The following is a 113,140-nucleotide window of genomic DNA, read 5'->3' on the forward strand; positions in this document are numbered from 1 at the left end:
CGAAATCGTCGACGAGCGTGACAGTCACTTTCTTTGCCATCGGCCCACACTAACCCTTCTGCCTCGGAAAAATGCAGAATCGACTCTGCCAGAACAATGCTGGCATAGGAGTTCAATTCCTTCAACAAGTCTCAGGGTCAGCTCAGTTTTCAGTCGCCCTGGCGGCGCACAATCGGGAACAAAACCGTGTCCCTAATCGTCAACCCCGTCAACGCCATCAGCAGGCGGTCGAGTCCCATTCCTGTTCCGGTCGTCGGCGGCATCGCATACTCCAATGCGATAAGGAAATCCTCATCAAGTCGCATTGCCTCGTCGTCACCGGCAGCGGCGGCACGAGCCTGTGCCTCGAAACGCTCGCGTTGAATCACCGGATCGATCAACTCCGAATATCCGGTGGCGAGCTCGAACTTCCGGACATACAGATCCCATTTTTCTGTAACGCCCGGAATACTGCGGTGGGCCCGAGTGAGCGGCGTGGTCTCCACCGGGAAATCCCGGACGAAGGTCGGCGCCCAAAGGTGATCACCGACGGTGTGCTCCCACAGTTCCTCGATCAATTTCCCGTGGCCGTATCCGCGGTCCCGGGGAATCTCGGCGCCGAGCCGTTCGGCCACCTTCCACAGGTACTCGACGGAAGTCTCGGGAGTGATCTCCTCACCCAGCGCTTCCGACAACGACGGATACATTTCGATGGTCGCCCATTCACCGTCGAGGTCGTAGGTGGAACCGTCGGGCAGTGGGACCATTCGGGTACCAATGGCCTCGTCGGCAACCTCCTGAATAAGCTCACGCGTCACAATCGCGGAATCGTCATATGTGCCGTAGGCCTGATAAGTCTCCAGCATCGCGAATTCCGGTGAATGGGTGGAATCCGCGCCCTCGTTGCGAAAGTTCCGATTAAGCTCAAAAACCTTCTCGAAGCCACCGACCAGGCAGCGCTTCAGGAACAACTCGGGCGCGATGCGCAGGTACAGATCTGCATCGAGCGCGTTGGAGTGCGTGATGAATGGGCGCGCGGCGGCACCACCGGGCAGTGTCTGCAGCATCGGGGTCTCGACTTCGAGAAAACCGCGACGCTCCAATGCCGAACGCAATGCCCGCACCACCGCAATACGCTGCCGGGCGACATTGCGGGCCTCGGGCCGCACGATCAGGTCGACGTACCGCTGCCGGGCCCGGGTCTCTTCATTCAATTCCTTGTGCGCGACGGGAAGCGGTCGCAGGGCCTTCGACACAATTTGCCAGTTCTGGGCAAGCACAGATAATTCGCCGCGCCGGGAGCTGATGACCTCGCCCTCGATGAAGACGATGTCGCCCAGGTCGACGTCGGACTTCCAGGCATCGAGCGACTCCTGGCCCACCTTGTCCAGGCTCAGCATGGCCTGCAGCTGTGTGCCGTCGCCCTCCTGCAGCGTCGCGAAGCACAGTTTTCCGGAGTTCCGGGCGAACACCACACGCCCTGCGACGCCGACGATGTCACCGGTCGCAGTGTCCGCGGCGAGCTCCGGATAGGCCGCCCGCAGCTCGGCCAGGGTGTGGGTACGCGGCACCTCGACCGGATACGGGTCGCGCCCCTCGGCCAGCAGCCGCTCACGCTTGGCCTGGCGGATGCGGAACTGCTCGGGAATGTCGGGGCTGTCGGCTTCGCTCACGAAATGCCAGCTTAAATGAAGCCCATGGCCACCAGTTTCGAGCAGTCCGCCGTAGACGCGCTGGACCACGAGCCGATCGACTGGAAATTCAAGGGACTGCCGGCCTCGTGGTGGGGCCAGACACCTGCTCAGGTGTGCCGTCGACGCCCCAGTCTGTTCGCCGACGGCGCGGTGTCGCCGGTGTGCACACTGCGTACCCAGCCGCTGGTGCACAACATGGTCACCATGGCGCGCTGGTGCCGGCGCCGGGGCGTACAGCTCGCGCCGCACGGCAAGACCCACATGTCACCGCAGCTTCTCGCCCGTCAGCTCGGCGCGGGAGCAGTGGCTGTCACGGCCGCCACCATCAGCCAGGTCCGGGTGTTTCGGGCGTTCGGGGTGCGCCGGATCATCCTGGCCAACGAGCTCGTCGACGTCACCGGGCTGCGCTGGCTGGCCGCCGAGCTGGACGCCAATCCCGACTTCGAGCTGACCTGTTGGGTGGACTCGGTGCGTGGCGTGCAGTTGATGACGTCCGCGCTGACCGGCCGGCGCCGCCAGGTGGACGTCTGCGTCGAGATCGGCCAGCCGGGCGGCCGCACCGGCTGCCGCGACGCCGAGACCGTCGACGCCGTGGCGCGCGCGGCGGTGGACTCGGACCGGCTGCGGCTCGTCGGCGTCGCCGGATACGAGGCGGCCACCGGCCATGAGGTCGGTGACGCCGCGGTGGCTGCCGTCTCGGCGTACCTGCAGACCATGCGCGACACCGTCATCCGGTTGCACCCGCTGTTCGAGACCGACGAGATCCTGGCGACGGCCGGCGGCAGCACGTACTTCGACCTGGTCGCCGACATCCTGACCGGTTGGCCCGACGGCATGACGGTGCAGACCGTCCTGCGCAGCGGCTGCTACCTGACGCACGACGACGGTCTCTACGCCCGCACGACGCCGCTCGGCCGCACCGACAGCGCCCACCTGGAGCCCGCGCTCAGCGTGTGGGCGCAGGTGCTGTCCCGGCCCGAGCCCGACCTCGCCATCGTGGGCATGGGCCGCCGCGACGTCTCGTTCGACCAGGACCTGCCCGTGCCGTACGGGCGGCCCGACAGCCGCGTCGAGAAGCTCAACGACCAGCACGCCTACCTGCGGCTGGCACCGGCCGACCAGGACCTGGCCGTCGGTGACTGGCTGGAATTCGGCATCTCACACCCATGCACGGTGTTCGACAAGTGGCAGCTGATCCCGGTGCTCGACGCCGACCACCGGGTGGTCGAGTTGGTCCGGACGTTCTTCTAGGCCCGGCGGGCGTTGCGCTGGTTGCGCTCGAAGACCAGGCGGAGGCCGTCGAGCGTGAGGTTCTTCTCGTAGTGCTGCACGGTCCGTAGATCGGGCAGCACCAGCTGCGCGGTGTGACCGGTGGCCACCACGGTGACGTGGTTTCCGTCGAAGCCGTCGACATCGTCACGCACGCGGTTCACCAGGCCGTCCACCAGGGCCGCGAAACCGAACACCGCACCGGCCTGCATGCACTCGACGGTGTTCTTGCCGATCACCGATCGCGGCCGGGTCAGCTCGACGCGGCGCAGCGCCGCCGACCGCGCGGCGGCCGCGTCAGAGGACACCTGGACACCGGGCGCGATGGCACCGCCGAGGAACTCACCCTTGGCCGAGACGACGTCGACGCAGATCGACGACCCGAAATCGACGACGATCGCCGCGGTGCCGTACTTGTGGTACGCCGCAAGGCAGTTGACGATGCGGTCGGCCCCGACCTCTTTGGGGTTGTCGACCAGCAGCGGGATGCCGGTGCGCACACCCGGCTCGATCAGCACGTGCGGCACCTTCGGCCAGTACTGGTCCAACATCACCCGGATTTCGTGCAGCACCGACGGCACCGTCGACAAACCCGTTGCGCCGAGTAGGTTTTCGGCGTCGTCACCGATCAGGCCGTCGATGGTCAGCGCGAGCTCGTCGGCCGTCACCTCCGACTCGGTCCGAATCCGCCAGTTCTGCACCACTTTTGCGTGATCTCCGGAGCCGGAGATCAACCCGACGATGGTGTGGGTGTTGCGGACATCGATTGCCAGCAGCACCGGCGTTACCGCGGCGACAGCAGGCCGTCGACGCCGTCCGGGACGTGCGCGGCGTCGTGCGAGAAGTCGATCTGCCGGTTCTGCGCGTCGACGAAGATGACGTTCGGCTGGTACGTCCGGGCCTCGGCATCGTCCATGGTGGCGTAGGCGATGAGGATCACCAGGTCACCCGGATGGATCAGATGCGCTGCGGCACCGTTGATCCCGATGATGCCGGTGCCGCGCTCACCGGTGATGGCGTAGGTGACCAGCCGGTTGCCGTTGTCGATGTCGACGATGGTGACCTGCTCACCCTCGAGGATGTCGGCGGCGTCCATCAGGTCGGCGTCGATGGTCACCGAACCCACGTAGTGCAGGTCCGCCTGCGTCACCGTGGCCCGGTGAATCTTGGACTTCAGCATGGTGCGAAACATCAATTCCTCCAAGGTAATTCGTGGTTTCCGTCCTGGGCCCCGTCATTGCCGAAGGCAGACCCCACATTGGGGTGACCGTCGATCCCTGCGGATGCACCGATATCGATGGCGATGTTGTCCAACAATCTGGTCGTGCCGAGCCGGCCCACCACCAGCATCCGGGCCGGGCCCGACGCCGGTGCCGGACCCAGCCAGGGGTCCCGGACCTCCAGATAGTCGACGTCGATGGCGGGTACCTCGTCGAGGACCGCCCGGGCCGCATCGAGTGCGGCGGCCGCGCCATGCGACGCGGAGTACTTACCGGCGAGCAGCGCCGCGGACAGCGCCCCGGCCTGCTCGCGCTGTTCAGCATCGAGATAGCGGTTGCGCGACGACATGGCCAGTCCGTCGGACTCGCGCACGATCGGCACCGCCTGGATGCGCACGTCGAGGTCGAGGTCGTCGACCATCTGGCGCACCAGAACCAGCTGCTGGTAATCCTTTTCGCCGAAGAACGCGCGGTCGGGCCGCACGATGTTCAGCAGCTTGAGCACCACGGTCAGCATCCCGGCGAAGTGTGTCGGGCGGGAGCCGCCCTCCAGCTCGGCGCCCAGCGGGCCCGGCACGACCGTGGTGCGCCGGCCGTTGGGGTACATCGCGGCGGCGCTGGGCGCGAACACGATGTCGACGTCCTCGCCCCGCAGCAGCTCGACGTCGGAGTCCAGCGTCCGCGGGTAGGCATCCAGGTCCTCCCCCGCGCCGAACTGCAAGGGGTTGACGAAAATCGACACCACCACGACGGCGCCGGGCACCTTCTTGGCGGAGCGCACCAGCTCCAGGTGCCCCTCGTGCAGCGCGCCCATGGTCGGCACGAGCATCACGCGACGCCCCGTCGCGCGCAGCACCCGCGACACATCCGACACGTCGGTCGGATTGGTGTAGAGGTTCAGCTCGCCGGCGGTGAACTTCGGCGGCCTGCGATCGGTCACTGCGCTCTCCCTGAGTCGTTCAACACGGCGAAAACCTCTTCGGGTGCGTGGGCACGTTGTGCGGTGCGCAGCGACATGGCCCGATATGCCTGCGCCAGTTCGGGATTCACTTCTGCCATGGCGCGCAGGTGGGCCGCGACAGCGGCGCCGTCACCGCGAGCCACCGGGCCCGTCAGCGCACTCTGCCCGCGCTGCAGCGCGTTCTCCAGGGAGGCCCGCGCCAGCGGCGCGAGGATGCGCTCGGCGATGCCGGCGGGGTCCCCCGTGACCAGTTCCTGTCCCAGCAGTTCCTGCCCGGCCAACGCCTCGCGCAGGGCTTCGACGGCGTCGAGGACGACGGTGATGACGTGATTGCCGGCGTGCGCCAGGGCCGCGTGATAGAGCGTGCGGGCGTCTTCGCGAACCCGGAACGGTTCGCCGCCGATCTCGAGAACCAGGGACTGGGCGATGGCGTAGCCGATGTCGTCGGCCGCGGTGATGCCGAAACACGTCTCCGACAGCCGGGTGATGTCTTCGTCCGAGCCGGTGAACGTCATGGCCGGGTGGATGGCCAGCGGGATACAGCCCTGCTCGGTCAGCGGGGCCAGCACGGCGATGCCGTTGGCGCCCGAGGTGTGCACGACGATGGTGCCGGGACGGACCGATCCGGTGGCCGCCAGGCCGGCGACGACGGACGTCAGCTCGGCGTCCGGCACGGCCAGCAGCAGGAGTTCGGCCTTGGCGGCGACGTCGTGTGCGGGCAGCACCTGGGTGTCGGGCAGCCGGCGCTCGGCACGGCCGCGCGACGCATGGGAGATCGCGCTACACGCGACGACGACGTGGTCGGCGCGCTCCAGCGCAACACCCAGCGCACTGCCGACCCGCCCTGCGGAAATGATTCCGACAGTGAGCCGGGCCGGACGCAGTCCGTCGAGCTGCTTCATTGCAGCGACCTCACAATTGGTGGTTTCTCCTCGTTCCAGTCCTGCTCGGCAGGTACCGGACGGTCACCGCAGAGCGTAGCTCAGTCCTCGCGGCGACGTCGACGGCCGCCGCCGCTGGGATTGGCCTGCAGCCGCGCCAGCAATTCGGCCGCCGGCTGCCCGCCAACGTGCTGACCTGCGGGTTCATCGTCCGGCTCGGCTCGGCGCCGACGTCCGGATGTGACAGGGGTCTCGGTCGCGGGCGGCGCAGTGGCCGGTTCCGTGGGGGCCCCGTGGCGGCCCCGGCGCGGCGGTTCCGGAGCCGGCTCGGGAGCGGGTGGGACGACCGGCAGGGTCATGGTCGGTTCGGGCCCGCGGTCCTGGACCGGCGGCGGGGGCGGCGCCGGTTCCGGCGTCGCGGCAGCCCAGTTGCTGCCGGGCTGACCGGCCGGAATCCACTGGCCTTCGGCCGGCGTCGGCTGCCAGTCGGACGGGCCCGGCTCCGGCGGACGACGGTGCGCGCCACCGAACGGCGGCTGCGGCGGCGGGGGTGGTGGCGCCCAGGGGTCCGGCGGCACATGCGGCTCGGCCGCCACGTCGATGATGGGGCTCTCTTCGGTGTTCGGCTCAGACATCAGGTCGGGCCGGTCCTCGGTGTCGATCCGGCTGGCGACGACGCGGCCGACCGGCGCGGTCTGCCCGGTGCGGTCGGTCTCGAGCGCCGGCCGGTGCGCCAGATCGGTGTCGAAGTAGAACTCCAGGTTGGCGCGCAGCGCGGCCAGCTCCGCACGCAGCGCCGCGACCTCGTCGGCCGACTGGGCGCGCAGTTCGGAGGCCAGCTCACGGCGCAGATGCGATTCCAGCGACAGTTCGTATTCGCGCCGCGCCGCGATCTCGCGGTCGAGCTGCAGGTCGTAGACGAGCTTGAGGTCGCGGGCCCGGGCCTGGTCCAGATCAGCCTGGCGCCGGTAGATGAACGAGGCGAACGCCGCCGCCACTGCGGCCCACAGGGCAATGACAACAGCGAGTTTCAGCAACTCGACCTGATCGGTGAACACCAGTGCGGAACTGGCGATGATCGCGAGCACCAGCAACGCCGTCAGCAGCAACCAACCCGGCCTGCGGTTCGCACGCCTGCCGCGCGCAGCCCGGGTCGGATCGATCATGGGCTGACTGTACCGTTTTGCCTTCCCATCGCAGGTCGACCGACACCCCGTCCGGACGGATCGTTACCTATTCGGTTGCGCCGTCGGACTTCTCCGGCGGGTCCAGCGGCGCGCGGCAGCAATGCTGCAACCACAGACCCGCCACCACCAGGGCCAGCGCACTCACCGCGGCGACCGTCACACCCGGGAAATCGGCCGCCGCGACGCGCAGGACGCCGCGCCGCGGGAGCACGTAACCGAGGACGCCGAGCCACCAGCCGAGGGCCAGCGCCCCGACCCAGGCCGACGCCTTGGCCACCACGACCGACCGCGCGACCGCCAGCGGATGGATCCGGCCGGACCCCACACCGATGTCACCGCCCGAGATCTTGGCGCGCAGGAAGAATGCCCAGCCCGCCTCCGCGGCGGCAAAAACCAACAGCGACAACCCCGTCCACACCGTGATCGGCGGGAACCAGCGGTACACCAGGATCACCAGCAGGTACGCGACGACCGTGGCCAGCACCGTGCCGATGGCCAGGTCCCGCTTCCGGGTCGGTCCCATCAGGGCACCAGAGCCAGGTCGGTACGGCGCACGCCGTCGCGTTCGACGGCGTCGATGGCGGCCAGCAGTTCGGCGACCGGAACACCTCGCAGTTGGGCGGCCGGGTCGACGGCCAGCCACGGCACCAGCACGAAGGCGCGTTGATGCGCCAGCGGGTGCGGCAGCGTCAGGACCGGATCGTCGGAGCGCACTTCGACGTCGCCGTCGTGGCAGCTGACGATATCGACATCGAGAGTGCGTGGCCCCCAACGCTGTTCGCGCACGCGGTCCGCCGCGTTCTCGAACTCATGGGCCCGCCGCAGCCACCCCGGGCCCTCGAGGCCGGGATCGTCGGCCAGCAGCACGGCATTCAGGAACGGCCCCTGCTCGACACCGCCCCAGGCCGCCGTCTCGTAAACCGGTGAGACCGCGCGGACCGCACCGCGCAGCCCCGAGACCACCGACTGCAGGTGAGCGAGCCGGTCACCCAGGTTGGAGCCGATGGACAGGACCACGGTCGTCACCCTCGGCCGCCCCGCCTCGACCGGCGCGCCACCACCGCAACGTCCTTGAACGTCAACGGGATCGGCGCGCTGGGCTTGTGCAGCACCACCTCGACGGCGTGGACACGCTGGTCGGTCATCACCGAGTCGGCGATCTCGGCCGACACCGTCTCGATCAGATTCCGCGGCGGCCCGGCGATGATGTCGGCGGCCTGCTGCGCCAGCTTGCCGTAGTCCAGGGTGTCCGACAGCTCGTCGCTCAGCGCGGCGGCGGCCAGGTCGATCCACACCGTGATGTCGACGACGAAGTCCTGGCCGTCCTCGCGTTCATGGTCGAAGACGCCGTGATTCCCGCGAACGGTCAAGCCGCGCAATTCGATTCGATCAGCCATGCCAGGCCTGCACCACCTTCACCGCATCCACCGACGCCTGCACATCATGCACCCGCACTCCCCACGCGCCCTGCTGCGCCGCCAGCGCCGAGATCACCGCGGTGGCCGTCTCCCGGCCGTCGGGCTCGCGCGGCGTGCCGTCGGCATCCGCCAGCAGGGTGCCGAGGAACCGCTTGCGCGACGCCCCGACCAGCACCGGGATACCGGTGGCCACGAACTCGGGCAGCGCCCGCAGCAGCGCCCAATTGTGCTGCGCGGACTTGGCGAAGCCCAGGCCCGGATCGATGATCAGGTTGCCCGGCTCCACGCCGGCCGCCACCGCGTCGTCGACCGCGGTGAGCAGTTCGGCCCGGACATCGGCCACGACGTCGGGGTACTCCGGAATCCGGTGCGGCTGCGCGGCGTCGACCTCGCGCCAGTGCATCAGCACCCACGGCACCCGCGCGCCGGCCAGCAGCGGGGCCATGTTCGGGTCGGCCCGGCCCCCTGACACGTCGTTGACGATGTGCACGCCGCATTCCAGCGCGGCCTCGGCCACGTCGGCGTGCATGGTGTCGACGCTGACCGTGATGCCTTGTGCGACAAGCTCTCTGATCACCGGCAGGACGCGGCCGCGTTCGACCTCGGGATCCAGCCGGGCCGCGCCGGGCCGGGTGGATTCCCCACCGACGTCGATGATCTGAGCGCCCTGCGCCGCCAGCTCCAGACCGTGCTCGATGGCGCGGTCGTGGTCGAGGAAGCGGCCGCCGTCGGAGAACGAGTCGGCGGTGACGTTGACCACGCCCATCACGCGCGTGCGGACGGGGTTCACTTCCGCAGGATCAGATCCAGCGCCTCGGCTCGCGACGACGCGCAGGTCTTGAACTGGCCGCGCACCGCCGAGGTGGTGGTCACCGCGCCGGGCTTACGGACGCCGCGCATCGCCATGCACAGGTGCTCGGCCTCGACCACCACGATGGCGCCCTGCGGGTTCAGCTTGCGCATCAGCGCGTCGGCGATCTGGCCGGTCAGCCGTTCCTGCACCTGGGGCCGCTTGGCGTACAGGTCGACCAGGCGGGCGATCTTCGACAGTCCCGTCACCCGGCCGTCCTCACCCGGGATGTAGCCGACATGCGCGACGCCGTGGAACGACACCAGGTGGTGCTCGCAGGTCGAATACATCGGGATGTCCTTGACCAGCACCAGCTCGTCGTGCCCCTCGTCGAACGTGGTGTCGAGCACCGAGTCGGGGTCGGTGTACAGCCCGCCGAAAATCTCCTCGAAGGCGCGCGCGACGCGGCCGGGAGTGTCCCGGAGCCCGTCCCGGTCCGGGTCCTCGCCCACGGCGAGCAGCAGCTCACGCACTGCTGCCTCGGCTCGATCGTGATCGAACTTCGGCGGGGTGAGCCTGGCCGAATGGATCTGCGACCGCGTCATCTATGCGCCTACTCGTCGTTGGGCTTGGCAGGCGGCGGCGCCGGCTGCTGCGGGTACGGCTGGTAGCCCTGCGACGGACCGGGTTGTCCCCAGCCCGGCTGCGGGTACCACTGGCCCGGCTGGGCGTGGTGGCCGTGGCCGTGCTGCGGCGGTCCCTGGGGCGGCCAGCCCGGGGCCTGCCAGCCCGCGGGTGCGCCGTAGTTCGGCTGGGTCTGTCCGTGCTGGGGCTGACCGTTCGGCGCGGCGTGCGCGCCGTTGGTGCCGTTCACGCCGGATCCGGCGGCGGCCTGGCTGGCCGCGGCGATGGCCGCCTTGAAGGCCGGCTCCTTGACGGGCGGGGGCCACGGCTCGCCGCGCTCGATGGCCAGCTCGCCCGGCGTCTTGATGGGCGGCTTCTCCGACGGAATCCGGCCACCGAAGTCGTCGAACAGCGTCAGGCGGGGCCGCTTCTCGACGTCGGCCAGGATGCGCTCCAGGTCGGGGCGGTGCAGCGTCTCCTTCTCGAGCAGCTCGCCGGCCAGGGCGTCCAGCTGGTCGCGGTACTGCGTCAGCACGTCCCACGCCTCGGTGTGCGCGGCCTCGATGAGCTTGCGCACCTCGTCGTCGATGTCGCGGGCGACCTCGTGGCCGAAGTCGGCCTGGGTGCCCATGGTGCGGCCCAGGAAGGGATCACCGTGCTCGGTGCCGTACCGGACGGCGCCCAGCTTGGCGCTCATGCCGAACTCGGTGACCATGGCGCGGGCGATCTTGGTGGCGTTCTCGATGTCGGAGACCGCGCCGGTCGTGGGCTCGCGGAAGATCAGCTCTTCGGCGGCACGGCCGCCGATCGCCATGACCAGGCGCGCGATCAACTCGGAGCGGGTCTGCATGCCCTTGTCGTCCTCGGGGACGGCGACGGCGTGCCCACCGGTGCGGCCGCGGGCCAGGATCGTCACCTTGTACACCGGGTCCAGGTGCGGCATGGCCCAGCCGGCCAGCGTGTGCCCGGCCTCGTGGTACGCGGTGATCTTCTTTTCCAGCTCGCTGATGATGCGGCCCTTGCGGCGCGGACCACCGACGACACGGTCGACGGCTTCCTCCAGCGCCGGGCCGGTGATCACGGTGGCGTTCTCGCGGGCGGTCAGCAGCGCGGCCTCGTTGATGACGTTGGCCAGGTCGGCGCCGGACATGCCGACGGTGCGCTTGGCCAGGCCGTCGAGGTCGGCGTCGGGGGCGATGGGCTTGCCGGCCGAGTGCACCCGCAGCACGGCCTTGCGGCCGGCCAGGTCGGGTGCCGAGACCGGAATCTGCCGGTCGAAGCGGCCGGGGCGCAGCAGGGCCGGGTCGAGGATGTCGGGCCGGTTGGTGGCGGCGATCAGGATGACGCCCTGGCGGTCGCCGAAGCCGTCCATCTCGACCAGCAGCTGGTTCAGCGTCTGCTCGCGCTCGTCGTGGCCACCGCCCAGGCCGGCGCCGCGCTGGCGGCCGACGGCGTCGATCTCGTCGACGAAGATGATGCACGGGCTGTTCTGCTTGGCCTGCTCGAACAGGTCACGCACGCGGGAGGCGCCCACACCGACGAACATCTCGACGAAGTCCGAACCAGAAATCGTGAAGAACGGAACCCCGGCCTCACCGGCGACCGCGCGGGCCAGCAGCGTCTTACCCGTTCCCGGCGGGCCGTACAGCAGCACGCCCTTGGGGATCTTGGCGCCGAGGGCCTGGTAGCGGCTCGGGTTCTGCAGGAAGTCCTTGATCTCGTAGAGCTCTTCGACGGCCTCGTCGACACCCGCGACGTCGGCGAACGTCGTCTTCGGCATGTCCTTTCCGAGCATCTTGGCGCGCGACTTGCCGAAGCCGAAGCCCATGCGGCCGCCGCCCTGCATGCGGGAGAACATGAAGAACAGGCCGACGAGCAGCAGCAGCGGCAGCAGGTAGATCAGCAGCGAGCTGAGGATGCTGCCCTGGTTCACGACGGTCTTGGTCTTGACGTTCTTCGCGTTGAGCGCATCGAACAGCGGCACCGCGTAGCCCGTCGGGAACGATGTGATGATCTTGTTGCTGTTGTCGGTGTCGGCGCTGACGCTCTTCAGGTCCAGCCGGACCTGCTGTTCGCGATCGTCGATCTGGGCGCCGGTGACGTTCCCGGCGTTGATCTGGGCGACCGCGACAGACGTGTCGACCTGGTGATAACCGCGCGTGTCATCACTGAAATAGAAGAAAGACCAACCCAGCAGAAACACGACCGCGACGACGGTCAGGGTGCGGATGACGTTTTTTCGCTTCATCGACATATTTCGGCCGGCGAATACTCGTCGGCCAGGTCCTTCCGATACACAGATGCGGGATAGTTCACAGGTTACCGCTATGCAAACGATCGGCAGTTCCCGGAGGGAAACCTGTGCTTTGGTGAAACGGTGATGACGTCCACCAAACGGTTAGTCGAGACCAATGGCGTGCAGCTGCAGGTCACCGAAGCCGGCGACCGCGGCGCACCAGTCGTGGTGCTGGCGCACGGCTTCCCCGAGCTCGCGCACTCCTGGCGGCACCAGATCCCGGCGCTCGCCGCGGCCGGCTACCACGTACTGGCCCCCGACCAACGCGGCTACGGCTGTTCGTCGCGCCCGGCAGCCATCGAGGACTACGACATCATCCACCTCACCGGGGACCTGGCCGGACTGCTCGACGACGTCGGCGCCGAGCGCGCGGTGGTCGTCGGGCACGACTGGGGCTCGCCCGTGGTGTGCAACTTCGCACTGCTGCACCCCGACCGGGTGCGGGCGGTCGCCGCGCTGAGTGTGCCGCCGGTGCCGCGGGCATCGGCGCCGCCGACGGAAATCTGGCGCCGGCGGGTCGGCGACAACTACTTCTACATCCTGTACTTCCAGGAGCCGGGAGTGGCCGACGCGGCGTTGGGCCGCGATCCGCGCAGCACGATGCGCCGGATGGTCGCGGAGGAAGGCTTCGCCGCGCCGCCGGACTCGCTGGCGGACACCCCGCTGCCGCCGCTGCCGGACTGGTTCCCCGAAGACGAATTCGAGACATACGTCAGGGCTTTCACCGAGAGCGGTTTCACCGGTCCGCTGAACTGGTACCGCAACTTCGACCGGAACTGGAAGCTGACGGAGACCACCCCCGCCGCGACCATCACGGTGCCGACGCTGTTCGTGGGCGGCACTGCCGACCCGGTCCTGAGCTTCACGCCGCGCGACCGGGTGCGAGACGTCGTCACCGGCGACTACCGCGAGGTCATGATCGACGGCGCCGGGCACTGGCTGCAGCAGGAACGGCCCGACGAGGTCAACGCCACCCTCATCGACTTCATCGGAGGAGTGAAATGACGGGTCGCCCACTGGATTTCGGGGCTTTCATCACGCCGTTCCACCCGGTCGGCCAATCTCCCACCACCGCACTGGAATACGACCTGGAACGCACGGTCCGGCTGGACCGGCTGGGCTACGACGAGGTCTGGTACGGCGAACACCATTCCGGTGGTTACGAATTGATCGCCTGCCCCGAGGTTTTCATCGCCACGGCGGCCGAACGCACCAAGAACATCCGGTTCGGCACCGGCGTGGTGTCGCTGCCGTACCACCATCCGCTGATGGTCGCCGACCGCTGGGTGCTGCTCGACCATCTGACCCGCGGCCGGGTGATGTTCGGGACCGGTCCGGGGGCGCTGCCGTCGGACGCCTACATGATGGGTATCGACCCCGTCGATCAGCGCCGCATGCAGCAGGAATCGCTGGAGGCCATCCTGGCCCTGTTCCGGGCCGCACCCGACGAGCGCATCTCCCGGGAGACCGACTGGTTCACGCTGCGCGACGCCGCCCTGCACATCCGGCCGTACACCTGGCCCTATCCCGAGATATCCACGGCGGCAATGGTTTCCCCTTCCGGGCCGCGACTGGCCGGGCAGCTGGGCACGTCGCTGCTGTCGCTGTCGATGTCGGTGCCCGGCGGCTACGCCGCGCTCGAGACCACGTGGGACCTGGTGTGCGACCAGGCCGCGAAAGCCGGCCGGCCCGAGCCCGACCGGCGCAGCTGGCGGGTGCTGGGCGTCGTGCACCTGGCCGACACCCGGGAGCAGGCCATCGAGGACTGCACCTACGGTCTGGAGGATTTCTCGAACTACTTCGGCGCGGCCGGCTTCGTCCCGCTGGGCAGCCAGACCGGACCGGCGCCGACGTCCCGGCAGTTCGTCGAAGACTATGCGGCCAAAGGCAATTGCTGTATCGGCACGCCCGCCGACTGCATCGGCTACATCCAGGACATGCTGGACCGGTCCGGCGGCTTCGGCACGTTCCTGATGCTGGGCCACGACTGGGCGCCGCCCGCCGCCACCATGCACTCTTACGAACTGTTCGCCCGCGAGGTGATCCCCCATTTCAAGGGCCAGCTCACCGCGCCACGCGCCTCGCATGAATGGGCAAAAGGCCTGCGCGACCAGCTGTTCGGCCGGGTCGGCGAGGCCGTCGGCAACGCGATCGCCGAGCACAACAAAGACGCGTCGGTACGCTGACAACCATGCCATTTGCGACCCGACGTACTGCCGCCCTGACCCTCGCCGGACTTGCGATCGCCACCACCGTCGGCGTCGCCGGCTGCGGTTCCGACGACGCCAAGCCGGAGAGCCGCCAGGTCACCGTCGTCGGCAACGGCAAGGTCCAGGGCACGCCGGACACCCTGAACGTCACCGCATCCATCGAGGCGACGGCGCCCGACGTCACCGCCGCCATGAACCAGACCAGCAGCCGTCAGCAGGCCGTGATCGATGCGCTGTCCGGGGCCGGCATCGACAAGAAGGACATCGCCACCAAGCAGGTCGAGCTGCAGCCCGACTACCGCGACGCCGTCATCACCGGATACCGGGCCAGCAACACCATCGACATCAAGGTCCGCAAGCTCGACACCGCGTCGCAGGTGCTGGCGAAGATCGTCACCGCGGGCGGTAATGCCACGCGGATCAGCAACGTCGCGTACTCGATCGACGACGACTCGCAGCTGGTGAAGGACGCCCGCACGCACGCCTTCGACGACGCCAAGGACCGCGCGCAGCAGTACGCGCAGCTGTCCGGGTTGAGCCTCGGCAAGGTGGTCTCGATCTCCGAGGCCACCGGCGGCACCACCCCGACGCCGTTGCCGGCGCCGCGGATGGCGATGGCCGAAGCCGTGCCGCTGTCCCCCGGTCAGCAGACCGTCAGCTTCTCGGTGACGGTGATCTGGGAACTCGGTTAGCCCGCCGCGGCAATTTCGACCGGAATGCCGTTCAGCACCGCGGTGCCCGACAACCGGTCCAGGTGGGTGCCGTCGTTGAGCTGGTTGACGTTGACGCCCGGATGGCTGCTCGCGAGCTGCTGACCGGTGCCACCGCGGTTGTGGCCCCAACCGTGCGGCAGCGACACCACGCCGCGCCGCATCACGTCCGTCACCTCGATCGGGGCCAGCAGTTCGCCGCCCGGGCCCTTGATGATCGCGACGTCGGTGAGGCCGAGGTCGGCGGCGTCGTCGGGGTGAATCTGCAGCGTGCAGCGGTTGGAGCCACCCGACAGCGCGGGCAGGTTGTGCATCCAGCTGTTGTTGGAGCGCAGGTGGCGGCGGCCGATGAGCAGGAAGCCGCCGGCCGAGCGGCTCAGCGCCTCGCGTAGCCGCGCCACGTCGGCGACGATCGGCTCCGGAGCGAGTTCGATTCTGCCACTGGGGGTTCGGAGCACCTCGGGGATTCTCGGCTGCATCGCGCCCAGGTCGATGCCGTGCGGATTGGCCTTGAGCTTCTCGAGGGTTAGCCCGTCGGGCTTGGCGCCGAAGGCGTCACCGTAGGGCCCGAGCCGCAGCATCAAGTCGAGGCGGCGCTCATAGCCGGGGCCGGCGGGGAGCATGGCCGTCAGTTCGTCGACGTCGCGGCCGGCGACCGGGGAATCCGGGTCGTGCGTCTCCTTGACCAAGGTCAGCGCGATCACCTGCGCGTCGACCAGGGCGGGATCCGCTTGTGCCCCAAGACCGGTCAGGATCAACGCGATACGCGACAGGATTTCGGCCTCGCCCGGCCGGTCGGCCGGCGGCAGCACCGGCGGCGAGTAGCGCACGTTGTTGCGCACCGCGAGGTTGTTGAGCAGAACGTCGAAATGCGGACTCTGCGAAGGCGGGGGCGGCGGCAGGATGACGTCGGCGTGCCGCGTGGTCTCGTTGAGATACGGGTCGACCGCCAGCATGAATTCGACACTGTCCAAGGCCTTGTCGAGCCGGTCGCCGTCCGGCGCGGACAGCACCGGGTTCCCGGCGATGGTGATCATCGCCTTGATCTGCCCCTCGCCCGCGGTGTCGATCTCCTCGGCGAGCGCGGTGGCCGGCAATTCGGACATCACCTCGGGGTAGCCCGAGACCCGACTGGCCCACCGGCCCGTCCGGAAGCCGCGGCCCGGCTTCGGTGGCCGCGGCGCCGGGACCGCGGCGCCGAGCGGGAACATCACCCCGCCGGGCCGGTCCAGGTTGCCGGTGAGGATGTTGATGACGTCGACGAGCCAGCTGCCGATCGTGCCGAATTCGACTGTGGAGGTGCCGATCCGGCCGTACACCGCCGCCGTCGGCGCCGCCGCGAGCTCACGGGCCAGTTCGCGGATCTCGTCGGCGCCGACGCCACAGGCCTGTTCGACCGCCTCGGGCGCGAAGTCGGCGGCCAGCGCGCGGACCTGCTCCACGCCGGTGACGTGCTCGGCGTTCGCACCGAGATCGACCAGACCTTCGTCGAACAGCACATGTACGACGGCGAGCAGCAGCGCCGCGTCGGTCCCGGGGCGCGGCGCCAGATGCCGGTCGGCGAGCTTGGCGGTCTGGGTGCGCGCCGGGTCGATCACGACGAGCTTGCCGCCGCGCTTCTTCAGCGCCCGCAGCTTGCCGGGGAAATCGGCCGCGGTGGTCACGCTGCCGTTGGACACCAGCGGATTCGCGCCGATGATCACGAGATGGTCGGTGCGGTCGAGGTCGGGCACGGTGAACGCGCCCGGGCTGCCGAACATCAGGCCCAGCGCAACGTGTTTGGGCATCTGGTCGAGCGTGCTGGCGCTGAACACCTGGCGGGTGCCCAGCGCTTTGAGGATCAGCGGGGCATACAGCGCGCCCGCGATCGTGTGCGCGTTCGGGTTGCCGAGGTAGACCCCGACCGACGCGCCGCCGTGCGCGGCGATCACCGCGCCGAGCCGGTCGGCGACGACGGCGTAGGCCTCGTCCCAGGTGGCCTCGGTCAGTACGCCATCACGACGGACGAGCGGGCGGGTCAGCCGGTCGGGATCGTTGTCGAGCTCACCGAAGCTGGCGCCCTTGGGGCAGATGAAGCCCGCGCTGAAGACGTCGTCGTGATCACCACGCGCGCCCGTCACACGGCCGTCGTCGATGGTGAGGGTCAGGCCGCAGGTGGCTTCACAGAAGGGGCAGATCCGGAGGGCGGTGTCCATGCTCCGGATTCTGCTCCGACTAGTGCTTGTTCGTACACCTTCGGATCGAGCGTGCCGATGTACGGCAGGTCGCGGTAGCGCTCGTCGTAGTCCAGGCCGTAGCCGACGACGAACTCGTCGGGGATGTCGAAGCCGATGTGCGCCACGTCGATGTCGGCGCGCATGGCGTCGGGCTTGCGCAGCAGCGTGCACACGCGCAGCGTGCGCGGGCCCCGGGTCGCCAGGTTGCGCAGCAGCCACGACAGCGTCAGGCCCGAGTCGATGATGTCTTCGACGATCAGCACGTCGCGGCCGCTGATGTCGCGGTCGAGGTCCTTGAGGATGCGCACGACGCCCGACGAGGAGGTCGAGGACCCGTACGAGCTGACCGCCATGAATTCGAGCTGGGTCGGCAGCGGGATCGCGCGGGCCAGGTCGGTGACGAACATGACCGCACCCTTGAGCACCGTGATCAGCAGCAGATCCTGGTCGCCCGAGTCGGCGCGGTAGTCCTCGGCGATCAGCGCGGCCATCTCGGCGATGCGCGCCTGAACCTGCTCCTGAGACAGGAGAACCGACTTGATGTCACCCGGATACAGATCCACGGCAACAGCGTGCCATGCCTCCGCGCCGAGTACCAAGACCGTCCCGCTCGGCGGTCGCTCACACGGGCCGGGCGGCGACTGTGAGCACTCCGGCGCGGCGGGTCACGATCAATCGCTGGTACCGCAGCGGCGAGCTGACGGCGGCGCCGCCCTGCCCGTGCCAATCCGCGACGAGCGCGTCGACGGCGCGCAGCTGGACGTCGGTGAGCGTGGTGGCGCCGACGCTCAGCAGCCAGCCGCGGATCACCCGGCGGCGCAGCGCGGCGGGGAGGTCCTCGAGCCCGGCAATGGGGAGGCCCTCGCCGTCGCGCAGTGCGGCCAGGTGCCCGGCGGCCAGGGCGTCGAGGGCGTCGTTGTCCTCCCGCAGCGCGGCGGCGGTACGGGCCAGCGCCGGCGCGACGCCACCGGCGAGCACATCCTCCAGTAGTGGCAGCACCTCGGTGCGCAGCCGGACCCGGGTGTAGCGCGGGTCGGTGTTGTGCGGGTCCCGCCAGGGCGTCAGTCCCAGTTCGGCGCAGACCGCTTCGGTGTCGGCGCGCCGCACCTCCAGCAGGGGCCGTCCCCACGGTGGGTCCCAAACCCGCATGCCGGCAATGGATCTCGGGCCCGAGCCGCGCCCCAGGCCGAGCAACACCGTCTCGGCCTGGTCGTCGAGGGTGTGCGCGAGCAGCACCGGAGCACCATCGCGGGCGGCGTCCAAGGCGGCGTAGCGCGCCGTGCGGGCCGCGGCTTCCGGCCCGCCGTCGGTACCGACATCGACGGAGAGCACTTGCGCGTCAACGCAACCCAACTGCCGGGCCTGTGCCGCCGCAGTGGCGGCGACGTCGGCCGATCCGGTTTGCAGGCCGTGGTCGACGATCAGCGCGACGGTCGGTTTGAGGGCGGCGGCGACGGCGGTCAGTGCCAGCGAGTCGGCGCCACCGGAGAGCCCGACGCACCACCGGTCGGCCGGGTGCCGGCGCGCGAAGGCGGTGACGGCCCCGCGCAGCGGGGTCAGAGCACTCGATCGATCCATCGCCGTGGCTCGTCGATTTCGGTTGGCAGCGGCAGGGTTTCGGCATCGGTCCAGATCGCGTTGAACCGCTTCATGCCGACGGTCGACACCACCTCGTCGACGAACTTCTTGCCGCGGGTGTACTGGGCGATCTTGGCGTCGACCCCCAGCAGGGCGCGGACAATCCGTTGCAACGGGGACTGTTTGCGGTGGCGGCGCTCGTCGAACCGGCTGCGGATGGTGGCGACCGACGGCACGACCGCCGGACCCACGGCGTCCATGACGTGATCGGCGTGCCCTTCCAGCAGTGTCCCCAGCACCAGCAGCTGATCCAGCGCACGCTGCTGCTCGTCGGACTGCATGATGCGCATGATGCCCAGAATGCCTTGCGAATTCGCGTCGGCGTCGCCGTCCCGCTGTGCCCGCACGTACTCCGCCAGCCGGCCGATGACGTCACCGGCATCGAGACCGGATTCGTCGGTCAGCACGGCGAGCGCCTGTGACATGTGTTCGGTGAGCCACGGGTTCGCGCGGAACTGCACGCGGTGCGTCACCTCGTGCAGGCACACCCACAGCCGGAAGTCGGCGGGTTCGACCTTCAACTGCCGTTCGGCGGCAAGCACATTGGGCGCGACGAGAAGCAACTCGCCCCCGTTCGCCGCAAACGGGTCGTACTGCCCGAGGATGCCCGACGACACGAACGCCAGCACCGCGCCCGTCTGCGCCCCGGCGATACGTCCGCCCAGCTTCGCGGCCAGGCCTGTGGGACTGGAGGTTTCGCCACCGGTCATCACCCGCATGGAGTCGGCGGCAGCACGCACCCAGTCCTGCCGGTCGACGACGCGCGCTTCGGGCACTTCGGCGCCCTCGTTGAGGAGCGTCACCTCGCGCACCGGGAGCTCGGCCCGGCGCGCCGAATCGGCGAGCTGCGCGCGTACCTGGTTGCGGGTGTAGTCGGTGGTCGCCGGTTCCGGGCGGGTCAGCTTTGCCCCGACCGTGGCGGCGAAGCCCCAGTCGACGGCCCGGCCGACGGTCGGCTTCCGGCTCACGTGCCGCACCCGCAGGACCGGAACGCCGCGGCGAGGGCGTCCAGCGCGGTGCGTCCTTCCGGACCGGCGTTGTTGGAGATGAGCGCGAAGGTCAGGACCCGTCCGCTCTGGTCGGTGACGATGCCCGCGAGCGCGTTGGTGCCGGTCAGTGAACCGGTCTTCGCGCGCAGGTATCCGGCCGACGAGGTGTCGGCGTAGCGGTTCCACAGCGTGCCACTGCCGCCCGCGATCGGCAGAACGTCGAGCAGCGGGCGCAGGCGGGGCTCGCTGGTGCCCGCGGCCGCGTTGACGACGTCGTCCAGGACCGTGGCAGTGAGCCGGTCGTTGACCGACAGGCCGCTGGCGTCGAACAGCGTCGCACCCGAGGTGGTCAGTCCGGCCTTCGCCAGCTGCCCGAGAACGGCACGTACCCCGCCGTCGAAACTCTGCGGCTGGTTCACCGCGGCGGCGACCTCCCGGCCGATCGACTCGGCCATCACGTTGTCGGAGGCGCCCATCATCTCGCGCAGGCGCTCGATCAGCGGCGGGGATTGCACCGCGGCGAGCTGCTGACCGCCGGCGGGGCTGGTGCGAAGGGTCACGTTGGCGGGGTCGACCCGCAGCGCGGCCGCCAGGGCGCGTCCGGCGTCGAGGGCCGGTGTCGTCGAGCGCTTGGACTCGACCGTGGTGGGCTGGACGCGACCGGCGTCGACCATCACCGACTGGATCGGCGCCCAGTCACCACCCTCGATGTCGGCGACGTCCCAGCCCGGCGCCATGGTCGGGCCCGAGTAGAGGCTGGTGTCGACCTGAATGGCGCGGGGCGTGACGCCGGCCTTACGGACCTGGTCGGCCAGATCGGAAATCCGGGCCGCGTCGCCGTACCAGGTGTCGGTGCCCGGCGGCGCCGCCGACAGCGTCGGGTCGCCGCCGCCCTTGAGCACCACGACGCCCGGGGTATCGCCGGACACGACCGTGGTGGTCAGCCGGGCGTTGCGGTCGAGGGTCAGCAGGGCCGCGGCCGCCGTGAGGGTCTTGTTGGTGGATGCGGGTTGCAGCGGGACGTTCTCGCTCAGCCCCCACACCTGGGTACCGGTGATGGCATCGGTGATGCGGCCCCCGAGAACGCCGAGATTCGGGTTGGCGGCCAGCGGCGCCAGCACGGCGGCGAGCTGGGCGGGCACCACTTGCGGCGCGTTGTCGGAAACCGGTTGCACCGCTGGTCGGGGCGAGACGAGCGCGGGTTGGGGCTTGACCGTCGCCCCGGCTGCCGGGACGGCATCGTGCCGCGTCATCACCGCGGCGGCCGCCACCAGCGCGGCAACCAGCACGAGAACTGCCACACCGATCACCACGTGGGTCGATCGGCGCCACCGGGTGGGCCGCATGTTGCTCCTGAACTCGTACGGGTCACTCAGCAGGGTATCGCTCGTCTAAGGTGTAGCCCGTTATCAGCACAGAGCTAAGGAGTCTCCCGGTGGAGCACGAAGTCGTCATCGAGATCCCCAAGGGTTCGCGCAACAAGTACGAAGTGGACCACGAGACCGGACGGGTGAAGCTCGACCGCTACCTGTTCACCCCCATGGGTTACCCCACCGACTACGGGTTCTTCGAGAACACCCTCGGCGAGGACGGCGACCCGCTGGACGCGCTGGTGCTGCTGACCGAGTCCGTCTTCCCGGGCTGCATCGTCGACGCTCGCCCGGTCGCCATGTTCAAGATGACCGACGAGGCCGGCGGCGACGACAAGCTGCTGTGCGTGCCCGCCGGTGATCCGCGTTGGGACCACATCCAGGACGTCAGCGACATCTCGGAGTTCGAGCTGGACGCCATCAAGCACTTCTTCGTCCACTACAAGGACCTGGAGCCGGGCAAGTTCGTGAAGGCCGCCGACTGGGTCGGCCGCAAGGAGGCCGAAGAAGAGCTGGCCCGCTCGATCGCCCGGTTCGAAGAGCAAGAGCACTAATCTTTCGTTTTCACCGAGCCTGACCCGCCGTACGCTGGAAAGCGGCGGCGGGTCAGGAATCGGCGATGGATTGGTTCACAGCACCCGAATACTGGTTCAGCCGGCTGGTGCTGGAACGAGGCATCGCCGGCGTCTATCTGATTGCTTTCCTCTGCGCCGCAAGGCAATTCCGCGCCCTCCTCGGCGCGCAGGGCATGTTGCCCATTCCGCGGTATCTGTCGGCGGTGTCGTTCCGGCAGGCGCCCAGCATCTTTCACTGGCATTACTCCGACACGTTCTTCGCGGCCGTCGCGTGGTCGGGCGCCGCGCTCAGTACCGCGCTGGTCGCGGGTGCCGGCGATCTCGTGCCGCTGTGGGCGGCGATGCTCCTGTGGCTGCTGCTGTGGGTGCTGTACCTGTCGATCGTCAACGTCGGGCAGCGGTGGTACGCCTTCGGCTGGGAGTCCCTGCTGCTGGAGGCGGGATTCCTCGCGGTGTTCCTCGGCAACGACTCCGTGGCGCCGCCCGTGCTGGTGATCTGGCTGGTGCGGTGGCTCGTCTTCCGCACCGAGTTCGGCGCCGGGCTGATCAAGCTGCGCGGTGACCGGTGCTGGCGCGATCTGACGTGCCTCTACTACCACCACGAGACGCAGCCGATGCCGGGCCCGCTGAGCTGGTTCTTCCATCACCTGCCCAAGCCGCTGCACCGGGTCGAGGTCGCGGTCAACCACTTCACGCAGCTGGTGGTTCCGTTCGGGCTGTTCGCACCGCAGCCCGTGTCCACCATCGCGGGCGCGATCGTGGTGGTCACGCAGCTCTGGCTGGTGATCTCCGGTAACTACGCGTGGCTGAACTGGTTGACGATGGTGTTGGCGTTCAGTGCGATCGCCGGGCCGGCGTCCGCCTCGCCCCTGCCCGCCGCAGCGCCGACGTGGTTCGTGGTGCTCGTCATCGGATTCGGTGTCCTGGTCGTGGTGCTGAGCTACTGGCCGGTGCGCAACCTGCTGTCGCCGCGGCAGCGCATGAACGCATCGTTCGATCCGCTGCACCTGGTGAACACCTACGGCGCCTTCGGCTCGATCGGCCGCGTCCGCCGTGAGGTGGTGATCGAGGGCACCGACGATGACGACATCACCGACGAAACCGTCTGGCACGAGTACGAATTCAAGGGCAAGCCCGGCGCCGTCGGCCGGCTGCCGCGGCAGTGGGCGCCCTACCACCTGCGGCTCGACTGGCTGATGTGGTTCGCCGCGATCTCGCCGACCTACGGGCGCCAGTGGTTCGTGGGCTTGCTGGAGCGCTTGCTGCGCGGCGACGCGGACACACTGAAACTGTTGCGGCACAATCCGTTTCCGGATTCGCCGCCGCGCTATGTCCGCGCGCGGATCTTCCGCTACCGCTACGCCACTCCCCACGAACTGCGGCACGACCGGGTGTGGTGGCACCGGACGCCGGAAGGCGAGTACTTCCCGCCGGTCACGCTGCCCGACTAGTGCGCGGCTTCGATCCGGCCGGCCAACATAGCGGTCCAGTCCGCGATGTACTCGTCATCGGGAATGTCCACCTGCGGGGCGTGGAAGACGACGCGCGTCGCCTGCTTGCCCAGCAGTGCGTTGACCCCGACCACGGCGATCCGCCGGGCGTCGGCCGGATCGAGGCGGGGCGCGCAACCCCTGATCCAGTCGGTCAGCTCGCTGTAGAGGCCGTCGACCAGAGCGGCATAGGCGGCGTTGACGCGGTCCGACTGGTCCGCCGGTGTGCGGGCCGCCACCTGCAGGAACTGGCTTTCCTGGTTCAGGACGCTCAGCACGTACCGGCCAAGCAGCGTGAGCTCGGTCCGCAGCTCGCCCTCGCCGGCGAACAGTGCGCTGATGTCGTGCATCGCGCGGCGCCGGTCCAGCTGCCTGTCGATCCCCGCGACGAGGACGGCCTCTTTTGTTTTGAAGTGGTTGTAGAGGGCGCCGCAGCCGGGCACCAGGCCGGCCGCCTTCTCGATCTGGGTGATGCTGGTGGCTTTGTAGCCCTGCTCGCTGAACAGCCGCATGGCCTCGGTGACCAGGCGTTCCTTGGTCCGTTCCCTTGTCGAGGTTTCCACCGCTGACTCCCACCATTGACCGGATATAAGAAGGGCCATATATTTCGTACTAGGTCACCATACAACGCTGGGAGGCGCAATGACCGGGAATGTGCCGCGCGGACGCATCCGCCGCACCATGCCGGTCGCCGGCTTCACCGCCCGCGCCGCCGGTGGCCGGATGGTCGCGGCATTGCGGGAGAAGGCCGGCAACGCCGGCGCCGTCGAACGTTTCCACGAGCGCACCGCCGAGCAGTACGCCGAGCTCCTCGGCCACTCCAAGGGCGTGTTGATGAAAGCCGGCCAACTGGTGTCGATGGTCGACGCCAATGCCATTGGCGGCGGCGAACTCTCGCCGTACCAGCGCGCACTGACGCGGCTACAGGCCGACGCGCCGCCGATGGATTCAGCGCTGGCCCGGCGGGTCGTCGAGGATGATCTCGGTCGCCCGATCTCCGCGGTCTTCGCCTCGTTCTCCGACGAACCGATGGCGGCGGCGTCCATCGGACAGGTCCACCGTGCGGTGCTGCACGACGGCCGTGACGTCGCGGTCAAGGTGCAGTATCCCGGTGTGGCACAAGCGATTCGCGATGACTTGTCGAACACCGAGCTGCTGGCGACGATGTTCCGGTTCGCGGCAGGCGCGGCCAACACGCTCGGCACCGTCTTGCCCGATGTCACACCCATCGCCGCGGAGATTTCGGAGCGCATCTCCGAGGAGATCGACTACCGCAGGGAAGCCGCGCACATCACCGCGTTCCATGAGCTGTACCGCGATCATCCGTTCATCCGGGTACCCGAGGTCGTTCGCGAGGCATCCGGCGACCGTGTCCTCACCATGACGTATCTGGACGGATTGGACTGGGCCGCAGCGCAAGACGTCGATCAGAACTTGAAGGACACCTGGGCCGAGGTGATCACCCGGTTCATCGCCGGAGCGTACCGGCACGGCAATCTGTTCCACGCCGACCCGCACCCGGGCAACTACCGATTCGGCCTTGACGGCACTGTCGGATTCGTCGACTTCGGCTGCGTGAAGGTGTTATCCGAGGATTTGCGTAGTCGCATTGTGCGCATGATGCGGTCAGCGGTCGACGGGCGCAGACCCGAGCTGAGGTCAGTCATGATCGAAAGTGGATTCTTCACAACCGATTCCGCGCTCACAGCTGATGACGCTTATCGGTGGTACCAGGGCATCATCTATGAGATTCTCGCGCCTCAGCCAGTCACCTACACCGAGGACACATCGCGGCGCGCGATCGCAAACCTCCTAGACGTACGCGATGCCGACCACCTGATGCGGCACATCACAGTGCCGCCCGATCTCGTCTTCTTTTCCCGGCTGAACCTGTCGATGAACGCCATCTTCACCGCCTTGCACGCGACCTTCCACGCCCGTGCCGCGGTCGACGACATGGACGGCGTCGCGGAGCCGATCACAGAGTTGGGCCGTCAGCACGTGGCCTGGGTTCGCGAGCGTGGCTTGCCTTTCGGGACGGACAACCATGTCCGCTAACGACGTCACGGCGGCCCGGCTGCCCTGGGACGCCGCCGATCCCTATCCCTTTTACGAAAACCGGCGGCGCGACGGAGATGTCGTGTGGGACAACGCCGCACAGGGTTGGCTGGTGCTCGGCTACGACGCGGCCCGGCAGGTGCTCGGCGGCGCCGGGTGGACGAGCGACCCGCTGGCCAACCCGGTGGCACGCGCGTCGATGACCATGCTGGGGCCGGAATTCGCCAAGGCGTCGATGCTCTTCACCGACGGCGCCGACCACGACCGGCTGCGCGGCGCGGTCCGGGACGCGTTCACCCGCAGCACGATATCCGGGCTGACCGAAGGTGTGGAGACCATCGCCGCCGAGGTCATCGCGCAGGCACCCAGCGGCGAGCCGTTCGATTTCATGTCGCAGATCGCCCTACCGCTGCCGATCGCGGTGGTGGGTGAATGGCTCGCGCTCGATCCGGCCCACGCCGCGTCGCTGCGCGAACTGTCGCCGTCGATCATCCGCATGCTCGGCACCCTGGCCGATCCCGTGGAGGTGGCCGAGGGCTTCGGCGCCGCCGCCGCACTCATGGCGGAGTTCCTGCCGCTCGCCGCCGATCGACGGGCCAATCCCGGCGATGACCTGTTCAGCTTCATCGCCACCGACCCCGAACTGTCGCTCGAAGACGTCGTGGTGACCGCCATCCTCATCGCGGTCGCCGGACACGAAACCACCGCGAATCTGCTTGGCGCCGGGCTGATTCGGCTGGTGACCGAACAGGTCGACACCGTAGACGGGGCCGTCATCACCGAGCTGCTGCGACTCAACGGCCCGGTGCAGTCGACGGTGCGCACCGCGACCGAGGACCACACGGTCGCCGGCGTCGACATCGCTGCCGGCGACAGCGTGGTCGTCGTGGTGGCGGCCGCCAACCGCGACCCGGCGGTGTTCGATGACCCCGACCGCTTCCGCTTGGACCGCACCGGCCCCGCCCCCGTGGCCTTCGGGTACGGCGCGCACTACTGCCTGGGTTCGGCGCTGGCCCAGCTGGAGTTGACCGTCGCGTTGCGGGAAGTCCTTGCGCGCCAACCTGTTATCTGCGGCGCAGTCACGTGGCGAGATACTCCCGCCATTCGCGGACCGCAGACGTTGCCGGTGGCGTTCAGCTGATGCGGGTGTTCGTGACCGGCGGGACGGGCGCCATCGGCATCCACACCGTGCCCGCCCTTGTCGCGGCGGGGCACGCCGTCACGGCGCTGGCCCGCAGCGATGCGAAAGCCGCTCGGTTGCGGAGCCAGGGCGCTGAGCCGGTTTCGGTGTCGCTGTTCGACCGTCATGGGCTGGCCGACGCATTTGCCGGCCACGACGCGGTGATCAATCTGGCGTCGGCGCTGCCGTCGACCACGGCATTCATCCGCAAGTCTGCCTGGGCGGAATGTGAGCGGGTGCGTTCGGAGGGGTCCGCGAACGTTGTTGATGCCGCGCGGGATGCGGGCGTTCCGAAACTGATTCAAGAATCCGTGGTGATGATCTACCGCGACGGCGGCAGCGACTGGATCGACGAAGAACAGCCCGTCGACCACTACCCCATCACGCACGGCAACCACGCCGCCGAGGCCAGCGCACGCCGGTTCGCAGCGGCCGGCGGGCAGGCGACGATCCTGCGGTTCGGCGTCTTCTACGGCCCGCATGCCGCGCACAGTGAACAGATCCTCGACATGGCCAAGTGGCACATCGGGTTCCCTCCCGGACGGCCCGGCACTTACCTGTCGTCGATCCACGTCGCGGATGCGGCGAGCGCCGTCGTCGCGGCACTCACGGCACCCGGCGGCACCTACAACATCGTCGACGACCGGCCACTCACCAAGCGCGAATACGCCGAGGCCTGCGCCGCCGCCGTCGGGCGCCGCATCTGGATCAGCGGGCCGGGACGGCTGGGGCTCCTGCTCGGTGACCGACTCACGTCGATGACGAGGTCACTTCGGGTGAGCAACAAGCGTTTTCGCGAAGCTGCGGGCTGGCGTCCCCGCTACCCCAGCGCAGTCGAGGGTTACCGCGCGATGGCAGAGCTACGGTGAAACACATTCCGAGGGCGCGGATTCGCACCACGGTGTGACGCCGCGGAAGTGGTAGCGGTGGGTCGCGACCCAGCGGTAGATCCACTCTTGGAGCGCGCCGACGCCCGGGATGCCGTAAACCCACAACGGCAACCGGGTGCCGATCGCCGCGGACACCGCAGCGTTCGCCGCCTTGGCGCCACCGAGCACCTCGCCGGAGGAATCCAGCCACCACACCGATTCCATCAGGTGCTCCGGTGCCACGCCGAGTCGTTCGGCGGTACCGGGCTTCTGCAGTGGTTCGGTGCGCAGCCGACCGGTGCGATTCATCCGCAACAACTGATTGCGGGCGCGGGTACACATCCCGCACTTGCCGTCGAAGAACAGCACACCGTCCATGACTTCATGATGCGCCGCCAGGCGCCGCCGGAAACCGTGAGTCGCCACACATCAGGGCTAGTTGCGCATGATTCGCGGGCGCGACCCCTCGTCGATGATCGCGAGATGGACCCTGCGGGTCAGGATTTGCAGTCCTGTCGGCATCGGCGGCGCGGCGGAGGTGTAGACCGCACCGGTCGGAGTGGTCAGTGTGACGGTGTGGCGGCCGTGCCGGTCGTAGGTTGTGGCCGCGTGCCAGCCGGGTTCTTCTTTGACGTAGTTGCAGTGCGCACATTGGCCTTGACCGTTGTGCACGCTGGTCGGGCCATGCTGCGCGCGCGGCCGGATGTGGTCGGTGTGCCGAATCCTGGCGTTGCAGTACGGGGTCCGGCAGATCTGATCCCGCAACGCGATGAACCGGGCCAGGGCTTTCGGGAACGCCCGGGATTTCGACTCCATCGCCACCAGCTTGTTGGTACCCGGCTGGGCGTACAGGCGCCGCACCGCGGCCGCGCCCTGCGCATCGAGCGCGCCGACCACGACGAGATCCCGCGCTATTTCGGCCGGGATCGGCCCGTATCCCTCCAGATGCGCCGGTTCTGAGCCACCGCCGAGCAGGGTCTCATCCGAGAGCACCAGGTTCGCCGTCACCGGCACCGGCGACTGCACCGGGTTGCGGCCCGTGACCCGCTGCACCATCACGTCGGCCATGATCTGGTCGTGGGTGCGGCCCAACCCGGCCGGTACCGTCGTGCCCGGCAGTGTCGAGGCCAGCGTGCTCGCCGCCTCATCGGACAGCGCGGTATGCATGGCGCGGCCTTCGGCGGCCGGCAGCCGCACGCTCACGGTGGCCATGCCGTCACCAGCAGGCCGGAACCGGACATGACGCCCGGCCGGCGCGCGGCGCACCCGCTGCACGATCGCCTCCTGATCGAGCCGGTAGGCGATCCGCTTGGCCTCGGCGGTGATCTCGGCATCACCCTTACCGTCGAGGGTGGCAGGGTCCGAGCACAATTCGGCATCCAGCAGCCGGCGATCCAACACCGACAGGCACTCGGCCTCTTTGGTGATCAGCTCGGCCCGGTGCTCGGAGAGCACACCCGACTCCAACGCGGCCAGCGTGCACGGCATGTCCGCGACCAGGATGCGGGCCATCGCCATCAACCGCTCACCCGGGTGCGGCGACTCGCGCCGCGCCAACCCGATCTCCGAACCCAGCGCGGCCCGCGACACCCGCGGCCCACCCGCCGCGGCAGCCGCCACCCGCCGCGCCTCAAGTGCGGCCGCAATCCGGGCCTGCTGGGCCGCCGCACGCGCCTTGACCCGTTCGAGCTCCGCCATGCGACCCGACAACGCCGCCTCGTCGGCGTCGGGGTCCATCAACGGAGTTTCGAACATGCGTTCGACTCTATCGGATACATGTGATGCACGCCAGACCCCAGATAAATGAATTTGCCCCGCTGTAACACGAGGAAATCTGCCCGTACCCTGCAGATTCGATGATGTCTATGTGTTGATGCATCAGGGAATCGGTCTCGACGCGTTCAACGCCATGCCGAAGCAGCGGGCGGTGCACGCACTGTACGAATGCTGCTACAGCGTGCCCCTGGCCGGCAGCCTCGCCGACGGACGCGCCTACAAAGACCACGACCACCTGTTCCGGCGGGCGGACGACCTCCTCTTCGCGCTCGGCGACTCCTCGGTGGACGCGATCCTGCAGGCCTATCCGCAGCTCGGCCGCCGCCCCGGCAGCGCCCGCTCACAGTTCGAACAGTGCGCGGTGTGCGACCGCGACCCCGATCTCATGGCAACCCTGACCGCGCACGCCGCGACCTACCGTGACCACTTCGGCTTCGACTTCGTGATGTTCGTCGGCGCCATGAGCGCCAACGAAGTGCTGACCCACATGGCCGACCGCATGCACAACGACCACGAGACCGAGCGCAAGGTGGTCCGCAACGAGCTGGCCCGCATCAACCGGACGCGACTGGAGCGCATGCTCGGGCCTGAAGGCGGCTACAACAACTGGTAACGAAGCCGCCACGGCATGCCCGCCGCCAGGAAGCGTTCGCCAAGCCTTAGTAGTTTGTACCCGTGCATCAGGAGATCCCCCCGCAGTACGTGCGTTCGGCGAACGCACCGCAGGCCCGGACCCTCATCGACATCCTCTACGCCACGGCCGACCAATATCCCGATGCACCCGCCATCGACGACGGCACCGTCCAGCTCACCTATGCCGAGCTGATCGCCGACGTCGAGGAGAGCGTCGCCTGGCTGGCCGCGCGCGGCATCGGCCGAGGTGACCGCATCGGCATCCGCATGCCGTCGGGCAGCTACGCGCTGTACGTGTCGATCCTGGCGACCCTCGCCACCGGCGCCGCATACGTCCCCGTCGACGCCGACGATCCCGAGGAACGCGCCGCGCTGGTCTTCGGCGAGGCCGGCGTCGTCGGCATCATCACCGAGGCGGGCCTGGTCCGCGGGCCCGGCTCGACCCGCGGCTGGCAGGCCGGCCGCCCGCTGACCCGCGACGACGCCTGGATCATCTTCACCTCCGGCTCCACCGGCACCCCGAAGGGCGTCGCGGTGACGCACCGCAACGCCGCCGCGTTCGTCGACGCCGAGGCCGAAATCTTCCTGAAGGACAACCCGCTGGGCCCGGGCGACCGGGTGCTGGCCGGGCTGTCGGTGGCCTTCGACGCGTCCTGCGAAGAGATGTGGCTGGCCTGGCGCCACGGCGCCTGCCTCGTCCCGGCCCCGCGCTCGCTGGTGCGCAGCGGCATGGACCTGGGCCCGTGGCTGGTATCCCGCGACATCACCGTCGTCTCGACGGTCCCGACGCTGGCCTCGCTGTGGCCCGCCGAGGCCCTGGAGGCCGTGCGCCTGCTGATCTTCGGCGGCGAGGCCTGCCCACCCGAGCTCGCCGAGCGCCTGGCGGTCGAGGGCCGCGAGGTGTGGAACACCTACGGACCGACCGAGGCCACGGTCGTCGCGTGCCTCGCGCCACTCGGCGGCGGCCCGGTCAGCATCGGCCTGCCGCTGCCCGGCTGGGATCTGGCGGTCGTCGACAAGGACGGCCTGCAGGTCGGTTACGGCGACGTCGGCGAGCTGGTGATCGGCGGCGTCGGCCTGGCCCGCTACCTGGATCCGGAAAAGGACGCCGAGAAGTACGCGCCGATGGAGACCCTCGGTTGGGGCCGCGCGTACCGCAGCGGTGACCTGGTCCGGCTCGAGGCGGACGGCCTCTACTTCCAGGGCCGCGCCGACGATCAGGTCAAGGTCGGCGGCCGCCGCATCGAGCTCGGCGAGGTCGACGCCGCACTGGTCAACCTGCCCGGTGTCAGCGGTGGTGCCGCCGCGGTGCGCAAGACCGCCACCGGCACTCCCCTGCTGGTCGGTTACATCGCCAGCGCCGACCCCGAATTCGATATCACCAAGGCCCGCAAGACACTTGCCGAGTCGCTGCCCGCCGCGCTGGTGCCGCGCCTCGTCCTGGTCGACGAATTGCCCACGCGCACATCAGGAAAAGTCGACCGCAACGCACTGCCGTGGCCCATCGAAGGGGCGGGCGCGGCGGGCGACGACAGTCCCGACCTCGACGGCACCATGGGCTGGCTCGCCGGGCTGTGGCGCGATGTGCTGGCCTCCCCGATCGACGGACCCGGCGCCGACTTCTTCGCACTCGGCGGCGGCTCGCTGTCCGCCGCGCAGCTCGTCTCGCTGCTGCGCGAGAAGTACCCACAGGTCACCGTCGCCGACCTGTACGACCACCCGCGCCTGGGCTCTCTGGCCGGCTACCTCGACGAACTCGACCCGCCGCCGCTCGTCGAAACCCGAAGCGTCACACCGGTTCCGCTGACGACACAGCTCATCCAGACCGCCGCCGCCATCCCGCTCGCGACGCTGGCCGGCATGCAGTGGGTCGTCTGGCTGGCCATCCTGAACAACGTCGCCGCCGCGCTGCACCTGCTGCCCTGGGCCCACACCGTGAACTGGTGGGTGATCCTCGTCGGATTCCTGGTGTTCGTCACACCGATCGGCCGCATGGGTATCGCCGTGTTCGCCGCGCGCGCCCTGCTGTCCGGCCTGGAACCGGGCACCTACAAACGCGGCGGCTCCGAGCACCTGCGGGTGTGGCTCGCCGAACGGCTCGGCGAGGCCAGCGGCGCCGAAAACCAGGCCGGCGCACCGTGGTTGGTGTACTACGCCCGCACGCTGGGCAATCGGGTCGGTGACGGCGTCGACCTGCATTCCACGCCGCCGGTCACCGGCATGCTCACGCTCGGGGACCGCTGCTCGGTCGAGCCGGAGGTCGACCTCACCGGGCACTGGATCGATGGCGACCTGTTCCACGTCGGACCCATCAGCGTCGGCAACGACGCCACGATCGGCGCCCGCACCACGCTGCTGCCGGGTGCCGTGGTCGGCAAGAACGCCGACGTCGCACCGGGTTCCGGCGTTATCGGCAAGGTCAAGGCCGGGCAGTACTGGAAGGGTTCGCCGGCGGTGAAGTCCGGCAAGGCCCACCACCCGTGGCCGAAAGAGCGGCCGGGGCGCGCCCCCATCTGGGTGGGGATGTACGGGCTGACGTCGGTGCTGCTCGGCGGATTGCCGATCCTGGCCCTTGCCGCCGGCCTCGCGGTGCTGATTCTGCCGGTGCGTCATACCCATTCGCTGCCCGAGGCGGTCCTGCCGGTCGCGCTGTGGACGCCCGTCGCGGCCGTGGTGGCCATGGCGGTGTATGCCGCACTGACCGTCATCGGGGTGCGCCTGCTGGCCCTCGGCCTGACCGAGGGCTACCACCCCGTGCGCAGCCGGGTGGGCTGGCAGCTGTGGGCCACCGAGCGGCTGATGGACGCCGCCCGCAACTACCTGTTCCCCATCTACGCGAGCCTGTTGACGCCGTGGTGGCTGCGCATCCTGGGCGCGAAAGTCGGTAAGGACACCGAGATTTCGACGGCCCTGCTGACACCGAAGTTCACCGAGGTGCTCGACGGCGCGTTCCTGGCCGACGACACCATGGTGGCGTCGTACGAACTCGGCGGCGGCTGGATTCACGTGGCGAAGGCGACCGTCGGCCGCCGCGCGTTCCTCGGCAACTCCGGCATCACCCAGCCCGGCCGCCGCGTCCCCGACGACGGGCTGGTCGCGGTGCTGTCGGCGACCCCGCACAAGGCCAAGGCCGGTTCGTCGTGGCTGGGCAGCCCCCCGATCCGGTTGCGCCGCCAGCCAACTGAAGCCGACGCGGTGCGCACCTTCCACCCGTCGCTTCGTCTCAAGGTGATGCGCTCGACGGTCGAGACGCTGCGGATCGTCCCGGTGATGGTGACGTTCGGTATCGGTGTGGCGGTCCTCGGCGTCCTGCAGGCCCTCGCCGGTGAATTGGGCTGGGTGTGGGCGTCATTGGGTGCCGGGCTCGTGCTGCTGAACGCGGGCGCCATCGCCGGCGCCATCGCCGTGGTGGCGAAATGGCTCATGGTCGGGCGCATCCGGGCCGTCGAGCACCCGCTGTGGTCGCCGTTCGTGTGGCGCAACGAAGTGTCCGACACCTTCGTCGAGACCGTCGCCGGCCCGTGGTTCGCCCGCGCCGCCAGTGGCACCCCGGTGATGAACCTGTGGCTGCGGGCCCTCGGCGCGGCCATCGGCCGCGGCGTGTGGTGCGAAACCTATTGGCTGCCAGAGGCAGACCTGGTGACGCTGGGCCGCGGCGCGACGGTGAACCGGGGCTGCGTCGTGCAGACCCACCTGTTCCACGACCGCATCATGCAACTGGACACCGTGGTGCTGGAGGAGGGCGCGACGCTCGGCACCCACTGCGTCGCACTGCCGGCGGCCAGCATCGGCGCGGGCGCGACCGTCGGGCCGGCGTCCCTGGTGATGCGCGGTGACGCGGTGCCGGGCTCGACGCGCTGGCAGGGCAATCCGATCGCTCCGTGGATCGGCAAGAAGCGCAAGTCCGGCGGCCGACAAAAGGCGCAGGCCGCGTGACCCGGACCAACAAGAAGGACCGCAAAAGCGTTGCGCCGGTGATTGATCCGTATCTACCGAACAACGGCAACTTCGGCTTCCGGGTATCTCGCTACGAGCTGAGCCTCGAATACAAGGTGGAGAGCAACCGGCTGACTGGCATCGCCAACATCACCGCGGTCACCCTGGCGTCACTGCACTGGTTCACCCTGGATCTGTCCGATGCGCTGTCGGTGGCCAAGGTCGAGGTCAACGGCCGCCGGCCGGCCAAGTTCCGCACCGTCAACGGCAAGCTGCACATCACGCTGGCCAACCAGTTGCCCGCCGGCGCCGCGATGAAGGTGACGGTGCGCTACGGCGGCAACCCACGTCCCATCAAATCCATCTGGGGCACAGTCGGTTTCGAGGAGCTGACGGAGGGGGCGCTGGTCGCCGGGCAGCCGAACGGCGCGGCGTCCTGGTTCCCGTGCGACGACCACCCGAGCAGCAAGGCCAGCTACCGCATCGCGATCACGACCGACAGCCCGTACCGGGTGGTCGCCAACGGCGAGCTGGTGAGCCGCAAAACCCGTGCGGCCCAGACGGCCTGGGTGTACGAGCTCGCCGAGCCGACGTCGACCTACCTGATCACGCTGCAGATCGGCCGCTACGAGTCGGTGCGCCTGGCCAAATCGCCGGTGCCGATGTCCGCGGCCCTGCCGCAGCGGCTGATCCGCAACTTCGAATACGACTTCGGCCGGCAGCCTCAGATGATGCAGCTGTTCACCCGGCTGTTCGGGCCGTACCCGTTGTCGACCGGCTACACCGTCGTCGTCACCGATGATGAGCTGGAAATCCCGCTCGAGGCACAGGGCATTTCGATCTTCGGCGCCAACCACTGCGACGGCCGCCGCGGGGCCGAGCGGCTGATTGCACACGAGATGGCCCACCAGTGGTTCGGCAACTCGGTGACGGTACGACGCTGGCGCGACATCTGGCTGCACGAGGGATTTGCCTGTTACGCGGAGTGGCTGTGGGCCGAGGAGTCGGGCTGGCGCACCGCCGACCAGCTGGCCGCCCACAATCTGCAGAAACTCCGGGGCCTGCCGCAGAACCTGCTGCTGGCCGATCCGGGACCCGAGGACATGTTCGACGACCGCGTCTACAAGCGCGGCGCACTGACCCTGCACGCCCTGCGGCGCACCATCGGCGACGCGAATTTCTTTGCGCTACTGCGCGATTGGACCACCCGGTACCGGCACTCGACGGCACTGACCGACGACTTCACCGGCCTGGCCGCCAACTACACCGACCAGTCCCTGCGCGGACTGTGGACCGCGTGGCTCTACACGACGGAGCTGCCGGCACTGTGAAACCCAGCGGTGTGGCGCGGGTCGCCGTCGCGACGGTGCTCAGCGCGCTCTGCGGCTACGCGATCCTGTACCTCGCCGCACGCGATCTGGCCCCCGCCGGGTTCTCGGTGTTCAGCGTCTTCTGGGGCGCCTTCGGGTTGTTCACCGGCGCGGCCAACGGACTGCTGCAGGAGGCCACCCGTGAGGTCCGCGTCGCGCGCATCGCTGAGCCCCAACCAGGACCGCACCTGCAGCCGCTCCGGGTGGCCGCGCTCGTAGCCGTTGCCGCGGGCCTGCTGATCGCCGGCACCGCCCCGCTGTGGGCGGCGCACGTGTTCGTCGAATCCACCCCGCTGAGCGTGACGCTGCTGAGCGTCGGCCTCGCCGGCTTCTGTCTGCACGCCACGTTGCTCGGCGTGCTGGCCGGGGCCGACGGCTGGACACAGTACGGGACGCTGATGGTGACCGACGCGGGTATCCGGGTCGCCGTCGCGGTCGCGGCGTTCATCCTGGGCTGGGGCCTGGACGGCTACCTGTGGGCCACCGTCGCCGGGTCGATGTCGTGGCTGATCCTGCTGTTGGCCTCCCACGTCGCCCGGTCCGCCGCCGCCATCCACACGCCCGGCACCCCGCGGACGTTCCTGACGGGGTCGGCGCACTCGATCGCCGCCGCGGGCGCCAGCGCCGTGCTGGTGATGGGCTTCCCGGTGCTGCTGCAGGCCACGTCCCGCGACCTGGGGGCCACCGGCGGCGTCATCATCCTGGCGGTGACGCTGACCCGCGCCCCGCTGCTGGTCCCGCTGACCGCCATGCAGGGCAACCTGATCGCGCATTTCGTCGACAACCGCAGGCTGCGCGCGCTACTCACGCCGACCCTGGTGCTCGCCGGACTGGGCGCCCTGGCAGTGGTGGCGGCCGGGCTGCTCGGGCCGTGGCTGCTGCGCACGCTGTTCGGGCCCGAGTACGCCGCGAGCGGCGCGCTGCTGGCCTGGTTGACGGCCGGCGCCGTCGCCATCGCCTTCCTGACCCTGACCGGGGCCGCCACCGTCGCCGCCGCGCTGCACCGCGCCTACGCGATCGGCTGGGTGAGCGCCACCGTGGCCGCAGCACTGTTGTTGCTGCTGCCGCTGGACCTCCAGACCCGCACCATCGTCGCGCTGATGTGCGGACCGCTGGTCGGAATCGTCGTCCACCTCGCCGCGCTGAGCGCGATCAGGCGCCCCTGAGCGTGTAGTTTCGGCAGCAACATGTCCTTCTATCACGACGTCTGGATCGTCATCCCCGCGTACAACGAGGCGAGCGTCATTGCCGACGTCGTCGCGGATGTGCGCGCCGTCTTCCCCAATGTCGTCGTCGTCGACGACGGCGGCCGGGACGACACCGGCGACCGCGCCTTTGCCGCCGGCGCCCACGTGGTGCGTCATCCGGTGAACCTCGGTCAGGGGGCGGCCATCCAGACCGGCGTCGAATACGCCCGATCACGGCCCGGGGCACAGTTTTTCGCCACGTTCGACGCCGACGGCCAGCACCAGGTCAAGGACGTCGTGCGGATGCTCGACAGGCTGCGGGCCGAGGATCTGGACATCGTCATCGGCACGCGGTTCGCCGATCGGCCGCCCGACCGCATGCCGATGCTCAAGCGGCTGCTGCTGCCGATCGTCGCCAAACTCAGCCGGTCCAGCCGCCAGCTGCACCTGACCGATGCGCACAACGGGCTGCGGGTGTTCAACAAGACGGTGGCCGACGGACTGAACCTGACCATGAACGGCATGAGCCACGCCAGCGAATTCGTCGCGCTGATCGTGGAGAACCAGTGGCGGATCGCCGAACAACCGGTGCACATCCTGTACACCGACTATTCGATGTCCAAGGGTCAGCCGCTGGTCAACGGCGTCAACATCATCGTCGACGGGTTGCTGCGCGGGAGGTTGCGCCGATGATCTGGACCAAGGCATTACTGATCGGCGCGGTGGTCCTGCTGCTGGCCTACCTGTTCTCGTCGCGGCGCAACGCGCAATCCCGGGCCTGGGTCAAGGTCGGCTACGTGTTCTTCGTGCTCGGCGCCATCTACGCCATCCTGCGCCCCAACGACACCACGGTGGTGGCGCACTGGCTCGGCATCGGCCGCGGCGCCGACCTGCTGTTGTACGCGCTTGTCATCGCGTTCCTGTTCACGACCATCAGCGCCTACATGCGGTTCAAGGACCTCGAACTGCGCTACGCCCAACTGGCCCGCGCGGTGGCGCTGGAGGGCGCCCGGGTCCCGGACCCCGAGCCGCCGATCCGTCAGGTCTGAACGCCCAGACTCCCCAGCATCGTGGCCAGCAGCTGGATGCGGCCATCCTCGAGCTCCGGCTGCGGCAGCACGGCGCGGATCAGCGCCGCGCCGTCGAACGTGTTGACCATGACCGCGACGATCAGCATGAGCAGTTCCGGCGGCAACTGATCGGCGCCGGGCATCTCCTGCGCGGTCTCGTAGATGTTGCGGCCGTACTCCACGAGCGCGCCCTGCAGCGTCGTCCGCAGCTTCTCGTCGGTGCGCGCCGCCACCATCAGCTCGTACATCACGGCGTTGGTGGCGTTGCCGCTGATGTCGCGCAGCGCGATCAACGCGCCCTCCAGAGCGGGCCGGTCCGAAGGGATTTCGGCGATCTGCTTACTGAACTGCTCCAGCTGCCGGCGCATGACCTCCAGCGCCGTGGCGGCCATGAAATCGCCCATGGTGGCGAAATGCTTGAACAGCGCGCCGTCGGAGACCTCGGCCCGACGCGCGATCACCGCCGCCGAGGCACGGGCGTAGCCCACCTCGACAATGGTGGCGATCGCGGCGTCGAGAAGCCGGGCCCGGGTCTCCTCCCGGCGCTGCTGTTGAGTTCTGGCCACGTCAGACCGCTTGTGCCACCGGCAGTTTCGCTCCGCGCGCCGGCAGGTAGTGGCCGGACTTCACGGTCTGCCCGTAGCCCTCGACGAATTCGCCGTCGCGGAACACCACCTGGCCACCCACACCGGTCGCCACGACGGCGGCGTCACTGCGGTTGACCATGCGGCTCAGGCCGCCGTAGAACTCCACCGAATCCTCGTGGTACGCCTCGAGTCCGGCGTCGAGGCCGGCGGGATCGATCACCACGAAGTCGGCGCGCTCACCCTGACGCAGAGTGCCGGCCTCGAGACCGAACCAGTCGGCGACCTCACCGGTGAGCCGGTGCACGGCGTGCTCGGTGGTCATGAACGGGCGGCCGGCCTTGTCGGCGTCCTGCACGCGGCGCAGCATCCGCAGCGCGTAGTTGTAGAACGCCATGTTCCGAAGGTGCGCACCGGCATCCGAGAAGCCCATGTGCACCGACGGTTCGACGGCCAGCTTGTCGAGCTGCTTGGGACGGTGGTTGGCCACGATGGTGGTCCAGCGGGTGTTGCGTTCGCCGTGCTCGACCAGGACGTCGAGGAAGGCGTCGAGCGGGTGGATGCCGCGCTCGTCGGCGATCTGGCCAAAGCTCTTGCCGATCAACGACTTATCGGGGCATTCGACGATGGTCGAGTCGTGGAAGTCGCGGTGCCACAGGGTCGGGCCCAGCACCTTCTTGTCGAACGACTTCCGGAACCGGCGCCGGTACTCCGGGTCGGCCATCAGCTTGTTGCGCTCCAGCTGGTCACGCAGATGCAGCGCCGCGGTGCCCGCACCGAACTCCTCGAAAACCGGGAGATCGATTCCGTCCGAATACAATTCGAACGGCACCGGCAGGTGCTGGAAGCGGACCTTCGAGTTCAGGACCTTGTTGGCCAGGCGGGTCACCGGGCCCAGCAGGTACACCGCGCCGGGCGACGACTTGGCGTCGGCGGCCACCAAGAGGCTCATCCGCACGCCGCGGCGACGGCCGAACCAGCCACTGCTCTCGAGGAAGAAGTTCAGTGCCTCTTGCAGTTTGGCGACGTTGGGCGCGCTCTGCAGGATGCGGCCGCGCTTGCGCAGCACCTTGATCAGGCGGCGGCGCTCCCGCCAGGTGGCGAAGGTCGACGGCAGGGCGCGGGACCGGAAGCGGTCACCGTCGAGCTTGTCGATGGCGGCGTCCATGCCGGACATGCCGAGCATGCCGGCGTCCAGGGCCGCCTCGAGCCGCGACGCCATGGTCTCGAGCTCGGCGTTGGTCGGGGTGACGTTCGGGGTCGTCGCGCGGTCCAGGCCCAGCACCGAGGTGCGCAGATCGGAGTGACCCAGCAGCGAGCTGACATTCGGGCCGAGCGGCAGCGCCTCGAGCGCCTGCACATACTCGGCGGGACCGGACCACGACCGGTTCTGCTCGAGCGCACCGACGACGAACTTGCGCGGCACTGCCTCGACGCGGCTGAACAGATCGGCGGCGTCGTCGTTCTCGGCGTAGACGGTCGACAGCGAACACATGCCCAGCAGCACCGTCGTCACGCCGTGGCGGACGGACTCCCGCAGGCCCGGATCGAGGAGCACCTCGGCGTCGTAGTGGGTGTGCACGTCGATGAAGCCCGGCGTCACCCACTTGCCCTTGGCGTCGATGACGTCGGGGCAGCCCGTCTCATCAAGTGGTTGTGCCGACACCGTCGCGACGACGCCGTCGCGGATACCCAGGTTGCGCAGTTGCGGCGTGCGGCCGGTGCCGTCGAACCACAAGCCGTCTTTGACGATCACGTCGTAGGTCATGACGTGAGACTAGGACAGAAAGTGAGTGCTTACAATCTTTTTCTGCGTAATCGCAGGTCAGGGGCGGAAGAAGTCCACCGTCCGGGCCACGCCCTCGGCCAGCGCCACCTTGGGACTCCACCCCAGCACGGCACCGGCGCGGCTGATGTCCAGGCACGATTTCCGCAGGTCACCCAGGCGCGGCGGGTGGAACTCAGGAGCGTCCGGCACGCCGACGGCCGCGGCGATCGCGGTATGCAGCTGCGCCACCGACGTCTCGACCCCGGTACCGACGTTGAACCGCTGCCCGCCGCCGGCTTCCCCGCCGGCGCGGACGAAGGCGTCCACGACGTCGTCGACGAAGACGTAGTCGCGGGTGTCGGTGCCGTCACCGAAGATCTTGGTGGGCCGCCCGGCCAGCAGCGCCTGGCTGAAGATCGCGACCACGCCGGCTTCACCGTGCGGGTCCTGGCGCGGGCCGTAGACGTTGGCGGGCGCGATGTGCGAGCAGTCCAGCCCGTACAGGTTGCGGAACATGTTGAGGTAGACCTCGCCGCACACCTTGCTGGCCGCGTACGGGGACGACGGATCGACCGGCATGTCCTCGTTGGTCGGGTAGCCCGGCGGGACGCCGTAGATCGACCCGCCCGACGAGGTGTGGACGACCTTGCGCACGCCGTTGCTGCGCGCCGCCTCGGCCAGCCGCACGGTGCCGACGACGTTGACCCCGGCGTCGAACGGCGAGTCGGTCACCGACCGTGCGACGGAGATCTGCGCGGCCAGGTGGAAGATCACCTCGGGCTGCTCTTCGGCCACGATGGCGTGCAGATCGGCGTCGACGATGTCGGCCTTCACGAACTCGAATCGCTCGTTCTGCTCGGCCTGGGCGAGGTTGTCGACCTTGCCGCTGCTCAAGTCGTCGAGCCCGACGACGTCGTGTCCTTCGGACAGGAGCCGGTCGACGAGCGTCGATCCGATGAACCCGGCAGCACCAGTGACAAGTGTTCGCACGGCGCAACCATACCGACGGTTGCTGCGTGACGCCCCGTACAGTCGACAAGAGTGAACTGGGTCGCCCGAACCGCCGCCGCGCTGGTGGCGCTGCAGCTGATACTGCGGGCGGTCCTCGCATTCGGCGGCTACTTCTACTGGGACGACCTGATCCTGATCGGCCAGGCCGGCACCCATTCCCTGCTGTCGCCGGACTTCCTCTTCAATGACCACGACGGGCACGTCATGCCCGCCGGATTCCTGCTCGCCGGGGTGCTGACGCGACTGGCGCCGCTGACGTGGTTCTGGCCGGCCGTGAGCCTGGTGGTGCTGCAACTCGTCGCGTCCGTGGCGCTGGTGCGCGCCCTGCGCGTCATCCTCGGGTGGCGGCCGGTGCTGCTGGTGCCGCTGACGTTCGCACTGTTCACGCCGCTGGGGGTGCCGGCGTTCGCCTGGTGGTCGGCGGGGCTCAACGCGCTACCGATGGCGGCGGCCATGGCCTGGGTCTGCGCCGACGCCATCCTGCTGGTCCGCACCGGAAATCCGCGGTATGTGTGGAGCGGCTGCCTGGCCTACCTGGGCGGGCTGCTGTTCTTCGAGAAGTCCGCGGTGATCCCGTTCACCGCGTTCGGGGTGTGCTGGCTGTTGATGTACGTGACGGGGGCCGGCTCGCTGAAGACGGTGTGGCGCGCCGGCCTGCGGCTGTGGCTGGGGCTGCTGACCATCACGATCGGCTGGGTCGGCGTCTACCTGCTGGTGGTCAACCAGAAGCGCTGGACGCTGGACCTGGCGATGACGTGGGAGCTGCTGGCCCGGTCCGTCACGCACGGGCTGGTGCCGACGCTGGCCGGCGGGCCGTGGGACTGGCAGCGCTGGGCGCCGGCGTCCCCGTGGGCGACGCCCGGCCCGGTAGTAATGGTCCTCGGCTGGCTGGTTCTCGCCGCCGTGGTTGCGGTGTCGCTGCTGCGGAAGCGGCGACTGGGCCCGGTGTGGCTGGCGGCCGTGGGCTACGTGGTGGCGTGCCAGGTACCGATCTATCTGATGCGGTCGTCGAAGTTCACCGCCCTCGAGCTGGCACAGACGCTGCGTTATCTGTCCGATCTCGTCGTGGTGCTGGCGCTGCTGGCCGCCGTCGCGTTCTGCGCACCCAACCGGAGTACGCGGTTCGACGACTCCCCGCGGCGCCGCGTCGTTGTCGCTTGTGCCGCAACAGCATTCGTGGCCAGCAGCCTGTACTCGTGGGCGACGTTCCTGCCCAGCTGGCGCGACAACCCGACGCGCGCCTACCTCGTCAACGCCGAGGCAGCGCTGGGCCATGCGCCCCGCGGCGTGCCACTGCTGGACCAGGAGGTCGATCCCCTGGTGCTGCAACGCGTGGCATGGCCGCAGAACCTGGCCAGCCACATGTTCGCCTTGCTGCGCGACCGCCCCGAATTCGCTTCCAGCACAACCTCTTTACAGATGTTCACCGCGACCGGCCAGCTGGTACCGGCCCAGGTGACCTGGACCCGCACGATCGCCCCGGGACCGGCACCGAACTGCGGCTACCTGGTGCAGACCGACGCGCCGGTCACCATGCCGCTCGACGGCCCGCTGCTGCCGGCCGACTGGACCGCCGAGATCAACTACCTCGCCAACAGCGACGGGTCCCTGACCATGTCCCTGCCCGAGGGCCGCGAGGCCCGGGTGCCGGTACACCCCGGCCTGAACCGGGTGTTCGTCCGGCTACCCGGCGCCGGGGCCGCGATCCAGGTGAAGGCCAACACGTCGGCGCTGTCGGTGTGCGTCGCCTCCGGGCCGGTGGGATTCCTGGCGCCCAAATAGCCGCGCAAAAAACTGTCCCCTTCCGGGACGGTGCCCACTCCTACCTGTGTCAGCAAGTCCACAAGGGCCTGTGACCACAGGAAAAGGAGAACTCCCATGACCACCACCACCGGGACCGCAAACGGCAAGCGCATCGCACTGGCCGCGCTCATCGGCACGGCTGCGCTGTACGTGGCCCCGCTGGCGCTGACGACGCCCATCGCAAGCGCAGATTCCCTGGCCGAGCGCTGCACAAAAGGCAACGGCACCTTCGCCCTCGGGACGCGGTCGGACGGGTCGATCGTCGCGAGCTGCACCACGACCAACTCGGACGGCGTCAAAACCCAGTGCTCCGAAATCAATCACAAACCGCAGGGCTGCATCACCGTGCCGCGGACGGCTGTGAAAGGCCCCCACATCCCGACCGGTGACCTCGTCCCGGTTCAGGTCGATCGCTCCTGACCCCCGTCGTCCACCACCCCGAAAAGGAATCCAGCAATGAACACGAACTCGATGATCAAGCCGACATTGGCCGCCCTGCTGAGTGCTGCCGCGCTGTACGCCGTTCCGGCGATCCTGTCCGCGCCCGGCGCCAACGCCACGGTCGGCAGCGATTGCATGGGTTCGAACCAGACCTACGAATCCAAAGTCGCGGGCGGGCACTCCTACGAGGCCTGCACGACGACCGACAAGAACGGCGACAAGACGAAGTGCTCGTACGTCGACGGAAAAGCTCAGGGCTGCATCGCCGTCCCGATGCGCAAGCCGAAGTTCAACCTGGACCCGAGCGTGTTGACGCCGGTTACGGAGACGCCGTCCGCGGGCCCGCACGTGCAGCCCGAACAGCGCCGGTAGCGCAAAAAGTTGTGGAGCCACCCAGGGGAATCGAACCCCTGACCTATTCATTACGAGTGAATTGCTCTACCGACTGAGCTAGGGTGGCGCGCCCCACCGAGGCGGGGCGGGACGAGTCTACGGGACGCGTCCGGCGCAACCAAAGTCAGTTCCGTTGTCCGGCCCGCAGAGCCTGACCCATGGTCGCCACCATGGCGTCGACGGCGAACTTCGGCTTGACGTTGGTGGCCAGTGCCTCGCGGCAGGCCAGCACCGCCTCGATGCACCGCAGCAGCTGGTCGGCGGGCACGTGAGCGGCCATCGCGGCGGCCTTGTCACTCATGTCCGGATGGTTGGCGGCGGCCACGCCCGTCGCGCCCGACGACACCAGCAGCGCATCACGGAAATAGGTGGCCAGGTCGATCAGCGCGCGGTCCAGCGCGTCGCGCGACGCCCGGGTCTGCCGCGACTTCTGCCGCTTCTCGAGGTCCTTCAGAGCGCCCGCGGCGCCCCGCAGTGCCCCCGCCGCGCCCTTACCGGTACCACCGGCGCCCAGCGCGGTCTTGAGCTCCTCGGTCTCGGCCTCGTTGCGGCCGGCCGTCAACGCGACGGCCTCGGTCTCGGCGGCCGCGACCAGCTCCTCCACGGCCGCGTACGCGCGCGCCGGCGTCGCGGCATCGCGGGCGAGGCCCAGGGCCCGCTCCCGGCGTGATCGCGCGTCCGGATCGGTCGCAAGGCGGCGCGCCCGGCCGACGTGTCCCCCGCTGACCGACGCCGCCCAGCGCGCGTCGGCCTCGGACAGCCCGTCGTTGTCCATGAGTACCTGCGCGATGGCGTCGGCCCGCGGCGTCGTCAACGCCACGTGCCGGCACCGCGACCGCAGCGTCACCGCGATGTCCTCGGGATCGACCGACGGCGCGCACAGCAGGAACACCGTCGACGGCGGCGGCTCCTCGACGACCTTCAGCAGCGCGTTGGCGGCGCCCTCGGTGAGCCGGTCGGCGTCTTCGACGACGACGATCTGCCAGCGGCCGGTGCCGGGCCGCCGGGACGCGGTCTGCACGATGGCGCGCATCTCGTCGACACCGATCGACAGCCCCTCGGGAATCACGCGCCGGACGTCGGCGTGCGTGCCCGCCATGGTCGTCGTACACGCGCGGCAGGCGCCGCACCCCGGACCGCCTTCGGCGGCCTCCGCAGTGCACTGCAGCGCCGCCGCAAAGCACACCGCGGCGATGGACCGGCCCGAACCGGGCGGCCCCGTGATCAACCACGCATGCGTCATGCTGCCGGTTGTGAGCCCGCTGTGAGCCGAATCACCCCGGGCCGCCCGCGCTGCGGCCACCAACTCGGCTTCCACGGCATCCTGGCCGACCAAACGCGAGAAAACTCCGCTCATCGCGCCCCACAGTAACCGGCGCGGACGACACGAACCTGCGCGCAGCGGCAATATCCGTCGCCCTGGCCGGATACGGTTAGCGGGTGGCCACCGATGTAGAGCGCATCGGGCGAATCAGGGGGTTCGTCCGATGGGTGGCGCGCACCCCGTGGCCGGTGTTCACGCTGAGCCTGCTGCAGGCCGACATCATCGGCGCCCTGTTCGTTCTGGGCTTCCTGCGGTTCGGTCTGCCGGCCGAAGATCGCATCCAGCTGCAGGACCTGCCGGCGGTGAACCTGGCGGTGTTCCTGGCCGTCCTGTTCGTCTCGTTCGTGGTGGCGGCCTGGCTGAGTCTGCGGCTGCTGATCCCCGTGATCCGCTGGCAACGGCGCGACACGCTGCACGGCGACGCCGACGACCCCGCATTCACCGAGCTGGCCCGCACCCGGGCGCTCAAGATGCCGTACTACCGGACGCTGATCAGCGTCGGGAACTGGTTCCTCGGCTCGGTGGTGTTCATCATCGCCAGCTGGCCGGTGGCGAGCCGCTCGGCGCCGTTCGTCGCCGTGGCCAGCGCGCTCGGCGCCACCGCCACCGCGATCATCGGCTACCTGCAGTCCGAGCGCGTGCTGCGCCCCGTCGCGGTCGCGGCGCTGCGCGACGGCGTGCCCGAGAACTTCCGGGCCCCCGGCGTCATCCAGCGCCAGGTCCTGACCTGGGTGCTGTCGACGGGCGTGCCGCTGCTGGCCATCATCGTGGCCCGGCTGGCCGGCCAGTACACGACCTTCATCGCCCAGAACGACCAGCTCAACACCCCCATCCTGCTGCTGGCGATCACCGCGCTGGCCGTCGGCCTGGCCGGCAACGTCCTGGTCGCCATGTCCATCGCCGACCCGCTGCGCCAGCTGCGCTGGGCCCTGGGTGAGGTGCAGCGCGGTAACTACAACGCGCACATGCAGATCTACGACGCCAGCGAGCTGGGCCTGCTGCAGGCCGGGTTCAACGACATGGTGCGCGACCTGTCCGAGCGGCAGCGCCTGCGCGACCTGTTCGGCCGCTACGTCGGCGAGGACGTCGCGCGCCGCGCCCTGGAGCGCGGCACCGAGCTGGGCGGCCAGGAACGCGACGTCGCGGTGCTGTTCATCGACCTGATCGGGTCGACGCAGCTGGCGTCGACGCGGCCCGCCGCCGAGGTGGTGTCGATCCTCAACGAGTTCTTCCGGATCATCGTCGACACCGTGAACCGGCACGGCGGGTTCGTCAACAAGTTCCAGGGTGACGCGGCGCTGGCCATCTTCGGCGCCCCCATCGAGCACCCGGACGCCTCCGGTGCCGCGCTGGCCGCGTCCCGTGATCTGCACGACGAACTGGTGACGGTGCTGGGCACCACGGAGTTCGGTATCGGCGTATCGGCGGGCCGCGCCATCGCCGGCCACATCGGCGCGCTGGCCCGCTTCGAGTACACCGTGATCGGCGACCCGGTGAACGAGGCCGCCCGCCTGACCGAGCTCGCCAAGCTCGAAGAGGGCCACGTGTTGGCATCGGCGATCGCGGTCAGCGGTGCGCTGGACGCCGAGGCACTGTGCTGGGACGTCGGCGAGACCGTCGAGCTGCGCGGCCGGTCCGCGCCCACACAGCTGGCGCGGCCGCTGTCGCTGGCGTCGCCGCGGCCGGCTCCCGAAACCGAAGCCGCCAGCTAGGCCGGACGCCGATCAAGCAGCGAGGTACGAGCTGCGTTGAGAAGTCCGGCAAATGTGCCTAGGCCTTCTTCGCGGCGGCCTTCTTCGCCGGCGCCTTCTTGGCGGCCGTCTTCTTCGCCGCCGTCTTCTTGGCAGCGGTCTTCTTCGCCGCCTTCTTCACCGGACCACGAGCGCGCCTGTCCGACAACAACTCCGAGGCCCGCTCGTCGGTGATCGACATGACGTCGTCGCCCTTGCGCAGGCTGGCGTTGGTCTCACCGTCGGTGACGTACGGACCGAAGCGGCCGTCCTTGATGACCATCGGCTTGCCCGACACCGGATCGGTGCCCAGCTCACGCAGCGGCGGCGTGGCAGCGCCCTGGCGCCCACGGCGTTTCGGCTCGGCGTAGATCTTCAGCGCCTCTTCGAGCGTGACGGTGAACATCTGCTCTTCGGTGGCCAGTGAGCGAGAATCGCTGCCGCGCTTGAGGTATGGGCCGTAGCGGCCGTTCTGCGCGGTGATCTCCTCGTTGCTCTCCGGATCGACACCGACGACGCGAGGCAACGACAGCAGCTTCAGCGCGTCCTCGAGCGTGACGGTCTCCAGATCCATTGAGCGCAACAGAGATCCGGTCCGCGGCTTGGGGCCGACGGGCTTCTTGGTCTTCTTCGCACCGGTGCCGGCATCCGGCTCCTCCGGCGGCGCCGGCAGCACCTCGGTGACGTACGGGCCGTAACGCCCGTCCTTGGCGACGATCTCGTGCCCGGTCTCCGGGTCGACACCGAGCACCCGGCCCTCTTGCGGTGTGGCGAAGAGCTTTTCGGCCAGCTCGAGGGTCAGCTCGTCGGGCGTCAGATCGTCATTGAGGTTGGCGCGCTGCGGTTTCAGCTCACCGGGGTTCTCCTCATCGGCGATCATGCGCTCGAGGTACGGCCCGTTGCGACCGACGCGGACGTTGATGGCTCGGCCTTCGGCGTCGTCGAACAGCTTGATGGAGTTGACTTCTCGCGCGTCGATGCCTTCGAGGTTGACGCCGACGAGCTTCTTCAGGCCACCCTCGCGGGCCACCGAGCCCTCGACGCCGTGGTCGCCGCCGAAGTAGAAGTTGGTCAGCCAGTTGGTGCGCTGCTCGTTGCCGGCGGCGATCTCGTCGAGTTCGTCCTCCATGGCGGCGGTGAAGTCGTAGTCGACCAGGCGCCCGAAGTGCTGCTCGAGCAGCCCGACGACCGCGAACGCCACCCAGGCCGGCACCAGGGCGCTGCCCTTCTTATAGATATAGCCGCGGTCCTGGATGGTCTTGATGATCGACGAGTACGTCGACGGGCGACCGATGCCCAGGTCTTCCAGCGCCTTGATCAGCGAGGCCTCGGTGTACCGGGCCGGCGGATTGGTGGTGTGCCCGTCGGCGGTGAGCTCGGCGGCATCCACGCGCTGACCCTGGGTCAGATTGGGCAGGCGGCTCTCGGCGTCGTCGGCCTCGCCCCCGGCCTGTTCGTCGAGGCTCTCGACGTAGGCCTTGAGGAAGCCGGCGAAGGTGATGGTGCGGCCGGAAGCGCTGAACACCACCTGTTCGCCCGTGCGGGCCTGGCCGGAAATACGGAGAGAAAGCGTCGTGCCGCGGGCGTCGGCCATCTGTGAGGCGACGGTGCGCTGCCAGATCAGCTCGTACAGCCGGAACTCGTCGGTGTCCAGGGCGCCGTGCAACTGGCCCGGCGTCTGGAACACGTCACCGGCGGGCCGGATGGCCTCGTGTGCCTCTTGGGCGTTCTTGACCTTGCGGGTGTACTGCCGCGGCGTCGGATGCACGTACTCGGGGCCGTACAGCTGCCCGGCCTGGGTGCGCGCGGCGTTGATCGCCGACTCCGACAACGTCGTGGAGTCGGTACGCATGTAGGTGATGTAGCCGTTCTCGTACAGCCGCTGCGCGATGCTCATGGTGCGCTCGGAGGAGAACCGCAGCTTGCGGCCGGCTTCCTGCTGCAGCGTCGAGGTCATGAACGGGGCGTAGGGCTTGCGCGTGTACGGCTTCTGCTCCACCGAGCTGACGGTCAGCGACTCGCCGCGCAGTCCGGCGGCCAGGGCGCCCGCCGCGGCCTCGTCGAGCACCAGCACCTCGTCGGGCTTCTTGACCGCGCCGAGCGAGTCGAAATCGCGGCCCGTGGCGACGCGCCGGCCGTCGACGGTGTTGAGCTTGGCGGTGAACTTGGGCGGGGACGCCTCGGGGTCGGAGACGCTGGCGTCCAGTTCCGCCGTGACGTCCCAGTAGCCGGCGCTGCGGAACGCCATACGTTCCCGCTCGCGCTGCACGATGATCCGGGTCGCGACCGACTGCACACGGCCGGCCGACAGCTTCGGCGCGACCTTCTTCCACAGCACGGGACTGACCTCGTAGCCGTAGAGCCGGTCGAGGATACGACGGGTCTCCTGCGCGTCGACCAGGGCGATGTCCAGGTCGCGCGGGTTCTCGGCGGCGGCCAGGATGGCGGGCTCGGTGATCTCATGGAACACCATGCGCCGGACCGGCACCTTGGGCTTGAGCGTCTCGAGCAGGTGCCACGCGATGGCCTCCCCCTCGCGGTCACCGTCCGTCGCGAGGTAGAGCTCGTCGACACCCTTGAGCAGGTCCTTGAGCTCGGTGACCGTGGCCTTCTTGTCGGGGCTGACGATGTAGAGCGGCTCGAAGTTGTCGTCGACGTTCACGCCGAGGCGCGCCCAGGGCTCACCTTTATATTTGGCCGGCACGTCCGCGGCGTTGCGCGGGAGGTCGCGAATGTGTCCGCGCGACGATTCGACGACATAGTTGGAGCCGAGGTAACCGGCAATCTTGCGCGCCTTGGTAGGCGACTCGACTATGACGAGTCGCCGGACCCGGCTGCCGCTACCGGCACCATCGAGGTCAGCCACCGTATCTATACGCTCCACTTCTTGGTCGGCACTAGGACACCGAATGAATGCCTAACGGTCATCCGGTTCCAAGGCAAGTCACAATTTGACACTCCGCGCGAGCCTACGCAAACCGGATGCGGCCAAAATATACGGGCTGCATCCCCTAAATCCGGGGCCATTGGAGAAACGCCTCCGTGAACCCGGGCGGCTCGCCCACGTTCTCTACCAGGCGCAACAACCTCCGACGGCCGCTGATCCGCAGGGCCGGATGGTGACCCCGCGTCCCGATCAGGGTCGGCGCGATACCGACTCGCATAAGTGCCGACGCCAACGTCGAATGGGTATCCGGTGCGTGCGGATCCAAACCCAACAGGTAGCCGTTCGGTTCCGCGGTACCCGCGGCCAGCACCCACGCGCGCAGCTCCCGGGGGCCCGGCAACCACCCGTCGGGCACGGTTTTGACCGCACCGCGCGTCCAGTCCTGCGCCATCCGGGCCAGCCGGGCGTCGGCCTCGGTGCGCACCAGCGGCGTCTTCTCGTCGGTGTGGGTGATCTCGGGCTTCAGGCCCGCCTCGGCGATCATCTCGGCCAGCGCCTCGGCCCGCCACAACGCGTCGACGACGACGGAGAGCCGGACTCTGGCTTCCCCAGCCATCACCACCTGTCCCGGCGCGGCGAGCAACCCGGTCAGGTCGGCGACCGCAGGCGGCACCGACTCGGCCGAGAAGAAGGACAGCTGACTCACCCTGCCGACAGTAGGCCAGCTCACACCAAAAGGCAGGGAGGCCGGGCGCGACCTACCCGGCGATGCGAAACGCCCCCACTTCGTCGCTGACGATGCGGGGGCGTTCGACGGAGTCTGTGAACCTCAGACGGTGCGGACGTTCAGAGCCTGCGGACCCTTGGGGCTCTGCTCGATCTCGAAGTCGACCTTCTGATTCTCCTCAAGGGTGCGGAACCCGTTGGATTGAATCTGCTTGTAGTGGACGAAGACGTCGCCTCCGCCGCCTTCCTGCTCAATGAAGCCGTAACCCTTCTCCGGGTTGAACCACTTCACAGTCCCCTGTGGCATTTGTCCTTCATTTCCTTCTGTTACTGCGGGTGCGGTCCACCGAGTCTTCCGGCGTACCGGGAACGCAGGCGACGTTCCCGGGTGCGGACACACGAACACAGAAGCTGCGACCAAGATCAGTCAACCATGTTCCACGCTGCCGCAACAGTCGCACAGCGAACTGTGGTTAACAATTCATCTTGTGACGCAGGGACAGTCGAACTTCGGCCGCACGCTGTTGTCGGCTGCGCTGGACGGCACGCCGGCCGGCGAGCAGCCGCTGCGGCACGTCGCCGACCTGCCGCCGCGACAGGCGCGCCGAATGCCCTGGCCCACTTGGGTTGGCGCCGAGGTGGCGCAGGCCTTCACCGATCGTGGTGTGGCACAGCCGTGGTCGCACCAGGTGGCCGCGGCCGAGTTGGCACATGCCGGGCGGCATGTGGTGATCGCGACGGGCACGGCGTCCGGTAAATCCCTGGCCTACCAACTGCCGATCCTGCATGCGTTGCAAACCGATGCGCACGCCCGCGCCCTGTACCTGTCCCCCACCAAGGCGCTGGGCCACGACCAGTTGCGGGCCGCGCAGTCGCTGTGCGCCACGATTCCCGGCCTCAGCAACACCGCACCGTCCGCCTACGACGGCGACAGCTCAACCGAGGCAAGGCAATTCGCCCGGGAGCGATCCCGATGGATCTTCTCGAATCCCGACATGGTGCACCTGTCCCTGCTGCGCAACCATTCCCGGTGGGCGGTGTTCCTGCGGCAGCTCGAGTACGTCGTGATCGACGAATGCCACTACTACCGCGGCATTTTCGGTTCCAATGTCGCGATGGTGCTGCGCCGGCTGCTACGGCTGTGCGACCGGTACGGGTCCGCACCCACGGTGGTGTTCGCCAGCGCGACCACGGCCGCCCCGGCGCAGACGGCGTCCGAGCTGCTCGGCCAGACCGTCACCGCCATCACCGAGGACGGCTCGCCGCACGGCGGCCGCACGGTGGCGCTGTGGGAGCCCGCGCTGCTCACCGATCTGATCGGCGAGAACGGTGCCCCGGTGCGCCGGGCCGCGGGCACCGAGGCCTCGCGCGTGATGGCCGACCTGATCGCCGAAGGCGCCCGCACCCTGACCTTCGTCCGTTCGCGCATCGGCGCCGAGTTGACGGCGCTGGGCGCGCGGGCCCGGCTGGAGAACGTCGCACCCGACCTGGCCCCGCTGGTGGCGTCGTACCGCGCGGGGTATCTCGCCGAGGACCGCCGGGCGCTGGAACATGCACTGACGGAAGGCGAATTGCGTGGCCTGGCGACCACGAACGCGCTGGAACTCGGCGTCGACATCGCCGGACTGGACGCGGTGGTGCTGGCCGGGTTCCCCGGCACGGTGGCGTCCTTCTGGCAGCAGGCCGGCCGGGCCGGACGGCGCGGTCAGAGCGCGCTGATCGTGCTGATCGCGCGCGACGACCCGCTCGACACCTATCTGGTGCACCATCCCGCCGCGCTGCTCGACAAACCCATCGAGCGGATCGTCATCGATCCCGCCAATCCCTTCGTGCTGTCCCCGCAATTACTGTGCGCGGCAACCGAACTCCCACTGACCCCGGCCGAGGTGCGGATGTGGGACGCCGAAGCGGTGGCCGAATCCCTCGTCGACGACGGCCTGCTGCGCAAGCGTCCCGCCGGCTACTTCCCGGCGCCCGGCGTGGATCCGCATCCCGCCGTGGACATCCGGGGCTCGTCCGGCGGGCAGATCGCCATCCTGGAGTCCGGAACCGGACGCATGCTGGGCAGCACCGGCGCCGGGCAGGCACCGGCCTCGGTGCATCCGGGCGCCGTCCACCTGCACCAGGGTGAGACGTTCCTGGTCGACGCACTCGACTTCGAGGCCGGCGTCGCCTTCGTGCACGCCGAGGATCCCGGGTACACCACGTCGGCCCGGGAGGTCACCGATATCAGCGTGCGCGGTACCGGAGAGATCCACCGGTTCGGGCCCGTCGCCATCGGCCTGGTCCCGGTGTCGGTGTCCAACACCGTCGTGGGCTTCCTGCGCCGGGCCATGGACGGCACCGTGCTCGATTTCGTCGACCTGGACATGCCGACCCGCACGCTGGACACCATGGCGGTCATGTGCACCATGACCCCGGAGATATTGCTGGACAAGGGGATTGATCCGCTGCGCGTACCCGGTGCACTGCACGCTGCCGAGCATGCCGCGATAGGCCTGCTGCCGCTGGTGGCCAGCTGCGACCGGGGCGACATCGGTGGGGTGTCGACCGCGGCCGGCCCCGCCCCCGGCGACTTGTCCGGCCTGCCAACGATTTTCGTGTACGACGGCTATCCGGGCGGCGCCGGGTTCGCCGACCGCGGGTTCCGGCAGCTGTCCACCTGGTGGGCCGCGACGGCCGCGGCGATCGCCGCGTGTGAGTGCCGTCACGGTTGCCCCTCCTGTGTGCAATCGCCCAAGTGCGGCAACGCGAACGATCCCCTGGACAAAGCCGGTGCTGTCCAGGTACTTCGCCTGGTAGTGGACACTTTGGCAGCCCACGGCAGGTAGGCGGCAGGCCGCAGCCGGGCAGAGCAAAGAGCGCCGAAACGGATAAACTACGACCATGACGGACGACTGGCTCCTCGTCGAGACCCTCGGCGCCGAACCTGCCGTCGTCGCGTTGGGGCAGCAAACCCAGGACATGGTTCCCATCAGCACTTTCCTGCGGCGCAACGCGAGTCTGATGGCCATCCAGTCGGCGATCGGGGAAACCGTCCGCGCGGGCCTGCCACTGACGAGCATCACACCCAAGAGCGACCGGGTGATCCGGACCGAAGTGGTGCAGATGACCGACGGCCGCATCCATGGCGTCCATGTCTGGGTCGGCGCTCCCGATGCCGACCCACCGGACCGGATGATCCCCGGTCCTCTGAAGTGGGACCTGACCAACGGCATCGCGACCGACACCATGGAGTCGCTGGCCAACAGCGGCCTCAACCCGGCGGCCGAGGCCACCCACGGCCGGGCGTTCGCCGACGACCTGCAGACCCGCAAGCTCAACCCGAACGAGGCGCGGGTCATCTCGGCCGTGCTCAAACCCGAACCGGGCCAAACCTTCACCAGCACTTGGGAAATGACCGACTTCCGGGGCCGGCCCATCAGCGTCGGATTCGCCGCGCGGGTGCTCAACGAGCCCGACGAGGACGACCGAGATCGGCTGATCTGCCGGGCCATGAACTGGCGCGGCGTGCGCGACACTTCGGCGGCCACCCCGCTCGACCGGGCGCAGCAGCTCGCGGGCGGCCCGGCCGTTCCCGGCGTGTACCGGGCCTTGGTCGATCTGAACACCTGGAAGCTCATCAAGTGGGTCGACGAGCCCTGTCCGCTCTTCGACTGGAGCGCCGACGCGACGTCCGAAACCGTGGTGCACCCCAACGAGATCGCCGAGATGGCCGTCATGACGGTCGAATTCGGCAGCGGACCGACATCGCGGGTGCTCCGGTTGCGCGCCAACGACGGCGGGTGGGTGCCGATTCACGTCACCGCGCACCGGCTCCAGGTCGCCGACGACACCTTCGCCGGCCTGCTGTCCCTGCGACTGCCCACCTACGGAGAGCTGGCGGCAGCCGGGGACCGGCTGAACGACGACGTGCCGGAATCCTGACCCAGACGAGTTCTATTCGGCGCCAGCCGGATTCGACCCGTCGAACGGCAGCAGGCGCCGCGCACCCGGCCCTTCGGCGGCGAGCGTGTCGCCGGGGTTGATGACCAGACAATGGTTGAGCGAGATACACCCGCACCCGATGCACTGGTCCATCTCGGACTGCAGCCGCTCCAATTCGAGCTGCCGTTCACGCAGTTGCGCCCGCCACCGCTTGTTGAGCCTGGTCCAGTCGCGCAATGACGGCATCCGGTCGTCGGGCAGCGTCTGAAAGTGCTCGGCCACCTCACTGAGCGGAATGCCGAGCCGCTTCGCCACCTGGATGACGGCGATGCGGCGCTCGAGGTGACGCGGGTACAACCGCGTCCCGCCCGACGTGCGTTCGGGGTGGATCAGCCCCTTTCGCTCGTAGAAGTGCAACGCGGACGCGGAGACTCCCGTCCGCTTGACGATCTCCCCGATGGTCAGGAGGTCGGTCGGACCCATACGCTTGATCTCAACCATAGTTGAGATTCTACGGTAGTGACATGGCAAGTGACACAACGACCGATCGGCCCGGGTGGGGTGACCTCTTCTTCTGCGTCCTCCTGATCGTTGTGACCATCGCGCTGCCGTCAGCCTGGCCCGGCGCGGGCCCGGCCGTGCGCGTCGCCGAGGTGCCAGCGACCGAATCGCACCGGCACCTCCACGTCGACCACCACATCCAGCCGCTGCACCGCGCAGTTACCAACCCGGCTGCCCATGGCTTCGGCAACCGCGACCGCCCGGCCACAGGACTGACTGGGTCCGGCAACCAGTGCGCCCGCGGCGGCGAGTGCGGCCAGGTCGGCCGCTGACTGGGCGCGATGCCGGCCGATCACCGCGGCGCCCACGGCGGCAGCCCCCGTCATGAGCCCGATCAGCACCACGATGAGCGCGACCGCGAACACCGTCGCCGAGCCCCGTTCGTCACGCACCAGGTTCGGGTGCCGCCACGGCCTCGGCCCCCACGGTGACGCCGGGCAGCAACGGTGCGGGAACGCGGACCCGCGCGACGATTCGCCCGCCGTCGCGTCGCACCTCAACCGAGGCCCCGTCCGGGCCGGTGCGCCGGGCCGTGTCGACGGCGGCACGGTCGTCACCGCGGGCCGCGAGACGGGCCGCTTCCCGGGCCGCGTCGATGCAGCGCACCTGCGCCGAGACCGCGCCGAGCCCACCGATACCGAGCACTGCGACCGCGATGAGTGCGGCAACCGAGAACGCCGCCTCGACCGTGACGCCACCCCGGTCATCACTTGGTGGTGAGGGCACGGGCGATGATGTTGGTCAGGGCGCTGACAATCGAGTCCCCCGTGACCACCGTGTAGAGGATGGCGCCGAACGCCGCAGCCGCCACCGTCCCGATGGCATATTCGACGGTCGACATCCCGCTCTCGTCGGTGAGCAGCATGGTCACGCGGGCCTCGAGCGCGCGAAAGCTGTTCATCTTCATGGTTTTTCCTCCCCTTGTTGCGATCAGTTGTTGCGATCAGAACACCCCGGACCGGAACACGTCACCGGCCAGGCCGGCGACCACCGGCACGATGCCGAGACAGACGAATGCCGGCAGATAACAGAGCCCGAGGGGCCCGGCGATCAACACATTGGCCCGCTCGGCGGCCGCGTCCGCCGCATCACCGGCGTCGGCCCTGGCCTGCTCGGCCAGTTCGGCGACGCCCTGCGCCATCGCGGCGCCCGACGACGCCGACCGCCGCGCCAGCCGGAGCAGTGCGATCACGTGCGGGTCCGTACCACGACTCGGCTCCGCCCAGGCCGTCGCGGGGCCGGCACCCAGTGCCAGAAGTTCGGCCGCGCGGCGCAGGACGCCCGCCAGATCAGCCGGTGCCGACGCGACCGCCGCCCCGGCCGCCGCACCGGTCGCCATGCCGGCCGAAAGGCAGGCTGCCAGCACGTCCAGGCTCGACGGCACCGCCAGCGGGTCGTCCGGCGCCGCGGTCGGCGAGAACCGGTCCGGCGGACGGGGCCGGATTCGGTACACCGCTGGGCCGGGGATCAGCAGAATCGCCACGGCGAGCAGGAGAACCGGCACCGCGCTCATCGCTGCGCCCGTGTGATGATCCGGTCCGACCACAGCAACCCGAGGCAGCACAGCACCACACCGACCGCCAGCACGGCCGCGCCCTCGCCCACCAGGAAACGCACGGGGTGCGCACCGATCAACTGCCCCAACACAATTCCGAGTGCGGGCAGCCCCGACAGCACGGCTGCCGTCGTTCGCGCACCTGCCATGCCCGCCCGGATCCGCGACGTAAAGCGTTCCCGTGCAACGACGTCACGCTCAGCGGCGCGCATCAGCGGGGCGATGGCCAGGCCGTGGTCGAGCGCCAACTGCCAGTACACGGCGAGGCGCTGCCAATGGGCCGGCAGCGCCGACGATGCCGCGACGGCGCGCAGACCGGCCGAGACGTCGGCCCCCAGCCTCGCCCGCGCCGCGACCTCCCCCAACGCCACCGCGACGGGCCCGTCCACTTCATGGGCCGCGGCATCGAACGCCGCGACCGGATGCGCCCCGGCCCGCAATTCGCCGACCAGAATGCCGAGTGCACCCTGCAGGGTCTGTGCTTCCTCGGCACGCTGCGCCGCCTGCCGCGAGCGCCGCCACCGGAGCCCGACGGTCCCGACCACCGCCGCCCCGGCCAGCAGCACCGGCAGCGGCAGGACGACGAGCGCCACGACGGCGAGCACGGCCGCCACCGACCAGAGCAACCGCGGTCGACCGCGAGAACCCGATTCCGCCAAGCGTTTTCGATGTCCCAACCGCGTTGGCCCACACGGGCCGGGCGCGACCAGCACGGCCAGCGCCAACAGCAGCGCGGGACTCACGACCGGCCCCGCGCAGCCAGCAGTTCGCTCAGCGCGGGCATGCCCGGACCGGCGCCCCGGTCGACGTGCCAGGCGGTCACGACCGTGACGGTCCCGTCCGTGGCCCGGCGCAGCACCGCGATCTCACTCAGGTGCCGGTGCCCATCGCGGGTCCGCGCGGTGTGCAGCACCACCTGGCACGCGGCCGACAGTTGCGAATGCAGCGCTGCCCGGTCCAATCCGCCGACCGCCGCCAACGCCTCCATGCGGGCGGGCACCTCGGCGGGACTGTTCGCATGCACCGTCCCGGCCCCGCCCTCGTGACCGGTGTTGAGCGCGGCGAGCAGATCCACGACTTCCGCACCGCGCACCTCGCCGACGACGATCCGGTCAGGACGCATCCGCAGCGCCTGCCGAACCAGGTCACGCACCGTCACCTCGCCCACGCCCTCGACGTTGGCGCCGCGCGCAACCAGCCGGACCAGGTGCGGATGTTGCGGCGCCAGCTCGGCGGCGTCCTCGACGCAGACGATGCGCTCCGCGGGATCGACGGCCCCGAGGAGCGCGGACAACATGGTGGTCTTCCCGGCACCGGTGCCGCCGGAGACCAGGAACGCCAGCCGCGCCGCGACGATGTCGGTGATCAGCGGGACGGCAGGCGGCGCGATGGCCCCGGATGCGACGAGTCCGGCCAGGTCCTGCGTCGCGGGCCGCAGCACCCGCAGCGAGAGGCAGGTACCTGCGGCGGCGATCGGCGGCAGCACGGCATGCAACCGCACGGTCAAGCCACCGCCGATACCGCCGAGGTGGCCGTCGACCCAGGGTTGCGAATCGTCGAGCCGGCGCCCGATCGCCAGCGCGAGCCGTTGCGCCAGGCGCTGCACCGCGTCCTCATCCGGAAATCTGATCGTGCTGCGGCGCAACCCGTTTCCGTCGTCGACCCACACCTCGTCGGGCGCGCTGACCAGCACGTCGGTGGTGCCCGGTGCCCGCAGCAGCGGTTCCAGAATCCCGGCACCGGTCAGCTCGGTCTGCAGCAGCCGCATGCCGGCCAGTACGTCGCTGTCGGCGAGTACGCCGCCGGACTCGGCGCGGATGGCCGCAGCCACCGCGTTGGGGTGCAGGGCCCCGCTCGTCTGCGCGGCCAGCCGTTCCCGGACCCGATCCACCAACGACGACGTCACGCCGCCTCCCCGGGCTGTCGGCCCAGCACCGTGAGTACGCGGCGGGCGGCCACGGCCAGCGGTGACCGGCTCCGCAGACTTCGACCGAGACCGCCCCGCTCGAGCGCGCCGTCGAGGTTGCTCTCGGCCCGCATGGCCGCCAGCAGCGGCAGCCCGAGGATCGTCGCCATCTCCACCGCGCGCAGCCCGCCGGGCGCAGGACCCCGCACCACCAGACCGACGTTCGGGTTGACGGCCGTCACCCAGTCGGCCACGACCCGGGTCGCGGCACAGGCCCGCACCTCTGCCGGCGCCACCACGACCACCAGATCGGCTGCGGCCAGCACGGTCTCGGCGGCAGCGGACGACTGCCGTGGCACGTCGCAGATGACGGTCGCGCCGGCGCGACTCCCGGCCTCGACGACCGCCGCGAGCGCCGTCGGCCTCAGTTCGACGCCGGTGCGGCCCGTCGACAGCACCACCACCCCGCGCCGGCGCGGGAGCGCATCGCGCAGCGCCGGATAACTGAGCCGTCCCCCTGCCTCCGCCAAGTCAGGCCAGCGCAGGCCGGCATCGCACTCGGCACCGAGGGCGAGATCGATACCGCCGCTCCAGGCGTCGACGTCGACGAGCAGGCACTCGCGCTCCGGTTCACCCGCAGCCTGCGCCAAGGCGATCGCGAACACCGACGCGCCGCCACCGCCACGTCCGCCGATGACGGCGACCACGGCGCCGCGGCGCCCGTCGGATTCGCCGGCCGCGGCATCCGCCAGGACACCGACCAGTCCCGACTCCTGGCCGGGCAGAGTGATGACCTCCTGTGCACCGATCACCATCGCGGCCTCGAACTCGCGGGAGCCGGGCGTATCGGTCGCGACCAAGAACACGGCGGGCCGTCGCGGCATCCCGAGCTCGCGGCAGCGCCGCGCGGCTGCGAAGTCGAGCAGCACCGCCGCGGCACCGACCCATGCCTTCCGGCCGGAGGGCTCCGCCGCGTAGACGACTCTGATGCCCGCCGCCGCGGCGATGCGGTCGATCTCGTCGCGCAGTCCGGCGTCGGCGATCAACGCCAGGGCCCCGTTCGTCGTCATGGGTCCACCGTGATCCGCGGCAGGCCACGGCACCAGAGCCCGCCCCCAGAATGTGGATGAATCGCAAACTGTGGACAACTTTATTGACGCGCTGGTGAGAATGTCGTTCCGCAACTTTTCGCGGATGGGTCACGACTGTCGACGGGCCGGGCTCGCCAAGGCTCCGCCACAAGGAGAACCGATGAATTCGCCGCTGGCGAAAATCTCGCCGAAGAGGCAACGCCTCGAAGAAAATGACCGCCCCCGAAAAAGGGACGACCCCCGCCAGGGGGGGGGAGGAGGCGGAGGTCGTCGTGGATCAGCCCCGGGGGGTCGGGCTGATGCACACCCGGCGCTGGCCGGGTAATGCCCACTATACACACGTCAACAGGGCTGTGCGCAACTGTTGATTGTCTGTGAAATGGGCGTGTCAGCACGTCAATCGCCACGATGGCCGACCCACCGGCGACCGACACGGCCGCAGCGGCGCCCACCCGGCACCGGGGTTCCGGAGCATATGCTTGGAGCCGTGACCGCATCCGATCCGGCCGCGCAGACTGCGGCCGCGCCGCGTCAGGAGGCCGGGTCGACCGGTCCGGTGCGCACCGCAGCCTTCTTCGATCTCGACAAAACGGTGATCGCCAAGTCCAGCACCCTCGCTTTTAGCAAACCTTTTTTCAACCAGGGACTGCTGAACCGGCAAGCTGTCCTCAAGTCCACCTATGCCCAGTTTCTGTTCCTGATGTCCGGTGCCGACCACGATCAGATGGACCGCATGCGGTCCTACCTGACAAACATGTGCACGGGCTGGGACGTCGAACAGGTCAAGTCGATCGTCGCCGAGACGCTGCACGACATCGTCGACCCGCTGGTCTTCGCCGAAGCCGCCAACCTGATCGCCGACCACAAGCTGTGCGGCCGCGACGTCGTGGTGGTCTCGGCATCCGGCGAGGAGATCGTCGCGCCCATCGCCCGCGAACTCGGCGCCAATCATTCGATGGCCACACGCATGGTGGTCGCCGACGGCAAGTACACGGGCGATGTCGACTTCTACTGCTTCGCCGAAGGCAAGGTCCAGGCGATCGAGGAACTCGCGGCCCGCGAGGGCTACGCACTCGAGCACTGCTACGCATACTCGGACTCCATCACCGATCTGCCGATGCTCGCGGCCGTCGGCCACCCCGCGGTGGTCAACCCGGACCGCGCGCTGCGCAAGGAGGCCGTCGCCCGCGGGTGGCCGGTGCTGACCTTCACCCGCCCGGTCTCGCTGCGGGACCGGCTGCCGGCGGCACCGTCGGGCGCCGCGGTGGCCACCACCCTGGCCGTCGGCGCGAGTGCCCTCGCGGCCGGCGCCGTGACGTACTCGCTGCTCCGTCGACTGAGCTTCTGAAAGCTACTGGCGAGTTGCTGAGGCCGCCTCAGTAACAATCACAAATCGCCGGCGATTGACCCTTGATGTGACTGCGGTCACGTAGTACAAAGGAAGCACGGAAGCCCCCGAGGCCAAGACCGAACCGGAAGAGAAGGTTCGACCTCCCGAAGAGGGCATCCCAGCACGGAATACCGGCACCCACGCGGAGCACATACCGCGACAATGGTAAAAGCGTTGTGGGCCTGCGTAATTGCGAAAAGCGAACGGCTAAGAGAACTCCTTGGGTGGGGTTGTAGCCGCAGCGCATTGCAGGGACGCCGAGGCCACCCACACAACCCGACAAGCACGCTTGGTAACCGGGGTTCCGTGCTAGCGGGCGGCGAGCCGAGTCAGATGCCCTCTGACGACGGAGCGCCGCCCGCTTTTATGTGTGCGTGTTTGCTGGCAACGGCCGCGGGCCGCCCACTACTTGGCCGAAGCCTGCGCAATCGACAGCGCCTCACGAGCTCCGGAATGCAGCGCACGACTGCTGCAGATCAACCACGCCGTCAACCCGTCAGCCGTGCCCGACGCGAAGCCCCGTGCCGCGGCACGATATTCGCCGACCTGACGCATCCAGTACATCTCGGGAACGCCGAGGCCGTGCGGGTCGAGACCACTCGACATGGTGATCAGCCGGGACACCGCGCGCGCCACCACACCGTCTGCCACCCCGAACGGAGCCAGGCTCAGGAGTTCGCCATGAGCGACGCCCGCGAGCACCGTCGCCGGCACCCGGCTCCCACCGCCCACGATCTCGCCGAGCAGCTCCAGCCGCCGGCCCACGTCGGGATCATCGGTGCGGGGCCGGCCGAGCTGGTCCGGGTCCGTCAGATCCGCGGCCGCCAGGGAGTGCAGCCGGGCGATCGCCTGCAGCGGTGCCCGCTGCCAGACGCCGACGAGCGCCGTCGCACCACCTTCGAGCGCCTCGGCCACGCGCAGCGCGCCGGCCAGCACCGCGTCGGCGCGCTCACCTTTGGCCGGCGCCTCGCCGTCCTTACTGAAACTCAGGGAGCCGCCGTCGAGCACCGACGACGCCCGGGCGGCCCGCATCGAGGCCTCGGCCGCGGTGGCGGGCCAACCGCGCAGGTTCACCTTGTGCCGGTGGGCCCTGCCGAGCGCTTCACGCGCCTCGTCTCCGGCCTCGGCCACGCCGGGGAGTTCGGCCAAAGGAGCCAGCGGGTCGGGTGCAGCCACGTCCGCACACGGTAGTGCCACCGGGTGGCCACCACCAACGTCATTGCAACCTGCCAGTGACTACGCTCACAGCCATGACACAAGACACCGCTGTGCCACAGGCTTACCCGCCGCCTGCCGAGTTCGCCGCGCAGGCCAATGCCACCGCCGCGCTGTATCAAGAGGCCGACGCCGACCGCCTGGATTTCTGGCGCCGCCAGGGCGAGCGGTTGTCCTGGGCCACCCCGTTCACCGAGGTGCTCGACTGGTCCAATGCACCCTTCGCCACGTGGTTCGGCGACGGCAAGCTCAACGTCGCCTACAACTGCGTGGACCGCCACGTCGAGGCCGGCAACGGCGACCGCGTCGCGATCCACTGGGAGGGCGAGCCTGTCGGCGACGCCCGCGACATCACCTACGCCCAGCTCAAGGACGAGGTCAGCAAGGCCGCCAACGCCCTGACCGCCCTGGGCCTGGTCGCCGGCGACCGCGTCGCCATCTACATGCCGATGGTGCCCGAGGCCATCGTGGCGATGCTGGCCTGCGCCCGGCTCGGTGTCATGCACTCGGTCGTCTTCGCCGGTTTCTCGGCCACTGCCCTGGCCGCCCGCGTCGAGGACGCCCAGGCCAAGCTGGTCATCACCACCGACGGGCAGTACCGCCGCGGCCAGGCGGCCTCGCTCAAGTCCGCGGTCGACGAAGCCGTCACCGGCCAGCCGAGCGTCGAGCACGTGCTGGTGGTCAAGCGCACCGGCATCGACGTCGACTGGACCGAGGGCCGCGACCTCTGGTGGCACGAGATCGTCGACTCGCAGTCGACCGAGCACACCCCCGAGGCCTTCGACGCCGAGCAACCGTTGTTCCTGCTGTACACCTCCGGCACCACCGGCAAGCCCAAGGGCATCGTGCACACCAGCGGCGGCTTCCTGACCCAGGCGTCCTACAGCCACCACAACGTCTTCGACATCAAGGCCGACGACGTGTACTGGTGCACCGCCGACATCGGCTGGGTCACCGGGCACACCTACATCGTCTACGGCCCGCTCTCCAACGGCGTCACGCAGGTGGTCTACGAAGGCACCCCCACCTCACCCAACGAGCACCGGCACTTCGACATCATCGAGAAGTACGGCGTCACCATCTACTACACAGCGCCGACGCTCATCCGCACCTTCATGAAGCTGGGCCACCAGATCCCCGCGGCGCACAACCTGTCGAGCCTGCGGGTGCTCGGCTCGGTCGGTGAGCCCATCAACCCCGAGGCCTGGCGCTGGTACCGCGAACACATCGGCGCGGGCACCACGCCCATCGTCGACACCTGGTGGCAGACCGAGACCGGCGCCATCATGATCTCCCCGCTACCCGGCGTGACCGCCGCCAAGCCCGGCTCGGCCATGACCCCGCTGCCCGGCATCAGCGCCAAGATCGTCGACGACGACGGCAACGAACTGGTCCCCGGCGCGGACGAGGCCGAACACGTCACCGGCTACCTGGTGCTCGACAAGCCGTGGCCGTCGATGCTGCGCGGCATCTGGGGCGACGACGAACGGTTCAAGGACACCTACTGGTCCCGCTTCGCCGAGCAGGGCTGGTACTTCGCCGGTGACGGCGCCCGCTACGACGCCGACGGCAACATCTGGGTCCTGGGCCGCATCGACGACGTCATGAACATCTCGGGCCACCGCATCTCCACCGCCGAGGTCGAGTCCGCACTCGTGGGGCACGCCGGCGTGGCCGAGGCCGCCGTCGTCGGCGCCACCGACGCCACCACGGGCCAGGCCATCTGCGCGTTCGTCATCCTCAAGGAGTCGGCGCACGGCGGTCCGGAGAACATGATCGAGGAACTGCGCGCCCAGGTGGCACGGGAGATCTCCCCCATCGCCAAACCACGCGAAATCCACGTCGTGCCCGAACTTCCCAAGACGCGTAGCGGCAAGATCATGCGCCGCCTGCTGCGCGACGTCGCCGAAGGCCGTGACCTCGGCGACACCTCAACCCTCGTCGACCCCAGCGTCTTCGAAGCCATCCGCGCCAGCAAGTAGGGCAGCCAGCAGGGCCAGGCCGGCTCAGGCGATCGGCACGTAGCCGGCGCCGGGCCGGCTCTTGGCGTCGAGGTCGGCGATCACCGCGTTGATCGACACCGTCACGGCCGGGGTGTGCAGTGGCACGTACTTGACGACGCACGTCGGCAGGTCGTCGCTGAACGCGCCGTGGATCATGCCGACCAGCTTGTTGTTCACCGTGACGGGCGCACCCGAGTCACCGGGTTGGCCACACACCTGGTCGACGATGGTGCCCGGGTCCTGTCCGGGACCCCACGTGACGCCGCAGGTGTAGCCGGTGGTGCGGCCCAGCTTGCACGCCACCTGGCCGAAGGCCGGGTCCGGGCCGATGCCGTCGATCTGGAATCCGTTGACGGTGTTGAGGGGCTGCACCTTGGCCGGGTCGAACTCGATGACGGCGTAGTCCAGCGGCTGACTGCCGGCCACCATGACGCCCAGCGTGCCGCGGTTCTCGGCGCCCTCGGCCGACACCTCGTGGCCGGGACCGCCGCAGTGCGCCGACGTGAAGCCGACCAGCTTGCCGCGGTTGTCATGACCGATCGTGGTCAGAGTGCAGAAAGTGTCACCGTCCACGACGATGCCCGAACCACCGCCCAGCGGCACCGGTGCGTCCGCGTGGGCCGGCACCCCGGCCGACGTGCCGAGCAGAGCAACGGCCGTCCCACACATCGCAGCAATCACGGGTGCCAAACGCATCGGGGCAGTGTATCCCTGGGCCGGATCGTTAAGCGGCGCCCCACGTGGCAACATATGCCAGGACTACACCGACGCCGGGAGGACGTGTTCGTGAGCAATGGCGATCGCAAGAATGGCCCCGTTCCAGCCACGGTGACCTCGATCCCGCTGGTGGATCCGCATGCGCCCAAGGCCGATCCGTCGATCGGCGATCTGGTCAAGGAAGCCACCGCGCAGATGTCGACGCTGGTGCGGGCCGAGGTCGAGCTCGCGCGCGCCGAGATCACCGCCGACGTGAAGAAGGGCCTGACCGGCAGCGTCCTGTTCATCGCCGCCCTGGTCGTGCTCTTCTACTCGACGTTCTTTTTCTTCTTCTTCCTCGGCTCGCTGCTGGAGCTGTGGCTGCCGAGCTGGGCGTCGTACCTCATCGTCTTCGCGCTCATGGTGCTGACGACGGGCGCGCTCGCGTTCCTGGGCTTCCTCAAGGTCCGCAAGATCCGCGGCCCGCGGGACACCATCGCCACGGTCAAGGAGGCCAAGGTGGCGCTGACGCCGGGGCACGACAAGCCGTCGAGTCAGATCACCGCCCGCACGGCTTCTAGCGACACCTCAGGCTGGTAGTGCCGCCACCTGATCCGTCGGTCGTCCGGATCGACGGTCCGTGGCGACACCTCCAGGTGCACGCGAACGGGATCCGCTTCCACGTCGTGGAGGCCGAGGGCTCGGAGCCCGAGGATCGGAACGCGGACGGGTCCTCCAATGCCGAGCGTCCGCTGGTGATCCTGCTGCACGGGTTCGCCTCGTTCTGGTACTCGTGGCGACATCAGTTGCGCGACCTGCGCGGCGCCCGGGTGGTCGCGGTCGACCTGCGGGGCTACGGCGGCAGTGACAAGCCACCGACCGGCTACGACGGCTGGACGCTGGCCGGGGACACCGCCGGCCTGGTGCGCGCACTGGGACACCACTCCGCCGTGCTGGTCGGACATGCCGACGGCGGCCTCGTCTGCTGGGCGACGGCGATGCTGCATCCGCGGGCGGTCCGGGGTATCGCGCTGGTCAGTTCACCGCACCCGGTGGCGCTGCGGTCCTCGACGCTGACCGACAAGGGCCAGCGCGCGGCCCTGCTGCCGGCGATGCTGCGCAATCAGGTGCCGTGGTGGCCCGAGCATGTCCTGACCCGGCGCGGCGGTGCTGCCGTCGAGCAGCTGGTGCGCAGCCGCGCCGGCGCCGCCTGGCCGGCGTCGGCGGATTTCGCCCAGACCGCCGCGCACCTGCGCACCGCGATCCAGATTCCGTCGGCCGCGCACTCGGCGCTGGAGTACCAGCGGTGGGCGGCGCGCAGTCAGGTCCGCGGCGAAGGCCGGCGCTTCATGCGCGCGATGAAACAGCGCACCGCGGTGCCGGTCCTGCATCTGCACGGCACCGCCGACCCGTACGTACTCGATGATCCGGTCCGCCGGACCCAGCGTTACGCCCCGCAGACCCGCTTCGTATCCGTCCCCGGCGCAGGGCATTTCGCGCACGAGGAGCAGCCGTCGACCGTCACCTCGGAGCTGTCGACGTTTCTGCACCAGCTACCCGGCTGAGATGCACTTCCCGGTCGGCACCGCGTCCTGGTTGTCGACCTTGGCCATCTGCTTGGCCACCTCGTCGGCGGTGAGGACGAAGCCCGTGTCGGCGTCGTCGACCGCGGCGCCGAACACCACACCGAGCACCTTGCCACTGCCGTCGATCAGCGGCCCGCCCGAATTGCCTTGGCGGACATTGCCTCTGATGGTATAGACCTCACGCGTGACTGTCGTGGAGTGGTAGATGTCCGGGCCATTGAGCTTGATGACCTCGCGGATGCGTGCCGGGGTCGCGGCGAACTCCCCGCCACCCGGGTAGCCCATGACGACCGCGCCGGTCCCGGTCTGCGCCTCCTGCATGTCGAACTTCAGGGGCGCCGCGGGCAGGTCGGGGGCGTCGAGAATCGAGATGTCGGCCTCGGGGTCGTACGACACGACCTTGGCGTCGTAGCTCTTGTCGTCGACCTGGACGGTGACGCTGTTGGAGCCGGCCACCACGTGGGCGTTGGACATCACCCGGCCGGGCGCCACCACGAAGCCGGTGCCCTCGAGCACCTTCTGGCAGCTCTGTGCGACACCGCGGATCTTCACGACGCTGCCCTTGGCCGCGGCCACCGCCGGATCGGCGACGAGTGCGGGGTCCGGCGCCGAGACGCTGACGATCGGGGTGCGGCCGAACGGCTGCAGCACCGACGGCAGGCCCGACGTGTTCAGCAGCGCCGACAGCCGCGTGGGTACGCGCTTGAGCCAGGCCGGCGCGAGGTCGTTCACTTCGGACAGCACCCGGGAGCCGTTCACCGCGGCCGCCAGGTTCGGCTGGTCGGACGACGTCAGCGGGGTGGCCAGCAGCCAGGCGGCGACCAGGACCGCGACCAGTTGCAGGGCCATGCCGACGACCGAGTCGAACCCGCGCACCACTTCGTTGCGCATGGCGCCACGGACGGCGCGGCCCAGCACCACACCGGCGATCTCGCCGACCACGACCAGGCCCAGGATCAGGAACAGGGCGATGAAGAGCTTGCTGCGGGCGCCGTCGACGTGCGCCACGACATGCGGCGCCAGCAGCACACCGGCCACCGCGCCGAGCACCACACCGAGAAAAGACAGCAGGGAGCCCAGCGCCCCGGACCGCCAGCCCGAGACGGCGGCGACGAAGGCGACGGACAGAACGGCCAGATCCAGCCATTGTGAAGGTGTCATGGTTGATCCACACGGTAGCCGCTGGACTCGCCCAGCAGCGCCATTGCCGCGTCCAGTTCCTCGACGACGTCGGTGTTCCACGGCTTGGCCCAACCTGCGACATCGAGCATCGCGGAGATCACCTGAGCGGTGAAGCCCCACACCAGCATCTGGTTGAGCAGAAATGCCGGGCCGGCGAACCGGCTGGTGTTCTCCTTGCGGTACACCATCAATCGGTTCTCGGGATTGACGAAGGCGCGCACCGGAACCCGCGCGACGATCGCGGTCTCCGCCGGGTCGACGGCGAGGACATGGCCGGGGTCGGGCGAGTACGCGAGCACCGGAACGACGTGAAAACCCGAGGGCGGGATGAACATTCGGTCCAGCTCCGCCAGTATGTGCAGCCGGGAGGCGTCGATCCCGGTCTCCTCGGTCGCCTCGCGCAGCGCGGTGCCGATGGGACCGTCGTCCCCGGGATCGGACGCGCCGCCGGGGAACGCCGCCTGCCCGGCGTGGTGGCGCAGCGTCGATGCGCGGACGGTGACCAGCAGGTCGGCGTCGGGCGGCAGGGCACCGGCGGGGGCGTCGGGCGCGCCCGAGAACAACACCAGGACGGCGGCGTCGCGTTTGGTGCCGGTCAGTGTCGCGGTGGCGCCGGCGGCGGTGATGGCCGCCAGCACGCTCTTCGGCACCCGGCGCCGGTAGGCCTGCGGCAGATCCGCCGCGTTGTCGACGAGGGGCCGCAGCCAGGCCGGGGCGGCCTGCGGGTTCAGCACATTCACCCCGACACTCCTAACTGTGGGTTCACTGCACTGGCGATCTCGTCGGCACTGGTGAACGGCCGGGGCAGGACCTGCGCCACGCTACCGTCCGGGCGCAGCAGCACGGTCGCAGGCATGACGTTCGGCACGCGCAGCGCGGCCGCGATCAGCCGCCGGCCGTCCTGCAACATCGGCAGCTTGACGCCCAGGTCGGCCAGCCGCAGCAGCCCGGCGGTCTCGTTCTCGTCCTGATGCACCGTCAGCACCGTCACCTTCGAGCCCACCCGGCGCTGGTACTCGGCCAGTGCGGGCAGTTCGTCGGCGCACGGGCCGCACCAGTAGGCCCACAAGTTCAGCACCACGGCGCGGCCGGCGACGGCCTTGGCGACGTCGACGGGCGTCCCGTCGGCCGCACAGTCGACCGTGATGCCCTGCAGCGCTTGCGGTCCGGGCCCGCCCTGCGGCGCCGGACAGGGCGGCAGGGCCGCCTTGGCCCGGGGTCCGGCCAGCGCCGCCGGGGTGTCGGCGTCGCGATGTGCGCGCACGACAGTCTGCTGACCCGCCGGCCCCGACGCGGTCCGGTCGTCACCGAGTTGCCGCCACAGCGCCACACCCAGAACGACGAAAACGGCCAGCACCACGACGGTCCAGCGGACAGACCGACTCACTCGGTGATCCCGGCCAGAGCCAGCAGATGTTCGGTTTCGGGTCCCTTGACCAATGCCGCGGCGGCCGCCAGATCCGTCGGCCCGAGGCCGTACGACGGGCAGTCGCGCGCCAGCACACACACGCCGCAGGCCGGGGTCCGGGAATGGCAAACCCGGCGCCCGTGAAAGATGACGCGGTGCGACAGCAGGGTCCATTCCTTGCGCGGGATCAGCTCGCCGACGGCGTGTTCCACCTTGACCGGGTCCTCTTCGGCGGTCCAGCGCCAACGTCGCACCAGCCGGCCGAAGTGCGTGTCGACCGTGATGCCCGGGATGTCGAAGGCGTTGCCCAGGATGACGTTCGCGGTCTTGCGTCCCACACCCGGCAGCGTGACCAGCTCGTCGAGGGTGTCGGGCACCTCGCCGTCGAAACGGGTGACCAGTTCCTGGCCCAGCCCCATGATCGACGTCGCCTTGTTGCGGTAGAAGCCGGTGGGCCGGATCAGCTCCTCGAGTTCGGTCCGGTTGGCCTGCGCATAGTCCAGCGCCGTCGGGTATTTGGCGAACAGCGCCGGCGTGGTGAGGTTCACCCTCTTATCCGTGCACTGCGCCGACAGGATCGTGGCCACCGCCAGCTCCAGCGGATTGGTGAAATCCAGCTCGCAGTAGACGTGCGGGAACGCTTGCGCCAGTTCACGATTCATTCTCCGAGCGCGACGCACCAGACCCAGGTGGGTTTCGCGGTCGTATTTTGCGGTGGATCGTCGCGCAGGCACGCCGGTAAGCGTACTGAGAGAAGTCGGTAAGGATACTTTGACCGGCGTCGTTTCGTGATCACCCTGAGACATTCGGCGTGTTTACTTCTGCGTGTGTCCTGGTTGCTCGTGGTGTGCATTCCCGGGTTGCTCATGTTGGCAACCTTCGGGTTGAGCCGCCTCGAAGCGATGCTGGATACGTCCAAGGAGACGTACACCGCGGCAGACGTCAAAGCCTTCGTCGAGAAGGTCAAGAACGCCTGGTCGGAGCAATCCGCATCCGCCGGTACGTTGCCGCACCGATCGGCACCCCGATTCGAGGAGCCGCGCGCCCTCGCGGCCCCGTCGCCGACGCGCGACAACCCGCTCGGCGCCTTCGGTGAGCCCGAGTTACCCAGCCGCGCGTATGCCCACTATGCGAGCAATCCGCAATTTCGCGAGACTCGCCAGGCGAATCGTGTGTAGCGTGGCTGGTTGCGAAACGGCTTACCACTAGACTGACTTTGTTAACCAGTTCACTGGCTAGCTTGCGCGCGTTTTTTATCACTCACCAGCCTTAGGGAGCAACGTGGACGAGATCCTGGCGAGGGCCGGAATCTTCCAGGGTGTCGAGCCCACCGCGGTATCCGCACTGACCAAACAGCTGCAGCCTGTCGACTTTCCTCGCGGACACACCGTGTTCGCCGAAGGCGAGCCCGGCGACCGCCTCTACATCATCATCTCCGGCAAGGTGAAGATCGGCCGCCGGTCGCCGGACGGCCGGGAGAACCTGCTGACGATCATGGGTCCGTCGGACATGTTCGGTGAGCTGTCGATCTTCGACCCGGGTCCCCGGACGTCGAGCGCCATCACCATCACCGAGGTGCGCGCGGTCTCGATGGACCGTGAAGCGCTGCGGGCGTGGGTCGCGGACCGCCCGGAGATCGCCGAGCAGCTGCTGCGCGTGCTCGCCCGCCGTTTGCGCCGCACCAACAACAACCTGGCCGACCTGATCTTCACCGACGTGCCCGGTCGCGTGGCCAAGCAGCTGCTGCAGCTGGCCCAGCGCTTCGGCACCCAGGAGGGCGGCGCCCTGCGCGTCACCCACGACCTGACGCAGGAAGAGATCGCCCAGCTGGTCGGCGCCTCCCGCGAAACCGTGAACAAGGCGCTCGCCGACTTCGCGCACCGCGGCTGGATCCGCCTGGAGGGCAAGAGCGTGCTGATCTCCGACTCCGAGCGGCTGGCCCGCCGAGCCCGCTAGTACTGACGAAGATGCCCCCGCACACATGGCGTGTCGGGGGCATCTTTGTCTGGTCTGGTCAAGCAGTCCGCAGGTAGTCCAACTGGGCCTGCACCGATTTCTCGGCGGCGTCCCACAGCTTCTGGTCGACGTCGGTATAGACGTGTTCGACGACCTGCCGCGCCGAGGCCTCTTCACCGAGCACTTTCAGGGCGCCGCGCACCTGGTCCAGCCGTTCCTCGCGGTGCGCGAGGTACATGGCCGTCACCTGCGACAGGTCGGCCAGATCGGGACCATGGCCGGGCAGGACGGTCCGCTGCCCGAGGCCCTGCAGCCGCCGCAGCGATTCCAGGTAGTCGCGCAAGCTGCCGTCCTCGTTGTCGATGACGGTGGTGCCGCGACCCAGCACGGTGTCCGCGGTCAGCACGGCATCGTCGACGACGAACGACAGCGAATCCGCGGTGTGCCCCGGTGTCGCCATGACCGTGATCCGCAGGCCCGCGGCGTCGATCACCTCGCCATCGGTGAGCGGCCCGCCGAGTCCTCGCAGGAACCCGCTGCCGACCGAGCGCACCACCGCACCCGTCATGCCGACGAGCTTGTCGATGCCGCCGGTGTGGTCGTCGTGCTTGTGACTGATCAGCACCAGCGGAATCTTGCCGAGTGCTGCGATGCGCTCGAGGTGCGCATCGTCGTCAGGTCCCGGGTCGACGACGACCATCTCGTCACTACCGCGCCCGCGCAGCACCCAGGTGTTGGTGCCGTCGAGCGTCATGATCCCCGGGTTGTCGCACAGCAGTACCGAGGCGGCCTCCGTGACCGGCCGCAGCACGCCATACGCGGGATGCGTCATACGACCTCGACGATCAACTCCACCTCGACCGGCGCATTCAACGGCAACTCCGAGACCCCGACGGCAGAGCGGGCGTGCGCACCGGCCGGGCCGAACACCTCGCCCATCAGTTCGGACGCGCCGTTGATCACCGCGGGCTGGCCGTTGAAGCCCGGTGCCGAGGCGACGAAACCGACGACCTTGACGATCCGCACCACCGAGTCGATACCCACCAGCGCGTGCACGGCAGCCAACGCGTTGAGGCCGCAGATCCGGGCCAGGGCCTTGCCGTCCTCGGCACTGACCTCGCCGCCGACCTTGCCCTCGGCCGGCAACTGGCCGCCCTGCATGGGCAGCTGGCCCGAGGTGTAGACGAGGTTCCCGGTACGGACGGCGGGGACGTAAGCGGCAAGGGGCTGGGCGACTTCCGGCAGCTCGATGCCGAGCTCGGCCAACCGGTCGGAGACGGTCACTTCGGCCGCTTCAGGTATGCGACGTGCTGCTCACCGCTCGGGTTGGCCAGCACCGACACCAGCTCCCACCCGTCCTGGCCCCACTGGTCCAGGATCTGCTTGGTGGCGTGGATCAGCAACGGGACGGTGGCGTACTCCCACCGGGTCGGTTCGCTCATGCCGCCGAGCTTATCGGCCGAGGGGTACCGCATGGTTAACATGCTGGGGTGACCTCCGAATCGACGGGCCGAACCCACACCGGTTGGCCCGCGCGCCTGGACCAGGCGCGCCTCCATTTCGTCACCGGCAAGGGCGGTACCGGCAAAACCACCGTCGCCGCCGCGCTGGCGCTGGCGCTGGCGGCCGGCGGCCGCAGCGTCCTGCTGGTCGAGGTCGAGGGGCGGCAGGGCATCGCGCAGCTTTTCGACGTGCCGCCGCTGCCGTACGGGGAGCAGAAGATCGCCACCGCCGAAGGCGGCGGGCAGGTGAACGCGCTGGCCATCGACACCGAGGCCGCGTTCCTGGAGTACCTGGACATGTTCTACAACCTCGGCATCGCCGGCCGTGCCATGAAGCGCATCGGCGCGGTCGAGTTCGCCACCACGATCGCTCCCGGCCTGCGTGACGTCCTGCTCACCGGCAAGATCAAAGAGGTCGTGGTCCGCAACGGCAAGACCGCCAAGGAACTCAAGGGCCAGCGCCCCTATGACGCCGTCGTGGTCGACGCCCCGCCGACGGGCCGCATCTCGCGCTTCCTCGACGTCACCAAGGCCGTCTCGGATCTCGCCAAGGGCGGGCCCGTGCATTCCCAGGCCGACGGCGTCGTGAAGCTGCTGCACTCGGAGCTCACCGCCATCCACCTGGTCACCCTGCTGGAGGCGCTGCCCGTGCAGGAGACCCTGGAAGCCATCGAAGAGCTGCGGGAGCTGGACCTGCCGATCGGCAGCGTCATCGTCAACCGCAACATCCCGGCGTACCTGTCGCAGGATGATCTGGCGAAGGCCGCCGAGGGCGTCGTCGACGCCGACGCCGTGCGCGCCGGGCTGGCCGACGCCGGAATCACGTTGTCCGACACCGACTTCGCCGGACTGCTCACCGAGACCATCCAGCACGCGACACGCATGATGGCGCGCGCCGAGAGCGCCGAGGCGCTCGACGCCCTCGAAGTGCCCCGCCTGGAACTGCCCGCTCTGCCCGACGGGGTCGACCTGGGCAGCCTGTACGAACTCGCCGAAGCACTCGAGCAGCAAGGGGTTGGCACCAAATGAGCGGCAAGCCCTTGAAGTTGGACATGCACGCGATCCTGTCGGACAAAGCGAACCGCGTCGTGGTGTGCTGCGGCGCGGGCGGCGTCGGCAAGACCACCACCGCCGCCGCGATGGCGCTGCGGGCCGCCGAGTACGGCCGCACCGTCGTGGTGCTGACCATCGACCCGGCCAAACGCCTGGCACAGGCCCTCGGCATCAAGGACCTGGGCAACACCCCGCAGCGGGTGCCGCTGGCTCCCGAGGTGCCGGGTGAGCTCTACGCGATGATGCTCGACATGCGCCGCACCTTCGACGAGATGGTGCTGCAGTACTCCGGCGAGGACCGGGCCGACGCGATTTTGGAGAACCAGTTCTACCAAACCGTCGCGACGTCGCTCTCGGGCACGCAGGAGTACATGGCGATGGAGAAGCTCGGCCAGCTGCTGGCCGAGGACAAGTGGGATCTGGTCGTCGTCGACACCCCGCCGTCGCGCAACGCGCTGGACTTCCTGGACGCGCCGAAGCGACTGGGCAACTTCATGGACAGCCGTCTGTGGCGGCTGCTGCTCGGGCCGGGCCGCGGCATCGGCCGGCTGGTCACCGGGGCCATGGGCCTGGCGATGAAGGCGCTGTCCACCGTGCTGGGTTCGCAGATGCTCTCCGACGCGGCCGGTTTCGTGCAGTCGCTCGACGCGACGTTCGGCGGGTTCCGGGAGAAGGCCGACCGCACCTACGAACTGCTCAAGCGCCCGGGTACCCGGTTCGTCGTCGTTTCAGCTGCCGAGCCCGACGCGCTGCGTGAGGCGTCGTTCTTCGTCGACCGGCTGTCGCAGGAGCAGATGCCACTGGCCGGCCTGATCCTCAACCGCACCCACCCGATGCTGTATGACCTGACCGCCGATGCGGCCGACGAGGCCGCCGGCAAGCTGGAGCAGTCCGGTCAGGACACCGATGCGCTGGCCGCGGCGACCCTGCGGATCCACGCGAACCGCACCGTGATCTCCAAGCGTGAGGTGCGGCTGCTGTCGCGGTTCACCGGGGCCAACCCGCACGTGGCGTTGGTGGGGGTGCCGTCACTGCCGTTCGAGGTGTCCGATCTCGAGGCGCTGCGGGCCATCGCCGATCAGATCACGGGCGACGTCGTCAAAGCCTGACAGACAACGGCTTTCAAATGCTTGTGCCCGGGATTTCCTAGGAAATCCCGGGCACAGCTGTATCTACGTCTGTCAGACCGCGTTGCGGTGCTTGCGCTGGGTCGCGAAGAACTCGGCCCAGGACACCACCTCGGGGTGCTGTTTGAGCAGGGCCCGGCGCTGACGCTCGGTCATGCCGCCCCACACGCCGAACTCGACCCGGTTGTCGAGGGCGTCGGCACCGCATTCGACGATCACCGGGCAATGCCGGCAGATGACCGCGGCCTTGCGCTGTGCGGCGCCGCGGACGAACAGTTCATCCGGGTCGGCCTGGCGGCACCGGGCCTGGGACACCCAGGCGATGCGGGCTTCGGCTTCAGGTTGGACCACGCCCTGTATCGCGCCGTTTCCGGCCTGGGGAGCGATTGTCGTGCGAACTACTGGCTGTGTACCTGCCACCAGCGATCCCTTCGTCACACCGTCTCCCGACGGCCGAGTCCTCCCGAGTAGGTCGCTGATGCGATCTACGCCACATTGCGGCTAGTAGTGTTACCTAGATCGCATTGTGTGTTCAAGTTAGGTGGTCAGGGGCCTATTGCGCAATGGGTCTGGGGCCGCTTTTTTGGGACGTGTGTCCAAACGTTAATTTTTGCCCGTGTCGCAGCCCCCTAGATGCCCTAAGGACGTGGTAATCGACCAGCACTCAGCTGCTGGCCACCACGGTCGCTAGGCTGTACCCCATGCCCGAGCGACCGCAGAACCGTCCGCCGACCGCGGTCACCGTCATCAAGATGACGTGGTGCGTTCTGCTCGCCAGCGTGGTGCTCGCCGCGATGATGTTCCCGCTCATCGGGGGTGTCGGCCTGATGTCCAACCGGGCATCCGACGTCGTGGCCAACGGTTCGGCCCAGCTCGTCGAAGGTGACGCACCCGCCGTGTCCACCATGGTGGACGCCAAGGGCAACCCCATCGCGTGGCTGTATTCGCAGCGCCGTTTCGAGGTGCCGAGCGATCAGATCGCCAACACCATGAAGCTGGCCATCGTCTCGATCGAGGACAAACGGTTTGCCGAGCACAACGGGGTTGACTGGAAGGGCACCCTGACGGGCCTGTCCGGCTACATGTCGGGTTCGGCCGATACCCGCGGTGGATCCACCATCGAGCAGCAGTACGTGAAGAACTACCAGCTGCTCGTGGTCGCGCAGAGTGACGCCGAACGGCGGGCCGCCATCGAGACCACCCCGGCACGCAAGCTGCGCGAAATCCGCATGGCGCTGACCCTCGACAAGACGTTCACCAAGTCCGAGATCCTGACGCGCTACCTCAACCTGGTGTCGTTCGGCAACGGCGCGTTCGGCATCCAGGATGCCGCCCAGACGTACTTCGGCATCAACGCCAACCAGCTGAACTGGCAGCAGGCCGCACTGCTCGCCGGCATGGTGCAGTCGACCAGCGGACTGGATCCGTACGTCAACCCCGACGGCGCCCTGGCACGTCGAAACCTGGTGCTGGACACCATGATCCAGAACGTCCCGCAGGAAGCCGAGGCCCTGCGCGCCGCCAAGGCCGAGCCGCTCGGCATCCTGCCGCAGCCCAACCAGCTGCCCCGCGGCTGCATCGCCGCCGGCGACCGCGCCTTCTTCTGCGACTACGTGCTCGACTACCTGTCGAAGGCCGGCATCAGCAAGGACCAGGTGGCCAAGGGCGGCTACCTGATCCGCACGACCATCGACCCGGACATCCAGAACTCGGTCAAGTCGTCGATCGACGGCATCGCGTCCCCGTCCATCGACGGCATCGCCAGCGTCATGAGCGTCATCCGTCCCGGCAAGGACAACCACCAGGTGGTGGCGATGGCCAGCAACCGGACCTACGGCCTGAACACCGCGGCCGGGGAAACCATGCAGCCACAACCATTTTCATTGGTGGGTGACGGCGCCGGCTCCATCTTCAAGCTGTTCACCACGGCGGCCGCCATGGACATGGGCATGGGCATCAACGCGCAGCTCGACGTGCCCGGCCGGTTCGAGGCCAAGGGCCTCGGCAGCGGTGGCGCCAAGGGCTGCCCCAAGGACAAGTGGTGCGTCGAGAACGACGGCCGCTACCGGGGCAGCATGAACATCACCGACGCGCTGGCGTCGTCGCCCAACACCGGCTTCGCCAAGCTGATCTCACAGATCGGCGTCCCGCGGACCGTCGACATGGCGGTCAAGCTGGGACTGCGGTCCTACGCGGCGCCGGGCACCGCCCGCCCGTACGACCCGAACAGCAACGAGAGCCTGGCCGACTTCATCAAGCGGCAGAACATCGGCTCGTTCACCCTTGGGCCGTTCGAGGTCAACGCCCTCGAACTGTCGAACGTCGCGGCCACGCTGGCGTCGGGCGGCACCTGGTGCCCGCCCAACCCGGTGGACAAGGTGTTCGACCGGCACGGCAACGAGGTCTCGGTGACCACCCAGACCTGTGAGCAGGCGGTGCCCGAGGGCCTTGCCAACACGCTGGCCAACGCGATGAACAAGGACGCCGTCAGCGGTACCGGCGCGGGCGCCGCGCAGTCGGTCGGCTGGACGTTCCCGATGTCCGGAAAGACGGGCACCACCGAGGCCCACCGGTCGTCGGCGTTCCTCGGCTTCACCAGTGCCTACGCCGCCGCCAACTACATCTACGACGACTCCACCACGCCGTCGGACCTGTGTTCCTACCCGCTGCGCCAGTGCGGCCGCGGTGACCTCTACGGCGGCCACGAGCCGGCCCGCACGTGGTTCACCGCGATGAAGCAGTTCACGCCGCCCAACGTGGTGATGCCGCCGACCGACCCGCGCTACGTCGACGGTGGGCCGGGCTCCAAGGTGCCGAGCGTCGCGGGCATGGACCTCGACCTGGCGCAGAACCGCATCAAGGAAGCCGGCTTCCAGTTGTCCGCGCAGCCGTCGTGGGTCAACAGCACCGCGCCATCGGGTCAGGTCGTCGGCACCTCGCCGTCGGGTCAGACCATCCCCGGCTCGATCATCACGATCCAGGTCAGCAACGGCATCGCGCCGCCGCCTCCGCCACCACCGCCAGTGGGGATTCCGGGCATCGACGGCCTGCCGCCGGTGCAGATCGGGTCGACGGTCGTGGAGATTCCGGGCCTGCCGCCCATCACCGTGCCGGTCCTCGGTCCCCCGCCCCCATAGGCCGGGCCGAAACCTCAGAACGACCTAAGCCAACCCTGTGGGCTTTCTAACGATGACCAGCGACAACGGGCCAATCCCCGCGCTGAGCAAGTAGGCTGCCTGCATGTCTGCCATCGCCCGCAACGCAGCCGTCACCGTCGCCGGAACCCTGGCCGCGGGCCTCGCCTACGCCTCGCTCATCGAGCGCAACGCGTTCGTGGTCCGCGAGGTCACCATGCCGGTGCTGACACCCGGATCGTCGCCGCTGCGGGTGCTGCATCTGAGTGATCTGCACATGATGCCGGCGCAGCGCCGCAAGCAGGCATGGCTGCGCGAGCTGGCCCGCTGGGAGCCCGATCTGGTGGTCAACACCGGTGACAACCTCTCGCACCCGAAGTCGGTGCCGGCGGTGGTGCAGGCGATGGGCGATCTGCTGGCGGTGCCCGGGGTGTTCGTGTTCGGCAGCAACGACTACTTCGCGCCGAAGCCGAAGAACCCCGCCAACTACCTGTTCAGCAAGCACAAGCGGATCACCGGGCGGCCGCTGCCGTGGCAGGACCTGCGCGCGGCGTTCACCGAGCGCGGCTGGCTGGACATGACGCACACCCGCCGTGAGATCGAGGTCAACGGGCAGCTCATCGCCGTCGCCGGCGTCGACGATCCGCACCTGAACCGCGACCGCTACGACACCATCGCCGGCCGGCCCAACCCGGCCGCCAACCTGTCGCTGGGCGTCACCCATGCGCCGTACACCCGCGTGCTGGACCGCTTCGCCGAGGACGGCTACCAGCTGGTGCTGGCCGGCCACACGCACGGCGGGCAGCTGTGCGTGCCGTTCTACGGCGCGCTGGTGACCAACTGCGACATCGACACCTCCCGGGTAAAGGGCCCGTCCCGCTGGGGCGCCCACACGCAGCTGCACGTGTCGGCCGGCATGGGCACCTCGCCGTACACGCCGGTGCGCTTCTGCTGCCGGCCCGAGGTGACGCTGCTGACCCTGGTGGCCGCCCCGACAGGCGGCGGGCACGCCGGTATCGGCGCCGACATGACGCAGCCGGCCGTCTCGGCGCGGTGACCGCGCCGGTGGCGGCGCGCGGCGTCGACCGCGGCTGGGTCGACAACGCCGTCCGCCTCATCGAGGCCGACGCCCGGCGCAGCGCCGACACCCATCTCCTGCGTTATCCGCTGCCCGCCGCGTGGAGCGCGAGCGTCGACGTCCAGCTGTATCTCAAGGACGAGAGCACGCACATCACCGGCAGCCTCAAGCACCGGCTGGCCCGGTCGCTGTTCCTGTACGGGTTGTGCAACGGCTGGATCGGCCCGCGCACGACGGTCATCGAGGCGTCGTCCGGATCCACCGCGGTGTCCGAGGCGTATTTCGCGGCGCTGCTGGGGCTGGAGTTCATCGCGGTGATGCCGTCGTCGACGAGCGCGGCCAAGATCGAGCTCATCGAAAACCAGGGTGGCCGTTGCCATTTCGTCGAACAGTCGTCACAGGTGTACGACGAGGCGGAGCGTCTGGCGCGCGAGACGGGCGGCCACTACCTCGACCAGTTCACCAACGCCGAGCGCGCCACCGACTGGCGGGGCAACAACAACATCGCGGAGTCGATCTTCTCGCAGCTGCGTGAAGAGGCCCACCCGATCCCGGAGTGGATCGTGGTCGGGGCGGGCACCGGCGGTACGAGCGCCACGATCGGGCGGTTCCTGCGCTACCGGCGCCATGCCACGCGGCTGTGCGTGGTGGACCCGGAGAACTCGGCGTTCTATCCGTCGTGGGCCACGGGCGACCGGGAGGTGTTCACCGGGGCGTCGTCGCGTATCGAGGGCATCGGCCGGCCGCGGGTGGAGCCGTCGTTCCTGCCGGGCGTCGTGGACGCCATGGTGTGCGTGCCGGACGCGGCCTCGGTGGCCGCGGCACGGCACGTGAGCAAGGTGCTGGGACGACGGGTGGGTCCGTCAACGGGGACGAACATCTGGGGCGCGTTCGGGCTCCTGGCCGAGATGGTGGCGCAGGGCCGTAGTGGTTCGGTGGTGACGCTGCTGGCCGACAGCGGCGACCGCTATGCCGACACCTACTTCGACGACGCGTGGGTCAACAGTCGCGGGCTCGAGTCCGCCGACGCCGTGGCGGCACTGACGGAGTTCGAGCGCTCCGGCCGCTGGGCGTGATCCTGACGGCCCAGCCAGGCCGCCCGGTAGTCAGAAGTCGCGAACAGCCACAGCGCCGCGAGACCGAAGAATCCGCAGTAGAGCAAAGCTCCCAAGCCGGTCATGTTCGTTCCTCGCTTTCTGGCGTTCGGTTGCCGTTCATCAGAGTTACCCGTTTTAACGCACGTTGCGCAAAAATCCATCCCTCGAATGGACGTGATCTTCGCCGCTAGCCCCGCCCACCAGCGGCTATCTCACCTGACGAGGGCCGTTTGGCTTCTGAGGGCACCCGTGCGATAGGCTGTCGAAGCTTCACGCGGGGTGTGGCGCAGCTTGGTAGCGCGCTTCGTTCGGGACGAAGAGGTCGTGGGTTCGAATCCCGCCACCCCGACAAGTGAGCAAGGCCCTGACCAGGGAAATCTGGTCGGGGCCTTCTTCGTTTCCGGGGTCGGTGGCCCCCACCTGCGACGTGATCACCCTCACCAGCCCCACATTGGGACATCAATGTCCCATTTTCGGCCAATCGTGCTATTTTTGACGCATGGCTGAGTTGAAATCGTTCGACACTGGCGTGCGGTCGCGCACCCGGAAGGCGATTCTCGATGCCGCCACCGCCGTCCTGGCGACCAACCCCGCGGCGTCCTTGACCGACATCGCCACCGCCGCGAACGTCGGCCGCAGCACGCTGCACCGGTACTTCCCCGAGCGCTCCGAGCTGATCCGCGCCGTCGCCCTATATGTGCACGACATGTGCAACGCCGCCATCGACAAGGCCGAGCCGGCCTGTGGTCCCCCACTCGCCGCGCTGCGCCGGGTGGTCGAATCCCAGCTGGACCTCGGACCCATCGTGCCCTTCGTCTACAACGAGCCGACCATCGTGGCTGATCCGGAGTTGTCCGCGATCCTCGATACCGGCGACGAGGCGATAGCCGAAGTGCTGGCGCGGGTTTCGGCACGACCGCAGACCAGCCCACCGGAGTGGCCGCGCCTGGTTTTCTGGGCCCTGCTCGACGCCGGATATGAGGCACTGCGCCGGAACATCGCGCCGCGGGTCGAGATCGTCGACGCCATCATGGCCAGCCTGACGGCCGGCACCATCACCCCGGATCAAACCTGATCCACCTGAATTTGTTTCACCGCAACATATTTCATGCTGACTTCGGCTTGGACAGCCGCCGCATGAACAGTTAAGGAGCTCTCATGTCCACCAGTCTCGTCACCAAAGAGGTGACGAACCGGACCCCACAACGTCATTGGTGGGCGCTGGCAGTGCTGATGCTGCCCGTGCTGCTCGTCTCCATCGACAACACGGTGCTGGCTTTCGCGCTGCCCCGCATCGCCGAGGACTTCCGCCCGTCGGCCGCCACCCAGTTGTGGCTCGTCGACATCTATTCGCTCGTGCTGGCAACGCTTTTGGTGACCATGGGCAGCCTCGGTGACCGGTTCGGCCGGCGCCGGCTGTTGCTCATCGGCGCCGTCGGGTTCGCCGTCATCTCGGCTGCCGCGGCGTTCGCGCCCAGCGCCGGCTTCCTGGTGGCCGCGCGTGCCGCACTCGCCGTGTTCGGCGCCATGCTGATGCCGTCGACGCTGTCGCTGATCCGCAACATCTTCACCGAGGCCACATCGCGCCGCCTCGCGATCGCCATCTGGGCGTCGTGCTTCGCGGCCGGCTCGGCCCTCGGCCCGATCGTCGGCGGCCTGCTGCTGCAGCACTTCCACTGGGGCGCGGTCTTCATGATCGCCGTGCCGATCCTGCTGCCGCTGCTCGTGTTGGCGCCCAAGCTGGTGCGGGAATCGCGGGACCCGAACCCGGGCCCGGTCGACGCGCTGAGCGTGCTGCTGTCACTGGTGGCCATGCTGCCGATCGTGTGGGCGATCAAGACCTCCGCACACGACGGTATCTCGGCGGTGACGCTGGCGGCCGTCGCCGTGGGCGTCGCTGCGGGCGTCTGGTTCGTGCGTCGGCAGAACAGCAGTGCCACACCGATTCTCGACATGCGGCTGTTCCGGAACGGCCCGTTCACGGCGTCGATCCTGGCGAACTTCCTGTCGATGGTGGGCCTCATCGGGTTCCTGTTCTTCGTGTCGCAGCACCTGCAGCTGGTGCTCGGGCTGGCCCCGCTGACCGCCGCGCTGGTCATGTTGCCGGGAGCGGCGGCCTCGACCATCGCGGGCATCGCCGTGGTGCGGCTGACCAAGCGGTTCGCGCCGCAGACGCTGATGGTCACCGGTCTGCTGCTGGTGGCCGCCGGCTTCCTGCTCATCGTGCTGTTCCGTCACGACCTGACGATGGTCGGCGTCATCGCGTCGTTCACCGTGCTGGAGCTGGGTGTCGGTGTGTCGCAGACGATCTCGAACGACACCATCGTGGCGTCGGTGCCGTCGGAGAAGGCCGGCGCGGCGTCCGCGGTGTCAGAGACCGCCTACGAGCTGGGCGCGGTGATCGGCACTGCCGGACTGGGCACCATGTTCACCGCGTTCTACCGCGCGAACGTCGAACTGCCGGGCGCCCTGTCGCCCGCCCAGTCGGCCGACGCCGGCGAGAGCATCGGCGGCGCCATCTCGGTGGCTCGGACCCTGCCGACCGAGCTCGGCAACCACCTGATGGAGTCGGCGCGCGTCGCCTTCGATTCGGGGATCGGCGCCACTGCGGCGACAGCCGCGACGCTGGTTCTGATCGCCGCGGCAATCGTGGCCGCCGCCTTCCGCGGCCGGCAGTAGACGCTGAATGCACTGTGGCCCCATCGCCTTTCGGCGGTGGGGCCACAGTCGCGTAGTGAGTTACTTGCTACCGGAATCGCCCTTGGACGCCTTGGGCGCCTTCGGGGCCTTCGGTGCCTTGGTGGCACCCTTGATGGCGCCTGCGATCGACTTCGCGACCTTGGACACGGGGTTCTGCGCCTTCTTGGTCTTGGGCGCGGTGTCCTTGGGCGTCGTCACGGTGTCGGCATCCGTGGTGGCACCCTTGGTGTCCGTCGCCTTGGTGTCGGCATCCTTGGTCGCACCCTTGGCGTCGGCGTCCTTCGCGTCGGCGGCCTTGGTGTCAGCGGCCTTGGTGTCAGCGGCCTTGGTATCGGCAGCCTTGGTATCCGCGGCCTTGACGTCGGCGTCCTTCGCCGCGTCGGTCGCCGGGGCGGTCTCGGTCGAAGTTGCCGCCGCCGCCTTCTTCGTCGTCGTCGCCGTGTCAGCCGCTCCCGCGGCGGAGGACTCCGTGGCCGTCTTCGAGGTCTCGGCTGCCGGCGCCGCCGCCAGGGCGGCAGTTGTCGTTGCGGCAACGGGGACGGTGACGCCGCCCGGTGCGTTCGGGTTGACGTTCAGCGCCGTGATGATCCGGTTGACGATGTACGGGACGGTGCCGGTCTCAAAATCGGTGACATTCTTCTGAATGTTCTGCACGAGGCTCACCACATTGTTGAGCACGCCGTTGTAGATGGTGCCCGGATTGAGGGTCAGCACCGACTGCAGAATGCCCGTCACGCTCTTGACCACCTGCTGCACCACCGGCGTGGTTCCGAGGCACGAGCCGCAGCCGATGCCGACGGTCGAGATGGCCAGGCCGGCGACCAGAGCGGTGACCGAATCCAGCACCGCGGGCACCATGGCCTCCGCCACGGCCAACGGTTGCTGCAGGATGTTCTGCACCGGCCCGTTGATGCCCGTGATCAACTGCAGACCGCCGGGAAGCAGCCCGCCCACCAGCGAGTCGATGGCGCCGTTGACGTTGAGCGTGCCGAGGTTCCCCAGCACGTTGGCGAGGGTTCCCGGCAACGCGCCACCGAGGGTGAACGTCGCGCCGGTGATGTTGCCGATCAACTGCATGCCCTGCTGCACGCCGTAGTTCGCATCGAGCACCACCTGGCGCACCAGCGGGTTCACGCTGGTCTCCACCATGTAGCTGGTTTGCCCGACGGTCTCGGCGAGCGCGTTGTAGATGTTGCCCAGCGCCACGATCGGGTTGACCAATGCCGTCAGATGCACATCGGAAACCTGCACGTGCGAAACCGCAGGCAAGTGAGTTTCGGTCTGCGGCACCACCGGCGCCACAGCAATCACGCTCGCTCCTGCGAGGGCAATGCCCGCAGTGACATACGGCTTCATTGTGAGCTGCATTTGAGTCCTCCCAGTTATCGCGACACCCGTGTGGCGCAGAAATTTACCCCTAGTAGATAGGCATTTTTAACGAACCTACACATTTCCCAGCTAACCAAAATCGACCCGTCAGGAAATTGTCAATTCCGTTAGATTGCTGCCCTGACGAGCAAGTTAGCTGCGCTACCGAAACAGCAAATTGGTCGGGGTGAACCGCCCAAATCGCGACTCGGGCTGTTCATCGCATGACGAGACCCACGTCACACCACGGATTGAGTGGCTTACAAAACACACTGCAAATGGAAAGCGTCGAAAAATTGCAGTTTCAGCAAATTACGCTACGCATAACTTGCGCGCGCGTCAGTCGTAGCCGCGGACGGCGCACGCGGAGCGCACTCCACCGGCCGCGCGTCCACATGGTGAGACGGTGCGTCGGGCCGGACGCGACTGCGGAATTCACGCCGTCGCAGTTTGCCGACGCCGGGCGATCCCGCCGGCCACGGACGTCGCCACGACGGTCAGCAGCGCGCCGAGAATCAGCGCCGACGGCTCGCCCGGACTCAGCAGCTGCTGTTGCGTGCCCAGCGTGGCGGCGGCCACCGGCACGCCCAATTGCGCAGCCGCCAGCACCCCGAGCGACAGCGGCTGGCCGAGGAGCCGGCCGCTGAGGTGCGCGAGCACCGCTCCCACGCCCAGTGCCACACCCAACCCGATCAAGACCGGATGCTCACCCAGCTCCCGTACCTGCAAAGAGGCGCCGAGCCAGACGAAGAACAACGGCGCGAAGAACCCCTCGGTGATGCCGAACAGCTGGCGCGCCAGTCGACGTGGCTCGCCGATCGCCGAAAGGCAAAGGCCCAGCGCAAAACCCGCGAGCATGATCGACACGTGCGTCGACTTCGCCAGCGCCGCCAACCCGAACAGCACGATCAGGCTGATCCGCAGCTCGAGCGCCAGGTGCCGACTGTGCGAGTACTTGTGCATCCGCTTGAGCCACCCACGCTTGGCCTCATACCGCAGGAAGAAGTACAGGAGGACCGTGCATGCGGCGATTGCCAGGACTCCGACCGCCGCGCGCGGGGCGCCCGCCGGATTGATGACCAACGGCAACAGGACGATCGACGCGGCGTCGGCAATCGCGATCTGGGCGGTGACCGACAGCACCGGCGGTCCCGTCAGCCCCAGCGACTGGATGACCGGCAGCGCGAGCGCCGCCGAGGACGACGCCATGAGGACTGCGTACAACGGGGCGTGGCCCGTGCCGAACAGTTGCGCGACGACCACGCCCAACACCGCGGCGAACGCGCCCACCACGACCGCCCGCAAGAGCGCTCTGGGCAGGTCGCCCCGTAATGATCTGTCGCGCACCGGCACATGGGTCCCGACGATGAACATCACCAGTGCAAAGCCGATGTCCGCCAGCAGCATGAACGTCGGGTTGTCCGCGTCGACGATGCCGAAACCGGTGCGCCCCACGACGATTCCGGCAGCGAGTTCGCCGACGATCAAGGGCACCCGAAGCTTCGGCACCGCCGCCAGCAAGGGCCCCACGAGGCCGATGACGGCCACCAACGCGAGGGCATGAAATCCGAAGTCGCCCGCCATCGCCACACCCTAAACGCGGAGGCTCCGGTCGGCGCGTGACGCAGCCAACTCTCAGCAGACTGTTGCGCACCGATAGTTTCCGATATATCGTTAATGCATCGGAGGCGCATCGAGCGCCTCCCGCCGAAAGAGAGAACACATCTATGGAAACCCCATTCACCCCACCCGGCCGCCCGTTCGACGGCGGCCCCTTCAATCGCCCCTCCCACGGAGGTGGCTTCGGCTTCACTCCCGGCGACCGCGCACCGTTCATCGGCCCCGCCGACCGGCGCGTTCGGCATGACGAACGCCGCGCAGCCCGTCGCGAGATGCGCGAACAGTTCCGCGACCACGTGCGGGATCACCGCGGCGAAGGCGGCTTCGGCTTCGGGCCGGGCTTCGGCCCTGGTTTCGGTTTCGGACCTGGCTTCGGCCCCGGCTTCGGCGCCGGCCCGTTCGGACCGGGCGGCCCCCGCGGGCGCCGTCACGGTGGCCGCGGACGTGCCAGTGGTCGCAGCCGGCGCGGCGATGTCCGGGCCGCGATCCTCAAGCTGCTCACCGAGCGGCCGATGCACGGCTACGAGATGACGCAGGAGATCGCCGCGCGCAGCGACGGTCTGTGGAAGCCCAGCCCGGGCTCGATCTACCCGACCCTGCAACTGCTGGAGGACGAGGGTCTGATCAAGCCCGCCGAAAGTCATGGCAGCAAAAAGACTTTCGAGCTGACCGAGGACGGCCGCACCGCCGCCGACGCCATCGAGACCGCCCCGTGGGAAGAGATCGCCGAAGGCGCCGACCCGGCCGCCTTGAACCTGCGCAACGCGCTCGGGCAGTTGTTCGGCGCCGTCGCACAGTCGGTGCACTCGGCGAATGCCGAACAGCAGCAACGCATCCTGGACATCGTGAACAACGCCCGCCGCGAGATCTACCAGATTCTCGGCGAGTCCGACTAGCGTTAGCCTGGCTGCATGACGACGTACGCGCTCGGTCGGTACCAGGTCCACCGGATCGGATTCGGGGCCATGCAGCTGCCCGGGCCCGGCGTTTTCGGCCCACCACGTGACCACGACCAGGCGCTCGCCGTGTTGCGACGCGCGGTGGAACTCGGCGTCAACCACATCGACACCGCGCAATACTACGGCCCGGACGTGGCCAACCAGCTGATCCGCGAGGCCCTGCATCCCTATCCGCAGGGCCTCGCGCTGGTCAGCAAGGTCGGTGCCCGCCGCGACGAGACCGGCGGCTGGCTGCCGGCACAGCAGCCCGATGAACTGCGGACCGCGATCGAGCAGAACCTGGAAACCCTCGGCACCGACCGGCTCGCGGCGGTGAACCTGCGGGTGATGGGCGCCGACGGCGATCCCAGTGCGCCCGGCGATGTCGACCGGGACCTGTTCGACCGCCAGCTCACGGCCATGATCGCCGCCCGCGACGAGGGCCTGATCGACGGCATCGGCCTCAGCAGCATCTCCCTCGAGCATCTCGAGATCGCGCTGCAGCGCACCGACATCGCGTGCGTGCAGAACGCCTACAACCTCCTCGATCGATCCTCGCAGCCGGTGCTGGACGCCTGCACCGCACGCGGCATCGCGTTCGTCCCGTTCTTCCCGCTGGGATCGGCGTTCAATCCGGAGAACCCGGTGCTCGGCCACCCCGAAATCCGCAAGACGGCAAGCGAACTCGGCCGGACGCCCGCGCAGGTCGCGTTGGCCTGGACCCTGGCCGCGGCACCCAACATGCTGCTCATCCCCGGCACGTCGTCGGTCGCGCATCTCGAGGAGAACCGCGCGGTGGCCGACATCGAGGTACCCGCCACGTTGACCGAGGCCCTCGGATGAGCGCCGACATCGATCGCATGCCGCGCGGCGGCCCGCGGGCGTCATGCCTCGATCGCGCGCTGCAGACCGATCAACCCGAATACCTCGACCGCGACGACATCGCCCCCGCGATCAAGCGCAGCGTGGTGCGCGCGCTGGAGCTCACCGGCAATTGGTTCGGTCTCCACGAGCGCTTCGCCTACATCGTCATGGACGAAGTCGCCGAGGTTCCCGATCCCCGCATCCTCGAGCTGGGGGCGGGCCATGGGGGTCTGTCGAAGAAGGTGCTGGAGATGCACCCCACGGCGACCCTCACGGTCACCGACCTCGAGCCGGACTCGGTCGCGGCCATCACCGCCGGTGACCTGGGTTCCGATCCGCGGGTGACGGTGCGCGGCATGGACGCGACGGCCATCGACGCGGCCGACAGTGCTTATGCCCTGGCCGTTTTCGCGTTGTCGTTCCACCATCTTCCGCCGTCTGCCGCTGTCCAGGTGCTCGCCGAGGGCACCCGGGTGGCGGACAAGCTGCTCATCATCGACCTGCCCCGGCCACCGTCGCCATTGCACCTGATGCGGCTGGCGGCCATGCTGCCGCTGGCCCCGTTCGTGCCGTTCGTGCACGACGGCGTCATCAGCTCGCTGCGGGCCTACAGTCCGTCCGCACTGCGGGCATTGGCCGACGCAGCGGGCGTCGACATCGAACTGCGCAGCGGCCTGTACTCGCCGCAAATTGCCATCGCCACCCGGCGGCCGCCCGCGTAGGTTGGACGCATGACCGACTCGTCGAACGAAGTGATGGATTGGGACAGCGTCTACCGGCAGGAGGGCGGTTTCGACGGTCCGCCGCCGTGGAGCATCGGCGAGCCGCAGCCTGAACTGGCCGCGCTGATCGACGCCGGTCAGGTCACCGGTGACGTCCTCGACGCGGGCTGTGGCCACGCAGAGCTGGCCCTCGCGCTGGCCGCCGCGGGCCACAACGTCGTGGGCATCGAACTCTCCCCCACCGCGGTTGCCGCCGCGAAACAGGCTGCCGCGGAACGGAATCTGACCAACGCGACATTCGTCGAAGACGACATCACCTCGTTCACCGGATTCGACGGACGATTCGACACCATCATGGACTCGACGTTGTTCCACTCGATTCCGGTCGAGGCCCGCGACGCCTACCAGCAGGCGGTGTTCCGCGCTGCCGCGCCGGGCGCCAAGTACTTCATCCTGGTGTTCGCCAAGGGCGCGTTCCCGGCCGAGGCCGAGATGAAGCCCAACGAGGTCACCGAGGACGAGCTGCGTGAAGCCGTCGGCAAGTACTGGGCCATCGACGAAATCCGGCCGGCCTTCATCCACGCCGGTATGGTCGCGCCGCCATCGGTGCCGGGGCAGCCGCCGCTCGAGATGCCGCCGCACGCGCTCGACGAGAAGGGCCGGCTGAAGATGCCGGCGTTCCTGCTCACGGCACACAAGGCCTGACGGTCAGGTCGACGCGGCAGTCAGCGCACCGGCGAAGGACTCCAGTTCGTCGCCGGTGACGTCGACATGCGGCGAGACCCGCAGCACCGGGATCTTCATCTCGAACGGCGCCCGCTCGATACCGGCCACGGTCGTGACGACATGGTGCTCGGTAATCAGCTTGGTGCGTACCGAGTTCGGGTCGGCGCCGCGCGTCGGCTCCAGCGTGGTGATGGCCGTCGGCTCGTCGACGTCCTCGACCACGCGCCACCCGGGCAGTCCGGCCAGCGCGGTGCGGGTCAGACGCCCCACCTCGGCCAGTCGGGCCCGCACCAGTTCCGGCCCGGCCACCAGATGTTCTTCGAGGGCCTTCGAAAAGGCCACGCGCGCAGCCACATTGGCCTCACCGAGGTCAAGCCGTTTCAGCACCGGTAGCGGCGTCCCCCATTCCGGCAGCGGGATGCGCGGCCGAAGCCGGTGCGACACAGACGAACTGATGGCCAGCACGCCGACCCCGCGCGGCCCGGCCAGCCATTTCCGCGACGACGCGTAGATGACGTCGGGAGCCACCGCACAGTCCAGATGGCCCAGCGCCTGTGCGGCGTCCACCGCCACCGGCACCCCGATCGCATGGCACGCCGCCACGAACTCGGACAACGGCTGGGCCACCCCACGGTGACTGCCGAGCGCCGTCAAATGGGCCAGCGCCGGCGGGTCACCTTGCATCAGCGCGACCGCCACCTCGACGTCGAGGCGGCCCTGACCGTCAACCGGCAGCTCCCGGACGGTGAATCCATTGGCTTCCATCACCACCAGATTGGGGCCGTATTCGCCTGGCAGGCAGGCGATGGTCTTGTCGCCGTCCCAACTGCTGAGCAGGAGGTTGAGCGCGTTGTTGGAACCCGTGGTGAACACCACGTCGCCGGCGGCCATCCCGGTCAGCGCGGCCACGGCCGCCCGTCCGCCCTCCAACACGGGTTCCGCGGATTCTGCGGCGACATAGCCGCCGACCTGAGCTTCCAGCCGGGCATGCTGGGCCGCGGCGTCGATGACGGCGAAGCTCTGCCGCGAGCACGCGGCGTTGTCGAGATGCAGGCCCGCCGGTGTGGGCCGGGCTGCGCGCCACAGGCGCGCGACGGCGGAATCGGCCCCGGTCACGTCCGCAGGTCCGGCTTGACCGCCAGTGACAGCCCGAAATCCCCGGCGGGGTCGGTCCACCAGTCGGTCTGCCGGAGTCCGGCAGCCGCCAACTCGGCCGCGACGCCCTCGGGGCGGAACTTGCACGACACCTCGGTCAACATCTCCTCACCCGCCTCGAACTCCACCGACAGATCCAGCTCACGTATCTGAACCTGTTGCGCGGCAACAGACCTCAGCCACATCTCGATACGCTCGTGCTCGGTGTTCCATCGTGCCACATGTTCGAAGCGGTCGAGATCGAAATCCGCATCCAGCTCCCGGTTCACCACCGCCAGGACGTTGCGGTTGAACCGCGCGGTGACCCCGGCGCTGTCGTCGTAGGCGGCCACCAACCGGGCGGTGTCCTTCACCAGGTCGGTGCCGAGCAGCAGCGTGTCGCCCGGCCGCATCGCCGCGGCCAGGCTCTCGAGGAACTCCGCCCGCGGGCCGGCCGTCAGGTTGCCGATCGTCGACCCGAGGAACACGATGAGCCGACGGCCCACCACGGGCAGTTCGCCCAGATGCTGCTCGAAATCACCTCGCACGCCGCTGATCTCGACACCCTCGTACTCGTCGGACAGCTGCGTGAGCGCGGCGCTGAGTACGTTCTCGTCGACGTCGAACGCCACGAACCGGCGCAGCGCCGCGGCGTCCCGGAACGCGTCGAGCAGGATGCGCGTCTTCTCCGACGTGCCGCTGCCGAGCTCGACGAGGGTGTCCGCGCCGGAGGCCGCCACAATGGCGGCCGCCGCCTCATGCAGGATGTGCGCCTCGGTGCGTGTCGGGTAGTACTCGGGCAGGCGGGTGATCTGATCGAACAGGTCACTGCCGACGGCATCGTAGAACCACTTGGGCGGCAACGATTTCGGCGACTGCGACAGGCCGTCCCGGACATCACGCCGCAACGCACGGGGCGCCCAGTCGGCGGCGAGATGGTTGGTCAGCAGCGGTGCCGTCTTGCTCGGTGTCATCGTGGGTCCTCTTCTTCAGGTCAACGGCGTCATCGCTACGCCGGCGGCCGTCACCTCGACGAGGTGACGGTCTGGGATGTCCTGCCAGTCGGGGTGGTCGTCGTAGGGCTCGCTGGCCAGCACGACCCCGTCGGGCCGGCGCAGTATCGACAACGTGTCGCCCCACACGGTGGCCAGCATCCGGGAACCATTGGCCGCCAGGATGTTCAGCCGCGCCGCCGGATCGGACTCCCCGACCCGGCGCACGGTGTCGCCCAGGCTGTCCAGTCCCTCGGCGAAGATGTGCGCGGCCAGGATCGCGCTGTCGACCGTCGATTCCGCGGTCCGCGACACCGGCAGCACTGCCCGGTCGACGATGCCGTTGTGCGACAACAGCCACTCGCCGTCGGTGAACGGCGCCGACGCCGACGGCTCGATGGGCATCCCGACGGTGGCCGAGCGGACGGCGGCCACCACACACGCACTGCGCAGCGCCGGCGCCACCGATGCCAGCGACGCATCGCCCCACAACGGCGCGGCGCTGCGCCAGCGCCGCGGTGTCGCGCCGTCGAAGAAGCCGACACCCCAGCCGTCGGCATTGAGCAACCCGTGCTTCTGCCGTCGGGGTGAATAGGACTGCACCAGAAGCCCGTTCGCCGGTTCCAGGATCAGTGACGACACCGAGACGGGGTTGCCGAGCCAGCCCAGATGACGACACATCAGCCGCGCACCTCGTCAACCGACCAGGCCAGCCGCACGCCGGAGAAGATCTGACGACGGATCGGGTGGTCCCAGTTGCGGAAGCTGGGCCGCAGGATGTCGCCGGCCACGGCCCAGGAACCGCCGCGCAGCACCCGGTAGTCACCGCTGCCGGTGCCCTCGAAGAAAGGCTGCGAATAGCGGTCGTAGACCATCGGCGTGAAACCCGGCCACGGGCGCAGCGGTGACGTGGTCCACTCCCAGACATCGCCGAGCAGCTGCTCGACACCGTAGGCCGAAGCACCCTCCGGGTAGGCCCCCGCGGGCGCGGGACGCAGCGCGTCGCCGCCGAGATTGGCGAGGTGCGCATCGGGTTCGGCGGCGCCCCAAGGGAATCGGCGACGTTGTCCGGTCGCGGGATCCCACGCGCAGGCCTTCTCCCACTCCACCTCGGTGGGTAGCCGGGCCCCGGCCCAGGCGGCGTAGGCCTCGGCTTCGTAGAAGCTGACGTGCTGCACGGGCTCGTCGGGCGGCAGCTCCTCGACATGCCCGAACCGGACCCGCGTGGTGCCGTCGGCGTTCCAGAACTGCGGCGCCACCAGACCCGCCTGCTGCCGATGCGCCCAGCCGGCCGCCGACCACCAGCGGCTCTGCCGATAGCCACCGTCGGCGATGAACTCGCGCCATTCGGCGTTGGTGACGGGCACCCGACCGATCCGGAACGACGGCACGTCGACGACGTGCGCCGGGCCTTCGTTGTCGAGCGCGAAAGGTTCGTCGGCCGCGTCGACACCGAGTACGAACGGACCGCCGGGCACCAGCACCGAGGTGCCGGCGACCCCATCCCGCCCCTGCGGCAGGACGGCACCCGGCCCCAACAGTGGCGGGCCGCTGCGCAGGTTCAGGGCCTGCAGCATGGTCTCGTCGTGCTGGTTCTCGTGGCTGATCACCAGGGCGAACGGAAACTGGGCAGCGGCCTCGTCCGGCGCCCGGTCAAGGGCGTCAAGGGCTTTGGACCGGATGGTGCGGCAGAAGGCGCGTGCGTCGGTCGGCGGCAACAGCGGCAACGACACCCGGCTGGCGCGCGAATGCACGAACGCGTCATACAGACCGTCCACGTCGGGCGGCAGCAGGCCGGGACGGTTCAGGTCGCCGCCGCGCAGCAGCCACAGTTCTTCCTGCTGACCGATGTGCGCGAGGTCCCACACCAGCGGACTCATCAGCGGGTCGTACTGACGCAGCAGTTCGGCGTCGTCGAACTCGACGAGCGCCAGAGTCCGGTCCCGGGCCCTGGTCAGCCCTCGGGCCAACAGCTCGCGCGTACTCACACCCCACCTTTCAGCCGGTCATCACATGCCAACCCGGTGATGGCCGAATCGATTCCGTGTGCGACGACCCGGTCCGCGAAGTCATCGGCCGCGCTGCGCCCTTGCCGCACCTGCCGCAGCAGCCGGTCCATCGAGTCCGCCACATCGGCCGGCGCGACCTCGGCGGCCGCTTCCACACATCGCACCGCGGCCGCCTGCAGCCGCGTATCGGCCAGGCCCACCCGCGCTGCCTGATCCCATGCGGTGGCAACCGATTCCGTTGCTTCCCAAGCGATCTGCGACAGCCCGGCGTCGTCCAGCAGCGTCACCAGGGTGAACACGACAGCCGGCCACAGGTCGTCGGACACGGCGTCGAGGTAGCGGATCTCCAGCCAGCGCCGCGGCCGAACCGGCGGGAACAGCGTCGTCAGGTGGTAGTCGAGGTCGGCCTCGGTCGGCCGGCGCCCACCGAGCAGCGTGCGCCCGTCCGCCCAGTCGGCGAACGGCACCCATTCGGTGACCGCTTCGGCCTCCGGCGTGTGCACGAGCATCACCGGCGCCTTGAGGGCGTAGCGCGCCCAGTCGTTGGCCGGATCGTCGCCGCTGGCACCGAGAACGGGCCCGCAGCGGGCGGTGTCCAGCTGGCCCCAGATCCGCTGTCGCGTGCTCTGCCATCCGGTGAATTCGCCGCCCAGCATCGGCGAACTCGCCGACACCGCGATCATGGTGGGACCGAGCGCGTGGGCGAGCCGGACGCGGTCGGCCCAGCCCTCGCGCGGGCCGGCATCGACATTGATCTGCAGCGAGGCGGTCGACGTCATCATCGCGGCCCCGGCGGCACCCGTCCCGCCGGCCGCGAAGAACGCCTCCATGGCCCGGTACCGGCCGCCGGGGTTCACCCGGGCCTGTGGCCGGAGCGGGTCCACGCCGACCTGCAGCAGCCCCAGACCGCGGCGCCGCAACGACTCCCGGAGCACGGCCTGATCGGCCTGCATCGCCGCGATGGCGGCCCCGGCGCCGTCCAGCGGCGGACCCGACAGTTCGATGGCGCCACCGGGCTCCATGGTGATCGTGCTGCCACCGGGCATCTGCGGAACGGCCTCGACGGCCTGCGTGAGCTCATCCCAGCCGGGACGCCGCGTCAGGTCGGACAGGTCGAAGCAGTGCGCCTCGAGTTCGAGGCCGACGCGGCCCACCGGTCCGTCCCGCAGACACCCGCCGCCGGCCAGCAGCGCGGCGCTGTACGCGCTCGACAACTCGGGGTATTCGGCGTGCGGACGACACATGGCGGTAGCGGTGCCCATCTGAACATCCCCTTCCGGGACCGGGGGCCTGGCCCCGCATCCGTTGGTTGGTGTTCCCGGACCAAGTCTGCGTTACACCGTCAGACGCGTCCCGAGCATTACCTGTTCGTCCGACGATGCCATGAGGCACCGACAAAAATCTGCGCAATATATGTGCGATGCCTGACTCACCCCGGACATGGTCATTGCCCCAACGCGTTCTGCATGGCTCCGGCCAGCACGTTGACCGCGAGGCCGGCGTTGCCGGATTGGCAGACTTTCGCCTGCAGCAGAACGTTCTCCCGCAGCCGGGTCTGCGCGAAACAGCGGCGATCGGTGCCCGCTTCCTGCTTGACCCACGCCTCGTCCGCCGGGCCCGCCTGCGCGCCCGCGAAGCTCCACACCTCGGTCCGGCCGTCCTCGAGGTGCATCGCGGTGGTCTGGCCCGAGCAGCCGGCGGTCCGGTCGACGACCCGGTGGAACGCCCGTGACGCGGCCTCGGCGGTCGCGAATACACCCACCACCTGCTTGGCCGCGTGGCTGTCATCGGTGGCCGTCGTCTGCGCCACGGCGCCGTTGAACGACGCCAGGTCCGGGTCGCCGTACACCTCGGGCAGTCCGATGTCGGCCCAGTTGTTGCACGCCGGGAGATCGACGAAGAAGCCCTGGAACGGCGCGGTGAAGGTGGACTCCCAGCCCATCGGTGCGCCGACCACATTGCCCACGGATCCCTTGCCCAGTACGGCGTACGACACCACACCCGGGTCCGACGGCCTGGCGGCAGCGGCCGGCGCCAGGGCCAGGGCCGCGGTGACGCAGGCTGTGAACCAGATCGGGCGCGCAGTCATGGCTTCGATGATGCCAGTTGCGGCCCTCGTGTCAGCCGGTCAACCGGGCGGTGGCCCCCGCATCGACCGGCAGGACCGTCCCGGTGATGTGGGTGCTGTCCGGGTGCGCCAGGAACATGACCGCCCGCGTGATCTCCGCGGGCTTCATGAAGGGCACCGGCTGCAGGTGCAACGACGCGAACACCGATTCCACGTCGGCGAGCGTCGGCTTTTCCAGATCGGGTCGCATGGTGCCGAACAACGCGTCGTTGAAGGTCATCGGGGTTTCGACGTTGCCGGGCGCCACCGCGTTGACGGTGATGCCGTACCCGGCCAGATCGTGCGCGGCGACCTTGGTCAGTCCGATGACGCCCCACTTCGAGGCGGCATACGCGGCCTGCGCGAAATTACCGCTGCGGCCCAGCATCGAGGACACCGTGACGATCCGGCCGAATCCGCGCGTGATCATCCCGGGCGCCACCGCGGCGATGGTGTTGAACGTGCCGGTGAGATTGGACCCGATCACTTCATCCCACTGTGCCGACGGGACATCGGGCAGCATCGCGATCGCACTGACGCCGGCATTGGTGACGGCGATGTCCACGCGCCCGAGCTCCGACTCGGCGCGGGCCACGAACTGCTCCAGCGCACCGCGGTCGGCCGTCGACAGTTTCGCTGTGAGACAACGCCTTCCGGTCGCCTCGACCATCTCGGCCGTGGTGGCCAGATCCGCTTCCGTCGCCAACGGGTATGCGATCTGGTCGCTGTTCTCGCACCGGTCGCAGATGGCGATATCCGCGCCCGCCTCGGCGAGTGCCACCGCGTGCGATCGGCCCATTCCTCGTGCGCCGCCGGTGATCAGCGCAACGCGGCCATCAAAGTCGCCCATACCGCTCCTATCTCAGTTCGGCTTGCCGGTGACCACGCAGTGGGTCCGGCTGTAGATGGTGGGCATGCACAGATTGCAGTGTGTGCAGCCCGATTTCACCGTCTTGTCGGCTTGGATACGGCCCAGCAGGTCCGGTTCGGCGAGCAGGGCCCGGCCCATCGCAACGAACTCGAAACCCTCGGCCATGGCCAAATCCATGCTCTCGCGGTTGGTGATGCCGCCGAGCAGGATCAGCGGCATCGACAGTTCGGCCCGGAACTGCCGGGCCTGCTCGAGCAGGTAGGCCTCCTGGTACGGGTACTCGCGGAAAAACTTGTGGCCGCTCATCCGGATGCCCCAGCTGATCGGCGGCCTGAAATTCGCGGCGAACTCCTTGACCGGGGCATCACCACGAAACAGGTACATCGGATTGACCAACGAACTGCCCGCGGTGAGTTCGAGCGCATCCAGGGCGCCGTCCTCTTGCAGCCAGGTGGCCGTCTGCAGCGACTCCTGGATCGGGATACCGCCCCGGACGCCATCGCTCATGTTGAGTTTGGCGATCACCGCGATCCGATCACCCACAGCCTCCCGTACGGCCTGCACCGTGCCGCGGGCCACCTTGGCCCGGTTGTACAGCGAGCCACCGAACTCATCGCGGCGCTTGTTGATCAACGGCGACAGGAACGAGGACGCGAAGTAGTTGTGGCCCAGGTGCACCTCGACGGCGTCGAACCCGGCGTCGATCGCCAACCGGGCGGCGTTCGCGTGCGCGGCCATCACCTCGTCGATATCGGCCCGGGTGGCCTTGCGGGCAAAGCGCATCGACAGCGGATTGAACAACCGCACCGGCGCCAACGCCGTGGCCTTGTTGGTGCGGGCATTGGCGACCGGGCCGGCATGCCCGATCTGCGCGCTGATCGCCGCCCCCTCGCCATGCACCGCCGCGGTCAACCTCTGCAGCCCCGGGATCGCCTCCGGGCGCATCCACAACTGCCACCCATCGGTACGCCCACCCGGGGCCACCGCGCAATAGGCCACCGTCGTCATCCCCACCCCACCCGCAGCGGGCAGCCGGTGATAACGGATCAGATCATCGGTGACCAGCGCATCCGGCGTCGCCGCCTCGAACGTCGCGGCCTTGATGACCCGATTACGCAACGTGATCGGACCGAGCTTGGCCGGCTGGAAGGGATCGGGTGCCATTCTGCGCGGATTCCTTTCGATAAGTCGTGCTGCAACAACGTCTTTCACGGCTTAGCACCGTGCTGGGTGGCAGTTCCGGGCGGAATCTGGAACGGGTCGGCGGCCTGGCCGGACAGATTGGCGAGCGCACCGATCAGGAAATCCGGCGGATTGACGATCTCGGACAGCCGCGGCATGTTCGGGTCGAGGGCCGATGTGGTGAGCATGTTTTCGCCGAGCCGCCGAAGGGTGAGGTCGAACGTCGAAAAGACGTTGAGATAGTCGCCTCGAACGGCGTTACGCAGGTACTTCTGGGAGAACGGGAACGTGGGCAGGATTTCCAGATCGTGAATGAAGTCGTCGGCGTTGTCGTTGAGGGCCTTGATGATGGGAAATGTGTCCTTGACATCGGTAGCGAAGTCGTCCTTGGTCTGCGACAGAACGCGTTCGGCAGTCGACGCCAATCGGCGCAGTGCGGCGAACGCCGCGACGATGTCGGCGCGATTTCGGTTCAGGGCATCGAGTGCGGCGGGCAGCGTCTCCAGCGTCCGCGCCAGCGCGCCGGCGCCGTGCGCCAACGCTGCCGCTGTCCGGTCGACGCCTTCGATCGCCGTGATGATGGTGCCCGTTTGCGCATCGAGGAAGCCGGTCAACTCGGCCAGCTTCGCCACCAATCCGGTGAACGTCGTCGCGCGGCCGGCCACGGCGGCGTAAGCCTCGTTCGTAATATCCTGCAGGGCACCGAGATTGCCGTTGTTGACGATGACACCGAGCGCGGCCAGCACCTCTTCGGTGGTGGGATAGTGACCTACCCGGCTGAGCCGGAGGTACGCGCCGTCGGCCAGCTTGGCGGCTGCCGGCCGCGCGGTCGGGGGCACCAGTTCGACGTGCTGGGAGCCCAACAGCGAGGTTTGCCCGACCATCACCGACACGTTTTCGGGGAGATCCACGTGGCGGTCCAGCGAAAGACGAACGGCCGCATACACGGTGCTGTCGGCGCGCTGCCTGACGGCGACGCCGGAGACGCTTCCCACTGTCACGTCGCCGACCTTTACCGGCGAATTCTGCGGCAGGCCAACGACGTTGTCCAGCTCGACGGTCACCTCGAAGGAGCCCGGGCCGTGGCCGGCCGTGCCCGGCAACGACAGGGAATTCAATCCGTCGAACTGGCACCCCGACAAAGCGGCGGCAACACAGGCCAGGATCGCGCGGCCGCGCAGCCCGATACGGCGATCACCCATTCTCCGAGCACCGGCCCTTCGATGGGTCGGGAGCTCCGCCGATGGGAATGATGATGTCGCTACCCGCCGGCCCGCTGAGCTTGATCTTGCTGGAGCAGAAGAAGATGTTGAAGAACGCACCATACGCGCCAAGTGAATTGAGCCGCAGATAGCTCTCGGCGAGGGGCTCGATGGCGGCGTTGACCTCCGCCTTGCGCTCGTAGACCCGCTGCGCGAAGGGACGCACATTCTCGAGGACGCCCTGGACCGGCCGCCGGGAGCGTTCGAGCATCTGGGTCAGCTCCGCCGACGACGCGGCCAGCGGGCCGATGGCTCCGGCGATGGGGTCACGGTCATGCGCCAGACCGGTCAGCAGTTGCTGGAGCGTGTCGATACTGGTGCCGAACTGCCGGCTCTTCGAATCCACGCTGCCGAGCACTGTATTGAGGTTGGTGACGACGTCGCCGATGAGCTGATCGCGGCCGGAGAGATTCTGCGCGAAGTTTCCTGTCGTCGAAAGCAGTTGGGACACAGCACCGCCCTGGCCCTGGAGCAGATCGATGACGGCGGCGGTGATGGCGTTGACCTTGTCGCCGTCGAGGCCCTTGAGCACGGGACGCAGGCCGCCCAGGAGCGCGTCGAGATCCACGGCGGGCTGGGTGTGACTCAGCGGGATGGTCGCCCCCGCAGCCAGCTCGTGCAAATCTCCTGCGGCGAAGGCCAATTCGAGATAACGGTCGCCGGTGAGGTTCAGATAGCGGATGACGGCCCTGGTCGACGTGTAGAGGCGGTAGCGCGAATCAACACTGAAGAGCACGTCGACGGTGTTGTCGGCGCGCAGCGACACGCGGTCGACCTTGCCCACCGGCAGCCCGGCCATCCGCACGTCCTGACCGGCTGTCAGACGTGAGGCATCGGTGAACTGGGCGTGGTACCGCTCGCCCGACCCGAACCGGAACTGGCCGAACACCACCACCAGCGCGGCGGCGACCAACAGCATCACCACGGTGAACGCAGTCACCTTCGCCCCGGCGGCCATCGCCAACCTCCTTAATTAGTGATCCAGTGGTACACTAATTACCGGCATGGCGTCAATGGCATCGCCGACAGTCGGGTGCTGTGATGATGGACCCGTGAGCAGTCAGTCAGGCCCGGGCCGGCCACGGGACGCGAGTATCGACGATCGCGTCCTGACGGCGACCCGAGAGCTCCTGTCAGAGGTCGGGTTTCAGGATTTGAGCATGCGCCTCGTTGCGCAGCGCTCCGGCGTCACGCGCGCCAGCCTGGCTCGGCGATGGCCGTCGAAGGGCGCGTTGGTCATCGATGCGGTGATGGGCGTGGCACCCGACCTGACGCCGTTCGATGGCACCGATGTCTACGGCTGGATCGATTTCGTCGTCCGCGGCAGCCGTGCCCTGTTCAACCGCCCCGATATGAAGGCTGCGGCACCCGACCTGACCCAGGCCCTGGTCGAAGACAAACAGCTGGGGCGGTCGCTGTGGAATCGGTTCACGGGACCGGCGGTCGAACTGTTCGCCGACGACGTCGGAGCACAGACCGCCGAGGAGCGGCGCAGTGCGGAACTGGATGCGCGCGCCGTCCTGATCATGGCGGCGGGTGCCGCCATGTACGTCTCCACCATCGCCGCCGACGACGACTCCACCGAGCTCGAGGAACGGATCGTCGAGCTGCTGACCACGGGCTATCGAGCAGTGGTCGCGAACCGCCTGGCGGCCGACGGGCAGGCCTAGAGCAGACGACAGGCCGCACCCTGCGCGGGCACGGCCTGTCGTGTGATGCGGGACTGTGGTGGTGTCAGCGACCGGGCTGAGCCGGTCCGGGCTGGCCGGGTGCTTGCGGTCCGGGGCCACCGGGGCCCTGTCCGCCGGGACCCTGCCAGCCGGGGCCCTGCCCGCCGGGACCCTGCCAGCCGGGTCCGCCGGGGAACATCGGGTGCCACATACCGCCGCCGCGCGGTCCGTGGCCCTCGCGGAACTCCGCGGTGTCATGCCCGCGGTGGTGCTTGTGCCAGCCGTGGTGGCCGCCGCCGGAATGCGCGCCGAGAATGAAGCCGGAGAAGAAGATCGTCGCGACGATGAACACGATGCCCGCGACGATGCCCACCCAGGCCAGCACCTTGTTCAGCTTGCTGGGCTTGTGCTCGGCGGGCGGCGTGGCCACTGCGGTGGCCGTTGCTACGGGCGGGAAGGAGTCCGTCGGGGTGTCCGGCGCCTCTGGCGTTTCTTTAGGGGTTTCGTCACTCATGCCATCGATGATCCGTCCGTCAACCACTGCTGCGGCTAGGTTGCGCGTAAGAATCAGCTATGAGGCGCGCGGCGCGGTAGCGTGGCCTGTGTAGCGGAGCTTCGGCCGGGCTTTGGGGGCCGGCCGACGCTCCGATATCAGCACGCGCGGCAGAAAAGGTGAGATGTCCAGAACCACCCTGCGCGGCGCGGCTCTCGCCTGCGGCACCGCGTTGCTCCTGACCCTCACCCCGGCGTGCGCGAAGCAGACCGCCGTACTGACGGGCCCGGCTCCGACGGCGTCGCCCACGGCTGCCTCCCACACCCAAGCGCCGGCACCGACGACCAAGAGCAAGTCCGGGCTGCCCGTCTGCCAGCTGTCGTCGCTGCCACCCGAGACCACCACCACGGTCGACCTGATCCACCGCGGCGGGCCGTTCCCCTATTCACGCGACGGCATCGTGTTCGGCAACTTCGAGCGCCGGCTGCCGAACCAGCAGCGCGGCTACTACCACGAGTACACGGTGCCCACGCCGGGCGCGAAGACGCGCGGCACCCGACGGGTCATCACCGGCGGCGAGCCGCCGACCAACCCACCGGAGTTCTACTACACCGGCGACCACTACGAGACGTTCTGCCAGATCGGAGGAGCGTGAAGACGTTCACCGTGCGGGGTGCGCGGATCCATTCCCGCGCAGACCTTTTCACCGAGCTGGGGCACGCCGTCAACGGCAGCGGCGGCTACTTCGGCAGCAATCTGGACGCACTGGCCGACTGCCTCGGCGGCGGCTTCGGCACGCCGGACGACGAGCCGTTCCGCTTCGTGCTGACCGACAGTTCAAAAGCCAAGAAGGCGTTGGATTCTCACACCTGGTCCGGACTGCTCGAGGTGTTCGACAGCGCCGGCGTCGACCTGGTGCTGCGCTGACGACAGCGCCTAGGACTTGACCGGATTCACGGCGAACTGGATGACGCGGTAGGGCGCGGTATCGCGCGGCGTGGTGTTCCACTGGCTGACCAGGATGCGCAGTTCATCGAGCGTCGAGCCCGGCGAGATGTAGCCGCCGTACGGCTGTGCCAGCTGATTGTCTTGCGGCTCAGGCAGTTCGTCGGCCTGCTCGGGCCAGCCGCCGGCCACGACGACCGTCGTCACCGGCGCGGTGCCGAGTTCCGTCGGCGTGTTCGCGACGCGGACCTCCATGTTGCCGGTGCTGCTGTTGAAGTACGACAGCACGGTCTTGCCGTCGACCTGCTTCATGCTCATCTCGCCGGTCAGGTCGCGCCACAACGGAGTCGGCGGTTTGCCCCAGCCCGCTGTGGCGGACCAGCCCTGCCAGCTGGATCGGTCCGTGAACGCCTGCGGCGTGGCCCGGTAGAGGTAGGCCGGGCTGCTGCGGTCGAAGTTGTTGGCGACCAGGTAAACCCAGCCGCGCGGTGAGTCCGCGGTGGGCACCGGGTCGTAGTAGCCCGTGATCTGACTCTGCGCTCCCCCGGCATAGCCGGCCGGCCGCACCGAACCCGGCACGGTCGGCCACGCGCCGCGCGCCGGGTCGGCCTTGACCAGTCGCGAACTCGCCGGTCTGAGGTCGCGCGTGGTGGTGATCAACAGGTAGTTCTCCCGGTTGATGCTCACCACACCGGCCGGAAGTTGCGACGTGCCAGGAACTTTGGCGTCGGCGAGCAGCGGCTTGTCGATGCCCATGACGCCGCGGTACCGCAGGCCATCCGGCGAGTTGATGGAGTCAGTATCGACATGCAGTGCGACGGGCGCGTACCAGCCGCCGAATCCGACACCCTGCCCCGCGAAGCTGTCGCCACAGACCTGAAGGATGCCGCTCGGGAACTCCATGAATTCACAGAGATCCGTCGCACCGATGCCGTAATCGGCTGTCGGCGTGCCGGTTCCGGCCACCGGACCGATGCGTGTCACCTGCCCGACGGCCAGCGGTTTGAGCACCGGAGTCGGTACCGGCGCAGGCGGATCCGCATGCGCCGCCGGCACCCCCATGCCGAACCCGAGCACCAGCGCCGCGACCGACGCTGCCCCCGCCCGCAAGATCAGCGCGTGGCGAGCATCTCGGCGATCTGAACAGTGTTGAGCGCCGCGCCCTTTCGCAGGTTGTCGCCCGAGACGAACAGTGCGAGGCCACGACCGTCGGGCACGCCCGGGTCCTGGCGGATGCGGCCCACCAGCGAGTCGTCGGCACCGGCGGCGGCCAGCGGCGTCGGCACGTCGACCAGCGAGACGCCGGCCGCTTCGGCCAGCAGCTCACGGGCCCGCTCAACCGAAAGCGGCTGCGCGAATTCGGCATTGATCGACAGCGAGTGTCCGGTGAAGACCGGCACGCGCACGCAGGTGCCACTCACGGCCAGCTCCGGGATACCGAGAATCTTGCGGCTCTCGTTGCGCAGCTTCTGGTCCTCGTCGGTCTCGCCCGAGCCGTCGTCGACGAGCGAGCCGGCCAGCGGGATGACGTTGAAGGCAATGGGCGCAACGTATTTCACCGGTGCCGGGTATTCCAGCGCCGAGCCGTCGTGCACCAGCTGCTCGGCACCGCCGATGACGGCGCGGGCCTGCGACGCCAGTTCGTCGACGCCGGCGAGTCCGGAACCGGACACGGCCTGGTAGCTCGACACGATGAGGCGGGTCAGGCCGGCCTCGTCGTGCAGCGGCTTGAGCACCGGCATGGCGGCCATCGTGGTGCAGTTCGGGTTGGCGATGATGCCCTTGGCGAGCTGCTTGCCGCGGACGTCGCGCTCGAAGTTGACCTCCGAAACCACCAGCGGCACATCGGGATCCTTGCGCCATGCCGACGAGTTGTCGATCACCGTCACGCCGGCGGCGGCGAAGCGCGGGGCCTGCACGCGCGACATGGTCGCGCCGGCGGAGAACAGCGCGATGTCCAGACCCGACGGGTCGGCGGTCTCGCTGTTCTCGACCTCGATCTCCTGGCCGCGGAACGTCAGCTTCTTGCCCTCGGACCGCGCCGAGGCGAAGAACCGCACAGAGGTCGCCGGAAAGTCGCGCTCTTCGAGAAGTTTGCGCATGACCTGGCCGACCTGGCCGGTCGCACCCACCACACCGATGTTCACCATGACTAGCGCCCCGTTCCGCCGTACACCACGGCGGCCTCTTCACTGGCGAAGCCGAAGGCCTCGTGCAGCGCCGAGACGGCCGTGTCCAGCTCGGTGTCCTTGACCAGCACCGAGATTCGAATCTCGGAGGTCGAGATCAGGTCGATGTTGACGCCGACCTCGGCCAGCGTCTCGCAGAACTTGGCGGTGACGCCGGGGTGGCTGCGCATACCGGCGCCGACCAGCGACACCTTGCCGATGTGATCGTCGTACAGAACCTGAGAGAAACCGATCTCGTCCTTGAGCGACGTCAGCTTCTCGACGGCGCCCGGGCCGTTCTCGCGCGAACAGGTGAAGGTGATGTCGGTCTTGCCGTCCTCCACCTTCGAGATGTTCTGCAGCACCATGTCGATGTTCACGTCGGCGTCGGCGACCGCGCGGAACACCTTGGCGGCATAGCCCGGCACGTCGGGCACGCCGACGACGGTGACCTTCGCCTCGCTGCGGTCGTGCGCGACTCCGGTGAGGATGGCGTCTTCCATGGGGATGTCCTCGATCGATCCTTTGACGATGGTGCCGGTCTTGTTGGAGTACGAGGACCGGACGTGAATCGGAACGTTGTAGCGGCGGGCGTATTCCACGCAGCGCAGCATCAACACTTTGGCTCCGCAGGCCGCCATCTCCAGCATCTCCTCGAAGGAGACGGTGTCCAGATGACGGGCATTGGGGACGATGCGTGGATCAGCGGTGAAGATGCCGTCCACGTCGGTGTAAATCTCGCAGACATCGGCGTTCAGCGCGGCGGCCAGCGCCACGGCGGTGGTGTCCGAACCACCACGGCCCAGCGTGGTGACGTCCTTGCTGTCCTGGCTGACCCCCTGGAAGCCGGCGACCAGCACGATCAGGCCCTCGTCGAGGGCGTCGCGCAGACGGCCCGGGGTGACGTCGATGATCTTGGCGTTGCCGTGCGTGCCGGTGGTGATCACGCCGGCCTGCGAGCCGGTGAACGACCGGGCCTGCGCGCCGAGGGACTCGATGGCCATGGCGACCAGCGCGTTCGAGATGCGCTCACCCGCGGTGAGCAGCATGTCCATCTCCCGGGCCGGTGGCGCCGGGGAGACCTGGCGGGCCAGATCCAGCAGATCATCGGTGGTGTCGCCCATGGCCGAGACCACGACGACGACGTCATTGCCGGCCTTCTTGGTTTCGACGATTCGCTCGGCGACTCGACGGATTCGCTCGGCGTCCGACACCGAAGATCCGCCGTACTTCTGGACGACGAGCGCCACTGTTCGCGTTTCCTTCTCTGAATTGGCAGCAAGCATTCGCATCAATGCTGCTCCAAGGATAAGGGAGGGGTGAACCCGATTTTGTTGCCCGGTCACCTGCCGGACCTGCAGGGCGGGAGACGTTCGTCACTCCCGCCCGGATCAGAAGATGTCGGTGAGCTTCCGCTGTGCCGGGCAGGCGTCGGTCAGCGCCTTCATCTGTTCGGTGATCTGCGCGTTGATCGCCGACAGCTGGTAGGCCTCGGTCGGCGCGGGGGCGCCGGGCGCCCGGCCCTGGGCGGCGATCCGGTAGGCGTCCAGCGCCGAGGCGAACTGCGAGGCCAGCGTCGCCAATTGCACGGCGTTGGCGGCAACCTTGTCGCCGGTGACCTTCTGCGCCCGCTCGGCCATACCGTCGGCCCAGGCCCGGTAGGCCGTCTCCTCGGCGATGGTCGGGACGCCATTGTTGTTCTTGTCGATCTTCGACTCGATCTGCACGGCCTGCGCCTTGTTGTAGTCGAGCATGTCGCGCACCGGTTTGCACTCCGGCGTCGGCCCGCGGAACTCGGTCTGCCACACCACGAGGCCGATGACGACGGCGAGCGCGACCGCGATGCCGATCTTCCAGCTGCGGTCCAGGCTCAACAACCATCTCGTCAACACGGTCGAACTGTATCGGCACAGCTGGCACCACGCCCATTACACCTGGCCAGGACGTTGTCACCCGACAGCCCGACCTCGTTTTGGCGATCTACCGGACCGGAGTAAACTCGCCAGTGATGTATAGCGCGCGGGTGCTCCTCCTCGGACGCCGCGACGGGGTCTGATCCGACCGGCCTCCCGTCGCGGGGGTTTGAGATGCGCCGGTCCTGACCTTCTTCTAGGTCCCATCAAGACAGACCGGAGCAAAAAACCGTGACCACCTACTCTCCCGATTCTTCTGCCGACTCCTTCTCGTCGGTACGCGCCATCACCACCCCGTCCGGCCCACGCCGTGAGGGCCAGCCGTCCTGGAACACCCAGCGCAATTCCGCGATGCCGGTCAACCGGTATCGCAGCTTCGCCGACGAGGTCGAGAAGATCTCCCTGCCCGACCGCACGTGGCCCGACAAGGTCGCCACCGTGGCACCCGGCTGGTGTGCGGTCGACCTGCGCGACGGCAACCAGGCCCTGATCGATCCGATGAGCCCGGAGCGCAAGCGCCGGATGTTCGACCTGCTGGTCCGCATGGGCTACAAGGAGATCGAGGTCGGCTTCCCGTCGGCCAGCCAGACCGACTTCGACTTCGTCCGCGAGATCATCGAGCAGGGCGCGATTCCCGACGACGTCACCATCCAGGTGCTGACGCAGTGCCGGCCGGAGCTGATCGAGCGCACCTTCGAGGCCTGCAACGGCGCGCCGCGCGTGATCGTGCACTTCTACAACTCGACGTCGATCCTGCAGCGCCGCGTGGTGTTCCGCGCCGACCGCGAGGCCGTCAAGAAGATCGCCACCGACGGCGCGAAGCTGTGCGTCGAAGAGGCCAAGAAGTACCCCGGCACGCTGTGGCGCTTCGAGTACTCCCCCGAGTCCTACACCGGCACCGAGCTGGAGTACGCCGTCGAGGTGTGCAACGCGGTCGCCGAGGTCGTGCAGCCCACGCCCGATTGGCCGCTGATCGTGAACCTGCCGGCGACCGTCGAGATGGCGACGCCGAACGTCTATGCCGACTCGATCGAGTGGATGAACCGGCACCTGACGCCGCGCGACTCGATCATCCTGAGCCTGCACCCGCACAACGACCGCGGCGAGGGCGTCGCGGCCGCCGAGCTGGGCTACCTGGCCGGCGCCGACCGCATCGAGGGCTGCCTGTTCGGCAACGGTGAGCGCACCGGCAATGTCTGCCTGGTGACGCTGGGCCTGAACCTGTTCAGCCGCGGTGTCGACCCGCAGATCGACTTCTCCAACATCGACGAGATCCGTCGCACCGTCGAGTATTGCAACCAGCTGCCCGTCGCCGAGCGCCACCCCTACGGCGGCGACCTGGTCTACACGGCGTTCTCCGGCAGCCACCAGGACGCCATCAACAAGGGCCTGGACCAGATGAAGGTCGACGCAGATGCCGCCGACGCCGACGTCGACGACATCCTGTGGCAGGTGCCGTACCTGCCCATCGATCCGAAGGACGTCGGCCGCACGTACGAAGCCGTCATCCGCGTTAACTCGCAGTCCGGCAAGGGCGGCGTCGCCTACATCATGAAGGCCGACCACGGGCTGGTGCTGCCGCGCCGACTGCAGATGGAGTTCAGCCAGGCCATCCAGAAGATCACCGACGGTGAAGGCGGCGAGGTCTCCCCGAAGGAGATGTGGGACGTCTTCAATGAGGAGTACCTGGCGCCCATCACCCCGCTGGAGCGCATGCGGCAGCGTGTCGACGCGTCCGAAGAGGACGGCGGCACCGACACCATCACCGCCATCGTGAAGATCGACGGCGAGGAGCGCGAGATCGTCGGGGCCGGCAACGGCCCGCTGGCGGCGTTCACCGACGCGCTGGGTGCCGTCGGCTTCCACGTCAACGTCCTGGACTACTCCGAGCACGCCATGTCGGCCGGTGAGGAAGCTCAGGCTGCGGCCTACGTCGAGGCGTCGATCGGCGGCAAGACGGTGTGGGGCGTCGGCATCGCGCCGTCGATCACCACGGCGTCGCTGCGGGCCGTCGTCTCGGCGGTGAACCGGGCCGCGCGCGGCTAGTCGACGACTGTCAGCTCGGCGCGCCCGGCTCCTCCGACACCCGGAGGACCCGGGCACACCAGCCGACCGCCTGTTCCGCAAAGTCTTGTGCGGTAACGGTTTTGGTCTCGTCGAGCAGCCGTTCGTTGATGAGCGTGGCGACGCCGCCGACACAGAAGAGCGCCGCGTCGAAGCTCTCCTGATCGGCGTCGCGGTCGGGCTGCAGTAACGCCAGGATGGCGGCAGCCACCCGGTGTTGCGCCATCCGGATGTGCTCGGAGACCGATTCGATGTGCCGGGCGTCGGTCAGGAAGATCCGAACGGCCAGCGGGTCGCTCTCGGCATGCTCGATGAACCCGGCCAGACCCAGCGTCAGCCGCGTCTGGACCGTCGCCGACTCGGGCGCACTCCCTCCGGCCAGCATCGCGGCGAACGGCCCTTCCAACACGTCGTCGATGACGGCGCCGATCAACGCACCGAGGCCGGCAAACTGCTCGTAGAAGTAGCGGTCCGTGAGCTTGGCGCGCGCCGAGACCGCACGGACACTCAGCGCCGACAGCCCGCCTTCACGCCACAACGACTCGGCCGCGTCCAGTAGCAACCGCCGTCGATCGGCCCGTCGCTCCTCCGCTGACCTGCCGGAGTACCTGCGCTGCGGCGCGCCGCCCGATCCGTCGTCAGCCATCTGGCGCAACCCCTCCCTCCGACTGCCACATGATGTCAAAATCCGAAGAAGGAAGACGGACACCGGTTTCAAACTCGGTCTTCTGGCAATATTACCGACGAGTAAGGTTCAGGGTTCATCTACATAGTGGGGTGGAACATGGCAGCACAGCTCGCCGAGCAGGTCACGTTGGTGGCCGCCGCCGGAACCGAAGGCGGGGGCGCCGCCCTCGACCAGGTGATCGGGATGTCCGTGGCCACGGGCATCATCACGGCCGGCCTGTTGTGGATCGGCTATCTGCACCGGCAACGCCGCATCACCTGGCTGAAAGACCTGGCCGACAAGGCCGGCCGCAAGATGAACCGGCCCAGCTGGGTGGCGCTGCCCTCGCTGCTGTTCATCTCGACGATCATCTGCGCGATGTTCGGCTTCATCTGGGATGTCAGCCTGCACATCGGCAAGGGCCGCGACGCCGGCCCGCTGGCCAACCCGGCCCACTACTTCATCCTGGTCGGCCTGTTCCTGCTGTTCATCGCCGGCTCGCTGTCGATCATCCTGCCGTACGACAAACCCGGTCCGGCCGCCATCAAGATCACCAAAACCTGGTACGCGCCCGTCGGCGGCGTGCTGATGGCCGGTTGCGGCCTGTACGCGCTCATCGGCTTTCCGCTCGACGACATCTGGCACCGGATCTTCGGTCAGGACGTCACGCTCTGGGGCCCAACACATTTGATGCTCATCGGCGGCGCCGGTCTGTCGCTGGTCGCCACGCTGCTCCTCGAGCGCGAGGGTGATATCGCGATGGGCGCCGACGCCCCGGCCGCCCGCAACAAGGTGCTGCCGTACCTGGCCTTCGGCGGTCTGGTGATCGGTCTGTCGGTGTTCCCGGTCGAATACGACTTCGGCGTCGAACAGTTCCGGCTGGTGCTGCATCCCATGCTGATCGCCGCCGCCGCGGCCATGTCGCTGGTGGCCACGCGGCTCACGCTCGGGCGGTTCTCCACCTTCGGCGCCATCGCCTTCTCCTGGTTCATCCGGGGCCTGGTCATCCTGGCGGTCGGGCCGATTCTCGGTTCTCCGTACAGCTGGTTCGCGCTCTACCTCGGCTCGGCCGTCGTCGTGGAACTGATCGGGCTGACGCCCCTCGTCAACCGTCCGATCCTGTTCGGCGCGGTGGCCGGTCTGGGCGTGGGGACCGTCGGGATGTGGCTGGAATCGTTCTGGGTCGACTCCATGTTCCGCACGCCGTGGCCCAGCAGCATGTGGGGTGAGGCGCTGACGATGTCGACGCCCGTCGCCATCGGTATGGGTATGTGCGGCGCGCTGCTCGCCATCGTGCTGTCCGGTCAGCGCCTGCCCGCGCGGCCGATCGGTATCGGCATCGTGGTCGCCACTGTCCTGGTGATCGGCGCCGCCGTCACCAATGGCCTGAATGTCACGGTCCCGGAGCACGCCCGCGCGCAGATCACCCTCACCGATGCACCGAGCCCCGCCGGTGAGCGCCTGGTGAACGCCGACATCCAGATCACGCCGACCAACCTCGTCAGTGACGACCCGGAGTGGGTGACGCTGATGGCGTGGCAGGGCAAGCTCGCCAATGAGCGCGGCCTGGTCGTCGACCACCTGCAGCAGGTGGGTCCGGGCCACTACCGGTCCACCCGGCCGATCCCCGTCTGGGGCACGTGGAAGACGGTGCTGCGCGTACAGGACGGGCGGACGATGGCCGCGGTCCCGGTGTATCTGCCGGCCGACCCCGGTATCGGTGCCGAGGAGACACCCGCGATCTCGACGACCCGCGACTTCATGGAAGAGATCAAGGTCCTGCAGCGCGAACGCAACCTCGACGTGCCGTCGTGGCTGTACCCGGCGGCGTCCCTGATCGTGCTGGTCTGCTCGCTGATCCTCATCGCGTTGCTGAGTTGGGGTGCGGGACGGATCAATTCGCGTGAACAGTTCAGCGCCACCGAGACCAGGGAACCCGTCGGACAGCCGTGACCTATCTCGCCGATCACTCGCTATTGTTGGCACTGCCGGCGTTCGCTCCTGCTTTCGTCGTGGCCGGGGTCGTGGCCTGGGTTGCCATGAAAGACCGGCGCGCCGGCTCCGACGGTGACGAAACCGACTCGGAGACACCAGGTTCAACCGATGAGGACGGTTCCGCGTGACCTTTGTGAAGACCTTCGCCGTGGCCGGCGCTGTCGCCCTGGCGCTTGCCGGCTGCGGTGGCAACGACAAGTCGACCGGCAGCTCACCGAGTGCCACCGCAAGTGCCACACCGCAGTTCAGCAACCAGCAGGCCCCGCCGGCGCGCGTCTACGTCGACGTGACCATCGCCGGCGGCACCGCCACGCCACTCAACCAGCAGGTGCAGGCCAAGCTCGGCGAGCCGATCATCCTGCGGGTCAACAGTGACGCCGCCGACCAGCTGCATGTGCACTCGAGTCCCGAGCACACCTTCGACATCAAGCCGGCGAAGGATCAGCAGTTCCAGTTCACGGTGAGCGTGCCGGGCAAGGTCGATGTCGAGCTGCACCACCTGGACAAGACGGTCGCCACGATCACGGTGCAGTGACCTCTTCGGTCCTCGCGCACGGGCTGGGCGGATCGACTGATCTGCCCATCCCCGTGACGTACGCCCTGATCGGCGCGGCATGGGCGTTGACCTTCACCTTCGCGGTGGTGGCACTGGCGTGGCGCAAGCCGCGGTTCGATCCGCAGACGCCGGGACGCCCGTTGCCGCGCTGGGTGACGACGGCCGTCGACGCGCCCGCCACGCGCTGGACGGTCGGGCTGCTGGCTCTGGCGTTCGCGGTGTGGGTCGCGGTGGCGTCCATCGTCGCGCCTGCCGGATCCGGCAACCCGCTGCCGGGAGTGTTCTATGTACTGCTGTGGGTCGGAATCGTCGCGCTGTCAGTGCTTTTGGGCCCAGTGTGGCGGGTGTTGTCGCCGGTGCGGACCATCGCCCGGCTGCTGCGGCTGAGCCGGGACGCGTATCCCGCGCGGCTCGGCTATTGGCCGGCGGCGGCCGGGCTCTTCGCGTTCGTCTGGCTCGAGCTGGCCAGCCCTGACCCGGGTTCGGTTGGCGCCGTGCGTATCTGGCTGCTGGTCTATCTCTGTGTGACGCTGACCGGGGCGGTCGTGTGCGGCACCCGGTGGTGCTCGCATGCCGACCCGTTCGAGGTGTACAGCGTGGTGGCGTCACGGTGTGCGCCGGTGCGGCGCAACGCCGATGGGCAGATCGCCATCGGCAATCCGTTCAATCACCTACCCACACTGCCGGTCCGGCCGGCCACGGTGACGGTGCTCGCGGTGCTGCTGGGCTCGACGGCCTTCGACAGTTTCTCGGCGACGCCGACATGGCGGGGGTTCGTCGAAGCGCACGCGCACGGCGGCTGGCAGGTCACCGCGATGAAAACCCTTGGGCTGGCGGTGTTTGTCACGACGGTCGCGCTGTCGTTCAGCCTCGCTGCCCGCGCCACCGGCGGCGTGGACCGCGCGCGGCGCCGGGAGCTGCCCGGTTTGATGGCGCACTCCCTCATCCCGATCGTCATCGGCTACGTGTTCGCGCATTACCTGACCTATCTCGTCGAGAAGGGTCAGCAGACCGTCTTCCAGCTCCTGGGCCTGCACGATGCGCAGGTGTATTACGTGCTGTCCATGCACCCGTCGGTGCTGGCCACGACGAAGGTGTTGTTCGTGGTGGCGGGGCACATCGCGGGCGTCGTCGCCGCACACGACTGCGCGCTGCGCGTACTGCCCAAGCGCCATCAGCTCACCGGGCAGCTCGCGATGATGCTGGTGATGGTCGGCTACACGTTCACGGGGCTGTACCTGCTCTTCGGCGGTTGACGCCTGAAACCTTGACATCGCCGGGGCGCGGCACAAAACTGAGGACACACGTCATCAGATGGAGGTGGCATGACAGCCACAGTGCCCGCGGAACCCACGCTCAAGCAGTTGCACGGCCGCGCCTTCGCGTCGCTGTACGACGAAATGGACTACCAGGTCGCACGCATCGACGGCACCCTGCCACCCGAGCTGACCGGCACGCTGTTCCGCATCGGCCCCGGCAAGTTCGAGGTCGGCGACACCGTGCTCAAGACCATGTTCGACGCCGACGGCATGGTGTCCCGTTTCGTCCTCGACGGGAAGTCCGTGCGTTTCACCAACCGCTATGTGCGCACCAAGCAGTACCGCAGCGGCGATGTGATGAGCCAGCGCGGCATCACCACCAACGCCCCGACCCTGCGCGGCAACCTGCTGCCGCCGGCCAACACCGGCAACACCAACATGGCCACGATCTGCGGCGAACTCCTGGCCATGTGGGAGGGCGGCCCGCCGTACCAGATCGATCCGGACTCACTGGACACGTTGGGCTACAAGCGCTTCGACGGTGACCGCCTCGGCTATCTCGGCTCCTTCTCCGCCCACCCGAAATGGGATCCGCACACCGGCGACGTCTACAACTTCGGCCTCGACCTGCTGCCCACGCCGCGACTGCGGTGCTTCAAGGTGGACCGCGCCGGCCGGAGCCACCAGATCAGCTCACTGAAGTTGTGGGACATGGTGTGGAACCACGACTTCGCCCTCACCGAGAACCACATGGTGTTCGTGCTGGATCCGTTGCGCCCCAACATTCCGACGCTGCTGCGAACCCGATCGCTCGCGAAGGCCCTCGAATACCAGACCCGCAACGGCTCGACGCGGTTCGCCCTGGTGCCGCGGGACGGGTCCAAGCCCCGCATCATCGAGCACGAGGCACTGACGCACATCCACGTCACCAACGCCTTCGAGGACGGCTCCGACACCGTCGTGGAGTTCTTCCGGTTCGAGGACTCGGACATCTTCGGCAAGCTCGGTAAGGCGTGGCAGGACCCGGCCGATCCGACCGATCCCCGTGCGCACCTGACCATCGATGAGTGGCCCCGCGGACACCTCTCGCGCTTCCGCATCAGCAAGTCGGGACGAATCAGCGAGACGGTGCTATCAGCAACGGCGCCAATGGAATTCCCGCAGTACGACTGGCGCCGTTCGACG

At 68.7% G+C, this 113,140-nt stretch carries 107 protein-coding genes, 2 tRNA genes and 2 pseudogenes (1 of these 111 cut by a window edge); 47 read left to right on the forward strand and 64 right to left on the reverse strand.

The window, feature by feature from the left end:
• Window positions 1-149: 149 nt before the first annotated feature.
• Window positions 150-1,652, reverse strand: a complete 1,503-nt coding sequence (gene lysS, locus ACJH7A_RS09600; RefSeq protein WP_406801884.1) for a lysine--tRNA ligase — start codon at window positions 1,650-1,652, stop codon at window positions 150-152.
• Window positions 1,653-1,676: 24 nt separating this feature from the next.
• Between lysS and ACJH7A_RS09605 the strand changes: the two genes are divergently transcribed.
• On the forward strand, window positions 1,677-2,924 hold the full coding sequence (locus ACJH7A_RS09605; protein ID WP_167837984.1) for an alanine racemase: 1,248 nt from the start codon (window positions 1,677-1,679) through the stop codon (window positions 2,922-2,924).
• Here the strand turns inward: ACJH7A_RS09605 and ACJH7A_RS09610 are convergent.
• From ACJH7A_RS09610 to ftsH, 11 genes are all read right to left on the reverse strand, one after another.
• Window positions 2,921-3,721, reverse strand: a complete 801-nt coding sequence (locus ACJH7A_RS09610; protein WP_135356462.1) for a type III pantothenate kinase — start codon at window positions 3,719-3,721, stop codon at window positions 2,921-2,923. The two genes, ACJH7A_RS09605 and ACJH7A_RS09610, sit on opposite strands and share 4 nt — an antisense overlap.
• 5 nt (window positions 3,722-3,726) lie before the next feature.
• Window positions 3,727-4,134 carry an aspartate 1-decarboxylase gene (panD, locus tag ACJH7A_RS09615; RefSeq protein ID WP_020100918.1) on the reverse strand — a complete coding sequence of 136 codons (408 nt, stop codon included), beginning with the start codon at window positions 4,132-4,134 and terminating at the stop codon, window positions 3,727-3,729.
• Window positions 4,134-5,102, reverse strand: coding sequence for a pantoate--beta-alanine ligase (gene panC, locus ACJH7A_RS09620; RefSeq protein ID WP_406801844.1), 969 nt, complete (start codon window positions 5,100-5,102; stop codon window positions 4,134-4,136). The genes panD and panC overlap by 1 nt, the downstream gene beginning before the upstream one ends.
• On the reverse strand, window positions 5,099-6,025 hold the full coding sequence (locus ACJH7A_RS09625; RefSeq protein ID WP_135356460.1) for a Rossmann-like and DUF2520 domain-containing protein: 927 nt from the start codon (window positions 6,023-6,025) through the stop codon (window positions 5,099-5,101). The genes panC and ACJH7A_RS09625 overlap by 4 nt, the downstream gene beginning before the upstream one ends.
• Before the next feature lie 80 nt (window positions 6,026-6,105).
• Window positions 6,106-7,170 (reverse strand): DUF6779 domain-containing protein, encoded by a 1,065-nt coding sequence (locus tag ACJH7A_RS09630; protein ID WP_135356459.1) that lies wholly within the window; start codon window positions 7,168-7,170, stop codon window positions 6,106-6,108.
• A 67-nt stretch (window positions 7,171-7,237) separates the two neighbouring features.
• Window positions 7,238-7,714, reverse strand: a complete 477-nt coding sequence (locus ACJH7A_RS09635; protein WP_135356458.1) for a DUF3180 domain-containing protein — start codon at window positions 7,712-7,714, stop codon at window positions 7,238-7,240.
• On the reverse strand, window positions 7,714-8,217 hold the full coding sequence (gene folK / locus ACJH7A_RS09640; protein ID WP_135356457.1) for a 2-amino-4-hydroxy-6-hydroxymethyldihydropteridine diphosphokinase: 504 nt from the start codon (window positions 8,215-8,217) through the stop codon (window positions 7,714-7,716). The genes ACJH7A_RS09635 and folK overlap by 1 nt, the downstream gene beginning before the upstream one ends.
• Window positions 8,214-8,588, reverse strand: a complete 375-nt coding sequence (folB, locus tag ACJH7A_RS09645) for a dihydroneopterin aldolase (protein WP_135356456.1) — start codon at window positions 8,586-8,588, stop codon at window positions 8,214-8,216. Before folB ends, folK begins: the two co-directional genes overlap by 4 nt.
• Window positions 8,581-9,375, reverse strand: coding sequence for a dihydropteroate synthase (gene folP, locus ACJH7A_RS09650; protein WP_135356526.1), 795 nt, complete (start codon window positions 9,373-9,375; stop codon window positions 8,581-8,583). The genes folB and folP overlap by 8 nt, the downstream gene beginning before the upstream one ends.
• Before the next feature lie 20 nt (window positions 9,376-9,395).
• Window positions 9,396-10,004 (reverse strand): GTP cyclohydrolase I FolE, encoded by a 609-nt coding sequence (folE, locus tag ACJH7A_RS09655; RefSeq protein ID WP_135356455.1) that lies wholly within the window; start codon window positions 10,002-10,004, stop codon window positions 9,396-9,398.
• 8 nt (window positions 10,005-10,012) lie between these two features.
• Entirely contained in the window at window positions 10,013-12,271 is a 2,259-nt protein-coding gene (gene ftsH / locus ACJH7A_RS09660) for an ATP-dependent zinc metalloprotease FtsH (RefSeq protein ID WP_406801845.1), read from the reverse strand.
• Window positions 12,272-12,403: 132 nt separating this feature from the next.
• Here ftsH and ACJH7A_RS09665 point away from each other — a divergent pair, with 132 nt between their 5' ends.
• From ACJH7A_RS09665 to ACJH7A_RS09675, 3 genes are read left to right on the forward strand one after another with little or no spacing between them, the layout of a single operon-like run.
• A complete protein-coding gene (locus ACJH7A_RS09665) occupies window positions 12,404-13,324 on the forward strand; it encodes an alpha/beta fold hydrolase (RefSeq protein ID WP_167837983.1) in 921 nt (306 codons plus the stop codon).
• On the forward strand, window positions 13,321-14,505 hold the full coding sequence (locus ACJH7A_RS09670) for an LLM class flavin-dependent oxidoreductase (RefSeq protein WP_135356452.1): 1,185 nt from the start codon (window positions 13,321-13,323) through the stop codon (window positions 14,503-14,505). Before ACJH7A_RS09665 ends, ACJH7A_RS09670 begins: the two co-directional genes overlap by 4 nt.
• 5 nt (window positions 14,506-14,510) lie before the next feature.
• Window positions 14,511-15,221 (forward strand): SIMPL domain-containing protein, encoded by a 711-nt coding sequence (locus tag ACJH7A_RS09675; protein ID WP_135356451.1) that lies wholly within the window; start codon window positions 14,511-14,513, stop codon window positions 15,219-15,221.
• On the opposite strand, the gene ACJH7A_RS09680 is transcribed toward ACJH7A_RS09675, so the two are convergent.
• The 5 genes and pseudogenes from ACJH7A_RS09680 to dacB form a co-directional block, all read right to left on the reverse strand.
• Entirely contained in the window at window positions 15,218-17,434 is a 2,217-nt protein-coding gene (locus tag ACJH7A_RS09680) for a molybdopterin-dependent oxidoreductase (protein WP_135356450.1), read from the reverse strand. The genes ACJH7A_RS09675 and ACJH7A_RS09680 overlap by 4 nt on opposite strands.
• A gap of 29 nt (window positions 17,435-17,463) precedes the next feature.
• Window positions 17,464-18,054: pseudogene (gene hpt / locus ACJH7A_RS09685) on the reverse strand (hypoxanthine phosphoribosyltransferase); the annotation flags it as partial.
• Window positions 18,055-18,076: 22 nt separating this feature from the next.
• Window positions 18,077-19,033, reverse strand: coding sequence for a tRNA lysidine(34) synthetase TilS (gene tilS, locus ACJH7A_RS09690; RefSeq protein WP_135356448.1), 957 nt, complete (start codon window positions 19,031-19,033; stop codon window positions 18,077-18,079).
• Window positions 19,012-20,061, reverse strand: coding sequence for a zinc-dependent metalloprotease (locus tag ACJH7A_RS09695; RefSeq protein WP_135356447.1), 1,050 nt, complete (start codon window positions 20,059-20,061; stop codon window positions 19,012-19,014). Before ACJH7A_RS09695 ends, tilS begins: the two co-directional genes overlap by 22 nt.
• Window positions 20,058-21,428 carry a D-alanyl-D-alanine carboxypeptidase/D-alanyl-D-alanine-endopeptidase gene (gene dacB, locus ACJH7A_RS09700; RefSeq protein ID WP_135356446.1) on the reverse strand — a complete coding sequence of 457 codons (1,371 nt, stop codon included), beginning with the start codon at window positions 21,426-21,428 and terminating at the stop codon, window positions 20,058-20,060. Before dacB ends, ACJH7A_RS09695 begins: the two co-directional genes overlap by 4 nt.
• Window positions 21,429-21,517: 89 nt before the next feature.
• On the opposite strand from dacB, the gene ACJH7A_RS09705 reads away from it, so the two are divergent.
• Both ACJH7A_RS09705 and ACJH7A_RS09710 read left to right on the forward strand, forming a co-directional pair.
• On the forward strand, window positions 21,518-22,006 hold the full coding sequence (locus ACJH7A_RS09705) for an inorganic diphosphatase (RefSeq protein WP_135356445.1): 489 nt from the start codon (window positions 21,518-21,520) through the stop codon (window positions 22,004-22,006).
• A gap of 65 nt (window positions 22,007-22,071) precedes the next feature.
• Window positions 22,072-23,478, forward strand: a complete 1,407-nt coding sequence (locus ACJH7A_RS09710; protein WP_135356444.1) for a lipase maturation factor family protein — start codon at window positions 22,072-22,074, stop codon at window positions 23,476-23,478.
• Here ACJH7A_RS09710 and ACJH7A_RS09715 read toward each other — a convergent pair.
• Window positions 23,475-24,029, reverse strand: coding sequence for a TetR/AcrR family transcriptional regulator (locus ACJH7A_RS09715; protein ID WP_135356525.1), 555 nt, complete (start codon window positions 24,027-24,029; stop codon window positions 23,475-23,477). The two genes, ACJH7A_RS09710 and ACJH7A_RS09715, sit on opposite strands and share 4 nt — an antisense overlap.
• A gap of 130 nt (window positions 24,030-24,159) precedes the next feature.
• On the opposite strand from ACJH7A_RS09715, the gene ACJH7A_RS09720 reads away from it, so the two are divergent.
• From ACJH7A_RS09720 to ACJH7A_RS09730, 3 genes are read left to right on the forward strand one after another with little or no spacing between them, the layout of a single operon-like run.
• Window positions 24,160-25,575: an AarF/ABC1/UbiB kinase family protein gene (locus ACJH7A_RS09720; protein ID WP_135356443.1), complete on the forward strand. Its 1,416-nt coding sequence runs from the start codon at window positions 24,160-24,162 to the stop codon at window positions 25,573-25,575.
• The gene (locus tag ACJH7A_RS09725) at window positions 25,565-26,716 is read left to right on the forward strand and encodes a cytochrome P450 (RefSeq protein WP_406801846.1); all 1,152 of its coding nucleotides are present in this window, start codon (window positions 25,565-25,567) and stop codon (window positions 26,714-26,716) included. Before ACJH7A_RS09720 ends, ACJH7A_RS09725 begins: the two co-directional genes overlap by 11 nt.
• Entirely contained in the window at window positions 26,716-27,624 is a 909-nt protein-coding gene (locus tag ACJH7A_RS09730) for an NAD-dependent epimerase/dehydratase family protein (RefSeq protein WP_406801847.1), read from the forward strand. Before ACJH7A_RS09725 ends, ACJH7A_RS09730 begins: the two co-directional genes overlap by 1 nt.
• Here the strand turns inward: ACJH7A_RS09730 and ACJH7A_RS09735 are convergent.
• Entirely contained in the window at window positions 27,616-28,002 is a 387-nt protein-coding gene (locus tag ACJH7A_RS09735; RefSeq protein WP_135356524.1) for a thiol-disulfide oxidoreductase DCC family protein, read from the reverse strand. The genes ACJH7A_RS09730 and ACJH7A_RS09735 overlap by 9 nt on opposite strands.
• 57 nt (window positions 28,003-28,059) lie before the next feature.
• Window positions 28,060-29,379, reverse strand: a complete 1,320-nt coding sequence (locus ACJH7A_RS09740) for an HNH endonuclease (RefSeq protein WP_406801848.1) — start codon at window positions 29,377-29,379, stop codon at window positions 28,060-28,062.
• A 112-nt stretch (window positions 29,380-29,491) separates the two neighbouring features.
• On the opposite strand from ACJH7A_RS09740, the gene ACJH7A_RS09745 reads away from it, so the two are divergent.
• From ACJH7A_RS09745 to ACJH7A_RS09770, 6 genes are all read left to right on the forward strand, one after another.
• On the forward strand, window positions 29,492-30,013 hold the full coding sequence (locus tag ACJH7A_RS09745) for a 2-oxo-4-hydroxy-4-carboxy-5-ureidoimidazoline decarboxylase (protein WP_346415075.1): 522 nt from the start codon (window positions 29,492-29,494) through the stop codon (window positions 30,011-30,013).
• A gap of 62 nt (window positions 30,014-30,075) precedes the next feature.
• Window positions 30,076-33,969 (forward strand): Pls/PosA family non-ribosomal peptide synthetase, encoded by a 3,894-nt coding sequence (locus ACJH7A_RS09750; RefSeq protein ID WP_406801849.1) that lies wholly within the window; start codon window positions 30,076-30,078, stop codon window positions 33,967-33,969.
• Window positions 33,966-35,300 carry a M1 family metallopeptidase gene (locus ACJH7A_RS09755; protein WP_406801850.1) on the forward strand — a complete coding sequence of 445 codons (1,335 nt, stop codon included), beginning with the start codon at window positions 33,966-33,968 and terminating at the stop codon, window positions 35,298-35,300. The genes ACJH7A_RS09750 and ACJH7A_RS09755 overlap by 4 nt, the downstream gene beginning before the upstream one ends.
• Window positions 35,267-36,505 (forward strand): hypothetical protein, encoded by a 1,239-nt coding sequence (locus ACJH7A_RS09760; protein WP_371824494.1) that lies wholly within the window; start codon window positions 35,267-35,269, stop codon window positions 36,503-36,505. The genes ACJH7A_RS09755 and ACJH7A_RS09760 overlap by 34 nt, the downstream gene beginning before the upstream one ends.
• Window positions 36,506-36,526: 21 nt before the next feature.
• Window positions 36,527-37,219, forward strand: a complete 693-nt coding sequence (locus tag ACJH7A_RS09765; protein WP_212807310.1) for a glycosyltransferase family 2 protein — start codon at window positions 36,527-36,529, stop codon at window positions 37,217-37,219.
• The gene (locus ACJH7A_RS09770) at window positions 37,216-37,575 is read left to right on the forward strand and encodes a DUF2304 domain-containing protein (protein WP_212807311.1); all 360 of its coding nucleotides are present in this window, start codon (window positions 37,216-37,218) and stop codon (window positions 37,573-37,575) included. Before ACJH7A_RS09765 ends, ACJH7A_RS09770 begins: the two co-directional genes overlap by 4 nt.
• On the opposite strand, the gene ACJH7A_RS09775 is transcribed toward ACJH7A_RS09770, so the two are convergent.
• The 3 genes from ACJH7A_RS09775 to ACJH7A_RS09785 are packed head-to-tail and all read right to left on the reverse strand — an operon-like array spanning window position 37,566 to window position 40,938.
• Complete coding sequence (locus ACJH7A_RS09775; protein ID WP_020100950.1) at window positions 37,566-38,162, reverse strand: TetR/AcrR family transcriptional regulator; 597 nt, start codon at window positions 38,160-38,162, stop codon at window positions 37,566-37,568. The two genes, ACJH7A_RS09770 and ACJH7A_RS09775, sit on opposite strands and share 10 nt — an antisense overlap.
• 1 nt (window position 38,163) lies before the next feature.
• A complete protein-coding gene (locus ACJH7A_RS09780; RefSeq protein ID WP_212807312.1) occupies window positions 38,164-39,948 on the reverse strand; it encodes an amidohydrolase family protein in 1,785 nt (594 codons plus the stop codon).
• A 57-nt stretch (window positions 39,949-40,005) separates the two neighbouring features.
• Entirely contained in the window at window positions 40,006-40,938 is a 933-nt protein-coding gene (locus ACJH7A_RS09785) for an NAD-dependent epimerase/dehydratase family protein (protein ID WP_212807313.1), read from the reverse strand.
• On the opposite strand from ACJH7A_RS09785, the pseudogene ACJH7A_RS09790 reads away from it, so the two are divergent.
• The 3 genes and pseudogenes from ACJH7A_RS09790 to ACJH7A_RS09800 all read left to right on the forward strand — a co-directional run bounded on the left by ACJH7A_RS09790 (window position 40,904) and on the right by ACJH7A_RS09800 (window position 43,575).
• Window positions 40,904-42,741 (forward strand): annotated as a pseudogene (locus tag ACJH7A_RS09790) (hypothetical protein). The gene ACJH7A_RS09785 and the pseudogene ACJH7A_RS09790 sit on opposite strands and share 35 nt — an antisense overlap.
• A gap of 96 nt (window positions 42,742-42,837) precedes the next feature.
• Window positions 42,838-43,182 (forward strand): hypothetical protein, encoded by a 345-nt coding sequence (locus tag ACJH7A_RS09795; RefSeq protein WP_029118980.1) that lies wholly within the window; start codon window positions 42,838-42,840, stop codon window positions 43,180-43,182.
• A gap of 36 nt (window positions 43,183-43,218) precedes the next feature.
• Window positions 43,219-43,575: a hypothetical protein gene (locus ACJH7A_RS09800; RefSeq protein ID WP_212807315.1), complete on the forward strand. Its 357-nt coding sequence runs from the start codon at window positions 43,219-43,221 to the stop codon at window positions 43,573-43,575.
• A gap of 12 nt (window positions 43,576-43,587) precedes the next feature.
• Here ACJH7A_RS09800 and ACJH7A_RS09805 read toward each other — a convergent pair.
• Both ACJH7A_RS09805 and ACJH7A_RS09810 read right to left on the reverse strand, forming a co-directional pair.
• Window positions 43,588-43,663: transfer RNA gene (locus ACJH7A_RS09805), tRNA-Thr, on the reverse strand.
• Between the two features lie 57 nt (window positions 43,664-43,720).
• A complete protein-coding gene (locus ACJH7A_RS09810; protein WP_346415078.1) occupies window positions 43,721-44,953 on the reverse strand; it encodes a DNA polymerase III subunit delta' in 1,233 nt (410 codons plus the stop codon).
• Window positions 44,954-45,036: 83 nt separating this feature from the next.
• Here ACJH7A_RS09810 and ACJH7A_RS09815 point away from each other — a divergent pair, with 83 nt between their 5' ends.
• The gene (locus tag ACJH7A_RS09815; protein ID WP_346415079.1) at window positions 45,037-46,632 is read left to right on the forward strand and encodes an adenylate/guanylate cyclase domain-containing protein; all 1,596 of its coding nucleotides are present in this window, start codon (window positions 45,037-45,039) and stop codon (window positions 46,630-46,632) included.
• A 58-nt stretch (window positions 46,633-46,690) separates the two neighbouring features.
• On the opposite strand, the gene topA is transcribed toward ACJH7A_RS09815, so the two are convergent.
• The 3 genes from topA to ACJH7A_RS09830 all read right to left on the reverse strand — a co-directional run bounded on the left by topA (window position 46,691) and on the right by ACJH7A_RS09830 (window position 50,570).
• A complete protein-coding gene (gene topA, locus ACJH7A_RS09820; protein WP_212807318.1) occupies window positions 46,691-49,516 on the reverse strand; it encodes a type I DNA topoisomerase in 2,826 nt (941 codons plus the stop codon).
• Window positions 49,517-49,661: 145 nt separating this feature from the next.
• On the reverse strand, window positions 49,662-50,243 hold the full coding sequence (locus ACJH7A_RS09825) for a hypothetical protein (protein ID WP_212807319.1): 582 nt from the start codon (window positions 50,241-50,243) through the stop codon (window positions 49,662-49,664).
• Window positions 50,244-50,366: 123 nt separating this feature from the next.
• A complete protein-coding gene (locus ACJH7A_RS09830; RefSeq protein ID WP_020100960.1) occupies window positions 50,367-50,570 on the reverse strand; it encodes a cold-shock protein in 204 nt (67 codons plus the stop codon).
• Window positions 50,571-50,751: 181 nt separating this feature from the next.
• Here ACJH7A_RS09830 and ACJH7A_RS09835 point away from each other — a divergent pair, with 181 nt between their 5' ends.
• Entirely contained in the window at window positions 50,752-53,094 is a 2,343-nt protein-coding gene (locus ACJH7A_RS09835; RefSeq protein WP_346415080.1) for a DEAD/DEAH box helicase, read from the forward strand.
• Window positions 53,095-53,149: 55 nt separating this feature from the next.
• On the forward strand, window positions 53,150-54,190 hold the full coding sequence (locus tag ACJH7A_RS09840) for a PAS domain-containing protein (RefSeq protein WP_406801851.1): 1,041 nt from the start codon (window positions 53,150-53,152) through the stop codon (window positions 54,188-54,190).
• Window positions 54,191-54,202: 12 nt separating this feature from the next.
• Here the strand turns inward: ACJH7A_RS09840 and soxR are convergent, their stop codons facing one another.
• From soxR to ssd, 8 genes are all read right to left on the reverse strand, one after another.
• The gene (gene soxR, locus ACJH7A_RS09845) at window positions 54,203-54,691 is read right to left on the reverse strand and encodes a redox-sensitive transcriptional activator SoxR (protein WP_346415082.1); all 489 of its coding nucleotides are present in this window, start codon (window positions 54,689-54,691) and stop codon (window positions 54,203-54,205) included.
• 110 nt (window positions 54,692-54,801) lie between these two features.
• Window positions 54,802-55,143 (reverse strand): Rv3654c family TadE-like protein, encoded by a 342-nt coding sequence (locus ACJH7A_RS09850; protein ID WP_346415083.1) that lies wholly within the window; start codon window positions 55,141-55,143, stop codon window positions 54,802-54,804.
• Complete coding sequence (locus tag ACJH7A_RS09855) at window positions 55,136-55,477, reverse strand: TadE family type IV pilus minor pilin (RefSeq protein ID WP_346415084.1); 342 nt, start codon at window positions 55,475-55,477, stop codon at window positions 55,136-55,138. Before ACJH7A_RS09855 ends, ACJH7A_RS09850 begins: the two co-directional genes overlap by 8 nt.
• Complete coding sequence (locus ACJH7A_RS09860) at window positions 55,458-55,658, reverse strand: DUF4244 domain-containing protein (protein ID WP_406774071.1); 201 nt, start codon at window positions 55,656-55,658, stop codon at window positions 55,458-55,460. Before ACJH7A_RS09860 ends, ACJH7A_RS09855 begins: the two co-directional genes overlap by 20 nt.
• 36 nt (window positions 55,659-55,694) lie before the next feature.
• Window positions 55,695-56,264, reverse strand: coding sequence for a type II secretion system F family protein (locus ACJH7A_RS09865; protein WP_346415086.1), 570 nt, complete (start codon window positions 56,262-56,264; stop codon window positions 55,695-55,697).
• Window positions 56,261-57,049 carry a type II secretion system F family protein gene (locus ACJH7A_RS09870; RefSeq protein ID WP_406774070.1) on the reverse strand — a complete coding sequence of 263 codons (789 nt, stop codon included), beginning with the start codon at window positions 57,047-57,049 and terminating at the stop codon, window positions 56,261-56,263. Before ACJH7A_RS09870 ends, ACJH7A_RS09865 begins: the two co-directional genes overlap by 4 nt.
• Window positions 57,046-58,212, reverse strand: a complete 1,167-nt coding sequence (locus tag ACJH7A_RS09875; RefSeq protein ID WP_406801852.1) for a TadA family conjugal transfer-associated ATPase — start codon at window positions 58,210-58,212, stop codon at window positions 57,046-57,048. The genes ACJH7A_RS09870 and ACJH7A_RS09875 overlap by 4 nt, the downstream gene beginning before the upstream one ends.
• Complete coding sequence (ssd, locus tag ACJH7A_RS09880) at window positions 58,209-59,282, reverse strand: septum site-determining protein Ssd (protein ID WP_406801853.1); 1,074 nt, start codon at window positions 59,280-59,282, stop codon at window positions 58,209-58,211. Before ssd ends, ACJH7A_RS09875 begins: the two co-directional genes overlap by 4 nt.
• Window positions 59,283-59,790: 508 nt before the next feature.
• Between ssd and ACJH7A_RS09885 the strand changes: the two genes are divergently transcribed.
• Complete coding sequence (locus ACJH7A_RS09885) at window positions 59,791-60,651, forward strand: HAD-IB family hydrolase (protein WP_061007140.1); 861 nt, start codon at window positions 59,791-59,793, stop codon at window positions 60,649-60,651.
• 447 nt (window positions 60,652-61,098) lie between these two features.
• Here ACJH7A_RS09885 and ACJH7A_RS09890 read toward each other — a convergent pair whose 3' ends face one another.
• Window positions 61,099-61,869, reverse strand: a complete 771-nt coding sequence (locus ACJH7A_RS09890) for a hypothetical protein (RefSeq protein ID WP_061007139.1) — start codon at window positions 61,867-61,869, stop codon at window positions 61,099-61,101.
• Window positions 61,870-61,943: 74 nt separating this feature from the next.
• Here ACJH7A_RS09890 and acs point away from each other — a divergent pair, with 74 nt between their 5' ends.
• Window positions 61,944-63,890: an acetate--CoA ligase gene (gene acs, locus ACJH7A_RS09895; protein ID WP_406801854.1), complete on the forward strand. Its 1,947-nt coding sequence runs from the start codon at window positions 61,944-61,946 to the stop codon at window positions 63,888-63,890.
• Between the two features lie 24 nt (window positions 63,891-63,914).
• Here the strand turns inward: acs and ACJH7A_RS09900 are convergent, their stop codons facing one another.
• Window positions 63,915-64,580: a S1 family peptidase gene (locus ACJH7A_RS09900; RefSeq protein WP_110784190.1), complete on the reverse strand. Its 666-nt coding sequence runs from the start codon at window positions 64,578-64,580 to the stop codon at window positions 63,915-63,917.
• A gap of 117 nt (window positions 64,581-64,697) precedes the next feature.
• Between ACJH7A_RS09900 and ACJH7A_RS09905 the strand changes: the two genes are divergently transcribed.
• Complete coding sequence (locus ACJH7A_RS09905; protein WP_061007141.1) at window positions 64,698-65,207, forward strand: phage holin family protein; 510 nt, start codon at window positions 64,698-64,700, stop codon at window positions 65,205-65,207.
• On the forward strand, window positions 65,207-66,172 hold the full coding sequence (locus ACJH7A_RS09910) for an alpha/beta fold hydrolase (RefSeq protein ID WP_064857700.1): 966 nt from the start codon (window positions 65,207-65,209) through the stop codon (window positions 66,170-66,172). Before ACJH7A_RS09905 ends, ACJH7A_RS09910 begins: the two co-directional genes overlap by 1 nt.
• Here ACJH7A_RS09910 and marP read toward each other — a convergent pair.
• Genes marP through nth form a run of 4 tightly spaced genes read right to left on the reverse strand, consistent with a single transcriptional unit; the run spans window position 66,161 to window position 69,445 of the window.
• On the reverse strand, window positions 66,161-67,354 hold the full coding sequence (gene marP, locus ACJH7A_RS09915) for an acid resistance serine protease MarP (RefSeq protein WP_226519918.1): 1,194 nt from the start codon (window positions 67,352-67,354) through the stop codon (window positions 66,161-66,163). The two genes, ACJH7A_RS09910 and marP, sit on opposite strands and share 12 nt — an antisense overlap.
• Window positions 67,351-68,115: an NUDIX hydrolase gene (locus ACJH7A_RS09920; RefSeq protein WP_406801855.1), complete on the reverse strand. Its 765-nt coding sequence runs from the start codon at window positions 68,113-68,115 to the stop codon at window positions 67,351-67,353. Before ACJH7A_RS09920 ends, marP begins: the two co-directional genes overlap by 4 nt.
• Window positions 68,112-68,762, reverse strand: coding sequence for a TlpA family protein disulfide reductase (locus tag ACJH7A_RS09925; protein ID WP_406801856.1), 651 nt, complete (start codon window positions 68,760-68,762; stop codon window positions 68,112-68,114). Before ACJH7A_RS09925 ends, ACJH7A_RS09920 begins: the two co-directional genes overlap by 4 nt.
• A complete protein-coding gene (gene nth, locus ACJH7A_RS09930; protein WP_406774129.1) occupies window positions 68,759-69,445 on the reverse strand; it encodes an endonuclease III in 687 nt (228 codons plus the stop codon). Before nth ends, ACJH7A_RS09925 begins: the two co-directional genes overlap by 4 nt.
• A 204-nt stretch (window positions 69,446-69,649) precedes the next feature.
• Between nth and ACJH7A_RS09935 the strand changes: the two genes are divergently transcribed.
• Both ACJH7A_RS09935 and crp read left to right on the forward strand, forming a co-directional pair.
• Window positions 69,650-69,961, forward strand: a complete 312-nt coding sequence (locus ACJH7A_RS09935; protein WP_135355510.1) for a hypothetical protein — start codon at window positions 69,650-69,652, stop codon at window positions 69,959-69,961.
• A gap of 103 nt (window positions 69,962-70,064) precedes the next feature.
• Window positions 70,065-70,739 (forward strand): cAMP-activated global transcriptional regulator CRP, encoded by a 675-nt coding sequence (gene crp / locus ACJH7A_RS09940; RefSeq protein ID WP_133426323.1) that lies wholly within the window; start codon window positions 70,065-70,067, stop codon window positions 70,737-70,739.
• A 58-nt stretch (window positions 70,740-70,797) separates the two neighbouring features.
• Here crp and ACJH7A_RS09945 read toward each other — a convergent pair whose 3' ends face one another.
• Genes ACJH7A_RS09945 through ACJH7A_RS09955 form a run of 3 tightly spaced genes read right to left on the reverse strand, consistent with a single transcriptional unit; the run spans window position 70,798 to window position 72,181 of the window.
• Entirely contained in the window at window positions 70,798-71,571 is a 774-nt protein-coding gene (locus ACJH7A_RS09945; protein ID WP_133426322.1) for an MBL fold metallo-hydrolase, read from the reverse strand.
• Window positions 71,568-72,023 (reverse strand): RidA family protein, encoded by a 456-nt coding sequence (locus ACJH7A_RS09950; protein WP_133426321.1) that lies wholly within the window; start codon window positions 72,021-72,023, stop codon window positions 71,568-71,570. The genes ACJH7A_RS09945 and ACJH7A_RS09950 overlap by 4 nt, the downstream gene beginning before the upstream one ends.
• A complete protein-coding gene (locus ACJH7A_RS09955) occupies window positions 72,020-72,181 on the reverse strand; it encodes a DUF4177 domain-containing protein (RefSeq protein WP_090562576.1) in 162 nt (53 codons plus the stop codon). Before ACJH7A_RS09955 ends, ACJH7A_RS09950 begins: the two co-directional genes overlap by 4 nt.
• A gap of 48 nt (window positions 72,182-72,229) precedes the next feature.
• On the opposite strand from ACJH7A_RS09955, the gene ACJH7A_RS09960 reads away from it, so the two are divergent.
• Together ACJH7A_RS09960 and ACJH7A_RS09965 are read left to right on the forward strand one after the other, a co-directional pair.
• Window positions 72,230-73,270: an ArsA-related P-loop ATPase gene (locus ACJH7A_RS09960; RefSeq protein ID WP_406801857.1), complete on the forward strand. Its 1,041-nt coding sequence runs from the start codon at window positions 72,230-72,232 to the stop codon at window positions 73,268-73,270.
• Window positions 73,267-74,403: an ArsA family ATPase gene (locus ACJH7A_RS09965; RefSeq protein WP_406801858.1), complete on the forward strand. Its 1,137-nt coding sequence runs from the start codon at window positions 73,267-73,269 to the stop codon at window positions 74,401-74,403. The genes ACJH7A_RS09960 and ACJH7A_RS09965 overlap by 4 nt, the downstream gene beginning before the upstream one ends.
• A gap of 72 nt (window positions 74,404-74,475) precedes the next feature.
• On the opposite strand, the gene ACJH7A_RS09970 is transcribed toward ACJH7A_RS09965, so the two are convergent.
• Window positions 74,476-74,781 carry a WhiB family transcriptional regulator gene (locus tag ACJH7A_RS09970; RefSeq protein WP_020100988.1) on the reverse strand — a complete coding sequence of 102 codons (306 nt, stop codon included), beginning with the start codon at window positions 74,779-74,781 and terminating at the stop codon, window positions 74,476-74,478.
• A 341-nt stretch (window positions 74,782-75,122) separates the two neighbouring features.
• On the opposite strand from ACJH7A_RS09970, the gene ponA2 reads away from it, so the two are divergent.
• From ponA2 to lfrA, 6 genes are all read left to right on the forward strand, one after another.
• Window positions 75,123-77,558, forward strand: coding sequence for a transglycosylase/D,D-transpeptidase PonA2 (gene ponA2 / locus ACJH7A_RS09975; RefSeq protein WP_406801859.1), 2,436 nt, complete (start codon window positions 75,123-75,125; stop codon window positions 77,556-77,558).
• Window positions 77,559-77,661: 103 nt separating this feature from the next.
• Window positions 77,662-78,612 carry a metallophosphoesterase gene (locus ACJH7A_RS09980; RefSeq protein ID WP_212807341.1) on the forward strand — a complete coding sequence of 317 codons (951 nt, stop codon included), beginning with the start codon at window positions 77,662-77,664 and terminating at the stop codon, window positions 78,610-78,612.
• Window positions 78,609-79,709 carry a PLP-dependent cysteine synthase family protein gene (locus tag ACJH7A_RS09985; RefSeq protein WP_318985372.1) on the forward strand — a complete coding sequence of 367 codons (1,101 nt, stop codon included), beginning with the start codon at window positions 78,609-78,611 and terminating at the stop codon, window positions 79,707-79,709. Before ACJH7A_RS09980 ends, ACJH7A_RS09985 begins: the two co-directional genes overlap by 4 nt.
• Before the next feature lie 296 nt (window positions 79,710-80,005).
• A tRNA-Pro gene (locus tag ACJH7A_RS09990) sits at window positions 80,006-80,079 on the forward strand.
• Window positions 80,080-80,229: 150 nt separating this feature from the next.
• On the forward strand, window positions 80,230-80,805 hold the full coding sequence (locus tag ACJH7A_RS09995; protein ID WP_318985371.1) for a TetR/AcrR family transcriptional regulator: 576 nt from the start codon (window positions 80,230-80,232) through the stop codon (window positions 80,803-80,805).
• Between the two features lie 83 nt (window positions 80,806-80,888).
• Window positions 80,889-82,409: an efflux MFS transporter LfrA gene (lfrA, locus tag ACJH7A_RS10000; protein ID WP_406801860.1), complete on the forward strand. Its 1,521-nt coding sequence runs from the start codon at window positions 80,889-80,891 to the stop codon at window positions 82,407-82,409.
• 60 nt (window positions 82,410-82,469) lie between these two features.
• On the opposite strand, the gene ACJH7A_RS10005 is transcribed toward lfrA, so the two are convergent.
• Window positions 82,470-83,741, reverse strand: a complete 1,272-nt coding sequence (locus ACJH7A_RS10005) for a hypothetical protein (protein ID WP_346415096.1) — start codon at window positions 83,739-83,741, stop codon at window positions 82,470-82,472.
• Between the two features lie 492 nt (window positions 83,742-84,233).
• Window positions 84,234-85,382 (reverse strand): cation:proton antiporter, encoded by a 1,149-nt coding sequence (locus ACJH7A_RS10010; protein WP_406801861.1) that lies wholly within the window; start codon window positions 85,380-85,382, stop codon window positions 84,234-84,236.
• Between the two features lie 143 nt (window positions 85,383-85,525).
• Between ACJH7A_RS10010 and ACJH7A_RS10015 the strand changes: the two genes are divergently transcribed.
• The 4 genes from ACJH7A_RS10015 to ACJH7A_RS10030 are packed head-to-tail and all read left to right on the forward strand — an operon-like array spanning window position 85,526 to window position 88,647.
• Window positions 85,526-86,314: a PadR family transcriptional regulator gene (locus ACJH7A_RS10015; RefSeq protein ID WP_406801862.1), complete on the forward strand. Its 789-nt coding sequence runs from the start codon at window positions 85,526-85,528 to the stop codon at window positions 86,312-86,314.
• 15 nt (window positions 86,315-86,329) lie between these two features.
• Complete coding sequence (locus ACJH7A_RS10020) at window positions 86,330-87,199, forward strand: oxidoreductase (RefSeq protein WP_406801863.1); 870 nt, start codon at window positions 86,330-86,332, stop codon at window positions 87,197-87,199.
• Entirely contained in the window at window positions 87,196-87,942 is a 747-nt protein-coding gene (locus ACJH7A_RS10025; protein ID WP_406801864.1) for a class I SAM-dependent methyltransferase, read from the forward strand. The genes ACJH7A_RS10020 and ACJH7A_RS10025 overlap by 4 nt, the downstream gene beginning before the upstream one ends.
• Before the next feature lie 9 nt (window positions 87,943-87,951).
• Window positions 87,952-88,647, forward strand: a complete 696-nt coding sequence (locus ACJH7A_RS10030; RefSeq protein WP_406801865.1) for a class I SAM-dependent methyltransferase — start codon at window positions 87,952-87,954, stop codon at window positions 88,645-88,647.
• Window positions 88,648-88,650: 3 nt separating this feature from the next.
• On the opposite strand, the gene egtE is transcribed toward ACJH7A_RS10030, so the two are convergent.
• The 10 genes from egtE to ACJH7A_RS10080 form a co-directional block, all read right to left on the reverse strand.
• Complete coding sequence (gene egtE / locus ACJH7A_RS10035; protein WP_212807350.1) at window positions 88,651-89,784, reverse strand: ergothioneine biosynthesis PLP-dependent enzyme EgtE; 1,134 nt, start codon at window positions 89,782-89,784, stop codon at window positions 88,651-88,653.
• Window positions 89,781-90,776 carry an L-histidine N(alpha)-methyltransferase gene (gene egtD, locus ACJH7A_RS10040; RefSeq protein WP_212807351.1) on the reverse strand — a complete coding sequence of 332 codons (996 nt, stop codon included), beginning with the start codon at window positions 90,774-90,776 and terminating at the stop codon, window positions 89,781-89,783. The genes egtE and egtD overlap by 4 nt, the downstream gene beginning before the upstream one ends.
• A gap of 15 nt (window positions 90,777-90,791) precedes the next feature.
• A complete protein-coding gene (egtC, locus tag ACJH7A_RS10045) occupies window positions 90,792-91,475 on the reverse strand; it encodes an ergothioneine biosynthesis protein EgtC (protein WP_212807352.1) in 684 nt (227 codons plus the stop codon).
• Window positions 91,475-92,782 (reverse strand): ergothioneine biosynthesis protein EgtB, encoded by a 1,308-nt coding sequence (egtB, locus tag ACJH7A_RS10050; protein WP_406801866.1) that lies wholly within the window; start codon window positions 92,780-92,782, stop codon window positions 91,475-91,477. Before egtB ends, egtC begins: the two co-directional genes overlap by 1 nt.
• Complete coding sequence (gene egtA / locus ACJH7A_RS10055; RefSeq protein WP_406801867.1) at window positions 92,779-94,065, reverse strand: ergothioneine biosynthesis glutamate--cysteine ligase EgtA; 1,287 nt, start codon at window positions 94,063-94,065, stop codon at window positions 92,779-92,781. The genes egtB and egtA overlap by 4 nt, the downstream gene beginning before the upstream one ends.
• A 182-nt stretch (window positions 94,066-94,247) precedes the next feature.
• Entirely contained in the window at window positions 94,248-94,892 is a 645-nt protein-coding gene (locus tag ACJH7A_RS10060; protein WP_406801868.1) for a sensor domain-containing protein, read from the reverse strand.
• Window positions 94,893-94,923: 31 nt separating this feature from the next.
• Window positions 94,924-95,760, reverse strand: coding sequence for a mycofactocin-coupled SDR family oxidoreductase (locus ACJH7A_RS10065; RefSeq protein ID WP_406801869.1), 837 nt, complete (start codon window positions 95,758-95,760; stop codon window positions 94,924-94,926).
• Window positions 95,761-95,772: 12 nt separating this feature from the next.
• Window positions 95,773-96,945 carry an NADH:flavin oxidoreductase gene (locus tag ACJH7A_RS10070; protein WP_406801870.1) on the reverse strand — a complete coding sequence of 391 codons (1,173 nt, stop codon included), beginning with the start codon at window positions 96,943-96,945 and terminating at the stop codon, window positions 95,773-95,775.
• A gap of 44 nt (window positions 96,946-96,989) precedes the next feature.
• The gene (locus tag ACJH7A_RS10075; RefSeq protein ID WP_406801871.1) at window positions 96,990-98,165 is read right to left on the reverse strand and encodes an MCE family protein; all 1,176 of its coding nucleotides are present in this window, start codon (window positions 98,163-98,165) and stop codon (window positions 96,990-96,992) included.
• Complete coding sequence (locus ACJH7A_RS10080; protein WP_406801872.1) at window positions 98,158-99,183, reverse strand: MCE family protein; 1,026 nt, start codon at window positions 99,181-99,183, stop codon at window positions 98,158-98,160. The genes ACJH7A_RS10075 and ACJH7A_RS10080 overlap by 8 nt, the downstream gene beginning before the upstream one ends.
• Before the next feature lie 55 nt (window positions 99,184-99,238).
• On the opposite strand from ACJH7A_RS10080, the gene ACJH7A_RS10085 reads away from it, so the two are divergent.
• Window positions 99,239-99,895 carry a helix-turn-helix domain-containing protein gene (locus ACJH7A_RS10085; protein WP_318985357.1) on the forward strand — a complete coding sequence of 219 codons (657 nt, stop codon included), beginning with the start codon at window positions 99,239-99,241 and terminating at the stop codon, window positions 99,893-99,895.
• Window positions 99,896-99,959: 64 nt separating this feature from the next.
• Here the strand turns inward: ACJH7A_RS10085 and ACJH7A_RS10090 are convergent, their stop codons facing one another.
• The gene (locus tag ACJH7A_RS10090) at window positions 99,960-100,409 is read right to left on the reverse strand and encodes a hypothetical protein (RefSeq protein ID WP_406801873.1); all 450 of its coding nucleotides are present in this window, start codon (window positions 100,407-100,409) and stop codon (window positions 99,960-99,962) included.
• Window positions 100,410-100,572: 163 nt separating this feature from the next.
• Between ACJH7A_RS10090 and ACJH7A_RS10095 the strand changes: the two genes are divergently transcribed.
• Both ACJH7A_RS10095 and ACJH7A_RS10100 read left to right on the forward strand, forming a co-directional pair.
• Window positions 100,573-101,043, forward strand: a complete 471-nt coding sequence (locus tag ACJH7A_RS10095; RefSeq protein WP_406801874.1) for a ribonuclease domain-containing protein — start codon at window positions 100,573-100,575, stop codon at window positions 101,041-101,043.
• Window positions 101,040-101,315: a barstar family protein gene (locus ACJH7A_RS10100; RefSeq protein ID WP_212807362.1), complete on the forward strand. Its 276-nt coding sequence runs from the start codon at window positions 101,040-101,042 to the stop codon at window positions 101,313-101,315. Before ACJH7A_RS10095 ends, ACJH7A_RS10100 begins: the two co-directional genes overlap by 4 nt.
• Window positions 101,316-101,324: 9 nt before the next feature.
• Here the strand turns inward: ACJH7A_RS10100 and ACJH7A_RS10105 are convergent, their stop codons facing one another.
• From ACJH7A_RS10105 to ACJH7A_RS10120, 4 genes are all read right to left on the reverse strand, one after another.
• Window positions 101,325-102,395: a DUF4185 domain-containing protein gene (locus tag ACJH7A_RS10105; RefSeq protein WP_406801885.1), complete on the reverse strand. Its 1,071-nt coding sequence runs from the start codon at window positions 102,393-102,395 to the stop codon at window positions 101,325-101,327.
• A 50-nt stretch (window positions 102,396-102,445) separates the two neighbouring features.
• On the reverse strand, window positions 102,446-103,483 hold the full coding sequence (locus ACJH7A_RS10110; RefSeq protein WP_406801875.1) for an aspartate-semialdehyde dehydrogenase: 1,038 nt from the start codon (window positions 103,481-103,483) through the stop codon (window positions 102,446-102,448).
• A gap of 2 nt (window positions 103,484-103,485) precedes the next feature.
• Window positions 103,486-104,751, reverse strand: coding sequence for an aspartate kinase (locus ACJH7A_RS10115; protein ID WP_061001435.1), 1,266 nt, complete (start codon window positions 104,749-104,751; stop codon window positions 103,486-103,488).
• A gap of 141 nt (window positions 104,752-104,892) precedes the next feature.
• Window positions 104,893-105,393, reverse strand: coding sequence for a hypothetical protein (locus ACJH7A_RS10120; protein WP_225433761.1), 501 nt, complete (start codon window positions 105,391-105,393; stop codon window positions 104,893-104,895).
• Between the two features lie 252 nt (window positions 105,394-105,645).
• On the opposite strand from ACJH7A_RS10120, the gene leuA reads away from it, so the two are divergent.
• Window positions 105,646-107,460 (forward strand): 2-isopropylmalate synthase, encoded by a 1,815-nt coding sequence (gene leuA / locus ACJH7A_RS10125; protein ID WP_406784022.1) that lies wholly within the window; start codon window positions 105,646-105,648, stop codon window positions 107,458-107,460.
• A gap of 10 nt (window positions 107,461-107,470) precedes the next feature.
• On the opposite strand, the gene ACJH7A_RS10130 is transcribed toward leuA, so the two are convergent.
• Window positions 107,471-108,124 carry a TetR/AcrR family transcriptional regulator gene (locus tag ACJH7A_RS10130; RefSeq protein ID WP_406801876.1) on the reverse strand — a complete coding sequence of 218 codons (654 nt, stop codon included), beginning with the start codon at window positions 108,122-108,124 and terminating at the stop codon, window positions 107,471-107,473.
• Between the two features lie 138 nt (window positions 108,125-108,262).
• Here ACJH7A_RS10130 and ACJH7A_RS10135 point away from each other — a divergent pair, with 138 nt between their 5' ends.
• From ACJH7A_RS10135 to ACJH7A_RS10150, 4 genes are all read left to right on the forward strand, one after another.
• The gene (locus tag ACJH7A_RS10135) at window positions 108,263-110,098 is read left to right on the forward strand and encodes a hypothetical protein (RefSeq protein ID WP_406801877.1); all 1,836 of its coding nucleotides are present in this window, start codon (window positions 108,263-108,265) and stop codon (window positions 110,096-110,098) included.
• 166 nt (window positions 110,099-110,264) lie between these two features.
• Entirely contained in the window at window positions 110,265-110,675 is a 411-nt protein-coding gene (locus ACJH7A_RS10140; RefSeq protein WP_406801878.1) for a hypothetical protein, read from the forward strand.
• Window positions 110,672-111,952: a hypothetical protein gene (locus tag ACJH7A_RS10145; protein WP_406801879.1), complete on the forward strand. Its 1,281-nt coding sequence runs from the start codon at window positions 110,672-110,674 to the stop codon at window positions 111,950-111,952. Before ACJH7A_RS10140 ends, ACJH7A_RS10145 begins: the two co-directional genes overlap by 4 nt.
• Window positions 111,953-112,021: 69 nt before the next feature.
• Window positions 112,022-113,140 carry the 5' portion of a carotenoid oxygenase family protein gene (locus tag ACJH7A_RS10150; RefSeq protein WP_244872743.1) on the forward strand. It continues 333 nt past the right edge of the window, so only the first 1,119 of its 1,452 coding nucleotides appear in the window; the start codon lies at window positions 112,022-112,024; its stop codon lies beyond the right edge, outside the window.

It is taken from the genome of Mycobacterium sp. SMC-17 (assembly GCF_045310915.1).
GTDB lineage: Bacteria > Actinomycetota > Actinomycetes > Mycobacteriales > Mycobacteriaceae > Mycobacterium.

What these genes read in the sequence shown, in the direction of transcription:
- tilS (WP_135356448.1), bottom strand. Translation starts at nt 19,033, where the DNA reads ATGGATCGATCGAGTGCTCTGACCCCGCTGCGCGGGGCCGTCACCGCC.
- egtD (WP_212807351.1), bottom strand. Translation starts at nt 90,776, where the DNA reads ATGACACCGAGCAAGACGGCACCGCTGCTGACCAACCATCTCGCCGCC.
- ACJH7A_RS09935 (WP_135355510.1), top strand. Translation starts at nt 69,650, where the DNA reads ATGTTGGCAACCTTCGGGTTGAGCCGCCTCGAAGCGATGCTGGATACG.
- ACJH7A_RS09830 (WP_020100960.1), bottom strand. Translation starts at nt 50,570, where the DNA reads ATGCCACAGGGGACTGTGAAGTGGTTCAACCCGGAGAAGGGTTACGGC.
- ACJH7A_RS09865 (WP_346415086.1), bottom strand. Translation starts at nt 56,264, where the DNA reads ATGAGCGCGGTGCCGGTTCTCCTGCTCGCCGTGGCGATTCTGCTGATC.
- egtC (WP_212807352.1), bottom strand. Translation starts at nt 91,475, where the DNA reads ATGTGTCGTCATCTGGGCTGGCTCGGCAACCCCGTCTCGGTGTCGTCA.
- ACJH7A_RS09730 (WP_406801847.1), top strand. Translation starts at nt 26,716, where the DNA reads ATGCGGGTGTTCGTGACCGGCGGGACGGGCGCCATCGGCATCCACACC.
- ACJH7A_RS10080 (WP_406801872.1), bottom strand. Translation starts at nt 99,183, where the DNA reads ATGGCCGCCGGGGCGAAGGTGACTGCGTTCACCGTGGTGATGCTGTTG.
- folE (WP_135356455.1), bottom strand. Translation starts at nt 10,004, where the DNA reads ATGACGCGGTCGCAGATCCATTCGGCCAGGCTCACCCCGCCGAAGTTC.
- ACJH7A_RS09670 (WP_135356452.1), top strand. Translation starts at nt 13,321, where the DNA reads ATGACGGGTCGCCCACTGGATTTCGGGGCTTTCATCACGCCGTTCCAC.
- egtA (WP_406801867.1), bottom strand. Translation starts at nt 94,065, where the DNA reads ATGGGCACCGCTACCGCCATGTGTCGTCCGCACGCCGAATACCCCGAG.
- ACJH7A_RS10070 (WP_406801870.1), bottom strand. Translation starts at nt 96,945, where the DNA reads ATGGCACCCGATCCCTTCCAGCCGGCCAAGCTCGGTCCGATCACGTTG.
- ACJH7A_RS09770 (WP_212807311.1), top strand. Translation starts at nt 37,216, where the DNA reads ATGATCTGGACCAAGGCATTACTGATCGGCGCGGTGGTCCTGCTGCTG.
- folP (WP_135356526.1), bottom strand. Translation starts at nt 9,375, where the DNA reads ATGGGCGTGGTCAACGTCACCGCCGACTCGTTCTCCGACGGCGGCCGC.
- ACJH7A_RS09955 (WP_090562576.1), bottom strand. Translation starts at nt 72,181, where the DNA reads ATGAGCGAACCGACCCGGTGGGAGTACGCCACCGTCCCGTTGCTGATC.
- ftsH (WP_406801845.1), bottom strand. Translation starts at nt 12,271, where the DNA reads ATGAAGCGAAAAAACGTCATCCGCACCCTGACCGTCGTCGCGGTCGTG.
- ACJH7A_RS09725 (WP_406801846.1), top strand. Translation starts at nt 25,565, where the DNA reads ATGTCCGCTAACGACGTCACGGCGGCCCGGCTGCCCTGGGACGCCGCC.
- ACJH7A_RS10130 (WP_406801876.1), bottom strand. Translation starts at nt 108,124, where the DNA reads ATGGCTGACGACGGATCGGGCGGCGCGCCGCAGCGCAGGTACTCCGGC.
- soxR (WP_346415082.1), bottom strand. Translation starts at nt 54,691, where the DNA reads ATGGTTGAGATCAAGCGTATGGGTCCGACCGACCTCCTGACCATCGGG.
- dacB (WP_135356446.1), bottom strand. Translation starts at nt 21,428, where the DNA reads ATGCGGCCCACCCGGTGGCGCCGATCGACCCACGTGGTGATCGGTGTG.
- ACJH7A_RS10075 (WP_406801871.1), bottom strand. Translation starts at nt 98,165, where the DNA reads ATGGGTGATCGCCGTATCGGGCTGCGCGGCCGCGCGATCCTGGCCTGT.
- ACJH7A_RS09625 (WP_135356460.1), bottom strand. Translation starts at nt 6,025, where the DNA reads ATGAAGCAGCTCGACGGACTGCGTCCGGCCCGGCTCACTGTCGGAATC.
- panD (WP_020100918.1), bottom strand. Translation starts at nt 4,134, where the DNA reads ATGTTTCGCACCATGCTGAAGTCCAAGATTCACCGGGCCACGGTGACG.
- ACJH7A_RS10110 (WP_406801875.1), bottom strand. Translation starts at nt 103,483, where the DNA reads ATGGTGAACATCGGTGTGGTGGGTGCGACCGGCCAGGTCGGCCAGGTC.
- ACJH7A_RS09740 (WP_406801848.1), bottom strand. Translation starts at nt 29,379, where the DNA reads ATGTTCGAAACTCCGTTGATGGACCCCGACGCCGACGAGGCGGCGTTG.
- ACJH7A_RS09840 (WP_406801851.1), top strand. Translation starts at nt 53,150, where the DNA reads ATGACGGACGACTGGCTCCTCGTCGAGACCCTCGGCGCCGAACCTGCC.
- ACJH7A_RS09765 (WP_212807310.1), top strand. Translation starts at nt 36,527, where the DNA reads ATGTCCTTCTATCACGACGTCTGGATCGTCATCCCCGCGTACAACGAG.
- ACJH7A_RS09675 (WP_135356451.1), top strand. Translation starts at nt 14,511, where the DNA reads ATGCCATTTGCGACCCGACGTACTGCCGCCCTGACCCTCGCCGGACTT.
- ACJH7A_RS09780 (WP_212807312.1), bottom strand. Translation starts at nt 39,948, where the DNA reads ATGACCTACGACGTGATCGTCAAAGACGGCTTGTGGTTCGACGGCACC.
- lfrA (WP_406801860.1), top strand. Translation starts at nt 80,889, where the DNA reads ATGTCCACCAGTCTCGTCACCAAAGAGGTGACGAACCGGACCCCACAA.
- ACJH7A_RS09630 (WP_135356459.1), bottom strand. Translation starts at nt 7,170, where the DNA reads ATGATCGATCCGACCCGGGCTGCGCGCGGCAGGCGTGCGAACCGCAGG.
- ACJH7A_RS09900 (WP_110784190.1), bottom strand. Translation starts at nt 64,580, where the DNA reads ATGTGTGGGACGGCCGTTGCTCTGCTCGGCACGTCGGCCGGGGTGCCG.
- folB (WP_135356456.1), bottom strand. Translation starts at nt 8,588, where the DNA reads ATGGCTGATCGAATCGAATTGCGCGGCTTGACCGTTCGCGGGAATCAC.
- ACJH7A_RS10010 (WP_406801861.1), bottom strand. Translation starts at nt 85,382, where the DNA reads ATGGCGGGCGACTTCGGATTTCATGCCCTCGCGTTGGTGGCCGTCATC.
- ponA2 (WP_406801859.1), top strand. Translation starts at nt 75,123, where the DNA reads ATGCCCGAGCGACCGCAGAACCGTCCGCCGACCGCGGTCACCGTCATC.
- ACJH7A_RS10015 (WP_406801862.1), top strand. Translation starts at nt 85,526, where the DNA reads ATGGAAACCCCATTCACCCCACCCGGCCGCCCGTTCGACGGCGGCCCC.
- ACJH7A_RS10095 (WP_406801874.1), top strand. Translation starts at nt 100,573, where the DNA reads ATGTCCAGAACCACCCTGCGCGGCGCGGCTCTCGCCTGCGGCACCGCG.
- acs (WP_406801854.1), top strand. Translation starts at nt 61,944, where the DNA reads ATGACACAAGACACCGCTGTGCCACAGGCTTACCCGCCGCCTGCCGAG.
- ACJH7A_RS09995 (WP_318985371.1), top strand. Translation starts at nt 80,230, where the DNA reads ATGGCTGAGTTGAAATCGTTCGACACTGGCGTGCGGTCGCGCACCCGG.
- ACJH7A_RS09800 (WP_212807315.1), top strand. Translation starts at nt 43,219, where the DNA reads ATGAACACGAACTCGATGATCAAGCCGACATTGGCCGCCCTGCTGAGT.
- ACJH7A_RS10065 (WP_406801869.1), bottom strand. Translation starts at nt 95,760, where the DNA reads ATGGGCGACTTTGATGGCCGCGTTGCGCTGATCACCGGCGGCGCACGA.
- ACJH7A_RS09965 (WP_406801858.1), top strand. Translation starts at nt 73,267, where the DNA reads ATGAGCGGCAAGCCCTTGAAGTTGGACATGCACGCGATCCTGTCGGAC.
- ACJH7A_RS10025 (WP_406801864.1), top strand. Translation starts at nt 87,196, where the DNA reads ATGAGCGCCGACATCGATCGCATGCCGCGCGGCGGCCCGCGGGCGTCA.
- ACJH7A_RS10135 (WP_406801877.1), top strand. Translation starts at nt 108,263, where the DNA reads ATGGCAGCACAGCTCGCCGAGCAGGTCACGTTGGTGGCCGCCGCCGGA.
- ACJH7A_RS09710 (WP_135356444.1), top strand. Translation starts at nt 22,072, where the DNA reads ATGGATTGGTTCACAGCACCCGAATACTGGTTCAGCCGGCTGGTGCTG.
- ACJH7A_RS09715 (WP_135356525.1), bottom strand. Translation starts at nt 24,029, where the DNA reads ATGCGGCTGTTCAGCGAGCAGGGCTACAAAGCCACCAGCATCACCCAG.
- ACJH7A_RS09945 (WP_133426322.1), bottom strand. Translation starts at nt 71,571, where the DNA reads ATGACGCATCCCGCGTATGGCGTGCTGCGGCCGGTCACGGAGGCCGCC.
- ACJH7A_RS09860 (WP_406774071.1), bottom strand. Translation starts at nt 55,658, where the DNA reads ATGAAGATGAACAGCTTTCGCGCGCTCGAGGCCCGCGTGACCATGCTG.
- ACJH7A_RS09605 (WP_167837984.1), top strand. Translation starts at nt 1,677, where the DNA reads ATGGCCACCAGTTTCGAGCAGTCCGCCGTAGACGCGCTGGACCACGAG.
- ACJH7A_RS10030 (WP_406801865.1), top strand. Translation starts at nt 87,952, where the DNA reads ATGACCGACTCGTCGAACGAAGTGATGGATTGGGACAGCGTCTACCGG.
- ssd (WP_406801853.1), bottom strand. Translation starts at nt 59,282, where the DNA reads ATGACGACGAACGGGGCCCTGGCGTTGATCGCCGACGCCGGACTGCGC.
- ACJH7A_RS10105 (WP_406801885.1), bottom strand. Translation starts at nt 102,395, where the DNA reads ATGGGGGTGCCGGCGGCGCATGCGGATCCGCCTGCGCCGGTACCGACT.
- ACJH7A_RS09735 (WP_135356524.1), bottom strand. Translation starts at nt 28,002, where the DNA reads ATGGACGGTGTGCTGTTCTTCGACGGCAAGTGCGGGATGTGTACCCGC.
- ACJH7A_RS10085 (WP_318985357.1), top strand. Translation starts at nt 99,239, where the DNA reads ATGGCATCGCCGACAGTCGGGTGCTGTGATGATGGACCCGTGAGCAGT.
- ACJH7A_RS09665 (WP_167837983.1), top strand. Translation starts at nt 12,404, where the DNA reads ATGACGTCCACCAAACGGTTAGTCGAGACCAATGGCGTGCAGCTGCAG.
- ACJH7A_RS09635 (WP_135356458.1), bottom strand. Translation starts at nt 7,714, where the DNA reads ATGGGACCGACCCGGAAGCGGGACCTGGCCATCGGCACGGTGCTGGCC.
- ACJH7A_RS09720 (WP_135356443.1), top strand. Translation starts at nt 24,160, where the DNA reads ATGACCGGGAATGTGCCGCGCGGACGCATCCGCCGCACCATGCCGGTC.
- ACJH7A_RS09810 (WP_346415078.1), bottom strand. Translation starts at nt 44,953, where the DNA reads ATGAGCGGAGTTTTCTCGCGTTTGGTCGGCCAGGATGCCGTGGAAGCC.
- ACJH7A_RS09795 (WP_029118980.1), top strand. Translation starts at nt 42,838, where the DNA reads ATGACCACCACCACCGGGACCGCAAACGGCAAGCGCATCGCACTGGCC.
- ACJH7A_RS09680 (WP_135356450.1), bottom strand. Translation starts at nt 17,434, where the DNA reads ATGGACACCGCCCTCCGGATCTGCCCCTTCTGTGAAGCCACCTGCGGC.
- marP (WP_226519918.1), bottom strand. Translation starts at nt 67,354, where the DNA reads ATGACACCTTCACAATGGCTGGATCTGGCCGTTCTGTCCGTCGCCTTC.
- ACJH7A_RS10090 (WP_406801873.1), bottom strand. Translation starts at nt 100,409, where the DNA reads ATGAGTGACGAAACCCCTAAAGAAACGCCAGAGGCGCCGGACACCCCG.
- ACJH7A_RS09980 (WP_212807341.1), top strand. Translation starts at nt 77,662, where the DNA reads ATGTCTGCCATCGCCCGCAACGCAGCCGTCACCGTCGCCGGAACCCTG.
- ACJH7A_RS10060 (WP_406801868.1), bottom strand. Translation starts at nt 94,892, where the DNA reads ATGACTGCGCGCCCGATCTGGTTCACAGCCTGCGTCACCGCGGCCCTG.
- ACJH7A_RS10020 (WP_406801863.1), top strand. Translation starts at nt 86,330, where the DNA reads ATGACGACGTACGCGCTCGGTCGGTACCAGGTCCACCGGATCGGATTC.
- nth (WP_406774129.1), bottom strand. Translation starts at nt 69,445, where the DNA reads ATGAATCGTGAACTGGCGCAAGCGTTCCCGCACGTCTACTGCGAGCTG.